The sequence below is a fragment of the Stenotrophomonas sp. STEN009 genome, assembly GCF_056760395.1.
This window is the reverse complement of record NZ_JBRRES010000020.1, coordinates 1-82,834: the sequence shown is the minus strand read 5'-3', so window position 1 is coordinate 82,834 and position 82,834 is coordinate 1. Positions and strand designations below refer to the sequence as shown.

General features: G+C 67.1%; 62 protein-coding genes. 22 read left to right on the top strand and 40 right to left on the bottom strand.

What is annotated here, in order from left to right:
* A partial coding sequence (locus tag ACVOMM_RS11235; RefSeq protein ID WP_481526253.1) for an ESPR domain-containing protein occupies positions 1-1,284 on the bottom strand: 1,284 nt, incomplete at its 3' end.
* A gap of 202 nt (positions 1,285-1,486) precedes the next feature.
* Positions 1,487-2,467 (bottom strand): AraC family transcriptional regulator, encoded by a 981-nt coding sequence (locus ACVOMM_RS11230; RefSeq protein ID WP_065175242.1) that lies wholly within the window; start codon positions 2,465-2,467, stop codon positions 1,487-1,489.
* Between the two features lie 690 nt (positions 2,468-3,157).
* Between ACVOMM_RS11230 and ACVOMM_RS11225 the strand changes: the two genes are divergently transcribed.
* From ACVOMM_RS11225 to ACVOMM_RS11165, 13 genes are all read left to right on the top strand, one after another.
* On the top strand, positions 3,158-3,337 hold the full coding sequence (locus ACVOMM_RS11225; RefSeq protein ID WP_065175243.1) for a Flp family type IVb pilin: 180 nt from the start codon (positions 3,158-3,160) through the stop codon (positions 3,335-3,337).
* Positions 3,338-3,441: 104 nt separating this feature from the next.
* Positions 3,442-3,987: an A24 family peptidase gene (locus tag ACVOMM_RS11220; RefSeq protein ID WP_065182942.1), complete on the top strand. Its 546-nt coding sequence runs from the start codon at positions 3,442-3,444 to the stop codon at positions 3,985-3,987.
* A complete protein-coding gene (locus tag ACVOMM_RS11215; protein ID WP_111185924.1) occupies positions 3,984-4,460 on the top strand; it encodes a TadE/TadG family type IV pilus assembly protein in 477 nt (158 codons plus the stop codon). The genes ACVOMM_RS11220 and ACVOMM_RS11215 overlap by 4 nt, the downstream gene beginning before the upstream one ends.
* Positions 4,461-4,479: 19 nt before the next feature.
* On the top strand, positions 4,480-5,523 hold the full coding sequence (cpaB, locus tag ACVOMM_RS11210) for a Flp pilus assembly protein CpaB (protein ID WP_481526252.1): 1,044 nt from the start codon (positions 4,480-4,482) through the stop codon (positions 5,521-5,523).
* 18 nt (positions 5,524-5,541) lie between these two features.
* Positions 5,542-6,900 (top strand): type II and III secretion system protein family protein, encoded by a 1,359-nt coding sequence (locus tag ACVOMM_RS11205; protein ID WP_180875312.1) that lies wholly within the window; start codon positions 5,542-5,544, stop codon positions 6,898-6,900.
* Positions 6,901-6,927: 27 nt separating this feature from the next.
* Positions 6,928-8,184, top strand: coding sequence for a CpaE/TadZ family protein (locus ACVOMM_RS11200; protein WP_065175248.1), 1,257 nt, complete (start codon positions 6,928-6,930; stop codon positions 8,182-8,184).
* Positions 8,169-9,518 (top strand): TadA family conjugal transfer-associated ATPase, encoded by a 1,350-nt coding sequence (locus ACVOMM_RS11195; protein ID WP_065182946.1) that lies wholly within the window; start codon positions 8,169-8,171, stop codon positions 9,516-9,518. The genes ACVOMM_RS11200 and ACVOMM_RS11195 overlap by 16 nt, the downstream gene beginning before the upstream one ends.
* 2 nt (positions 9,519-9,520) lie before the next feature.
* Entirely contained in the window at positions 9,521-10,471 is a 951-nt protein-coding gene (locus ACVOMM_RS11190) for a type II secretion system F family protein (RefSeq protein ID WP_065182947.1), read from the top strand.
* 22 nt (positions 10,472-10,493) lie between these two features.
* A complete protein-coding gene (locus ACVOMM_RS11185; protein WP_065182948.1) occupies positions 10,494-11,423 on the top strand; it encodes a type II secretion system F family protein in 930 nt (309 codons plus the stop codon).
* A gap of 5 nt (positions 11,424-11,428) precedes the next feature.
* On the top strand, positions 11,429-12,307 hold the full coding sequence (locus ACVOMM_RS11180; RefSeq protein WP_065175332.1) for a tetratricopeptide repeat protein: 879 nt from the start codon (positions 11,429-11,431) through the stop codon (positions 12,305-12,307).
* The gene (locus ACVOMM_RS11175) at positions 12,304-12,759 is read left to right on the top strand and encodes a DUF3613 domain-containing protein (protein WP_065182949.1); all 456 of its coding nucleotides are present in this window, start codon (positions 12,304-12,306) and stop codon (positions 12,757-12,759) included. The genes ACVOMM_RS11180 and ACVOMM_RS11175 overlap by 4 nt, the downstream gene beginning before the upstream one ends.
* 8 nt (positions 12,760-12,767) lie before the next feature.
* Positions 12,768-14,915, top strand: a complete 2,148-nt coding sequence (locus ACVOMM_RS11170; protein ID WP_164152531.1) for a TadG family pilus assembly protein — start codon at positions 12,768-12,770, stop codon at positions 14,913-14,915.
* Positions 14,916-15,013: 98 nt separating this feature from the next.
* Positions 15,014-15,721: a DUF2968 domain-containing protein gene (locus ACVOMM_RS11165; protein ID WP_481526251.1), complete on the top strand. Its 708-nt coding sequence runs from the start codon at positions 15,014-15,016 to the stop codon at positions 15,719-15,721.
* A 70-nt stretch (positions 15,722-15,791) separates the two neighbouring features.
* On the opposite strand, the gene ACVOMM_RS11160 is transcribed toward ACVOMM_RS11165, so the two are convergent.
* Positions 15,792-16,190: a DUF4124 domain-containing protein gene (locus ACVOMM_RS11160; protein ID WP_180875333.1), complete on the bottom strand. Its 399-nt coding sequence runs from the start codon at positions 16,188-16,190 to the stop codon at positions 15,792-15,794.
* Positions 16,191-16,377: 187 nt separating this feature from the next.
* Between ACVOMM_RS11160 and ACVOMM_RS11155 the strand changes: the two genes are divergently transcribed.
* Complete coding sequence (locus ACVOMM_RS11155; RefSeq protein ID WP_065175255.1) at positions 16,378-17,202, top strand: alpha/beta fold hydrolase; 825 nt, start codon at positions 16,378-16,380, stop codon at positions 17,200-17,202.
* A 105-nt stretch (positions 17,203-17,307) separates the two neighbouring features.
* On the opposite strand, the gene ACVOMM_RS11150 is transcribed toward ACVOMM_RS11155, so the two are convergent.
* From ACVOMM_RS11150 to ACVOMM_RS11120, 7 genes are all read right to left on the bottom strand, one after another.
* Entirely contained in the window at positions 17,308-18,954 is a 1,647-nt protein-coding gene (locus tag ACVOMM_RS11150; protein ID WP_065175256.1) for an MFS transporter, read from the bottom strand.
* Positions 18,948-20,231: an alginate export family protein gene (locus ACVOMM_RS11145; protein ID WP_481526250.1), complete on the bottom strand. Its 1,284-nt coding sequence runs from the start codon at positions 20,229-20,231 to the stop codon at positions 18,948-18,950. The genes ACVOMM_RS11150 and ACVOMM_RS11145 overlap by 7 nt, the downstream gene beginning before the upstream one ends.
* Positions 20,210-22,057, bottom strand: coding sequence for an amidohydrolase (locus ACVOMM_RS11140; RefSeq protein ID WP_196768765.1), 1,848 nt, complete (start codon positions 22,055-22,057; stop codon positions 20,210-20,212). Before ACVOMM_RS11140 ends, ACVOMM_RS11145 begins: the two co-directional genes overlap by 22 nt.
* A 119-nt stretch (positions 22,058-22,176) precedes the next feature.
* Complete coding sequence (locus tag ACVOMM_RS11135) at positions 22,177-22,596, bottom strand: DoxX family protein (protein ID WP_128989507.1); 420 nt, start codon at positions 22,594-22,596, stop codon at positions 22,177-22,179.
* Between the two features lie 2 nt (positions 22,597-22,598).
* Entirely contained in the window at positions 22,599-23,255 is a 657-nt protein-coding gene (locus ACVOMM_RS11130; protein ID WP_065175260.1) for a hydrolase, read from the bottom strand.
* Positions 23,252-23,668 carry a helix-turn-helix transcriptional regulator gene (locus tag ACVOMM_RS11125; RefSeq protein ID WP_065175261.1) on the bottom strand — a complete coding sequence of 139 codons (417 nt, stop codon included), beginning with the start codon at positions 23,666-23,668 and terminating at the stop codon, positions 23,252-23,254. Before ACVOMM_RS11125 ends, ACVOMM_RS11130 begins: the two co-directional genes overlap by 4 nt.
* Before the next feature lie 78 nt (positions 23,669-23,746).
* Positions 23,747-24,079 carry a hypothetical protein gene (locus tag ACVOMM_RS11120; RefSeq protein WP_128989511.1) on the bottom strand — a complete coding sequence of 111 codons (333 nt, stop codon included), beginning with the start codon at positions 24,077-24,079 and terminating at the stop codon, positions 23,747-23,749.
* Between the two features lie 96 nt (positions 24,080-24,175).
* Between ACVOMM_RS11120 and ACVOMM_RS11115 the strand changes: the two genes are divergently transcribed.
* Both ACVOMM_RS11115 and ACVOMM_RS11110 read left to right on the top strand, forming a co-directional pair.
* Positions 24,176-27,205 (top strand): sensor histidine kinase, encoded by a 3,030-nt coding sequence (locus tag ACVOMM_RS11115; RefSeq protein WP_481526249.1) that lies wholly within the window; start codon positions 24,176-24,178, stop codon positions 27,203-27,205.
* Positions 27,198-27,851 (top strand): response regulator, encoded by a 654-nt coding sequence (locus tag ACVOMM_RS11110; RefSeq protein WP_065175264.1) that lies wholly within the window; start codon positions 27,198-27,200, stop codon positions 27,849-27,851. The genes ACVOMM_RS11115 and ACVOMM_RS11110 overlap by 8 nt, the downstream gene beginning before the upstream one ends.
* A gap of 22 nt (positions 27,852-27,873) precedes the next feature.
* On the opposite strand, the gene ACVOMM_RS11105 is transcribed toward ACVOMM_RS11110, so the two are convergent.
* Positions 27,874-29,067, bottom strand: a complete 1,194-nt coding sequence (locus tag ACVOMM_RS11105) for an MFS transporter (protein WP_065182965.1) — start codon at positions 29,065-29,067, stop codon at positions 27,874-27,876.
* Positions 29,068-29,160: 93 nt separating this feature from the next.
* On the opposite strand from ACVOMM_RS11105, the gene ACVOMM_RS11100 reads away from it, so the two are divergent.
* Positions 29,161-30,108: a LysR family transcriptional regulator gene (locus tag ACVOMM_RS11100; RefSeq protein ID WP_065182966.1), complete on the top strand. Its 948-nt coding sequence runs from the start codon at positions 29,161-29,163 to the stop codon at positions 30,106-30,108.
* On the opposite strand, the gene ACVOMM_RS11095 is transcribed toward ACVOMM_RS11100, so the two are convergent.
* The 6 genes from ACVOMM_RS11095 to ACVOMM_RS11070 all read right to left on the bottom strand — a co-directional run bounded on the left by ACVOMM_RS11095 (position 30,089) and on the right by ACVOMM_RS11070 (position 46,640).
* The gene (locus ACVOMM_RS11095) at positions 30,089-31,279 is read right to left on the bottom strand and encodes a beta-barrel domain-containing protein (RefSeq protein WP_005414746.1); all 1,191 of its coding nucleotides are present in this window, start codon (positions 31,277-31,279) and stop codon (positions 30,089-30,091) included. The two genes, ACVOMM_RS11100 and ACVOMM_RS11095, sit on opposite strands and share 20 nt — an antisense overlap.
* A complete protein-coding gene (locus tag ACVOMM_RS11090; protein WP_481526248.1) occupies positions 31,272-33,437 on the bottom strand; it encodes a type I secretion system permease/ATPase in 2,166 nt (721 codons plus the stop codon). Before ACVOMM_RS11090 ends, ACVOMM_RS11095 begins: the two co-directional genes overlap by 8 nt.
* Positions 33,418-34,587 carry a TolC family protein gene (locus ACVOMM_RS11085; RefSeq protein WP_319637168.1) on the bottom strand — a complete coding sequence of 390 codons (1,170 nt, stop codon included), beginning with the start codon at positions 34,585-34,587 and terminating at the stop codon, positions 33,418-33,420. Before ACVOMM_RS11085 ends, ACVOMM_RS11090 begins: the two co-directional genes overlap by 20 nt.
* Positions 34,588-34,691: 104 nt before the next feature.
* Positions 34,692-43,826: an Ig-like domain-containing protein gene (locus ACVOMM_RS11080; RefSeq protein ID WP_481526247.1), complete on the bottom strand. Its 9,135-nt coding sequence runs from the start codon at positions 43,824-43,826 to the stop codon at positions 34,692-34,694.
* 591 nt (positions 43,827-44,417) lie between these two features.
* Positions 44,418-45,884: an amidohydrolase family protein gene (locus tag ACVOMM_RS11075; RefSeq protein WP_481526246.1), complete on the bottom strand. Its 1,467-nt coding sequence runs from the start codon at positions 45,882-45,884 to the stop codon at positions 44,418-44,420.
* Between the two features lie 51 nt (positions 45,885-45,935).
* Positions 45,936-46,640 carry an ankyrin repeat domain-containing protein gene (locus tag ACVOMM_RS11070; protein WP_263174620.1) on the bottom strand — a complete coding sequence of 235 codons (705 nt, stop codon included), beginning with the start codon at positions 46,638-46,640 and terminating at the stop codon, positions 45,936-45,938.
* A gap of 92 nt (positions 46,641-46,732) precedes the next feature.
* Here ACVOMM_RS11070 and ACVOMM_RS11065 point away from each other — a divergent pair, with 92 nt between their 5' ends.
* A complete protein-coding gene (locus ACVOMM_RS11065) occupies positions 46,733-47,614 on the top strand; it encodes a LysR substrate-binding domain-containing protein (RefSeq protein ID WP_164151820.1) in 882 nt (293 codons plus the stop codon).
* 109 nt (positions 47,615-47,723) lie between these two features.
* Positions 47,724-48,365, top strand: a complete 642-nt coding sequence (locus ACVOMM_RS11060) for a hypothetical protein (RefSeq protein ID WP_481526245.1) — start codon at positions 47,724-47,726, stop codon at positions 48,363-48,365.
* A gap of 108 nt (positions 48,366-48,473) precedes the next feature.
* On the opposite strand, the gene ACVOMM_RS11055 is transcribed toward ACVOMM_RS11060, so the two are convergent.
* The gene (locus ACVOMM_RS11055; protein WP_053518373.1) at positions 48,474-51,200 is read right to left on the bottom strand and encodes a TonB-dependent receptor plug domain-containing protein; all 2,727 of its coding nucleotides are present in this window, start codon (positions 51,198-51,200) and stop codon (positions 48,474-48,476) included.
* Between the two features lie 262 nt (positions 51,201-51,462).
* Between ACVOMM_RS11055 and ACVOMM_RS11050 the strand changes: the two genes are divergently transcribed.
* Entirely contained in the window at positions 51,463-52,014 is a 552-nt protein-coding gene (locus ACVOMM_RS11050) for a GNAT family N-acetyltransferase (protein ID WP_309250431.1), read from the top strand.
* Here ACVOMM_RS11050 and ACVOMM_RS11045 read toward each other — a convergent pair.
* From ACVOMM_RS11045 to ACVOMM_RS10990, 12 genes are all read right to left on the bottom strand, one after another.
* Positions 52,011-52,787: a CDP-diacylglycerol diphosphatase gene (locus tag ACVOMM_RS11045; protein WP_180875322.1), complete on the bottom strand. Its 777-nt coding sequence runs from the start codon at positions 52,785-52,787 to the stop codon at positions 52,011-52,013. The two genes, ACVOMM_RS11050 and ACVOMM_RS11045, sit on opposite strands and share 4 nt — an antisense overlap.
* A gap of 57 nt (positions 52,788-52,844) precedes the next feature.
* Positions 52,845-54,542: a T6SS phospholipase effector Tle1-like catalytic domain-containing protein gene (locus ACVOMM_RS11040; RefSeq protein ID WP_481526244.1), complete on the bottom strand. Its 1,698-nt coding sequence runs from the start codon at positions 54,540-54,542 to the stop codon at positions 52,845-52,847.
* A complete protein-coding gene (locus ACVOMM_RS11035) occupies positions 54,529-55,029 on the bottom strand; it encodes a DUF3304 domain-containing protein (RefSeq protein ID WP_065182772.1) in 501 nt (166 codons plus the stop codon). The genes ACVOMM_RS11040 and ACVOMM_RS11035 overlap by 14 nt, the downstream gene beginning before the upstream one ends.
* Positions 55,030-55,045: 16 nt before the next feature.
* Positions 55,046-55,909 carry a DUF4123 domain-containing protein gene (locus tag ACVOMM_RS11030; RefSeq protein WP_193395925.1) on the bottom strand — a complete coding sequence of 288 codons (864 nt, stop codon included), beginning with the start codon at positions 55,907-55,909 and terminating at the stop codon, positions 55,046-55,048.
* A gap of 2 nt (positions 55,910-55,911) precedes the next feature.
* Complete coding sequence (locus ACVOMM_RS11025; RefSeq protein ID WP_481526243.1) at positions 55,912-58,686, bottom strand: type VI secretion system Vgr family protein; 2,775 nt, start codon at positions 58,684-58,686, stop codon at positions 55,912-55,914.
* Positions 58,687-58,808: 122 nt separating this feature from the next.
* A complete protein-coding gene (locus tag ACVOMM_RS11020; protein WP_262100764.1) occupies positions 58,809-59,426 on the bottom strand; it encodes a decarboxylase in 618 nt (205 codons plus the stop codon).
* Between the two features lie 125 nt (positions 59,427-59,551).
* Positions 59,552-59,959 (bottom strand): hypothetical protein, encoded by a 408-nt coding sequence (locus ACVOMM_RS11015; protein ID WP_197601132.1) that lies wholly within the window; start codon positions 59,957-59,959, stop codon positions 59,552-59,554.
* Positions 59,960-60,251: 292 nt separating this feature from the next.
* Complete coding sequence (locus ACVOMM_RS11010) at positions 60,252-60,791, bottom strand: hypothetical protein (RefSeq protein WP_481526242.1); 540 nt, start codon at positions 60,789-60,791, stop codon at positions 60,252-60,254.
* Positions 60,792-60,934: 143 nt separating this feature from the next.
* Positions 60,935-62,767, bottom strand: coding sequence for a T6SS phospholipase effector Tle1-like catalytic domain-containing protein (locus ACVOMM_RS11005; RefSeq protein ID WP_481526241.1), 1,833 nt, complete (start codon positions 62,765-62,767; stop codon positions 60,935-60,937).
* Between the two features lie 105 nt (positions 62,768-62,872).
* Positions 62,873-63,352: a DUF3304 domain-containing protein gene (locus ACVOMM_RS11000; protein WP_227255287.1), complete on the bottom strand. Its 480-nt coding sequence runs from the start codon at positions 63,350-63,352 to the stop codon at positions 62,873-62,875.
* A 10-nt stretch (positions 63,353-63,362) separates the two neighbouring features.
* The gene (locus ACVOMM_RS10995; RefSeq protein WP_053518389.1) at positions 63,363-64,259 is read right to left on the bottom strand and encodes a DUF4123 domain-containing protein; all 897 of its coding nucleotides are present in this window, start codon (positions 64,257-64,259) and stop codon (positions 63,363-63,365) included.
* Positions 64,256-67,039 carry a type VI secretion system Vgr family protein gene (locus tag ACVOMM_RS10990; protein WP_481526240.1) on the bottom strand — a complete coding sequence of 928 codons (2,784 nt, stop codon included), beginning with the start codon at positions 67,037-67,039 and terminating at the stop codon, positions 64,256-64,258. Before ACVOMM_RS10990 ends, ACVOMM_RS10995 begins: the two co-directional genes overlap by 4 nt.
* A gap of 233 nt (positions 67,040-67,272) precedes the next feature.
* On the opposite strand from ACVOMM_RS10990, the gene tssA reads away from it, so the two are divergent.
* Positions 67,273-68,331, top strand: a complete 1,059-nt coding sequence (gene tssA, locus ACVOMM_RS10985) for a type VI secretion system protein TssA (RefSeq protein ID WP_481526239.1) — start codon at positions 67,273-67,275, stop codon at positions 68,329-68,331.
* Between the two features lie 56 nt (positions 68,332-68,387).
* Here the strand turns inward: tssA and ACVOMM_RS10980 are convergent, their stop codons facing one another.
* The 6 genes from ACVOMM_RS10980 to ACVOMM_RS10955 all read right to left on the bottom strand — a co-directional run bounded on the left by ACVOMM_RS10980 (position 68,388) and on the right by ACVOMM_RS10955 (position 76,585).
* Positions 68,388-69,173 (bottom strand): OmpA family protein, encoded by a 786-nt coding sequence (locus tag ACVOMM_RS10980; RefSeq protein WP_111185953.1) that lies wholly within the window; start codon positions 69,171-69,173, stop codon positions 68,388-68,390.
* A gap of 2 nt (positions 69,174-69,175) precedes the next feature.
* A complete protein-coding gene (tagF, locus tag ACVOMM_RS10975) occupies positions 69,176-70,159 on the bottom strand; it encodes a type VI secretion system-associated protein TagF (RefSeq protein WP_053518394.1) in 984 nt (327 codons plus the stop codon).
* On the bottom strand, positions 70,156-73,857 hold the full coding sequence (gene tssM / locus ACVOMM_RS10970) for a type VI secretion system membrane subunit TssM (RefSeq protein WP_263174660.1): 3,702 nt from the start codon (positions 73,855-73,857) through the stop codon (positions 70,156-70,158). The genes tagF and tssM overlap by 4 nt, the downstream gene beginning before the upstream one ends.
* Positions 73,858-73,873: 16 nt before the next feature.
* Positions 73,874-75,307, bottom strand: coding sequence for a hypothetical protein (locus tag ACVOMM_RS10965; protein WP_481526238.1), 1,434 nt, complete (start codon positions 75,305-75,307; stop codon positions 73,874-73,876).
* Positions 75,308-75,349: 42 nt separating this feature from the next.
* Entirely contained in the window at positions 75,350-75,610 is a 261-nt protein-coding gene (locus ACVOMM_RS10960; protein WP_053518398.1) for a PAAR domain-containing protein, read from the bottom strand.
* A 105-nt stretch (positions 75,611-75,715) separates the two neighbouring features.
* The gene (locus ACVOMM_RS10955) at positions 75,716-76,585 is read right to left on the bottom strand and encodes a M15 family metallopeptidase (protein WP_263174667.1); all 870 of its coding nucleotides are present in this window, start codon (positions 76,583-76,585) and stop codon (positions 75,716-75,718) included.
* Positions 76,586-76,794: 209 nt separating this feature from the next.
* Between ACVOMM_RS10955 and ACVOMM_RS10950 the strand changes: the two genes are divergently transcribed.
* Positions 76,795-77,544: a hypothetical protein gene (locus ACVOMM_RS10950; RefSeq protein ID WP_262218316.1), complete on the top strand. Its 750-nt coding sequence runs from the start codon at positions 76,795-76,797 to the stop codon at positions 77,542-77,544.
* Positions 77,545-77,594: 50 nt separating this feature from the next.
* Here ACVOMM_RS10950 and ACVOMM_RS10945 read toward each other — a convergent pair whose 3' ends face one another.
* The 4 genes from ACVOMM_RS10945 to ACVOMM_RS10930 all read right to left on the bottom strand — a co-directional run.
* A complete protein-coding gene (locus tag ACVOMM_RS10945) occupies positions 77,595-78,536 on the bottom strand; it encodes a DUF6708 domain-containing protein (protein ID WP_053520405.1) in 942 nt (313 codons plus the stop codon).
* A complete protein-coding gene (locus ACVOMM_RS10940; RefSeq protein WP_481526237.1) occupies positions 78,536-81,550 on the bottom strand; it encodes a T6SS effector BTH_I2691 family protein in 3,015 nt (1,004 codons plus the stop codon). The genes ACVOMM_RS10945 and ACVOMM_RS10940 overlap by 1 nt, the downstream gene beginning before the upstream one ends.
* Complete coding sequence (locus ACVOMM_RS10935) at positions 81,543-82,448, bottom strand: DUF4123 domain-containing protein (protein ID WP_481526236.1); 906 nt, start codon at positions 82,446-82,448, stop codon at positions 81,543-81,545. The genes ACVOMM_RS10940 and ACVOMM_RS10935 overlap by 8 nt, the downstream gene beginning before the upstream one ends.
* 4 nt (positions 82,449-82,452) lie before the next feature.
* Positions 82,453-82,834: DUF2345 domain-containing protein (locus ACVOMM_RS10930; RefSeq protein WP_481526235.1), on the bottom strand; the 382-nt coding region annotated here is incomplete at its 5' end.

Sequence of the window (82,834 nt, the reverse complement as noted above, 5' to 3'; positions counted from 1 at the left end):
CACGGTGTTGTGCAGCGTGCCGCCCACTGCGCTACCTACGGTGCCGACGGTTTCGTGCAGCGTCTCGCCTGCTGCGCTGCCCACCGTGCCGACTACGCCGTGCACTACGCCGTGCACTACGCCACCCACCGCACCGCCGACCGTGCCGGCAGCTCCGTGAAGCGTGCCACCTACTGCGCCCACGGTGTTGTGCAGCGTACCGCCCACTGCGCTACCTACGGTGCCGACGGTTTCGTGCAGCGTCTCGCCTGCTGCGCTGCCCACCGTGCCGACTACGCCGTGCACTACGCCACCCACCGCACCGCCAAGATCGCCCAGGGCGCCGTGATGCAGGCCTCCAAGACCGAGCGTGCTGGCCTGCGCACTCACGACGGTCCGGCCCGCGAGCTTCAGGTTGCGATCGGCCACCACGTCCTGGCCACCCGGGCCCTGCACGCGCACCTTGCCGGCGACGCCTGCATCGAACGCCGCCGTGATCGCGCGATCATCGGTCTCGCCCGGCAGTTCTTCCTTGGCGGGCAAGCTCACCGCTGCGGTTGCGGAGGCCTTGCCCTGGCCCTCGATTCGATGTCCGGCGATGGCCAGATGCGAGTCGGCGTTGCCGTCGATGCCGGCCTTCAACCCGGACAATCCCTGCGAGGACGTCGTGATACCCGCTGCCGCCCTGGCGCCGGCACCCACCGATGCCACCGGGGCACCTGCGATGCCGACCCTGGCCTTTGCCTTCGCATCGGCCGTCAGCCCCAGCGGCAAAGCGGCGCCGGAGGAAACGTTCGCTGCCAGTGAGGTATCCACCTGAGTACCGGCTCCGATGCCGAGCTGGGCCCGCACATCAGCGGCCAGCGCTGGCGTGGGCACATGCTGCGGCGATGCGTTCGCCCCCAGCTTCACCTGCACGGCGGCCGGCAGGACCTCGTGCACCAGCGGCAGCGAAGTCGTGCTCAGCTGCAGGCCCACGCGCGTATCGGCACTGATCGCAGGCGTCGCCTGCGCCTGTCGCGCGGCTGCGGCCAGGGCGACTTCGGCGTCGACCTTCACCGGCAAGGTCTGGGTGTACTTGGCCGCCAGCGCCTGCAGATCGCGCAGCGACTGGTTGGATTCGGTTGCGGATGCCGGCCCGCTGGCCAGCACGCACAGCAATGCAAGCGCAAGGGCGCTGGGCGTCAGCAGGGTGGTGCGCGGATCGCGTGATGCGGTGCCGCCGCTATCGCCGGTGGCCAGTTCCGAGGCCACAACCAGAGCATTGAGCTGGCGGTTCCATACACGCCGGTAGATGCGGTTCATGAGCATTTCCCCCGTAGGCGAACAACTTGAATGACAGTGGACTTGCCGCTAGGCAGGTGACTGACATTTCAACGGTTCGCGGAGGCGTGGCGCACTTCAATCCGGCAGGGCAATCGCGCAATCCGGCAAATCCACGGCCGGATTCGGCAGCCGGATATGCAAAACCGGCAGCAATGCCGTGAAAGCCCCTGTGGGGCAAGACTCAGGCCGGTTGGCCCAACTGCGCGGGTGCACGCATCAGGGTATCCCGCGGAAGTTCACCGAACACCTTCCGGTAATTATCGGCAAAGCGCGAGAGATCCCACAGGCCACAGCTCAGCGCGATCGCCTTGACCGAACGCCTGCTGGAGTCGGCCATCGACAGGCTGCGGCAGGCTGCACACAGGCGCAGCATGGACAGATAACGGTTGGGCGACGTACCGAACAGATCTTCAAATGCATAGCGCAGGCCACGCTCGCTGACACCGGCGGCGTCGCAGATTTCATTCATGTATATATTGCGACGCAGGTTGAGCCGCATGAAATTCTCGGCGCGCTGGGCGATCAGGTAATGCGTACGCCGTGCGCGGCTGCACCCCGGGCGATCGACGGCACCGGCACCCAGCAGGGCCTGGATGTGCTCATGCAGCAGCCGCTCGGTTTCCTCCGGCTGCAGGCTGGCACCCTGCCCCAGCTGCTGGTGCAGCTGCTGGTAATGCAGCGCCAGCGGGGCATCATCACCGGACAGATTGAACAGCGAGAGCGCCTGTCCCGCCGGCGGGGTGCTGCGCAGGCTCAGTTCGGTCAGCTTGCGCTGCACGCGGGATACCGGCACCAGCATCAGGGTCAAGCGGGTACCGGGGCTGAGGGTGAATTCACTGATGCCTTCGGGAAGCACGGTCAACGCCATCCCGGCCGCCAGCGGTACGCCATGGCACCAGCTCACCGCCTCGTCGGTGGCCTGCAGATACCCCAGCATCGCCCAGTCCGGCGGCAGCATGAAGCGGCCACGGCAATGGAATCCGCAGCTGATGCTGCAGAACAGGGCTTCCTCATGCACGCGCGAAGCGAACGCCGCGCGCGGGCCATTGCCGTCGAGCAGCAACAGTTCCACATCGCATACGCGAAGCACACCGCTCAGCGTGGCCAGGTCGATCGACCGGAGCTCGCCGTCGTCGCTGTCAACCACCCCACCATCAACCATGACAGTGTCGTCCCCCGTTGGTCAGCTGCCCGCCGCAACCCCCACTGCCCTACAGGTGCGCGCGGTTTCCAAGAGCATCATCCGTTGCCGTGATGGATGCGGCCACTGGCCGGCTCCACCTTGAAAGTACCAAACCTTGAATACGAGTATGCCCGATAATCCGCGCAGGTAAACAGGTCGCGCGGGAATACAGCAACCCGCGCCCGGCGTGAAGGAAATGTGGGCGCCAGTGGCACGATTCTCGCATGCGTTAACCCGGGTCACATTATTAACATCACGATGAATCGTTACGCCTGGGAACGGCGCTTCATCACAGAATAAGCAACCGATTATCAGGAATAAGAGATTCCTGCCGAATTTGCATATAGGTTCCGGTTGCACCCGGCCGCCATTCAGGCAAAGTCGGTATCACGGTGATCGAACCGCTCCGATGCGGTCACACCCAGGGGACAGCATGACGATGCACGCGCTGCTCGATGACGTTCCGACCACCGGCCTGGTGCCGCGCGGTCGCACATGCGCGGTCGCTGCACTCCCTGGTGGAGATCACCCTGCTTTAGCGATGCGGGACAGTCCCGCATTGCCACCTCCGCCAGGATGGCAGAGGTCCATGGACGGTCCCGACGGAGTCGGGCAACCGGCCGATGCAGGTGTCTTGTTGCCATTGACAGGTAGAGGGAGACAACCGTCATGAACGCTTCCATCCGCAAGTTCCTGAAAGAAGAAGATGGCGTGACCGCACTCGAATACGGGCTGCTGGCCGCTGTGATCGCCGGCATCCTGATTGCCGTGGGCCGCACCCAGATCACGGAATTCTTCACCACGCTGTTCACCCGCCTTTCGGCAATCGCCACCGAAGCAACCACCTGAGCGACCTGCGGACGCACCACCGCTGGTCGCGCCATCCGCGACCACGGTGGCCGCAGGCCGGGATGCGGTTGCAGACGGTCCAGTGACGGACGAAGGGGAGTGCGATGACACTGCTGGGACTATTGGCCATCGGTGTGTGCCTGCGGATCGCGATCAGCGATCTGTATGCCCGCCGGGTGCCCAATGCCTGGCTGCTGGCGGCGTGCGCACTCGCAATACCTCTGCTCGTCGCCGGGCAATTTGGTGAGCCACGACTGCCATGGCCGGCGCACCTGCTCGGTGCCGTTGCCGGCCTGCTCGCGCTCCTGCCCTTCTACGCACTACGCTGGATGGGCGCAGGCGACGTGAAATTCTTTGCCGTGCTCGGCCTGCTGCTGGGATGGCATGCCCTGCTGCCGATATGGGTAGTGGCCAGCCTTGCCGCCGGCGCCCACGCAGTGGCGATCCTGCTCGGGCGTCAGCTGGGCATGCACCTGCCGATGCGCGTGCAGCTGCAGGTATCGCGCGCCAGCGAGCAATGGCAGACGCACCCCGCATTGCGCGGAATGGAGGCTGCCCGCCAGGGGCGCCGCGGCATTCCCTATGCGGCCTACCTCGCATTGGCGGCGATCGGCTGGCTCCTGGCCACGACCTATGGAGGTCTCGCATGAACACCCTCGGTCCGCGGCGCCAGCGTGGCGTGGTTGCCGTCGAATACGCGCTGATGATGATTCTCGGCCTGGTGCCGCTGCTGCTGTTCACTTTTTCCGGCGTGCTGATCATGGCTGCCCAGCAGACGCTTGCAACGGCCGCTGCCGAAGGCGCGCGCGCATCGCTGCGCTTCGGAACCGCCAACGAACGACGCACCGCCGCGTGCGTCGCAGCACGCCAGTCGATGCAATGGCTGCTGCAGTTCTCCAGGCAGAACCCTGACTGCAGCGCCGGCGGCACCGGTCCGATCCAGGTCTCGGCGCAGGCACCCTGCGCGGGCATGGCGACCGCGCAGTGCATGACGGTCACCGTCCGCTACGACTACGCCGCCCACCCTTTCTTCCCCGGCACCGCCACGCTTTACGGCTGGGTGATGCGGGCCCCCATCCGCAGCGTCGCGGTCGCCCAGCTCGACCTCGGCTCCGGCAACTGACGGTACAGGAGACGGTTCCATGCTCAAGTTGACCCGCATCGCCGCCATCGCTCTGATCGCACTCGCGGTGCTGCTGGCGCTGATCGCATTCGTGATCGGCCGCAGGCCCACCCCTTCGGCGGAAAGCGCGGCTCCGGTCGTTCAGGCCGACGCACAGGCCATTACGGTGGTCGAGGCCATCGCCCGGCTGCCGGCCGGTGAACCGATCACTGCCAATGGCGTGCGCCTGGCCCGTCGAAGCGCAGCCGTGCCGGGTGCCGCCGCCGACCTGGCCGCCGTGGTCGGCAAGGTGCCGGTGCAGGACATCGCCGAAGGCAGCACCATCAGCGACGCGGTGCTGGCCCAGGGCTTCTCGCTGCAGCTGCGGCCCGGCGAGCGTGCACTGGCGGTGCCGGTGGATGAACTGGTCGGTGCCGGCAACCGTATCCTGCCAGGCGATTTCGTCGATGTGTTCCTCAACCTGCGCAGCGAACCTGCCAGCTACAACGCGGCACCCGACGCCGCACAGACCCGCCTGCTGCTGTCGCGCCTGCGCGTGCTCAGTTATGGCCAACAGGACATCGCCCCGAACACGGGCGGCACGAATGCCAGCACCGATACCAGCAACCGTGCAGACCCGCGCGCGGCAGATATCACCAGCAACGCCAGCAGCAGTGGCGGCAGTAGCGGTGACGCAGCCCAGCCGGCCCGCAGCGCCGTGCTGGCGGTGCCGGTGGCCGACGCCAACCGGCTGCTGCTGGGCGCGCAGCAGGGCAAGCTCTACCTCGCGCTGCGCAATCCCGCCGACGCCGGCCAGCCCGACCTGGCCCTGTTCCCGCAGGCGCGAGGCGTGATCGATCCGCTGCGTGGCCTGGACGCGGAACAGCAGCTGGCGTTGCAGCGCCCCGAGAACCACGCCTTCGCCGGCATCGATGGCGATGCCCTGGCCGGCCGCAGCAGCGCACGCGCACGCACGGTGAACGACGCCCCCGCACAGCCCCCCGCCGCCCGCCGCAGCGCACCGCGCGCATCCGGAATCGAGATCATCCGCGGCGATGGTTCTGCGCCCCGCGGCTCCCTTTGACCTGCACCGAGAGCTTCCATGACCGAACGTCGCCAGAGTCCAAGCCCCTCCTCCCGCCAGCGCTGGCTCGCTCTGCTGCTGGTGCTGCTGGCGCCTGCGACCAGCGTGGCTGCTGACGACCTGGTGCTGCAGGCCCGCGAACAGCGGCCCTGGACACTGCCCGCGGACCTGGAACGGGTGGCCATCGCCGATCCGGGCGTCGCCGATATCGTGATGCTGCGAGGCCAGCGCCAGGCGCTGCTGGTCGGCAAGGCCCCCGGCACCACCACCCTGCTGCTGTGGCACCGCAAGCAGTCGGAGCCACAGCGCGTGCAGGTCCGCGTGCAGAGCGCGGTGCAGGGGGCGGCCGATGCGGGTTCCAGCGGTCTGGTGTTCACCCAGCAGGACCAGCAGGGCCTGCTGCAGGGAAGCACCGACAGTGCGCTCTCGCACATGCAGGAACAGAAGGCGGCCGCGATGGCGTTGGGCAAGGATGGCCAGCTCGCCGATGCCTCCACCATCGCCAGCGGCGGTGTGGTCCAGGTCGAGGTGAAGGTGGTCGAGTTCAACAAGACCGCGCTGAAACAGGTCGGCATCAGCTTCCAGAACCGCAACGGCGGTTTTGCCTATGGCTTCGCTCGTCCGGGCGGCATCCTGCCGGGCAACACCGGCGTGCTGCCCGGCATGCAGGAGGGCAATTCCAGCAACGAATCGGAATCGCCCATCTCGTCGGCCTTCCGCCTGGTGTTCGGCTCGACGAAGGGCCTGTGGAATGCGGACCTCGATCTGCTGCAGTCCAATGGCATGGCCCGGGTGCTGGCCGAGCCGACTCTGGTCGCGCTGTCCGGCCAGAGCGCCAGCTTCCTCGCCGGTGGTGAACTGCCGATCCTCGAACCCCAGGGCCTGGGGACCACCACCATCACCTACAAGCCGTTCGGCATCGGCCTGACCGTCACCCCGACCGTGCTCGCGCCCAACCGCATCGCCCTGAAGGTGGCGCCGGAAGCCAGCGACCTCGACTACACCAACGCCATTTCCCTCAACGGTGTGCAGATTCCGTCGATCAGCACCCGCCGTGCCGATACCACAGTGGAGCTGGGCGATGGCGAGAGCTTCGTGATCGGCGGTCTCGTCAGCTCGACGGTCGCCTCCACGGTGAACAAGATCCCGCTGCTGGGCGACCTGCCGATCATCGGCTCGTTCTTCCGCGATTTCGACTACAAGCGCCAGGACAAGGAACTGGTGATCATCGTCACGCCACGGCTGGTGCAGCCCCTCGCCCGCAATGCCGAGCTGGCACTGCCAGGCGAGCGCGAGGCCCGGCCCAACCTGCCTGAGTGGGGTTCCTGGCTGCTGGGTCCGGTCAGCCAGGACCCGGTGCCCGGTTTCTCACGTTGAATCCATGATGCCTGCGATACCACGCCCATGCCCTACGCCACTGCCCAGCCGCTGCATCCGCAAGGACCGCCGATGAACCTGGTCCTGTACGGGATGGATCGCGAACTGCTGCCGCGGCTGGCGGCCAAGCTGCCGCCTGCCACCACCCTGCACTGGCAGGACAGCGGTGAGCCGACATCCGCGCAGGACCTGCAACGCGGTCCGCAGAATCTGGTACTGCTCGACTTCCGCCCCGAGCACGCCGCCGCCTCGACCGTGCTGGCGCAGCAGCTGCAGCAGACCCAGCCGGACCTTGCGCTGGTCGCCGTTGGCGCCACCAGTGCCGGGCAGGTCGAAGGCGTGGTGATGGCGCTGCGCGCCGGCCTGCGCGATGTGCTCGACCTGGACAGCGACAACACCGGCATCGAGGCCGCGCTGCGCCGCGCGCTCTCGCCCCGGCCCGCCGCTGCCGCACACCAGCCGCACAAGGCGCGGTTGATCCTGCTGCTGGGCGTACGTGCCGGGGTCGGCACCAGCACACTGGCCGCGCATCTGGCCGTGCTTGCACAACAGACCCATGCATTGGCGCAGGGCGAGGCCAGCACCCAGGACGGTCTGCTGCTGGAACTGGCGCAGCCGGCGGGCGACCTGGCGCTCTACCTCAATCTGGACAGCCGCTTCCACTACGAAGACGCACTGCGCAATGCCAGCCGCATCGACGCCACCCTGGCGCGCACTGCGATGGCGCGCCATGACAGCGGACTGGTCCTGCTCGACCGCGCCAGCGGCAGCGATGCGCTGCCACCGTCCGATCCGGGCGCCCTGCTCCAGCGGCTGCGCGGCGTGTTTGCCAGCGTGCTGTGCGACGCCGGCGGCTGCCCGCTGCGTCAACTGCCACCGCTGCTGCTGGACCAGGCCGACGAGATCTGGCTGGTCGCGGACGCTTCGATTGCCACTCTGGTCTCGCTTGACCATGCGCTCAAGCATCTGTCCGGCCAGCGCGAACGGGAGAAGCGCCTGCAACTGGTGATCAACCGCCATGACGACAGCAGCGGCATGAGCCCGGAGCAGATCGCCCGACGGTTCGAGCTTCCACTGCTGGCCACGCTCCCCGAACGACCACGCGTACGTGCCTCCGCCAGCCACGGCCACCTGCTGCTGCAGGACGCGCCGCGTGATCCGTACCTGCGTGCCCTCGCCCCGCTCGTCCAACGCCTGGATCCGGCTGCATGCCCGGTCCAGACGCACGGCCTGCGGGAAAGACTTGCCCTTGCCCTGGGTGGATCGCAATGGAAGACAAAGTAACCCCGTTTCCGCACGCCGTCGCCCGCCACACCGTTCCTGACCACGTTGCGGGCAATCTGCCGTTCGCAGAGACCGAGCAGTACCAGAAGGTGCTGTCCGCGGCGCATGAGCACCTGCTCAACAGCATCGAGGACGAGCGCATCGATATCGATTCCTGGGCTCCGGACACGATCGCGCGCTGGGTGCAGGTGCAGACCGTGGGTTTCATCCAGGAGTGGCGCATCCCGATCAATGAAGAGGAGATGCAGGTGGTGGCCGAGGGCCTGGTCAAGGAGCTGACCGGCTTCGGCCCGCTGGACGACCTGCTGCATGATCCCACCATCGAAGACATCCTGATCAATGGCTTCAAGGATGTGCACGTCTCGCAGGGCGGACAGCTCAAGCGCGCAACCCAGCGCTTCACCGACGACACCCATCTGCTGCGCATCCTGCGCCGCATCCTCGCACCACTTGGCCGGCGCCTGGATGACTCCAACCCGATGGTGGATGCGCGCCTGCCCAACGGCGGCCGCCTCAATGCGATCATCTCGCCGCTGGCGGTGGACGGCCCGATGGTCTCCATCCGCAAGTTCCGCAAGGACCCGTTCACGCCCGATGAACTGCTGGCCAAGGGCACCTTCGATGCGCCGATGCAGGCGCTGCTGAAGGCGATGGTGCTGGGTCGCTGCAACATCCTCGTCTCCGGTGGCACCAGCTCGGGCAAGACCTCGCTGCTGAACGCCCTGGCCAGCTACGTGCCACCCACCGAGCGCGTGATCACCGTCGAGGACACCGCCGAGCTCTCACTCAACCATCCGCACGTGGTGCGCCTGGAGAGCCGCATCGGTGGTGCGGAGGGACAGGGCGCCGTCAGCATCCGTGACCTGGTGCGCAACAGCCTGCGCATGCGCCCCGACCGCATCGTGGTCGGCGAGGTGCGCGGCGCGGAAGTGCTGGAGATGCTGCAGGCGATGAACACCGGCCACGACGGCTCGATGGCCACCATCCATGCCAACTCGCCGCGCGACTGTCTCTATCGCATCGAGATGCTGGCCGGCTTCGCCGGGTTCCAGGGCAGCGAAGACAGCCTGCGCCGGCAGATCGCCAGCGCGATCGATTTCATCGTGCAGATCTCGCGCCTCGGCAGTGGCCGGCGCGTGCTGGTATCGATCACCGAGATCACCGGCGTCAGCGACAACCTGATCACCACCCAGGAGATGTTCCGCCACGAAGTGCAGATCGACGGCAGTGGCAAGGAGACCGACCGCTGGATCGGGCTGGGCTTCCAGCCGCACTCGCACAAGCTCGAGCCGTTCCGCCAACTGTTGCGCGAATCCCTCTACGGAGACTACTGAACATGGGGACCGGCCTGCTGCTGGGCGTATTGAGCATCGTGTCGGTGCTGCTGGCGCTGGCGGTATGGCTGTGGGGCACCGCCAACAGCCGCGAACAGCGGCAGGCATCCCTGCAGCATGCCGAACAGCAGCTGGCACGTGGCAGCGCGGGCCCGGGCAGCAACGCGGCTGCGGCCAACGATGGATCGCGGCCGCTGCCGGCAGCAGCTGGCCGTCGCGCGCTGCCCTGGAATGGCCTGCTGCAACGCGCGGGCCTCGCCACCGGCTGGAAGGTGCCGCTGATGCTGCTGGTGCCCGGCCTGGCCCTCTCGCTGTTCGCGATGCTGCGGCTGGGAACGGCATGGATGCTGCCGCTGACGCTGCTGCTGTACCTGCTGGGCTGCTGGTTGTGGATCATGCGCCGCACCGCCAAGTTGCAGGCCAAGCTGCTGCATCAGCTGCCGGACTTCCTCGACAACCTGGTCCGCCTGACCGCGCTCGGCAACAGCCTGCAGTCGGCCTTCCAGGTCGCGTCGCAACAGGCGACGCCGCCACTGCGTGAGCTGCTGGACACCACCGTGCGATACGCGCGGGGCGGCATGGACCTGGACCGCGCACTGAACCTCGCCGCGCAGCCCTATCGGATGGAGGTGCTGAAGGTGCTGGCCGTGGTGATGGGCGTCAGCGTCCGCATCGGCGGCCGCGCCGATCAGATCCTGCAGCGCATGGGCGATTTCATGCGCGACCTGGAGCAGGCCCAGCAGGAGCTGTCAGCCACCACGTCCGAGACCCGCATGTCGGCCTGGGTGCTGGGACTGCTTCCGCCCGCCAGCGCCGTACTGATGGCGATCTCCAGCCCCGAGTTCTTCCAGCCCGTCCTGCACGATCCGCTCGGTCACAAGATCCTGCTGATCGCCCTGGGCCTGGAACTGCTCGGTGGTTTCCTGCTGTATCGCCTGGCCAAGTCGCTATGAGCATCCGCAGCGGAGGTTCCCGATGAGCGCAACTGCCTGGTTCGCACTTGCCCTGCTGGTCCTGGCCGCCGGCGTCGCCCTGCTCGGTGTGGGCGGCTGGGTCCGCAGCCATCGCGAGGACCGCAGTGCGGCAACGCTGAAGACCGCATTGCAGCCACGTGATCCGATCGCCGACGAGGACGCGGCCCGCAGGGATTCACTGGGCTGGCTGGAGCGCTTCGGCCGGACGCTCAGCGGCGGGCGCCTGGAAGCCGCACTGCTGGCAGGCGAGGATCGCCTGCTGCTTGATCTGGCCGGCTGGAACACCCGTCGCGGCACGGCGATCTATCTGGGCCTTCGCCTGCTGCTGGCAGTACTGGTGCTGGCGCTGACCCTGGCCGTGAGCGATGCCACCGGCCTGGCCCGGATCATGGTGATCGTCGGCGCGCTCGCCGCCGGCCTGCTGCTGCCCAAGTTCGTGCTGGCCGCGTGGGTCAAGCGGCGGCGGCGCGCCGTCAACAACGAGTTGCCGCTGTTGATCGACCTGCTGCGCCTTCTGCAGGGGGTTGGCTTCAGCATGGATCAGAGCCTGCAGACCCTGGGCGACAAGCTGCGCGACGCACTGCCGGTGCTCGGTGGCGAGATCCAGGAGGCGAACGTCGCCTACACCCATGGACGCACTCGCGCCCAGTCGCTGCGCCGGCTCAGCGATGTCTACGGCGATGACGACCTGTCCAGCCTGGTGCAGTTGATCCTGCAGGTGCACGCCCACGGCGGCGCGGTGCAGGAGCCGCTGCGCCAGTTCAGCATCCGGCTGCGCGAACAGCGCCGCAATGCTCTGAAAGAGAAGGTCGGCAAGCTCTCGGTGAAGATGACCGTGGTGATGATGCTGACCCTGCTGCCTGCACTGATGCTGGTGCTGGCCGGGCCCGCGCTGGTCGCGCTGGCCAAAACCCTGTCGAACATGGGATGACCGTCATGCCTGCTCTGCGCCACGCCTGTCTGTTGTTTGCTCTTGCCACTGCCGTCGCGGGATGCGCCTCGTCCACCCCGAAGTACCTGCGCGCGCCCACCCTGGCCGAGCCCGGGCCCGCGCCGCAGGACAGCCGCAATGCCTACCTTGAGCTGATCGAGCGCATGCAGCTGCAAGGGGCCTGGTACGCCTCGCTGGCGCATGTGGATGCATTCCGCCAGCGCTACGGCGATCCTCCGGCGCTGCGCCTGCTGCAGGCCAATGCACTGCGCGAGACCGGCCAGACCGACGCCGCGGCCGCGCTGTACCGCGAACTCAGCAGCGGGCCGCAGGCCGCCGCCGCGGCACATGGCCTGGGCCTGATCGCCGCGCATCGCGATGACGAGGCCGGCAGCGAACTGTCGCTGGCCCGCGCCACCCAGCTGCAGCCGTTGAATACCGATTACCTGGGTGACCTGGGGTATGCGCGTCTGCGTGCCGGCCGCTTCGATCAGGCCCGCGAGCCGCTGGCCAAAGCACTGGAACTATCACCGGGCAACGCCAAGGCGACCGCCAACCTGGCGCTGTGGGCGGTCCTGCGCGGCGACAACGCCACGGCTGAACGCCTGGCTGCGCAGGCCAACCTCAACGAAGACACCCGGCGCAGCATCCAGCAGCAGGCCCAGCAGATCCGCAGCCGGCTGCAGCAGCGCCAAGCCCAGGCATCGGCGGCCAGCAGCACGGCACGGATCGCCACTGTGCCATCCCGCGCCCCCGCCCCGGCCGGCAGCCGGCTGGCGGCCGAAACACGCCGTGACGCCCGCGATCGCGATCCCTCCCGTCTGCCGCCGTCGATGCTGGAGCGCTTCGGCACGTCCGACCACCCGACCGAGAACACGCCATGACCGCGATGACCCTGATCCGACGCCTGCTGCCTGCGGTCACCTGCTGCCTGCTTGCCACGGGAGCCCACGCACAGGCGCCACAGGCGCCGCTGACCGGCCAGATGCTGGGAGGCAGCCCGGCAGCGGCCCCTGCCATCGCGCCGCAGCAGGCCGAAGCACTGGCAACCGTCGACCTCGCGGCGCCTGCGCCGCCCCCCGCGATGCCGCCCGCGCCTCCTGCCCGGGTGGCCGCTGCACCGGCTGCGCCGCGGCGCAACGAGGTCGGTGATGCCACGCGCCAGCTGTTCCAGCTGCAGGCGTCCGGGCAACAGGCCGGCCCGCGGCTGCCGATCCTCGGTGATCAGGCCACCGCCAGCTACGCGCGCTACCTGAAGAGTTTCGAGCAGGACATCCCCGCCTTCTTCGACACGGATGTCGGCAGTTCCAAGAGCACCTCCAACTCCGGACGCTGAGGCATGCCATGAACCGCTCTCGCCAGCCCCGTTTCCACCGCCCGCGCGGCGGCATGTCCGTCACCATGATGCTGGTGATGCTGGCACTGGTGGCCATGCTGGGTCTGATCGAGGTCGGCTTCCTGTTCTGGGCCAAGCGCGATGCGCAGAAGGTCGTGGACCTGGCGGCGCTGGCAGGTGCACAGCGACTTGAGCTGTGTACATCGAACAACGGCGACAACAGCGCCGCGCGGCAGAGCGCACTCACGCAGAACCAGTTCCCGGGCACGGTGCAGGTCCGCTGCGGCAACTGGAGCGCCGCACGCGGAGGCAACCGCTTCAGCGAGACGGTCGACGCCAGCAATCCGCGCAATGCGGTGCGGGTGGTTGCGACCCGCAGCGTGCTGCCGTTCTTCGGCCAGAACGAGAGCCTGCCGACCATCACCGTGCAGGCCGTGGCACGCCGCTCGGAACCGACGGCGGTGTTCGCGGTGGGTTCGCAGCTGCTGCGCACGAACGGCAACTCGCCCTTGATGGGCACCCTGCGCCTGGTGGGGCTGGACGTCACCAACGCCACGGTGCTGTCGTACGACGGACTGGCGCAGGCCAACATCACACCGTCAGGCCTGCTCAATGCGCTCGGCATTCCGGTCACCGCCAATCTCAGCGTGGCCGACTTCAATCGCCTGCTGTCGTTGAACCAGGTTTCACTGGCACGGCTGGTGGACGCCACCGCCACGGTGGTCGGCCGCAGCACCACCGCGGGCGTGCAGCTGCGTGCGCTGTCCGACCTGGTGGCCACCCGCCTCGACATCAATCGGGTCAATATCGCGCTGGGCAGCCAGAACGGCGGCGGCGGACTGTTCGCCGAGGTGATCTCTCCCGACGGCACGGTGGGCAGTGCGCTGCAGTCGCAGATCAACGTGCTTGACCTGGTCAATGCAGCCATCTCCATCGCCAATGACGGCAATGGCGTAGCGGTGCCGAACCTCAACCTGCTCGGCATGGATATCAAGGCAGGTGTTGTCGAACCGCCGTCGATCGCCATCGGCGGTGTCGGTTCGCGGGCCTACAACGCACAGGTCCGGCTGATGGTCGACGTCGACAGCGACCGCCTGTTCGGGGTGGGGCCACTGCTCAACCTGCTGGGCACGCGCCTGCACCTGCCATTGCATGTGGACGTGGCCAACGCGATGGGAACACTGACCAGCATCCAGTGCAGCGCGGCACCGCCCACCGCCACCATCCAGGTGGACTCCTCGGTACTGCGCGCGTGCGTCGGCAAGGTCAATGCCGCCGACCGTTTCTCCAAGAGCAATGTCTGCGACGCCACCTTGCAGAACGAACAACTGCTGACACTGCTGGGACGGCCGCTGATCAACGACAAGATCACCCTGCCGGCGCTGACCGGCACGCAGAGCCTGACCCTGGCCGCCGGCCAGACCGGCACCACCCGGATCAATCCCCTGGCCGTCGGTGACGCGGTCTCGCACCTGGTCAACGAGCTGCTGCGTGTTTTGTCGGGCATGCTGAGCTCGCCGGCACAGGGCATGAATGCCAACGACACGGCCAAGGCACTGGCCGACCGCTACCTGCAGGCAGCGTTCCCCTCGGGCGGCCGCTACAACGTCGACCAGCTCATTCCCCTGCTGCGCGACGGCGACCCGTCGCGCAACCTGGCACCGCTGGGCAACTGGACGGTCAAGAAGGGCGTGCCCAAACCCTGCCTGATCGGGCTGGGCACCTGCTGGGAAGATGGCTCGGTCTGGGCAGGCTACCGCGCCACCGTGACGGGACAGGGCCTGGGTCTGCTCGACGGGCTGCTCGGCTCACTGGTCGGCGGGCTGCTCATCAACCGCTGCGACAGCCTGCTGGGCAACCTGATCGACTACAACGGCTGCGTCCGCACCAATCTGGCCTCGTACATCCAGACCGCCCCGGACGGCTTCCTCGACGCGGCGGCCGGCGGGGGTGTCACCGCGCCCGGCAACAACGTGTCCTGCAGCGGTGTGCTGTGCACCGTGCTGAACCCGGTGCTGGCCGCGCTCAAGCCGGTGCTCAACACCGTCGGCTCCCTGCTGAGCACGACCCTGGCCAGCCTGCTGGGGCTGGAGCTGGGCCGCACCGATGTCAACGTCCAGTCCATCCAGTGCAATGGCGCACAGCTTGTGTTCTGAGCCGGGCCGGCGCCCTTGGCGCCGCCGCCGCGCATGCTAGACTCCCGGGCGGGGAACACTTCCATCTCAACCCACACTCATCCGTGGATGGTCCAGACATGCGAGAAACTTCAGGGGGCACCGTCTTCGCCCGCCACGCGCGCGGCGCGGCACTGCTGGCCGTGGCCATGCTGCTGGCGGCACCGTCCGCACTGGCGGCGCGCAGCAGCCGCGAAGGCGCAGCCGAACCGGTACGCAGCAGCGCACCCGTGGTACGCAACACGGTGGACGAGCTCAAGCAGTTGATGGACGCACGCCAGCTGACCGAACTGCGTACCACGTACAACGGCAACTACGGCGCCAGCCTGCTTTTCAATGCCAGTACCCTGACCTACTACGTCGCCCTGTTCCAGGAAAAGAACTTCTGGCGCGTCATCAAGACCGATGCCGTCGACAACGCCGAGCGGGTCTATCGCACGTTCGTGCAGCAGACCGAACAGCTCGCGCAGGTCTACATCGATACCACCCGCCTGGAAGCCGGCAAGCGCTATACCGAGCGCCTGGTGGCCTACAACGAAGAGCGCCTGCGTACCCTGCAGCAGGAAATGGAGCAGCAGCAGGCGCAGTCGGCCCAGGTCAGCGCGTCACTGCAGCAGGCCCAGCAGCAGGCCGTCAGCCTGAGCACCGATGTGCAGAGCACCAACAGCCAGCTGGACGCCCTGCAGCGCCGCATCCAGATCCTGCAGGCCGAACAGGGCAACCCCGAATTGAGCCTGCCGAAGCCGGACAGCACACCCGCGCCGGCAGCGGCCAGCGACGTTCGCTGAATCCCCCGACAGAACCCGACAGCGGCGCCGAACGGCGCCGTTGTCGTTTTTGGCCTGATTGCGACCCGTTTCAGCGGCAGGCCTCGAACACGGCATCGTCCCACTGCCTGCGCTGGACGAAATCCGCCCGGCGCGTTCTGGCCAGCGCCTCCGTGCGCATCCTGCGCGCCCGTGCACAGGCCGCAGCATCCGCACTGATCGGAATCAACGCCCCCTGTGCACGACCCGATCGCCGCGTCGGCCTGCGTCCACCGTTACCCGTGGGGGTCGCCTCGGCGGTGAGCGGCGCACTGCCGCGCGGCAGCGACTGCTCGGCGGGCACTTCCCAGCGCCACTCCGCCTGCCCCTGGCAAGGCGTCTGCTGGTACAGCGCACGCCCGCCGTCCGTGCACTTGTAGACCTGGGTCTGCGCCGCTGCGGATGTCGCCAACAGCATGGCCAGCAGCCCCCATCCCGGCAGAGTCCTCATCTTCACCCCCTCCCACGACCAGCACTCATGGTCGGTACGACGAGCGCCGCGCGCCAGAGCGATCCGCGTCACATCCGTGCTCATCCAGCACAGCCGTGCAAGCCACTGCATCACCTCTGCGCTGTACTGCCACAGGCGACGGCCACCTTCGCCGCCGCCGTCCTTCCCTTCCGCCAAGGAAACCGCAATGAGCAACTACATCACCGTCAACGACGGCGCCCGCATCTTCTACAAGGACTGGGGCACCGGGCAACCGGTCGTTTTCGCGCACGGCTGGCCACTGTCCTCAGACGCCTGGGACCCGCAGATGCTGTTCATGGGCCAGAACGGCTTCCGCGTGATCGCCCACGACCGGCGCAGCCACGGTCGTTCCAGCCAAACCTGGGACGGCAACGACATGGACACCTACGCCGACGACCTGGCCGCGGTGATCGACGCATTGGACCTGAAGGACGCCATCCTGGTCGGCCACTCCACCGGTGGTGGCGAGGTGGCCCACTACATCGGCCGCCATGGCAGCGCGCGCGTGGCGAAGGTGGTGCTGGTCGGTGCGGTACCGCCACTGATGCTGAAGACCGCGGGCAACCCGGCCGGAACGCCACTGGAGGTCTTCGACGGCATCCGCAAGGGCACCGGCGGTGATCGTTCGCAGTTCTTCCAGGACCTGGCCACGCCCTTCTTCGGCGCCAACCGTGACGGCAACACGGTCACCCAGGGCATGCGCGATTCGTTCTGGCTGCAGGGCATGCTGGGCGGTGTGAAGGGCCAGTACGACTGCATCCATGAATTCTCGGAAGTCGACTACACCGCAGATCTGCAGAAGATCGACGTGCCGGCATGGGTCGTGCACGGTGACGACGACCAGATCGTCCCCTTCGATGCGTCGGCCAAGCTGTCCTCGCAGATCATCAAGGACGCCGAACTGACGGTCTACCCCGGCGCGCCGCACGGCCTGACCGTCACCCATGCCGATCGCTTCAACGCCGACCTGCTGGCGTTCGCCCGCAAATGATGTCCCGCGGCGGCGCCCCACTGCGCCGCAGCTCCTGCGGGGTAGCGACGGGTATTGCCCGGCGAACGTATCCAGCATCCGCCGGGCATGGCCCGGCGCTACCTGTCAGATATCGCTGTGATGGTGCGGTACCGCCGTGGGCAACGGGTCATGCCCGCCGACGAAATGACGTACCACCGGCGCGCGTTCACCACGGTGCAGGGCACGCAGCACTTCCTGGATCGCCTTGTCGTCGGCCGTAATGCGCTCGTGCTGGCGCAGGTGCTCCAGCCAGGACGGGGTCACGAAATACTCCAGATGGATGCCCGGGCTGGCCACATCTTCGACCACGCCCCACACCACCGCACCGTCGCGGCGCCGGACCGTGCCCAGCGCGCGCATCTGCGCCTGGAACGATGCACGGTCGGCGGCATCGATGCGGTATTCGATCGTCACCAGCACCGGCCCGCGATCGTTGGAGACCGGCACCGACAGTTCCGGCGCCGGCCAATGACCCGCAGGGCGCAGGTTGAGATCTTCGGTGCCAGCGATTCGCACCCTCCACACCAGCAGCCCGCCGATGACCGCGCCTGCTGCCGCAACCAGCAGCGCCAGTTCCGGCGATGTTCGCTGCGCCAGCGCGCCCCAGCATAGGCCGCCGGCGGCCATGCCTGCCGAGAACACCATGATGTACAGCGCCAGCGCTCGTGCCCTCACCCACGCCGGAACCGCCGTCTGTGCGGCGATCTGCAACGAGGACAGCACCGTGATCCAGGCAAAACCGTTAACCAGCATCACCACCGGCAGCAGGTACCAGCTGCGGGTCAGCGCCAGTCCAACCAAGCTCAGTGCCAGCGCCAGCGTCGCCAGCAACACCAGCAGATCGCGGTCCAGCTGTGCGCGCAATCTAGGCAGCAGCAGCGCCCCGGCAACCGCGCCGATGCCGATGCAGCCCAGCAGCATGCCGTACTGCCCTGCACCGCCATGCATCTGCCCTCGCACCACCACCGGCAACAATGCGTTCATCGCCGCAGCGAAGAAGAAAAAGCCGACCGATTTGATCAGCACCGCCTGCAGACGCCCGGCGCGGCTGGCATAGCGCAGTCCGGCCTTCAGTCCGGCACCGAAGCCTTCCGGCGGCAGGCTCGATGCCTTCGGGTCACGCTTCCAGCCCCAGACCACGAACAGCATCGCAGCGAAGGTGATGGCATTGAAGCCAAAGGCCCACACGGCTCCCAGCTGGGCGACGATCAGGCCACCGACAGCAGGCCCGATCGAACGGGCGATGTTGATGCCGATCGAATTCAGCGCCACTGCCGACGGCAGCATCGGCTGCGGAACCAGCTCGGAGACGATCGCTGCCTGCGCCGGCATCGCCATCGCCGCGCCACATCCCATGCAGAACGTGAGCAGCACCAGCAGCTGCGGCGTCAGCATGCCGAGCGAGGTCAGCACCGCCATCAAGGCCGCCACTGCCAGCATCCATCCCTGGGTGGCCAGCAGGTACGTGCGGCGATCGACGATGTCGGCCAGGGTTCCTGCGGCCAGTGCCAGCAGCACGATCGGTACGGTTGTGGCTGACTGCACCAGGGCCACCATCAACGGTGATCCTGTGCGTTCGGCCATCACCCAGGCCGCGGCCACGTCATTGACCCACGTACCGATGTTGCTGGCCAGGATCGCCAGCCAGATCGAGCGGAACATGCGGATCTTCAGCGGGGACCAGGCACCTGCGGCCGGTGCGGGAGGTTGCGATGTGCGTGCATTCACCATTGCCATGCTCCAACGATCGAGGCGAACAACGTGTCCTGGCCACCGGCCTGCGTCAGCGCAGGACCGGCATCGACCCAGGCCAGCTGCAGCTGCCACTGCCAGTGTGCACTGGCCTGCCAGCGGGTTTCGGATTTGTACTGGCGGCCGATCCTGCGCGCGCCGCCTGCGCTGCCGGGCAACGCCACCAGCGGTGCGGGCGTGGTGTACACCGCATCGGCGCGGCGGTGCTTCCAGGCCATCTGCATGCCCAGTTCAGTGGTGACGGATTCGTGCAACCGCAGTGTGAGGGTTGGCTGCACGTCCATCAGGTTCGCCGGCGCCAGCAGGCTGGCTTCGCTGAAGTAGACCGATTTCGGGAACAGGGCATTGAAGGTGCCCAGCCGGGCGTCGTTCCGGCGGCCATCACCACTGGCGATGTCGGCCTTCAGTCCCAGCCGTGGCTGCAAGGGCAGTTGCGGCCAACGCCAACCGGTATCGGTGGCCAGCGTCCACGCGCGGATATCAAGCTGCTCGCTGGTGGTCCGCAGCTCACCGCCCTGCACGACCAGCTCGCTGTTCCAGTCCAACGATCCGGCCTGGCCGAACCAGCGCGCCCCGAGAGTCTGCCGGCGCTCGATGCCGGCGCCTGCCGCGAAGCGGGCGTCCTCCCGGCGATAGTCCAGCAGATAGAGGTCCCACTGGCCCGGACCCTGGCCTGGCGCCGTGGTTGCATAGGCACCCCACAGATGCGCACCGCGTTCGCCACGGTCATCGAACGCACCCGGCCGGTTCTCCACCGGACGCAGTGCCATCAGTTCCAGCACGCCCAGTCCGCCCTGCCATCCGACCCTGGCACCATCGAAGGCCAGGCGGATATTCGGCCCGTCGCGCACCGACAGCAGGCGCGAGCTGCCATGGCCCGCCTCCTGCCGCCCGAGCTGCACATGCAGGCCGTCGCGCTGCCAGCGCCAGTACGCCTGCTGCACATCCAGCGCACCCCGATCGGTCCTGCCAGGTCCACCGGCCCTCCCACGCTCCCCGTGCACGCCCAGCTGCAGCATCGCCTTCCAGTCGCGTTCACCGTAGGTGGCCGACGCCAATGCGCGAAGCAGGCCGTAGCCATCCTCGCCGCCGCCGATACCGAAGCGGGTCGGGTCGTAGTACATGCCGCGCAGACGCATCGAGGCATCCCACTGCAACGTGCCGTCAGCGGCATCGCTGCAGTAGCCCCCCTCGCAGGCGAGCGCAAGGGACGGCGCGGCCAGCAGGGCGAGGCTCAGAATGCGAAGCACGAGCATCCCATCGCACCCCAGAATGCGGTCAGATCATTGCTGGGTGCTGCATGGCGCGCGGCATGGTCGTGTGCACCGTGGGTCCTGCAGGCCGCACCATGGTGATGGTGATGCGCCTTCGCCAGGCCGGTGGCCGCGCCGCTCACGTGATACCCCCCGAACCGGTTGACCGGCGACCAGTCCGGCATCGCCGGCGGCAGCTGCGGCGCCAGTCCGGCATAGTCTTCGCCGGCATGCACGATGCGGCCACCGACCACGGTAAGCACGCTGGTGATGTCGGCGATGCGGGCATCTTCGACGCGGAAGAAATCGGCCGAGAGCAGGATGAAATCGGCCAACTGGCCTTCCCTCAAGGTGCCCTTCACCGCTTCATCGCCGGAGAACCATGCGCTGCCCTGCGTCCACAGGCGCAAGGCCTGCTCGCGCTCCAGCAGGTTCTCCTCCCCATACAGCGCCAGGCCGCCGACGGTGCGCCCGGTGACCAGCCACGACAGCGCGACCCAGGGGTTGTAGCTGGCCACGCGGGTGGCGTCGGTGCCGGCGCCGACCGGCACGCCTTCGGCCAGCATGCGCTTCACCGGCGGCGTGTGCCGTGCCGCCTGCACGCCATAGCGTTCGACGAACGCTTCGCCCTGGTAGGCCATGCGGTGCTGTACCGCAATGCCTCCACCCAGTGCCCGGATCCGCTCGATGTTGCGCGGGGTGATGGTCTCGGCGTGATCGATGAACCAGTGCAGTCCATCGAACGGTACTTCGCGGTTGACCTGCTCATAGACATCGAGGATGCGGCCGATGCTCTCGTCATAGGTCGCGTGGATGCGGAACGGCCAGCGCTTCTGCACCAGCAGCTTCACCACATCATGCAGCTCCGGCTCCAGTTCCGGCGGCAGCTCGGGGCGTGGTTCGCTGAACAGCTCGAAGTCCGCTGCCGAGAACACCAGCATCTCGCCGGCGCCGTTGTGGCGCAGCAGATCATCGCCCTGGCGGGGCTGCAGGATCTCACTCCAGCCACGGAAGTCATCCACTTCCTTGCCTTTGTTCTGCGTGAACAGGTTGTAGGCGATACGCACGGTCAGCTGGTCGTCGCGGTGCAGCTGCTCGATGACCTGGTAGTCCTCGGGATAGTTCTGGAAGCCTCCCCCGGCATCGATCACCGAGGTGATGCCGAGCCGGTTCAACTCGCGCATGAAGTGACGGGTGGAGTTGGCCTGGTATTCGACCGGCAGGCGTGGCCCCTTGGCCAGCGTCGCATACAGAATCAACGCATTGGGCTTGGCCAGCAGCAGGCCGGTGGGGTTGCCCAGCGAATCGCGCACGATCTGGCCACCGGGCGGGTCCGGCGTTTCGCGGGTGTAGCCGCATGCACGCAGCGCCGCCCCGTTGAGCAGCGCGCGGTCATACAGGTGCAGCAGGAACACCGGCGTATCCGGTGCGATCTGGTTGAGCTCCTGCAGGGTCGGCAGGCGCTTCTCGTGGAACTGGGCGGCGGTGAAGCCCCCCACCACGCGCACCCATTGCGGCGCCGGGGTGCGATCGACCTGTGCCTTGAGCATGGCCATTGCATCGGCCAGCGAACGCAGCCCGTCCCAGCGCAGCTCCAGGTTGTAGTTCAGGCCACCACGGATGAGGTGGGTGTGACTGTCGTTGAGGCCGGGCACCAGTCGCCTGCCCTGCGCGTCGATGAGCGTGGCTTCGGCTCCCCAACCACGCATGATCTCTTCATCGCTGCCTACGGCGATGATGCGCCCTTCCTGTACGGCCAGCGCCTGTGCATGCGGACGGTGTGGATCGAGCGTGGTGATGCGGGCGTTGCGGATGACCAGTGTGTGCATGCGGCGCTCCTTGGGGGCGGAATCGAGGGCGGCGCCGGCCTGTCCGGCAAGGCCCAGCGCCACGGCAGCGCCGGTGCCCAGTACGACGCTGCGGCGGCCGGGATCGAGTGGCTCATGGTTCATGCGATGTCTCCGGGAAATACGGGGCTGTCCAGCGCCCAGGCTCCCGGCCCGGCCAGCGCGATGGCCAGCAGAACGAGGGTCCACATCAGGGGGTACTCGGCGCCGGCGCGCATCCAGAACCAGCCCTTGGGCACGGCCAGCAGCACGGTGAAGCCGATGAACGCCGCTGCGGCCAGCGCAGCGATGCGTGTCTGCCAGCCCAGCAGTACGGCCATTCCGGACAGCACCTGCAGCCCGGCCAGCAGCAATGGCAGAGGCGCGGCCGACGGCAGGCCGAAGCCACGCAGTTCGCCCGCAAAGCCGCCCAGGCCAGGGCCACCGAACCAGCCGAACAGCTTGCCCAGCGCGTGGGGCAGCAGGAAGCCGCCCGCCGCCACGCGCAGGATCAGCAGCGCCAGGTCGAGCCCCGGATCCATGGTCAGTGCCCGCCTTCCTGGGCGCCGAACATGGTCTTGGCGTACTGGATGCCGATGCCGTAACCGCCCGCGTGATCACGGGCGATTCCGGTGGTCAGGCCATAGGTCTCGCCGCGCGCCCAGTCGCGCTGCAGCTCCAGCAGGTACTGCACGCTGGTCATCGGCACCGCACCGGCCTGCACCATGCGGGCGATCGCCCGCTCATGTGCTTCCACGCTGACATCGCCGCAGGCGTCGGTGATCACGTACACCTGGAAACCCTGCTCCAGCGCTGACAGCGCAGGCCCCACGATGCACACGCTGGTCCACAGCCCGGCCATCACCAGGCGACGCCTGCCGATGCGATTGATCTCATCGATCACCGGCTGGTCTTCCCAGGTGTTCATCGAGGTGCGATCGAACACCTTCTGCCCGGGGAAGATCACCGGCAGCTCCGGAAACATCGGGCCGGAGAACGAGGTCTCCGCGACCGTGGTCAGCACCACGGGCACATTGAAACCCTGCGCGCCCTTGCTGATCAGCGCGACGTTGTTGCGCAGCGCCGAGATGTCGATCGTGTGGGTTGCAAATGCCATCTGCGACTGGAAATCAATCAGGACCAGTGCGTGATCGGTGGGCGATAGCAGGCCTTTGGCAGGAATTGCGGTAGCGAGGCTCATGGATGGACTCCGTTGCGAACAAGGGCAGGGGGAAGGGACAGGGCTGCATCTCCAGCCAGGTACTGGCCGGGGCTGCAGCCGGTCTCCGCGCGGAAGCTGCGGACGAAATGGCTCTGGTCGAAGAAGCCCAGCTGCTGCGCCAGGCAGGACATCGGCAGTTGCACGACGGGCAGCAGCTGACGGGCACGCTCGATACGGCGGCGGCGCACGTAGCGCAGTGGGCTCGCGCCGGTTCCGGTGCGGAACAGCCGCACCAGATGGAAGCGGCTCACGCAGGCCGCGTCAGCCAGCTCGGTGACCCGCATCGGCTGTGACAGATGTTCATCGATGTAATGCAGCGCACGCTGCAGAGCGGCAGCCTGCCGGGGCGGCAGCGCCGCGACGGTCGGAACAGGGCGGGATACGGTAGCCATGGAGGGGTGCCACGACGGGGTGCCCCATGGTGCGGGGCGCCGGCACGATGCCCTACCCCCGACGGACGAGGGCAGCACCTACCCGAATGGGGGAGACCGTCGCTCCAGCACACGTCGTCCGAACAGCCGCGCGTCCAGCGAGTAGGCACCCGGCCCAAGTGCCAGCAGGGCCAACGGCAGCAACGCCAGGGCCCACGGCACGGACTGCCAGAACAGGCACGGCACGGCCAGCAGCGCCGACAGCGGCGTCAGCACCCCCAGCAGCAGCGACAGGGCGACCAGCAGGCAGGCAGCCGTCAGCCAGCCCGCGTCGGACGGGCGCACGCACAGCGCTGCGACCACGCACAGCCGCAGCCACAACAGGCCGGCGCCGGGACCGCGGTCAGGAAACATCACGAACAGGCGCTGCATGGAGAGTCTCTGTGGTCCATGCCGGCGTGATAGCCGAGTGCCGCGGCAGGCGCCTACCCCGTTCGGGTCACCCCGCACTGCCCCGCACCTGCGAGAATGCGCTGCATGCATGGCTGCCCCTTCCCTTCCCTGCGTCGCCTGACGGCGTTGCTGATGTGCCTGCTGCTGTGCATCGCCCTGCCCGCCCACGCCGTGCAGCGCCCGGCAGTGAGCAGCGGGCTGCCCGGCTACGAGCACACCGCCTGGCGGGTGGGACAGGGCGCACCCGGCGATATCTGGGACATCGCCCAGGATCGCGACGGCCTGCTCTGGCTGGCCACCGGCTCCGGGCTGTACCGCTTCGACGGGCGTCGCTTCGAGCGGCAGCCCGCACCGCCCGGCAGCCGATTTCCCTCCACCAACATGGTCACCCTGGTGCCCGGCGATGGCGATGCGCTGTGGATCGGCTATTTCCAGGCGGGCATCAGCCAGTTCGCCAATGGCCAGCTGCGCAACTTCGGGCGCGCGGAAGGGGTTCCGGTCGGCGTGGTGCCGCGCTTCAGCCGCGACCAGCAGGGACGCCGCTGGGCCGCCATCAACGGCGGGCTGCGCTGGTTCGACGGCAAGCGCTGGCGGCCGCCACCGGCCAGCGCAGGCCTGCCCGAGCGGCGCGTGCAGTGGGTCCTGCAGGACAGCCGCAATACCTTCTGGGTGCTGGCCGACCTGAAGATCTGGAAACGCGCGCCGGGTGCCGTCCGCTTCGAGGACACCGGCATCGCTGTCTCGCAGATGGCCACGTTGGTGGAGAGCCCGCTGGGCGAGGTGTGGCTGGCCGACCGCGTGCGCGGCACCTCGCCGCTGGCCAACGCGGAGGGTGTGCTGCCACAGCACGAGCGCGAGGCACGCCGCCTGCCGGAGCTGGTCGCTGCGCGGCTGCAGTTCACCGCTGATGGCGCGCTGTGGGCGACGATGAGCCCGCACGGTGGGGTCGCCAGGGTCACGTTCGATGGCAGGCGCGCCGTGCGCATGGAACGTTTCGATTCACCGGATGGCCTGACCGCGACGTCGGCCGTGCCGATCATGGCCGACCGCGAAGGCAATATCTGGGTCGGCACCAATCTCGGCCTCAACCGCTTCCGCGCGCGCAGCGTGAAAACGCTGTCGGCCGGTCCTGCCGATCCGTATCGCTCGCTGGTCCGTGCCAGCGATGGCCGCGTGTATGGCTACGGCGAGGACCTGGCACCTTATGACCTGCGCCGGGAGCTGCTCGACGGCAGTGGCGCGCAACTGAAAGCCGCTGCACGCGGCGCGCCGACGCCGATCTGGCAATTCGACTGGGTCAATCTCGCGCGCACGCGTAACGGCCGGACCGCACGGATCGCACTGCCGGCGCCGTTCACCGGCCAGCCACTGCACGCGCTGCTGTTTCCCGATGACGAGCAGGCCTGGGTCTGTACCGGCGAGCGCGGCGTGCTGCATTACGCGCAGGGCCGTTGGCAGCGCGAACCGCGCCTGCCCGAGCAGGCCTGTTCCTCCCTGGCAATGGACGACAACGGCCAGCTGCTGCTGGGGTATGCCGATGGACGCCTGCGTCATCTGGGTGATAGCACGATCGAGACCTTCGGTGCCGCGCAGGGGCTGTCAGTGGGGCCGGTGACTGCCCTGCTGCAGCAGCGCGATCTGTTGCTGGTCGCCGGCGAATCGGGCCTGGCCGCACGCCTGGGCGGCGGACGTTTCATGCCGGTACGCACCGACCTTGCGGGCGTGCTCGAAGGCATCACCGGCATGGTGGCCGATGCACAGGGCCGGCTCTGGCTCAACGGCAGCCGCGGCCTGGTGCGTCTGGACAGCGCGCATCTGCGGCACGCGCTGCGCGCCGGCCTGCCGGTGACGCCGCGGCTGTTCGATGCCGTGGACGGCATGCCGGGCGTCGCCCTGCAGAGCGGTCCGATCTCCACGGCGGTGCTGGCCGGTGACGGGCTGCTCTGGCTGGCCACCAACCAGGGCCTGGCATGGCTGGACACGACCCACGCGCACGTCAACAGCATGGCGCCGAGCGTCCGCATCGGCGATGTGCTGTACGGCAACGTGCACGAACCACTGCGTGACAATATGCGCCTGCCCGCTGGTACCACCCAGCTGCAGATCGACTACGTGGCCCTTTCACTGGCCCGGCCCGAACGCAACCGCTACCGCTATCGACTGTCGGGTGTCGACGAGGACTGGCAGGACGCCGGCAGCAGCACCCGCGCCTACTACACCAACCTGGCCCCCGGCAGCTACCGCTTCGAGGTGGAGGCCGCCAACGAAGACGGCATCTGGAGCCGGGTGCCGGCGCATCGCAGCTTCCGCATCGCACCGACCTTCATGCAGACGGTCTGGTTCAAGCTGCTGTGCGCGCTGCTGGTGCTGGCGGTGCTGGTGATGGCCGTACGGATCCGCAGCGGACAGCTGGCCGCGCTGTTCCGGGCCCGGCTGCAGGAGCGCAACGGCGAACGCGAGCGCATCGCCCGTGACCTGCATGACACGCTGCTGCAGGGCAGCCAGGGCCTGATCCTGCGCCTGCACGCGATCAGCCAGTCACCACAGACACCGGAAACCGTGCGCAGCCAGCTGGAATCGGCGATGCAGCTGGCCGAACGCAATCTGGCCGAGGGCCGCGAACGGGTCAACGCCCTGCGCGACGGTCCCTTCGCGGGTCGTGATCTGGCCTCGGCCCTGGCCGATGTGCACGCTGAGTACGCCGGCCAGGGCACCAACCCACTGCGCCTGACCGTGGAAGGCACCGCGCCCCGCCTGCAGCCGGATGCTGCCGAGGAAGTGTTCCTGATCGGCCGCGAGGCGATCCGCAATGCACTGCGGCATGCGCAGGCCAGCGCCATCGAGGTCGAGCTGTCCTACGGTGCCCGCTGCTTCCTGCTGCATGTCCGCGATGACGGCGTTGGCATTGCCGACGACCATGCCGGTGCCGGCCACTGGGGGCTGCAGGGCATGCGCGAGCGCGCGCAGCGGCTGGGCGCGGCGCTGAAGCTGTGGACGCGGCCCGGCCTGGGCACCGAAGTGGCGCTGTCGGTCCCCGCGCGCCGCCTCTATCACCGAAGGCCGTCGCGCTGGCGCTGGCCCTGGAGCAGACCTGACCATGACTGAGCTCTCCCCTCCCATCGGCGTGCTGGTGGTCGATGACCACCCGCTGCTGCGCGACGGCCTGGCGGCCCTGCTCGGCGCCCAGCCGGACCTGCGGCTGCTGGGCGAAGCTGCCGACGGTGAAGAAGCCATCGCGCAGTACCAGCATCTGCAACCGGACGTGGTGCTGATGGACCTGCAGATGCCCCGGCTGGACGGTGTCGAGGCCATCATGCGGATCCGCGCGCTCGACCCGCGTGCCCGCATCATCGTGCTGACCACCTACCGCGGCGACGTGCGCGCGGTGCGCGCCCTGCAGGCCGGTGCCAGCGCCTACCTGCTCAAGGACATGCTGCGCCATGAACTGATCGATACCATCCGCATGGTGGCCGGTGGTCGCCGTGCGCCTATTCCACCCGCGGTGGCCGCCAGCATCGCCGCGCACGTGGTGGAGGACCGGCTGTCGCCGCGCGAAACCGAGGTGCTGCGGCATGTTGCCGGCGGACTCTCGAACAAGCGCATCGGCGAACGCATGCAGATCTCGGAGCAGACGGTGAAAGCGCACATGAAGAGCCTGATGGACAAGCTGGGCGTCGGCGACCGCACCCATGCGGTCACCCAGGCCCTGCGCCGCGGCATCATCAGCCTGGACGACAGCGGCCACGATTGACGCGCGGCTGCGCGCGCAGCGCTCAGCGCAGGCGAATCAGCAGGCTGCCACCGGCACAGAGCGTCGCCAGCCATGCCACCCCATGCCACCCCCACTGCGCCAATGCCAGGCTGCCAAGTGCGCCTCCGGCCGCCATGCCGATGAACATGCCGGTGAACAGCACTGCATTGAGACGGCTGCGTGCGGCGGGCGCCAGGCCATACACCAGTGTCTGGTGGGCCACCAGGGCCGACTGGAAGCCGAAATCGAACAGCAGTGCGCTGGCCACCAGCAGCGGCAGCAGTGCCGCTGCGGGCAGCCACGATTCGGCGAGCAGCAGTGCAAAGCCAAGCAATGCCACCATGATCGCCAGGCGTGCCACTGCGGGGCTGCCCAGCCTGTCGGCGAAGCGACCGGCGAACGGCGCCGCCAGCGCGCCCGCCGCACCGGCAATACCGAAGGCGCCGGCGGCAGCACTGCCCAGTCCCAGACGCGCATGCAGCATCAGCGCCAGGGTTGACCAGAACGCGCTGAAACCCACCGCCAGCAACGACTGGCTCGCCACCGCCCGGCGCAGCTGCGGCTGCTCCCGCCACAGCGACAGCAACGAGCCCAGCAGCGCCGGATAGCGCAGGGTGCTGGTGGGTGCGAAGCGGGGCAGTGCACGCGCCATCACCACCCCCATCGCCGCCACGGACACGGCCGCCAGCACGAACTGGGTGCGCCAGCCCCAGGCCTCGGCCACCATCCCGCTGACCACGCGCGACAGCAGGATGCCCAGCAGCAGACCGGTCATCACCCGTCCGACCACCTGCCCGCGTTGCGCATCCGGAGCCAGCGCCGCAGCGGCAGGCACGATGTCCTGGGCCAGCGTTGCCATCAACCCGACCAGCAGGCTGGCCATCAGCAGGCCCGGCAGGTGCCCCGCCCCGGCCGCTGCGGCAAGTGCAACCGACAGCAGCGCGGACTTCAGCAGGATCAGCGACCGGCGGTCGAAACGATCCCCCAAGGGCGCCAGCAGCAGGATGCCCAGCGCATAGCCGAGCTGGGTCAGGGTCGGCACCAGACCTGCCGCGCGCTCGCCCGCGGACAGGTCCTGGGCGATCAGTCCCAGCATCGGCTGGCTGTAATAGAGCGATGCCACCGAAAACCCGGCACCGGCCGCCATCGCCAGTACCAGGGAGGTGGAAGGAGCCACGACCGGCGGGGCGGTCACGGAAAGCGTGGGGGTGGACATCAGCAACTCCAGTCAGGGAACGGGAGGTAGCCTGCGCCTATTCGCCTCACGTCTGTAGTAGGATCAAATGAATACTTTTCATACATGGTGCGTATGATGGACATGGCCCCGGGCGCCGACCGGCTCGACCTGCTGCGCACCTTCCTGCGCATCGTCGACGCCGGCAGCCTGTCTGCCGCCGCCGTGCAGCTGGGTACCACCCAGCCCACCGTGAGCCGCCGCCTGCAGGCACTGGAACGGCAACTGGGCCTGCGACTGCTGCACCGGTCCACGCATGGTCTGCAGCTGACCGAGGAGGGCATGCGCTGCCAGCGGCACGCGCAGCGGGTGGTGGAAGAATGGGAAACGCTCCAGGCCGAACTGCAGGGACAACCCGACGTGCTGCGTGGGCGCCTGCGTGTGATGGTGCCGCATGCGTTTGGACAGGCACAGCTGCTGCCGACCATGCTCGCCTTCCTCGCCCGGCATCCACAGTTGAGCCTGGAGTGGATCCTCGAAGACCGGCGCCCGGACTTCATTGCCGAGGGCGTCGACTGTGCGGTGCGGGTCGGCCCGGTGGACGAGCCACGCATGGTCGCGCTGCCGCTGGCCGAAGTCCCACGCATCGTGGTCGCCGCGCCTTCGCTGGTCGATCCCGATGCGGTGACCACCGCTGCACAGGCGCAGGCATTGCCCTGGATCTCCCTCGTCACCTACTACCGCGAACGCCTGCTGCTGTACGACGCACGCGGGCGTCCGCACACACTGTCGATCACGCCGCGCCTGCTCAGTGACAACCTGTTCGTGGTCCAGCAGGCGGCGCGTGCGGGCCTGGGTGCGGCGGTGGTATCGGCCTGGCTGGTCGCCGAGGATCTGGCGCACGGCCGCCTGGTCCAGTTGTTGCCGGGCTGGGAAGCGCCGCCCCTGCCGGTGCATGTGGTGTTTCCTGCCGCGCGCCAGCAGCCGGCGCGGCTGCGCGCCTTCATCGATGCGATGAAGGCCGCCCTGCCGCAGCTGCATGGCATGCGGCCGACTCCCGGTCTCAGTTCAACCGCGCCTTGATCAACGGTCGCAGCAGGTAGTTCAGGACGCTGCGCTTGCCGGTCAGGATGTCCACATCCGCCACCATGCCGGGAATGATCGGCAGGGCCTCGCCGTGCCGCCGCAGCTGGCTGCCATCGGTGCGGATCAGCACCTGGTAGAACGATTCCTTGCCCCGCGGCGTATCCTCCTCGATGGTATCGGCACTGATCTGCTCGACGGTGCCGCTGAGTTCGCCGTAGATGGTGTAGTCATAGGCGGTGATCTTGACCTTGGCCGGCATGCCCGGCACCAGGAACGCGACGTCGCGCGGCTTGACGCGGGCTTCCACCAGCAGCCGTTCCTCCACCGGAATCACCTCCATGATCGGCTCGCCGGGAGGAATCACGCCACCGCGGGTATTGATCAGCACCGTGTTGACCCGCCCACGCACGGGCGACAGGATCTCGGTGCGCCGCAGCTGGTCCTGCCGCTGGTGAACGATCGGCTCCAGTGCGGACAACTCCGCCTTCAGCTTGGAGCGTTCGGTATAGGCTTCCTGGAAATAGGTGTTGCGCAACTCGCTGAGCTTGCCGGTCAACGTGGCGATTTCCTGGGTCAGCTTCAACTCTTCCATCTGGCTGACGGCGTTGCGCGCGACCAGCGGCCGCACGATCCGCAGCTGGTCGCGCGCGATCGACAGCTGCTGGCCGATGGCTGCCGAACTCTGCTGCAATGTCGCACGGCGGGACTGGTACAGCTCCCGCTCCGAACGTGCCAGCGCGCTCCCGGCTGGAATGTCGTCCGGGAACTCGATGGCACCTTTGCCCAGCACCTCCGCATCCAGTCGCGCGATTGCGGCCCGCAGCACCTGCGACTGGTTGGCCGATTCCTCGTAGTTGGTGCGGAAGTGGGTTTCCTCCAGCCGCACCAGCGGCTGGCCCACTTCGACCAGGTCTCCCTCCTTCACCAGCAGGCGATCGAGGATGCCGCCTTCCAGGCTCTGGATCTTCTGCATGCGGCTGTACGGCACCACCCTGCCCTCGCCACGGGTCACCTGGTCCAGCTGCGCAAGCGCGGCCCAGCCCACGGCGATGGCCACCGTCGCCAGCAGCACCCACAACAGCGGTCGGTACACGGGATGCGTGGACGCCAGCAGTGGATCCGCAAGCTCGCGCCGCAGTCGCTGCGAACGCTTCTGCCGCTCAACCATGATGTCCTCCTGCGACCGCGGCGATCGGCTGCACCTGGTTGCCCTGCACCACCTGCTCCAATGGGCCGTCCATGATGATCCTGCCGTTGCGCATCACCACGGCACGCTCGACGAGGGCCAGCATGCTGCGCTTGTGGGTGGTCAGTACCAGCGTGCGCTGGCCGAGCCAACGCTGCAGGAACTGGATGACATGGGTCTCGCTCTGCTGGTCGAAGGCGGCGGTGGGCTCATCCAGCAGCACGACAGGCGGATCCTGCAGGATCACCCGGGCCAGGCCGATGGCCTGGCGCTGGCCACCGGACAGGCTGCCGTTGCCCATCACCAGCTGGTCCAGCCCCAACGGATTGCCGCGCACGAAAGGCCCCATGCCCACCGCATCCAGCGCCTCCAGCAGCTCATCATCCCGCCAGGCGGCACCTTCCAGATTGAGGTTGTCGCGCAGGCTGCCATGGAACAGCGCCACGTCCTGCGGCAGATAACCAATGTTGCGTGCACGGTCACCGGGATCGATCTGTGCCAGCGCCACGTCGTCCAGCAACAGGCGTCCCTGCTGCGGCGTCACCAGTCCGGACAGCACGCGCAGCAGGCTGGACTTGCCCGCACCGTTGCCGCCCAGCAGCGCCACCCGCTGCCCAGGTGCGATGGACAGCGCATGCACGTCGACCACCCACGGCCCTTCGCCCAGCGCCAGGCGGACATCGTGCAGCTGGTAGGCACCCTGCAGGCGCGGCCGGTGCACGAAGCGGGCACCCTGTGGGCGCTCCTGCTCGGCGCCCATCAACTGGTCCAGCCCCTCCATGGCGACGCGGGTGTGCTGCCAGCGCCCCAGCACCGCCGCAACCTGCGCCAGCGGCGCGATCGCCCGCGATGACAGGATCGAGCACGCCACCAGTGCGCCCACGGTCATCGCACCGTCATTGATGCGGTAGACACCGAAGGCAACCACACCCACATACGCAAGCTGCTGCACCACGGCCGCGCCATGGCTGAGGCTGGCGGTGAGCGTACTTGTCTTCAACGCCGTTCCCGCCAGCTGCGCCGTCAGGCTTTCCCAGTGCTTCAGGCTGCGGCCTTCGGCACGCGTGGCCTTTACTGATTCCAGGTGTTCAAAGGCCTCCAGCAGCACGCTGTTCTTCATCGCCCCTTCGCGCAGATTCTGCCGCGACAGCTCACCCAGCCGGCGCTGCGCGAGCACGCCCGGCAGCACCATCAGGACACAGGCCACCACCGGCACCCAGACCACATGCCCACCGATCAGCGCGATCAGCAGCAGGAACACGAACACGAACGGCAGGTCGCTGAGCAGCGCAGCGGTGGACGAGGTGAAGAAATCACGCACGCCCTCAAACTCGCGCACCTGCGTACTGAATGCCCCCATCGACGCCGGCTTGGCGTTGATCCGGGTACCGAGCACGCGGGCGAACAGCAGCGTTCCCAGCTGCAGGTCCATGCGCTTGCCGAGCACATGCAGCAGCTGCCCGCGCAGGACGCGCAGCACCCCTTCGATGATGACCGCCAGGGCAACGCCACTGGCCAGCACCCACAGCGTGTCGAACGCTGCCACCGGCACCACCCGGTCATAGACCTGCATGGCGAATATCGCCGTCGCGATGGCCAGCAGGTTGGCCACGAATGCGGCGGCCCCCACCTCGACATAGGAGCGCCACAGCTGACGCAGTGGCCCGTAGAACCAGTGCTCGCCCCGGCCCGCGGCGAAATCGCCGACCCGGCCATCCGAGCGGAAGCGCGGTTTGGCGAACACTGCCGTACCACTGTACAGCGCCTGCAGTGCCTGCAGCGGCATGGCCTGTGTGCCACCCTCGGCCTGTGGCACCTCCACCTGCGCCTGGTCATCGCTGATCGCCGTCAACAACAGCGTGTTCCCATTGTTCAGCAGCAGCAGGACCGGCAGCAGATAGGCGTCGATGTCGGTCAGCTCGAAGGCCTCCACGCGCGCGTTCAGGTCCGCCCGCCGCAGCGCGCGTGGCACCCGCTGCAATGGCAGCCGCCCCTGCTCCAGAGCAATGCCGTCAACCAGCTCGGCAGCACCCAGTGGCCGGCCCAGCCGCTCGCACAGCAGCAGCAGGCCATCCTGCAGCGGGTCGCGCGGCGTGTTGCCGCTGCCGGTGGTAGTCGATTCAATGCGCGGCGTCTGCATGCGTCCTCCCTCCAAGCAACTCACCCAGCTGCCCGATCTGGGCGGCAGCGCGATAATCGATACGGACCCGCTCCATGCGCAGAGTTGCCAGCTGGCGTTCGGCCTCCATCCGCTCGCGCTGCACGCTGAGCAGATCGATGATGTCGCGGCGTCCGACCTGGAACTGGTCGTGATACAGGCCGCCGACGTGCGTGGACTCCTCCACCTGTTGCTGCAGCGCCTGCTCACGCAGTACCAGCGCATCGGCGTTGTCGAACAAGGTGCGCATCTTGCGCCGCAGATCACGGCGGGTGGCGTCGGCACTCCACTGCGCCGCCTCCAGTCGCTGCCGGGCCGCCGCCGGCCGCTGGAAATTGCTGAAGCCGCGCAGGACATCCATGCGCAGGCGCAGCGAAACCACCGAATCGTTCTCCATCTGCCCGCCGATCTCGCGGCGCAGCGCCGATGCCTCCACGTTGAGCTGTGGCTTCAATGCCGCGCGCGATTCGGCCAGCTCCGCCTCGGCTGCCGCGGCATCCTCGCGCGATTCCCGCAGCAGCGGCGCGGCCTCGATTGCTGCATCCAGGCCGTCACGCTGCCACGCCCGCCGTCCGGCAGGCAGGTCCGGCGCCTGCAGCGGGCCAGGATCCCGGCCCAGCAGCAGGGCCAGCTGGTTGTTGGCATCGCGCAACGCGCCTTCCTCGAACGCCAGCTGGTCCTGGCCGCGCGCGAACTCCAGCTGCGCGCGATCCAGCTCGGTGCGGTCGGCGTAGCCGCTGCCGCTGCGGTCGCGGGCCATGCCGCGGACGCCCTCGATCCGCTGCAGGAAGTCACGCACGGCCACCACTCTTTCGCGGGCGACCAGCACGTCCAGGTAGGTCTCGATGATATCCAGCGCCGCGTCGTCCCGGGCGACCTCCAGCGCTGCCAGATAGCGGCGCTGGGTCGCACTGGCGGCCTCGACCTGGCTGCGCGTCCGGCCCCAGTCGAACAGCATCTGCGACAGCGTGACGTCGTACACCATTTCGGACATGTGTCCGGCCTGCGGTCCGCCAGAGACCTGCAGTGCGGGAAAGTAGCCCCCCCGTGCGATTTTCACGTCGGTGCCTGCCCGTTCCGCTTCGCTCAGCGCCGCACGCACCCGGGGATGGATCGCCAGTCCGGTCTGCACAGCCTGCTCCACACTCATCGCACTGGCCCCCGCCGGCAGGCCGCACAGCAGGAGGAGTGCGAACGCTCCTCCTGCCCACCGCCTTCGGCTCCGCCGTTGCGGCATCAGGCCACCACCTGCACCGAGTTGTCCTCCACCAGCAGCGTGGTGCTGCCAAAGGTGTACACGTCGTAGGTCACACCATTGATCAACTGGGTGGTTCCGGTGTTGACCGCACCGATGACGTTCAGCACATCGTTGCTCTCGCCGGTGATCTGCAGCGTGTCGTTGCCATCGGTGATCGCCGCCACTTCCGCCGCAGTGAGGGTGAGCACGCTGCCCGAATCTCCCGTGCCCAGATCGATGCGCTCGATGTTGCTGAGCGTGCCCACACCGGCCGAGTTGTAGTCCAGGTCGATCCCATTGGCCAGGATCAGGGTGTCGAATCCAGCCCCGCCATCGATGCTGACGAAGTTGGTGGCGGTGATCTGGATCGCGTCGTCGCCGTTGCCGGCGACCACGTGATCGCCGCTGCCGACGTTGAAGATCAGATCGCTGCCATCGCCGCCGTTGATGTGCTCGGAACTGCCGTTGGCGCCGGACAGTACGTCATTCCCGGATGTACCGTTGACATCGATCTGACCGATGTTCAACGACAGGCCGTTCGGACTCAGCGTGACGCCGTAGGCAGCGCTGTCGTTGCCGTTGGAATCGGTAGATACCAGATTGAAGGATATCTGCGACCCAAGGTTGAGGATATCGGTGATGTTCAACCCGAGCTGGCTGAGGATGGTCGGACTGAGCAGGTTCAGCGAGAAGTTGCCGGAGGAATCGGCCTGGATCGGCAGCAGCTCGACGTTCAGCGCGGGCGTGATCACCCGGATCACAACGCTCGAATCCGGCTCGGTGGTGCCACTGAAGCCAAAGCGCGGACTGAGAGGATTGAGGCTGACGTCCACCCCGAAGTTGCCGATGGTGACCGGCTGTTCGATGCTGGTGCCGATGCCGATGCTGGCCACGTTGCTCGGATTGCCAGCCGGATCACTGCCCACGACCGACACCTGTGCGTTGAGCAGCTGGTCCCAGGTGAAGTCGATATCCAGATCGGTGAGCAGGTTCAGCGACGCCAGGCCACTGTTGTCGGCGGTGACCGTCGCCGTGGCCGTCACACCTCCTACCGTCAGCGTGACCGTCAACTCGGTGCCGGGTTCGGCGGAAATGGTCAGCAGATTGCCGACCAGCGACAGCACCGGGGTTGCGGGTGGAACCGTATCGATGGTGAAGGCTTCCGGCGCCGATGCGGTGCCACCGGCGACTTCGGCGGTGATGGTCGATGCGCCTTCCGGGAACGGCCCCATGCCAGCGGGCGGCGTCAAGGTCACGGTCACCGAACCGGCCGCGATGTCCGCAGCGGTCAGGGTGTGGCTGACATCGGCCTCGTAGCCGTTCTGGCCCGCGAACCTGACGGTGATGACCTGCCCGACCTGCATCGTCGGGCGAACGGTCACGTCGACCTGGATGCCGTCGCCGATTTCCGCAGCATTGATCCACGTGTCGGCGGCCTCCGGCACGCTGATGTCCGGTGGCGCAAGATCGGGGGCATTGATCGTCGCCGGACCGCTGGTATTGCCCGCCAGATCGATCGCCACCGCAGAGATCAGCTCGCCGGCAATCAACGGTGGTGCGAACGGCAGGCTGAAGTTGCCGCTGCCATCCACATTGACGGTGATCGGATTCGCGGTGTCTCCATTGACCACAATCCGGACCTGGCTGTTGGGCTCGGCCGTGCCGCTCAGCAGCGTACCGTCAGCACTCACGCTGAGCAGCGGCGCCGGCGGCGCCACGGCGTCCACCGTGGTGGTGGCCGGGCCGCTGTTGTTGCCCGCCGCATCCTGGGCCACCGCGTTGATCACGGTGCCATCGGGCAGCGGCGCTCCAGGAGTGAAGCTCCAGTTGCCGCTGCCATCGGCGATAGCCTGCCCGATCGGATCGCCGTTGCCATCGGTGAGGATCACCGTGGCACCCGCTTCGGCCGTGCCAGTCATGACACTGCCGTTGCTCGGGTCGATCACCGGTGCCGGCGGCGCCACCGCGTCCACCGTGGTGGTGGCCGGGCCGCTGCTATTGCCCGCCGCATCCTGGGCCACCGCGTTGATCACGGTGCCATCGGGCAGCGGCGCTCCAGGGGTGAAGCTCCAGTTGCCGCTGCCATCGGCGGTGGTTTCGCCGATGGGATCGCCGTTGCCATCGGTGAGGATCACTGTTGCACCGGCTTCAGCGGTGCCAGTGATGACGCTGCCGTTGCTCGGATCGATCACCGGGGCCGGCGGCGCCACCGCATCCACCGCGGTGGTGGCCGGACCGCTGCTATTGCCTGCGGGATCCTGCGCCACCGCGTTGATCACGGTGCCATCGGGCAGCGGCGCACCGGGAGTGAAGCTCCAGTTGCCGCTGCCATCGGCGGTGGTTTGGCCGATGGGATCGCCGTTGCCATCGGTCAGGATCACTGTTGCACCGGCTTCAGCGGTGCCAGTGATGACGCTGCCGTTGCTCGGGTCGATCACCGGGGCCGGCGGCGGCACCGCATCCACCGTGGTGGTGGCCGGGCCGCTGCTATTGCCCGCCGTATCCTGCGCCACCGCGTTGATCACGGTGCCGTCGGGCAGCGGCGCTCCAGGGGTGAAGCTCCAGTTGCCACTGCCATCGGCGATAGCTTGCCCGATCGGATCGCCATTGCCATCGGTGAGGATCACCGTGGCGCCGGCTTCAGCCGTACCGCTGATGACACTGCCGTTGCTCGGGTCGATCACCGGTGCCGGCGGCGCCACCGCGTCCACCGTGGTGGTGGCCGGGCCGCTGCTATTGCCTGCCGCATCCTGCGCCACCGCGTTGATCACGGTGCCATCGGGCAGCGGCGCTCCAGGGGTGAAGCTCCAGTTGCCGCTGCCATCGGCGATAGCCTGCCCGATCGGGTTGCCACTGCCATCGGTGAGGATCACCGTGGCGCCGGCTTCAGCGGTGCCGCTGATGACGCTGCCATTGCTCGGGTCGATCACCGGGGCCGGCGGCGCCACAGCGTCCACCGTGGTGGTGGCCGGGCCACTGCTATTGCCCGCCGCATCCTGCGCCACCGCGTTGATCACGGTGCCATCGGGCAGCGGCGCACCGGGAGTGAAGCTCCAGTTGCCACTGCCATCGGCGGTGGTCTGCCCGATCGGAGCGCCATTGCCATCGGTGAGGATCACCGTGGCGCCGGCTTCAGCCGTACCGCTGATGACGCTGCCGTTGCTCGGGTCGATCACCGGGGCCGGCGGCGCCACCGCATCCACCGTGGTGGTGGCCGGGCCGCTGTTGTTGCCCGCCGCATCCTGCGCGATGGCATTGATCACGGTGCCGTCGGGCAGCGGCGTAGCCGGGGTGAAGCTCCAGTTGCCGCTGCCATCGGCGATGGCTTCGCCGATGGGATCACCGTTGCCGTCGGTCAGGATCACCTTCACGCCGGGCTCGACGGTGCCGGTGATCACCGTGCCGTTGCTGGCATCGAGCGTCGGCGCCGAGGGCGCGACCGCATCGACGGTCGTGCTGACCGGGCTGCTGTTGTTGCCGGCCGCGTCGCGCGCCAGTGCATTGATGACGGTGCCATCGGGCAGAGGCGTGCCGGGCGTGAACGACCAGTTGCCACTGCCATCGGCGATGGTCTGCCCAATCGGAATACCGTTGCCGTCAGTGAGGATCACTGTCGCACCGGCTTCGGCGGTGCCGCTGATGACGCTGCCGTTGCTCGCGTCGATCGTCGGTGCCGGCGGCGCGACCGAATCGACCGTGGTACTGGCCGGGCCGCTGCCGTTGCCCGCCGCATCCTGTGCCACCGCAGTGATCACCGTGCCATTCGGCAACGGTGTAGCCGGCGTGTAGCTCCAGTTGCCGGCGCCATCGGCGGTGGTCTGGCCGATCGGGTTGCCGCTGCCATCGGTCAGGATCACTGTGGCACCGGCTTCGGCTGTACCGCTCACCACACTGCCGTTGCTCGGGTCGAGCACCGGCGCCGGCGGCGCCACCGTATCCACGGTGGTCGTGGCCGGGCCACTCGCGTTGCCTGCCGCATCCTGGGCCACCGCCGTGATCACGGTGCCATCGGGCAGCGGCGTGCCGGGCGTGAACGACCAGTTGCCACTGCCATCGGCGGTGGTCTGCCCGATCGGATCGCCATTGCCATCGGTCAGGACCACCGTCGCGCCGGCTTCGGCGGTACCGCTGATCACCGCACCGTTGCTGGCGTTGATCACCGGCGCCGGCGGCGCCACCGCATCGACGGTGGTACTGGCGGGGCCGCTGCTGTTGCCGGCCGGGTCCGTCGCGATGGCGTTGACCACCGTGCCATCGGGCAATGGCGTGGCCGGAGTGAAGCTCCAGTTGCCACTGCCATCGGCCGTGGTCTGCCCGATCGGGTTGCCGCTGCCATCGGTGAGGATCACCGTGGCACCCGCTTCTGCCGTACCGCTTACCACACTGCCGTTGCTCGGGTCGATCACCGGTGCCGGCGGTGCGACCGCGTCCACCGTGGTGCTTGCCGGGCCACTGGTGTTGCCCGCCGCATCCTGGGCGACCGCAGTGATCACCGTTCCGTCCGGCAGCGCTGTGGCGGGGGTGAAGCTCCAGTTGCCGCTGCCATCGGCCGTGGTCTGCCCGATCGGGTTGCCGTTGCCATCGGTGAGAATCACTATCGCACCGGCTTCGGCGGTGCCGCTGATCACCACACCGTTGCTGGCGTTGATGATCGGTGCCGACGGTGCCACCGCATCCACGGTGATGCTGGCCGGGCCACTGCTGTTGCCGGCCGGGTCCGTCGCGATGGCGTTGACCACCGTGCCGTCGGGCAATGGCGTGGCCGGGGTGAAGCTCCAGTTGCCGCTGCCATCGGCCGTGGTCTGCCCGATCGGAGTGCCGCTGCCGTCGGTCAGCACGATGACTGCATTGGCTTCTGCAGTGCCACTGATCTCGACCCCATTGCTGGGATCGATCACGGGCGCCGGCGGCGCAACGCCATCGATGGTGATGGCCGCCGGCGCACTGTCGACACCCGAAGGACTGCGCGCGATCACGTTGACCACGGTCCCATCGGGCAGCGGTACGCCCGGGGTGAACGACCAGTTGCCACTGCCATCAGCCGTGACCTGGCCGATCGGGTTGCCGCTGCCATCGGTGATGATGACCGTATTGCCCGGATCTGCAGTACCGCTGATCACCGAACCGTTGCTGGGATCGATCAGCGGAATCGAGGGCAGCGAGCTGTCGACGGTGGTGCTTGCCGGTGCGCTGGTGTTGCCTGCGGCATCGGTCGCGGTGACGTTGACCACCGTGCCATCGGGCAGCGGCGTGGCGGGGCTGAAGCTCCAGTTGCCACTGCCATCGACAGTGGCCTGCCCGATCGGATTGCCGTCGCCGTCGGTCAGCGTCACGGTGCTGTTCGGTTCGGCGGTACCGGTGAGGACGTTGCCATTGCTGGCATTGACGACCGGCGTTGGCGGCGCCACCGCATCGACCGTGGTGCTGCCCTGCGGGCCGGTGTTGCCGGCCGCATCCTGCGCGACCGCGTTGACCACCGTGCCGTCAGGCAGTGCCGTGGCCGGGGTGAAGCTCCAGTTGCCACTGCCGTCGGCGGTGGTCTGCCCGATCGGGTTGCCACTGCCATCGGTGAGGATCACCGTGGCGCCGGCCTCGGCGGTGCCGGTGATCGTCGTGCCATTGCTCGGGTCGACCACAGGGGCCGGCGGCGGCAGCGCATCGACGGTGATGGCCGCCTGCGGGCCGGTATTGCCGGTGGCATCGGTGGCGGTCGCCACGATCACCGTCCCGTCCGGCAGCGGCGTGCCGGGAGTGAAGCTCCAGTTGCCACTGCCGTCGGCGGTGACCTGGCCAATCGGATTGCCGCTGCCGTCGGTCAGGATGACCGTGCTGCCAGCTTCGGCAGTACCACTGACGGTGGTGCCGTTGCTGGGATCGATGACCGGCGCCGGCGGCGCACTGGCATCGACAGAGACGGTGGACGGCGGACTGGTATTGCCTGCCGCGTCCACCGCCACGGCCGTGACGACGGTGCCATCGGGCACCGGGGTGGGCGGCGTGTAGCTCCAGTTGCCGCTGCCATCGACGGTGACCTCCGCGATCAGACCACCGTTGCCATCAGTGAGGATGATCGTGCTGTTGGGCTCGGCGGTACCGCTGACCGTGTTGCCGTTGCTGGGATTCAGCACCGGCGTCACCGGTGGCAGCGCGTCCACGGTGATGCTGGTCGCGCCGCTGGTATTGCCAGAGGCATCGGTGGCGGTCGCGCTGACGACGCTGCCATCGGGCAGCGGCGTAGCGAGCGGGAACGACCAGTTGCCGTTGCTGTCGACCGGGGCCTGACCGAAGGGATTACCGCTGCCATCGATCAACGTGACGACACTGCCCGGCTCGGCCGTGCCAGTGAGCGTGATGCCATTGCTCGGGTTGACCACGGGTGCGGCAGGTGCGACGGCATCGACCGTGATCGACGAAGGCGCACTGGTGTTGCCGGTGGCATCGGTGGCCGTGGCGTTGATCACGGTGCCATCAGGAAGCGGCGTCGCCGGAGTGAAGGTCCAGTCGCCAAAGCCATCGGCGGTGACCTGCGCAATGAGATTGCCATTGCCGTCGGTGAGCGTCACCGTGCTTCCCGGCTCGGCAGTGCCAACGATCAGGGTGCCATTGCTGACGTCGAGCACGGGCGCCGACGGCGCCTGCGAGTCGATGGTGACGCTGCTGCCGACGCTGGCGTTGCCGGAGCCATCCACTGCCACGGCGTTGACCACCGTCCCGTTGGGCAGCGGCGTGGCGGGCGTGTAGCTCCAGTTGCCGCTTCCATCCACCGTTACGCTGGCAATCGGATCACCATTGCCATCGGTGAGGATCACCCTGCTGCCAGGCTCGGCGGTACCCGTGACTGCGCTGCCGTTGCTCAGGTTCAGCACAGGCGCGGCCGGTGGCACCGCATCCACCGTGGTGCCGCCCTGCCCGCCGGTGTTGCCTGCCGCGTCGGTGGCGGTGGCATTGATCACGGTACCGTCCGGCAGTGGCGTGGCCGGGGTGAAGCTCCAGTTGCCGTTGCCGTCAGTGGTGGTCTGGCCTATCGCAGTGCCGCTGCCGTCAGTCAGCGTCACGGTACTGCCGGGCTCGGCGGTACCGCTGATGCTCGTGCCGTTGCTGGGAAGGACGACCGGGGCGGCCGGAGCGACCGCGTCAACGATGATGCTGGCGCCGGGGCCGGTGTTGCCGGTGGCGTCCGTGGCACTGGCGTTGACCACGGTGCCGTTCGGAAGCGGCGTGGCCGGGGTGAAGCTCCAGTCACCATTGCCGTCGGCGGTGACCTGCCCGATCGGATTACCGTTGCCATCGGTCAAGGTGACCGTGCTGCCGGGCTCGGCGGTTCCGCTGAGCGTGGTGCCGTTGCTGGCCTCGAGTATGGGCGCGGTAGGCGGCTGCGAATCCACGGTGACCGTTGCCGGCGGGCTGCTGTTGCCTGAGGCATCCTGGGCAACCACCGTGACCACCGTGCCATCGGGCAGCGGCGTGCCGGGGGTATAGCTCCAGTTGCCGCTGCCATCGACGGCGACTTCCGCAATCGGATTGCCGTTGCCGTCGGTCAGCACCACCGTGCTTCCGGGCTCGGCGGTGCCCGTGAGCGTGCCGCCATTGCTGGGCTCCACGGTAGGCGTGGACGGCGCGACCGCATCGACCGTGATGCTTCCCTGGCCGCTGGTGTTGCCGGCCGGATCGGTTGCGGTGGCATTCACCACCGTGCCGTCCGGCAACGGCGTGCCCGGGGTGAAACTCCAGTGGCCATCGCCATCGGCGGTGACCTGGCCGATCGGGTTGCCATTGCCGTCGGTGAGGGTCACCGTGCTGCCGGCCTCGGCGGTACCGCTGATCGTCGTGCCGTTGCTTGGATCGATGACCGGTGCGGCAGGCGCAACGCCATCGATGGTGATCGACGTGGCGGGGCTGGTATTGCCGGCCGCATTCTGGGCCACGGCAGTGACCACGGTTCCATCAGCAAGCGCCGCAGGCGGCGTGAAGCTCCAGTTGCCGCTCGCATCCGCTACCGTCTGGCCGACCGGATTGCCATCGCCATCCGTAAGCAGGATGGTCAGGCCCGCGCCCGCCGTTCCGGAAATCACACTGCCATTGCTGGCATTCACCAGCGGCGCGTCGGGATAGTCGGGCGCCTGCACCGTGACCGGCGGACTGCTGTTGCCGGCCGGATCGGTCACTACCACGCTGATCGTCTCGCCTTGGGTCAGCGGTGGATCCAGTGGCACCGTGAACTGGCCGTCGCCGCCGATCACCACGGTGGCATCGGGCTGGCCATCGCCATCGGTATCCACGCCCACCGTTGCTCCCGGCTCACCGCTGCCGCTGATGCTGCTGCCGTCGTCAGCCACCACCACGTTGCTGGCCGCTGCAGGCGGTGTCGTATCGGGGGCCGTCGCCTGCCCCGGTCCGCTCACGTTGCCGGCGGCATCGACCAGCGTCACGCTGACGCTCTCGCCGTTGGTCAACGGCGGCGACAGGGTGACACTGAATCGCCCATCGGCACCCACCGTTCCGGTCGCATCAGGCTGCCCGTCACCATTGGTATCGACGCGCACCGTGGCACCGACTTCACCGCTGCCGGTAAGCGTCCGGCCGTCTGCACTGAATGCCAGCCCGGTGGGTGCGGCCGGCGGCGTGGTATCGGGTACCGGGGGATTCTGCGGTGGATTCGCCGATCCGCCACCACCACCGCCGCCGCTGTCGGCCAACGCCACCGCTGCGCCGACCGCGGCCAGCCCGCCCAGCACCATCGCGCCGCTGATGCCACTGCCTGCGCCCGCGCCCGCTGCAGTCAGCGACTCGAACCCAGCCAGCGTCTCCTGCGGCAGATAGCTGGCCGCCAACGGCCCATCGCTGGCCACCGCCGGCAGATCGACGGCCACGAGCTTCTTGTCATCCACCAGGAACAGATGGCTGGGCGATTGTCCTTCAGCATAGAAGTTGACGATGCGGACGTTCTCGCCGGTCTTCAGCTGCACCACGAGATCCTGGCCGTCCTTCACGTAGCCGGCGACCTGGTCTGGATCGATGTCCAGTGCGACGTTGCTGCTCTGCTGCAGCGTCACGACATCATTGAGGACGGTGGTGGCGGCGGTATCGGAGCTGATCGATTCGCTTGCCGGGACAACCTTGACGCGGATGGCCATGGGACATTCCTCTCTACAGGCGCACCGCCATGCGCACAACGACGTCACGCACAGCGATCACGCTGGCACGGCGGCACGGAATGGATATGTTTTCGCGCGAAGCCACCGCCAACGGGCAAAACGCCTGCTGCCGGATACGTGCTTCGGAATCTTCAGGCGACCGGATGCAGCGATGCGACGCGCCCGGTCGTGGTGCGATGCAGCGCTACAGCGTGGGCGCGAGATGCAGATGCATGAACGACAATCCTCTTGTCTGGAATCGCCGACGCGCGTTCAGCGACGCGGTCAGGGCCGTCGGACGTCGGCCATTGCTCCCCGTCCGCTGCGGGAGGGTATACACCGCGTCGAAGTGAACGTTCCATGCAGATCGCGTGCATGCGGCCTTCATCGCGCAGGTCGTTGAAAGCTCTGTGACGCAGTTGGCACGTCATTACGCTGGAACACCCGTTTTCAGGGGGAAAAAATGCGATCCCAATTGAAGCTTCAGGCTCGTTTTGCGCAGCGCAAAACGAACGAAGGAACGGTCGGGAGTGCCCGCAGCAGCGCGTGGCGACTCCCCCGTTCCCCTCATCACTACAACGATGACTGCGTTCAGTCCGCTGATCGGGCCTTGTCTGCTTCATCGTTCCACGCGGCCACGCGCGCGCGGGTGTCGGCCAGCATCTTGTCCAGCGCTGCACGATCATGCACGTGGCCGCGCAGGATCACGCTGTCGATCTTCCCGGTCGCGGCGATGTCCTGCAGCGGATTGGCGGTGAGCAGTACCAGGTCCGCGGCCTTGCCCGTGGTCACGCTGCCGTAGCGATCCATCTGCCCGAACCAGGCCGGGCCGGACCGCGTGGCCGCTGACAGGGCCTGGGGCGGTGTCAGCCCTTCCTGCACGAACAGCTGCAGTTCCTGGTGCAGTCCGATCCCGGGATAGTTGAACGAATTGAGGAAGCCGGCGTCGGTGCCTGCAATGATCGTCACACCCGCTTCCTGAAGCATCGGCAGCACCGCGGCCACCTGCCGGTACTGCGCATGCCGCGCCTGGATCTGTGCCGGCGTGGCCTTGGCCGCGCGCTCCACGCGCCACTGGTAGGTGGCACGCAGGCCTGGGCCGATGTAGGCCAGATAGGGATCGTGGGCATGATCGTCCTGGTCGAGGAAGTCGAGAATGCGTCCGCCGTTGAGTGTGGGCGTCACGAACACGCCTCGACGGGCGAAATCACGATACGCGCGCATCGCGGTGTCACGGTCGAAACTGGCATCCAGCTGCCGGTTGGCTTCCGCACGATCGATACGCCCGGCGCCGAAATCGGCTGCAATCCGCGCCTCATCCCTGCTGCCCGCCTTGAACGCATAGTCCAGGTGTTCGATCGACGCCAGGCCAGCATCGACCGCCTGCTCCACGGTCAGTGCCATTGGGATATGGCCCGATGCCCTGAATCCTGCCTTGCGCGCGGCGGCGGCCGAGTACAGGAAAAGTTCCGGTGTCAGCGTACTGTCCGTGATCTTGACGAAGTCGACCTTGTCGCGCTGCAGGCGCGTGATCGCCTGATCGGCATCGGCACGGCTGCCGACTTCGATCGTCCCCTTCCAGACCGGCTTGATGCCTTCGATCTTGGCGCCGGAGCTGAGCAGGCGTGGACCGAACAGTGTGCCGGCGGCGATCTCGCCACGCCACTGCAGCACCTGCTGCGGCAGATCACCCGAACAGTCGCGCACGGTGGTGATGCCATGGGCGACGTACAGCGGCAGCAGTGCCTTGTTCTCTTCGATCAGCGCAGGGCCTCCACCGAAGTGCACATGCATGTCCCACAGTCCCGGAATCAGGTACTTCCCCTGCGCATCCAGCTGCCGGTCCGCGCGCCACTGGCCCTCCAGCCCTGCGTCAGGGCCGACCGCAACAATCGTCTCGCCGCGGATCACCACGCTCTGCCCCGGCAGGGTGCGGGCGTGCTCCACATCGACCACGGTGGCATTGCGGATCAGCAGATCGGCACGTTCGGCTGCAGCAGCGGACAGCGGTGCGCAGGCGAACAGCACAGCAAGGGACAACGGGCGGAAACAGAACATGGACAACATCCTGGTAGGCACGGCCAGCGTGCGGAATGGAAGGAGCAGATATCAGCGTGTCGCGCCATGCTGGCGCAGCAGGGTTTCGATCGCGGCGAATCCGCGCTGGCGCGCATGAGCCAGCGGCGTCACGCCCTCGCCGTCGGCCAGCTCAGGATCGGCGCCCGCTTCGAGCAGCAGCTGCACGATCTGCGTGTGGCGCGGCCCTCCGTCGCCGAGCAGGATCGCCTCCAGCAGCGCCGTCCACTGCAGTCGATTGACGTGGTCCACTGCCACGCCCGCACGCAGCAGCATGCGCACCGTGGTGACGTGGCCACGCTCGGCGGCGGGAATCAGGGCGGTGCCGCCATAACGGTTGGTGCTGCGCAGGTCGGCACCATGGCTCAGGGTCAAGGCCAGGATCCCGTCCAGTCCGCGCGCACCGGCGTACAGATAAGCACTGTCCTGCAGCCTGTCCTTGGCGTTGACATCGGCTCCCGCCTCGATCAGCACGCGCGCCGCGTCCACGCGGTTGCCATGGGTCGCCAGCAGCAGCGCGGTGCGGCCCTGTGCGTCGCGCGCTTCCAAGGCCGCGCCATCGGCCAGTGCCTGGCGCACCGCTCCGGCATCGCCGCGGCTGGCGGCCTCCCGCAACCGCACGTCGGCTTGGCCGGACGGGTCTGCGGCACAGGCCGGAAATGCCACGGCCAGCAGGCACAGCAGAAGCGCGCGCCGTGAGGGCGCAGCCCAGCGCAGGCAGCGGTGTTGCAGGTACATGATGAACCCTCCGGAATCAGTCGGCCGGACGTTGCCGGTGCCTTGGCCGCATGGTAGAAGTCGCCACGGGTATCCAGAAATGAAATGTTCAAATGCAAGAAAGTTCAAAATCGAATAGGTCACTGTTCGAACTGGACCTGCTGCGGGCCCTGGTGATGGTGGCCGACTGCGGCAGCTTCACCACTGCGGCCACCCGCCTGCACTCGACCCAGTCCACGGTCAGCCAGAAGGTGCGTCGTCTGGAAGACCTGGCCGGTCATCGCCTGCTCGAGCGTGGCCATCGCGATGTGCAGCCCACCGACGCCGGCCACACGCTGCTGGGCTATGCCCGGCGCATGCTCGACCTGAACGAGGAAATGGCACAGGCGTTGGCGGGCGCCACGGTCGAAACAGCGGTCCGCATCGGTGTGCCCGAGGACTTCGTCAACGCGCAGACCACGCGCATGCTGGCCGCTTTCAGCCGCCGCCATCCGCAGGTGAAGCTGGAGATCAGCAGCGGCCTCAGCCGCGATCTGGCCCATGGCTTCGATCATGGCGAACTGGATCTGGTCCTGGTCAAGCAGCGCCGCAACAGCCGCCAGGCCGTGCATTGCCGGCGTGAACCCATGCACTGGATCGACAGCCTGCGCAGCGGCTGCCTGCTGCAGGAGCCCCTGCCGCTGGTGACCTTCCCGCCGCGCGGACTGTACCGCGACGAAATGATCCAGGCGGTCGAAGCACTCGGCCTGCGCTGGCGCATCGCCTTCACCAGTTCATCGCTCAGCGGCATCCAGGGCGCGGTTGCCGATGGCATCGGCATCAGCCTGCTGCCGCGCCGGGCAGTGGGCCGCGGACACCGCATCATCGACGGCGAACGGAACCTGCCGGTGATCGACAACTACGAGATCGGGCTGCTGCACCGTGGCGACGCCGATGATGCCGTGCGTGCGCTGGCCAGCGAGCTGTGGCAGCAGGTGCAGCGCGAGCCGGTATGAGCCCGTTCGATGAATACCGCCGGGAACCGCCGGGAGCAGGGGCGCGGCGGGTGCGCCGTACACAGCGCTGAACGGGTACCATAGACACCTGTTTCCGCTGTGATGCCGCATGGGCCCGTCCGACCGCCACGATCGTATCCGCCGCTGGCAGGCCGCTTCACTGCTTGCCGCCGCGCCGATCGCCAGCCTGTCCGCCAGCGATGCCGTCGGCGCTCCGCCGCCGCAGGCACCGCCTGGCCAGCAGCGGATCGCCCCGGCGGCGCTGGTCGAACGGCTGCATCAGCGGGTGCTGTCCGGGCAGAGCGCCACAGCCACGCTGGAAAGCTGGTGTGCCGAACAGGGCCTGGCCCAGCAGGCCCGCGTCCGCGCGGTGCGCATCCATGGCGATGACAAGCAGGCCCCGGCCGAGGTGCTGCAGGCACTGGGCGCCGACTCCAGCGCCGCGCTGCGCTACCGCCGCGTGCAGCTGGTGTGCGGGAACCGCGTGCTGTCCGAGGCCGACAACTGGTACCTGCCCGGCCATCTCAGTACGGCGATGAACCAGGTGCTGGACAGCACCGACGAGCCTTTCGGCCGCGTGGTCGGCCCGCTGGGCTTCCAGCGCGAGACCGAAGCCGACCAGACCTTCTGGCCCCCCCGTGGCGAGGGCGACCACGGCATCATCCTGGAAGTACGCGCCTTGCTGCGCGACCGCCAGCAGCAACCTTTCAGCTACGTCATCGAATCCTATCTGGTACAGGCGTTGCCGTAAGCGTGATTGCGGATGGCTGTGACGACTGTCCGCGCGTAGTGAAGGCACCAAGCGACGCCTCTCCGCTCGCCGCAGACGCGAGTCGAAGAGGCGCCCCACCTGCGCTGCTCAGTTGAAGCGGTAATCCATCTCCACCCAGAACTGGCGGCCATAGGGGTCGTAGTTGCCGACCGGATAGAACGGCCAGCCCCCCCCGTTGCGGTCCGCCGGCGGCCGGCTGTTGCGCAGGTTGTTGACGATGACACCCAGCGACAGGTTGTCTCCGAAGGTGCGGAACACGCTCGCGTTGTACGTCATGTACGGTCCGATGCGGCCACTGCCGTCGCTCTTCGGCAGCGAGCCATAGCGGTTGCCGTACACCGTCGCGGTCCAGTCACCGCGGCTCCAGGTCACGCTGCCGTTGACCTTGCTGCGCCACTGCCAGTCGTCGAGGGAATTGCGGATGTCACGCACCTCGTCATCGGCGAACTGCCGGTACTCATGCTCAAGCACGACGGTGTAGGCCAGGCGCGTGGTGAAGCGCCCCGCCCGCCCGGCATCGAAACGCCAGTTGCCCTTCAGATCGATGCCGCGCACGGATTCGGATGCCGCGTTGATCGGATTGATCAGCACCCGGGTGACCTGGTCCGGCTGCACCGCCGCCGTGGAAGGATTACGGATCACGCGGGCCAGCGCGTCCTGGCACAGCGGCGAACCGATATCGCGCACTTCACCGCCCAGGGTACGGCCGAGGCGGCAATCGGCTTCGTCGCGCAGGATGCGGCTGCTGTCGAGATTGGTCACCTCGTTGTCGATGCGGATGTCGTAGTAGTCCGCACTGAAATCCAGGCTTGCCAGCGGCGACCAGACCACACCGAAGCCGTACGACTTGGCGGTTTCCGGTTGCAGCTGCGGATTGGCGCGGTTGCTGAAGTCGATGGACAGCCCGTTGAAGTCGCAGTCGTCATACGGCTGACCGGCGGTACGGCACCGCCAGTAATCGGTCATGCCCGGGTTGTAGCCGCGGGTTTCAGTGGCGAACACGTAGTTCATGTCCGGCGCACGGAAACTGGTGGCGGCCGTGCCACGGATCAACAGGCTGTCCAGCGGGCGGAACTCCACGCCGAAGCTCCACGTCGCCTTGCCGATGTGTTCGCCTGCGGCCCGGTACTGATCGTAGCGGCCCGCCAGCGTGGTGGTCAGGCGCGGCAGCAACGGCAGCTGCAGTTCGGCGCCCACCGCATAGCGATCACGCTCTCCTCCTGCGCCAACGCCGGCACTGGTGTTCCAGAACTCTCCGGTTCCCAGCCGCGGGTCCGGTCGGTTGCGATACCCCTGGCTGCCGGCCTCGACCACGGCCGCCAGCGCCGCGTCTCCCCCGGGCAGTTCGAACAGGCGGCCGTTGACGCTGGCGCTGAAGGTCTGCAGCCACGCCGCATTGCGGCTCTCCTGGTAACCGGACAACTGCCCGTACTCGTCCGGCGTCAGCGGCTGATAAAGCCGTGCCGGATCCGGCGCGTAGACTTCCACCCCGTCGCGCACGCCCAGCGTGGGGCCGAGCAGGTATTCGTTGATTCCCGCCAGCAGCACCGGCCGCCGCGTCCGGTTCTCGTAGCGCGAGCGGCTGTAGACGGCCTCGTAGTCCCAGTCGCTGTCACCCAGCTGGCCGCGTACACCGACGTTGAACGACCACGACTTTTCCAGGAAGCGATTGGCGTTGCGCGGCAAGCCGCCCACTTCTTCCGGTGCGAACCGGCGATACCAGCTCTCCAGTTCACCACTGTTCTGGTTGTAGAAGTAATTGCGTGCGGACGTCCAGGTCGGGGCACGGGTATTGTTGTAGATGGTCGCGCTGCCCACGGCGAGGTCGGCGAACAGATCGGTCCGTTCGTCCAGGTGGAAGGTCAGCAGGCCATAGCCATCGAGGTTGCGCTTTTCAGTCTGCACGGTCCAGTAGCTGGCGGCGGCCTCGTTGCTGCCGCAGTAACTGCCCAGGCGCGGATTGGTGGCGCGGAACACGCTCCCGCCGTAGATCCCGGAAGCGGCATCGCAGCCGTCACTGCCCGGGTCGATGTTCCTGCCGGTGGCTGCATTGCGCCGATAGGCGATGGCCGTGGCCTGCGGGACCGTGCCACGCGGATCATCGTCCAGCGAGTCCATGAAATCGCGCTGGCGTGCGTGGATGGCCTTGCGGATTCCCAGCTCGAAGCCGAACACGCCTTCCCATCGCTCACCGGCACCACCTCCCACCACCTGCACGCGCTGGTTGTCTCCCCCGCCCTGCTCGGTACCGCCGGCACGAACGTTGATGTCCACGCCGTCGTAGCGCTCCTTGAGAATGATGTTGACCACGCCGGCGATGGCGTCGGAACCGTACACGGCCGAAGCGCCGCCGGCGAGCACTTCGATACGCTCGATGAGGGCGCTGGGAATGTTGGCCAGGTTCACCACGTTGACCGAGCCTTCGTAGGCCAGCGGGTAGTCGGACTGGCGACGACCGTTGACCAGCACCAGCGTGCGGTTCGGCCCCAACCCGCGCAGGTTGATGGTGTTGGCGGCCGGGGTGAAGGTATTGCCGTAATCCTCGCCCTGCACGTTGCCGGTGTTCTCGGTCAGCGCACTCAGGGCGTCGAATGCATTGCGGTAGCCCTGTGCGTCGATCTGCTCCCGGCTGATCACGGTCACCGGCGACGGCCCTTCAACGCTGGCGCGCGGAATGCGCGAACCGGTGACCTTCACTTCCTGCAGCGATGTAGGTGCGCTTTCCTGCGCGAAGGCGGGCAACGAGGCCAGCATCAGGGACGACAGCGCGAGCACCAGCGGACGATGGCGCAGCGCCTGGGGAGAGGCGGACATGGGCTTCCTGGGGGAGTTGGACGATTGGACGGGACGCGGCGGCCTGTGCGCGCATAACGATCCCGTAACGAAAGTGTCCCGAACGGACAGTTTCAGCGGAAATGACCAGGCCTGATGGGCTTATGCCGGAACCTGATAAGTGACACCGCGCGCTGACAACGTGCGTTTTACAACATTCTTGATGGTGTGGCGGCGCATGTACGGGCATCGTCAAGCCATGACGACCTGTTCCTTCGGCCCTCCGATTCCGCCGCTCCGCCCCGTGCTGCGCCAACACCTTGTGCAGCTGCAGGCGGCCCCGATCACCCTGCGCCTGTTCAACCGCGCCGATCTGCCACGCTGGCGCGCCTTCGACGATCGAAGGAGCCGCGGCATCTTCCGCCCGTCAGGCGTCGACGAGGAAGCGCGCTTCCTGGCGGGCGTCCACCGTTCGCGCCTGCAGCAGGACAACGACCAGCTGCTGCTGGGCGTGTTCGATGACCGGCACGGCATGCTGCATGATCAACTGCAGATCCAGCTGCACTCCGCCCACGCCCGTTGCGCCGAGCTGCGTTCAATGCAGCACAGCCACGAGCATCCCGCGCAGGCGTTGCAGGCGCTGTGCCCCTTCCTGTTCGACCAGGTCGGACTGCATCGCGTGTTCACCCTGCTTCCGGTGGCCAGCAGCACGCCTTTCGTCGATGCACTGCGCTCGGTGGGGTTCGAGCACGAAGGCCTGCTGCGTGATCACCATCTGGATATCGATGGCTGGCAGGACCGGCAACTGCTGGCCTTGACCGCGCCGCGCTGGCGACAACAGGTCCGCCCGGACTAGCGGACCCGCTCCAGCGCCGCATCCGCCCCGGTCAGTACCGAGCACGCATGGTCCTGCAGCTCCTCACCGCTGGCCTCATTGCCGGTCGCGGGATCCAGGCGGGTCGCCAGCAGAATGAAGCCGGGGCCTCCCAGCACATTCTCGCGGCCCGCCACCACCAGGCTCCATTGGCCGACATCGGGCAGCCCGCTCAGGTCATAGGCGAGCAGGTTCAATGGATTCGCACGCAGTTCTGCTCCCGGCAGCATGCGCGCAACGTAACGATGGCCACGCAGCGGCACGGGCAACGCCGCCCACTGCATTCCGACCGCCGGGGCGTGCGTGTCCAGCGCCTGCAGCACATCGGCGCGCAGGCAGTCGATGTGGATGTGAAGCTGATGCTGGGAACGGCCGTGCGGCGAGTTCAGTGCAAGGCTTGCGACAGTGCGCGGCAGGGGGCGGCCCAGCGCCTGTTCGGTATGCCCGCGGGCCTGCCAGGCAGCCGCGAAGTAGTTCGGCGCACCGCGCTGGTACAGCACAGCGCTCTCGATGCCACTGACCTTGTCCAGTGGCATCAGCAGGAACTGGTAGTCGCCATGGGCGTCCTTGATGAGCACATCGCGGCGGGCCGCGGTCGCGTCCCGTTGCAGGCAGGCGCCACGCGGCACATCGGCACCGCGGCAATCGCGCTCGATCAGCCTCCACAGCGCATCCGACGGGACCGGAGCCGGCGCAGGCGCGCTGGCGCAGGCCGCCAGCAGCGAACAGGACAACAACAGGATCAGGCGGGTCACGGGTCTCACAATCGACGGCACGGCCAAGGGCTGCGCCGGCCAGTGTACCCTGCCCCCTCAGCCGGGCACGGCTTCTCGCGTATCCGCCGTCTCCTCGACCTTGCCGGGCGTGTACTTGGTCGCGCCGAAGTACAGCACCCGCCATTGGCTCAGGTTGCCGATGAACCAGTGCGCCACCGAGTCATGACCGTACCCGTCGAAGAAGGTCTCCACGTCCGGCGGCAGCAGGGTCGTATTGTCCCAGGATTCCAGAGTGACCCGCTCGGCCATGGTCAGCGTTCTGCCGCGCTCCCGGCGCCGTCGCAGGCTGACGATCTCGTCCAGCAGCGTGTCGTTCTCCTTCTCCAGCCCCCGGCGCTGCTTGCGTACCGCAGAGAGCTCATCGTTGCGCGCCTTCAGCTCGTCTGACACCCGGTTCCATTCGGCGGTCTTCTCCGCATTGCCCTGGTCGGCCAGATGCAGGTTGTCGTTGTCCCAGGGCGATGGCAGCTGCGACTGCCGTCGGCGCAGCGTGCGCACCTGTTCGCGCAGGGCCTCTTCGCGTGCAGCAAGCCGCTGCATCGACGGCAACTGGTCACCACGTGCCACGCGCACGCGCAGCCAGCGATACAGCAGCTCCATATGCGACGCCTGCACGTCCTCCATGCGTCCACGCTTGACCCGCACCGCCTGCAGATAGGCGTTGAACACCGCCTGCAGTTCCGGATCCTGCTTGTCGAACTCAGCCTTGACGTGCTGTTCCAGGCGACTGATCGGGTTGAGCAGCACCCCCCTGGCCTGCGCCATGTCATACATCTCGTTCAGGGCAAAGCGCGCGATGCTGTTCCGGCGCCCCTGGTGCTGGGGATCGTAGCCACCGCCCACGTCCGAGTGCACACCCGGGAACCATATTTCCACCGTGTTGGCGGGGTATTGGGCATGCTCGCGGGTGGAATCCAGGGGGAACTGGCCGCGCAGCTCATGGGCGGCGGTCATGTGCACCGACTGCTCCACGATCTCCGGTATGGTCATGCCTTCAGCCCATCCGGTATGCCCATTGCGGTAGTTCACTGCCGCCGCCGTCAGGCTGGGCCACACCGAGCACACCGTATCGAACACGCCCATGAATCCGATCCGCAGCGGAATACGCTCGCGGTACAGCCAGGTGCCATCGGCCTGGCGTCGGCAGCGCGCGGCCAGATCGCGGGCGAACGCGCGTGCCGAAGCCGCTCCGCGCGAAAAGCCCAGTACCGACACGCTGACCACCAGGATGCGCATCGGCTCGGGCTGGCTGTCTATCAGCTCGTCCAGCGACTGCAGCGCGAAGTCGATGCGCTCGCGCCCGCCCTTGCCGATGGACAGCCCCAGCAGCCCCCCCTTATCACCGACCTCCGGGCACGGTGTTCCTACGCCGGACAGGTACTGCCGTTTTATGTTCCGTGTGTCGTCCCTGTGCGCGATGAACAAGCGGGCGATGTTCGACAATGCGCGCTCATTCTGGGCCTTGTTCAGCTCCTCATCGCGATTGTTGCCGGTGCCATCGAAGAATACGGCCAGGTGCAGGCTCTGCGTGCATCCCGTAGTGGCCGCTTCCTTGTCGGGCACGGTGCCACACATCGCCTCCTGGCGACGGCGGCGCTCGGCATCGCTCAGCGGACGTGTGCCGCGGGCCAGTCGCGCAGTGCGTGCCGTGCCCTCAGCCTGGGCGACCGGATCCGGGGTGCCCGGTTCAAGATCCACCTGCCCGGGAATCGCGGTCGGATCAATACTGGTCATGGTCCTTGTGCTCCTTCGGCACTGGCATGCGCCGTACGTCCCACTTGTTCACGCCCTTGTCCAGCAGCTCGGCCTCGACATGGCCGTCCGCATAGAAGTGCAGCAGCAAGGTGGCCGGGTTGGGCGGATAGGGCGTCTTCAGCGGTACCACGGCTTCACGCGGCACGCGGTGCCCTTCATCCAGATAGCGGTTGGTGGCCAGATCGTATCGGTTGGCCTCGATCCAGCGCACGCGCACGCTGTGCGGCCCCTTGCCTCGTGGCGCGCGGGGGCCCATGCCGGAACCACCGTTGGTGTACCCGTCCAGCCCTCCGAGATACTGCCCGTCGACACGCACGTCAGCGAGGTAGTTCGGACTGTAGTTGAAGGCGAACAACGACATGATCGGCGTCTTACCGCGTGCCATCGCCCGGCTGCAGCCGACGCCCATCAGCAGCAGTGCGATCACCGCCAGCGCGCTCCACCACAGGTACTTGTTGCCCATCATTCCGATCGCGCTCCGTTCAGTCCCAGCTTTCTTCAAGCGGCCACACTTCGTCACCGATATCGGCAGCGCTGCGCCGCCCCGCCGCGAAGTCCTGCAGGCGAAGCCGCCATGCGGGATCCTCGCCAAGATCGACGCCGGCCAGCAGCGCCCAGGTCGACACCATCACCAGCCGTCGGCTGTCCTCGATGCCGACGTCCGCGGCCGTGGCCACCACCCGTCGGAAGAAGGTATACCAGCGCGCACGGGGAAGCCGCGCCAGCAGCTCCGGATCGGAGAGCTGGAAGTGATCGATCAGCGTGTAGGGGTAGCTGGCATCGATCAGGGCGTGCCGCTGCGCCGCCTCCAGCACCCAGGGAGGATCGTGCGGATCCTGCACGCTGTCCTGCAATTCCAGGTGCGCCCATTTCAGATCGTGGCGCAGGTACCACCAGCGCTCTCCCAGCGCCAGGAAGGCCCGGCACTGCGCCGCGTCCAGCACCTGCACCCACCATGGCAGCACCCGCGCGTCGAAGAAGCGGGCCAGGAACAGCTTGCCGTTCGGGTAGCTGGCGTCCAGCCGTCTCTGCAGCCGCTGCTGCAGCTCTTCCGCAGGCAATGCCGTGTCGATCAGGCTGAGCAGGCCCGGAGAACGCGCGTACGACGCCGCACGCTGCAGGAAACCGTCAAGCTCCAGGCCACGCGGCAGGCGCGCGAGGAACACGCTGGCGTCATCCGTGCCATCGGCCAGCAGGCCGTCAAACAGGGGCAGCGGCGCCCAGGGCAGCGCGCGCAGCAGTTGCAGGGGCTGCTCGCACTGCGCGCCATCAAGCAGAACGTAACGCTGGGTGCCCTCCTCCAACGGCGGTGGCGAGAACGGTGGGAACTGCCAGTCGTTGGCCACGCTCAGCCTCCCTTCGGTGTCAGCGGGGCTGCACGCTGTGCGGCCAGCAGCAGGCATTCCTTGCAGACCGACTGCGGGAAGACCGGCAACGGGTAACGGCCGCGATCGCCGGGCAGGAACGACTTGCGTCCGGCGTGCACGGCGATCCTCCCGGGTGCGTTGAACACGATGTTGCCGCCGCTGAGGGTGATGCTGGCCCCGCCTGCGGTGGCCACCTGCACCGTCCGGCCCGCAGCCACCTCCACGGCACCCTGTGCGCTCGTGCCCCGCAGCGACTGCCGCGACTGCACGCGCACCTCATCCTGTTGCGCCTTGACGTCCAGCACCTGTTCGCCGCTGGCCAGGGTCAGCGCCGGCTCGCCCGGATCAGCCCCCTCCAGTGTTGCGGCCAGTACGCCGATGGCCTGCCGTCCATGCCAGCGCGCCTGCCCCATCACCACGGCCTCGCCGTGCTGGCCGCTGCCCAGTGCCAGTGTCTCGCCCGGCGCCCAAAGCAGCCCCTGTCCGGCCACCATCAGCGCACCATCAGGTGCAGCCAGGCCCAGCAGGGCATCGCCGGTATGCGGAACGCGGCCCTCGCCGGCATCACCGCTGCGTTCCGGCGCCGACCCGGCCGCTTCCTGCAACGCGTTACCGGGCACCGTGCTGCGTACGCTGGCCAGCAGCACCGGCAGCGGTGACTGCGAACCGTCCAAACGCGAGCGCTGCGGCGATTGCACGCCGACATGCGCGGCCGGCCGCACTGTCAGATGCGTACCCGCCGCCGTAGCATGGCGGCGGGCCAGCGTGGCCAGCTGCTGCAGCAGCGCAGCAGGCTGTGCCGCCGCACCTGCCGGTTCGGCGCTGCGGCGGGCATAGGCACTCAACCAGAGCCCGCCTTGTCCGCGCACGCTGCCCCAGGCGTCGCTGCGCAACTCGAATCCACTGCCGCGGAAGCTGCCTCGATGGTTGTCCGCCTGATGGCGCAGATGTCCCAGCGTCAATGCCGAAGCCTGCTGGCTGCTGGCCAGCTGGGCCCGCAGCTGCTGGTCGCTGTCGTCGAACAGCAGACGGTTCCAGCCGGCCCCCTGCCACTCCCGTGATTGCACGCCCCACAGCGCACCGGCGTTGCGGTGTGCCTGCTCTCCGGTCGCCGCCGCGTGCCACGCAGGCGCCTGGCCGCCCCCGAGGTTGGCCTGCGCACTGCCGGTGCCATCCCTCGCCTGTGCGTACATGGACGTATCGGCCTCCGCGCTGGCGCCCGCCGGGGTCGGCGCGATGCCGCCTTCGCCGCGCCCGTTGTACAGCGCGCCCAGCACCAGCGGCCGGTCGATGTCGCCCTCGAGGAAGCCCACCAGGACTTCCTGGCCGATGCGGGGCAGGAACTGGCTGCCCACGCCCGGCCCCGCATAGCGCTGCGCGACGCGCAGCCACGCGCTGTCCGTGCTGCCCTCTTCCTGCTGGAAGTGGAACCGCACGCGGATCCGTCCCAGTGCATCGGCGTGCAGCTCGGCGCCGTCGGCGCCCTGCGCCGCCACCACGACCGCTGTCTGGTAGCCCGGCGCCAGCGGCCGCGGATTGCGTCGCGCGCCCGTGCCGTCCCAGAGCGTTGGACGCCAACGCCGGTCGCGGGGCAGCGCGACGAATGTCTGTGCGTAGCCCTGCGTCTGGGCAGCCACCTGCAGCGTGTCCGCGGTGGCGGCGGCATCGTCCATCGCTGCCAGCGCCTGGCGCAGATCCACCGGCAGGTTGTTGACCCCGGCGTGCTCGACGTCCACCAGCAACAGTTCGGTCGGCACCGGCCCCGGCGTTCCGCTCAATGACCAGACCTGGCCGGCATCGCCGCTGCGCACGCTGCCACGGCCGTGCCACTGCAGTGCCTGCGCCTCCAGTGCCTCGGCGACCAGCCGAGCGTGGTGCTGCAGCTCGGTCGCGTCGGCAAAGGCATGCGCGCCAACCGGGTCGTAATCCTCGCGTCGCGCCTGCCCGCTGCCCTGCACCGGCAACTGGCCGGCCAGCGAGCGCGCACTGCGGTAGTCGCTGCTGTGCAGCTGCACGTGCGTGCTCTGCAGCCGCCGTTGCAGGCCAAGCTGCTGCACGCCGTCACTCTGTTCGGTGCCATCGGCGCGATGGAAGCGGATCCCTCCCGCCGACTGCGACGCAGCGGCTTCCGGCAGGAGGGTCGAATCGGCGAACAGCAGCACGCCGTGGCCGGCCGTCGCCTCCCCGGTATCCTGCACGCACCAGCCCAGCCCTTCTTCGGCCAGCAAACGCTGCACGAAGGCCAGGTCGGTCTCGCGGTACTGCACGCAATAGCTGCGCGGCCGGGATGCGGCCAGCATCCCGTCGACCTCATCGCTCCAGCGCCAATGCGCATGTTGCGGGTGCATCTGGAACACCGCGTCCACGATCTCGCGCACGCTCTGTTCCTGGAACACGCGGCTGCAGCGGGCCTGGTCGAGCCACCAGGTCCAGTCACGCAGCGTGATGCGATAGCGCACCAGTCCACCGTCAGCGCCCACGCACTGCGCATCGGCGATCACGCCGTGACGCGGCCAATCCTGGCCATCGGCCAGGTGCACATGCAGGCATGCGGGCCGCCCCGGCCAGTCAGCCAGTGGCAGCGATGCGTCCAGTGCGAGTATGTCGACCTGCAGCTGCCGCCCCTGCGACAGGGCATCACGCCCGCGCCAACGGTCGACAACGACCGCCGGCATGCCGGGGAGATCCAACCGATACAGGCGGCTGCCGGCATCAAGACCCGCTGCCTGCACCATGAGGTTGCGAATCGCTTCCATGGCGTTCCTACCGTTGCTGCCCTCCGCGACGCGGCGGGCAGGTCCTTCCCCTGTAGGGCGACGGTAGCAGATGGAAAACGGCGGCGCACGCGACCGCCGTCACGCCGGATTAACGTTCCGGATCAATAGGTTCCGTAGGACACTTCGACGATCACCGGCTTGCCTGTGTCTTGTGCCGGTTGCAGGGTGAAGCGGTCCAGCGCGCTGCTGTCATCGCCCAGCGGCGTGCTGCGGAACTGCAGGCGGTAGGTCGCCCCTGCCTGCACGCTGCCATCGGGCAGCAGGCGTGCGTCGGCCGGAAGCAGCAGGCCGCCCAGATCGCTGTAGGCCTCCGGCGCATCGCTGAACCCGTAGTCGACCAGTTCGCCAACGCGGCGCATTTCGTACACCCGCGTCGGCCAGGGGCGGGCCGTGCTGCGGCCGTTGCGCAGGTCGGTCACCCACTGCTCTGGCAATTGATAGACCTTGCGCAGTGCGGTGTCATCCAGCTCGGCACTGGCCACCTGCAGGCAGCACACCAGCCGCTTGCTCTCGCGGTCATACACCGAGAAGCGCGCATCGCGTGCGACCGGCGTCGGCAGCAGTGCGAACGGGATGTCGCGCAAGGCGGGCTCGGCACCATCGCGGGAGTCCAGGTTGCGCCAGCCACCAAAGGCTGGTTCGGCGGCCTGTGCCAGCGGCGCCGCCAGGCACAGCGCCACCGCAAGCCCGCCGGCGGTGCGTCCGATCCACTTCTGCATGTCGTTCATCCGTCGATGGCCGGTGGCCAATCAGTTTCGTGAGGATGCCATGAAGGTGCGACGCCCGCCACGTCGGACAGCCCGGCTCGTTCAGCCGGGCCGGCGCTCGCGGGTGAAGGCGGCCGCTACTGCATGTACTGCGTGGTGTGGCCGGTGAATCTGACACCATCGAATCCGAAGCAGAAGCGGCCCTCTTCGAATGCCCGGTAGACGAGCAGTGCGCCGCTCACGCAGAACGTGTCGCTCTCAGCGGATGTCTCCACCGTGCCATAGGTACGCGCGCCCTCCTTGCCCACCAGCGGGCCCGAGAACGCATCAATGGGCAACGGATACACGGTGCCGTCGCGGCTGTCGATCAGCACGATGGAGCGCTGGAAGTACTCCTTGCGCTCATCCAACTGGGCCAGGATGTAATGCCGGTTGAAGTTCGGCACCTGGGTAAGGATCGCCTGGTCGATCTGCGCGCGATGCTGCGCATCACAGAAGTCCACCGGGCTGTACTCGTACGCGCAGCCGGAATGAGGTGAGAGCATCCTGACGCCGGCATATCGTGCGCTTCGCGCTGTAGATGCAGGCACTTCCTTCGTCTTGGTGGCCGCCCCCATTGGCGGCACACCTGCAGCTGGGTTCTGCGATGAATTCGGCTTCCCGGTGCAAGCGGCGACCGAGAGCAGAAGGCCGAGCAGCAGCACAGGCTGCAGTCCACGCCAGACACCGGTGTTGATCTCCACCATTTCTCCGTTCCAGGCCTTCGACAAGAAGCGCGCGAACCACCGACGTAGCCTCAACCTTTGGCTTGTTCGGGCCATCGCCTTCCCTTCTTGATCAGGCCCAATCGGGCGCACACATCAACTGCGACTTCTGTGCGTTGCCGCCCTGGGGACCCAGCACCGGCCTTTCGCCGCGCCGGCTGCGCGCGTCATCGGCAAACTCAGACCCCAGCGCCATGCGGATTCGCGCACGCGCCTGGTCCAGTGGCAGATCGATCATGATGCCGATGGGTGTGGGTGCGGTTCCCAGATGGGCAACGACCCTGTAGACCGGCAGGCCATGGAAATCGGCGTTGACGCAGAAGTGCGCCATCCCGAACTCCTCATCGCGTTCGCAGGGTTCGGGCGCGTGCAGGGCCAGGTATGGATTCGCGGGCTGGCCTGATTCAGTGCTGAGGTACCAGCCCTTCGGCTGGCAATCCAGCAATCCGTCGAAAAGCGTTTCAGTGCTGTCCGGATCACCCGGCAACGGCGGCTCCGCCTTCGCGGCATGGGCGTCTGCCTTTGCCTCGATGGAGGCCTGCGCGCGGCCGGCGGTGTCTGCCTGCTCGATATCCTGTGAGGTGGTTTGCCGGCATGCCACCAGCGGCAGCACAAGGCTGGCCAGGAGCAGCTGACGCAGCGCAGCGGGGCGCTGACGATTCACTGACCTGCTCTGATGCATGGCTCCCAGCCTCCCAGAGGTGAAGCGCCCGATTGGCGCATAAGCGCAACGGGCATTCCAGACGCTGCATCGCCTCACCCGCCCATTGCCGAGCCCAGCTGCTGGAACGCGCCGCCGATGGTGGGGATGTTCGCTGGCGGCAGCGTAGCCGGATCCCGGCACTCCTGAGCCCTCCTGCCGGCCACACTGAAGACCTCGCGATAGCGGAGGTAGCCGTAGGTATTGACGGCAGGAATATTCAGCTCCGTCCACTTCCCGATGTAGAAGCCGGCCAGCGAGTCATGCATGTAGTTGTCAAACAGCACCGTACTCACATCGGGTACCGGCACACCGTCCAGCACAAGGTTAAGCAGAGTGCTGGTCTCGGCCGGGATTTTTGCGTAGTCGTAAGCCGCCTGGGAGGCCCGTGGCGTAGGTTCAAATACCGGACGCCCGATCTTGCGACCCGCCTCCATGCGTTTCTGGCTTTCGTCCAGCTGCCTGCGGTAGGCCGCCATCTCCTCCTTGCCCCTGCGCAGCTTTCCAACCAGATTTGCGAAATCGCGCTGCGCATTGGCCAGATCCACCTGATCCTCGGCATCGGACTGCTTGAAGAACGGCTGTTGCAGCACGCTCTGTGGACCATTCGGCAGCCGCTTGCCCTTCCAGGCAACGTACTGCCGGCAATGTCCTGCAATCTGCTGCGTGTGCGCGCCTCCGGGGACACCGTGACCGGTCAGCCAGGCGTTGTAATCGCGGATCAGCTGTGGATGGCAGCCGAAATGCATGGCGAGCACTGGCTGCGCCCCCAGTTCCTCGATCGTTTTCATTATCACGCCTGCCTTGACGGCCTCATGATGCATGTCGATCAACGGAATCTGCGCAAGCTTGGCGGTACCGTTCGCGGCACCGGAAACGAAGTCCTTGCCCTGGCCGCCGGGCGAGTAGCCGCCACCGACATCCGAGTGCATGCCCGGGTAAAGCACCTCCTTCCCGCTGGTCGCCAGGTCCAGCGGGAAATTGATCCGCTGCTCGTGCAGGGCGGCGAAATGCACGCTCTGGCGCGCTTCGGGGTGAATGCTCATCATGTCACCGGCGGCCCAGTCCCACTTGCCCTTCGAGACGCGGCTCATCGCAGCAACGCCGACCGACGCAACGGTATCGAAGATGCCCATGAAGTTCAGGTAGAGCGGAATGCCGGCAATGTTGTAGCCGCAACCGCTGCCCCAGGCTTCTGCCGTCTCATACAGCCGGTGCACGAACGCCCGCGCCTGTGCCGCGCCACGCGAGAAGCCGAAGACGGAAACGTGCACCGACTTGACGCGGCGCTGGTGCCCCTTGACCACGCGCTCCAACCGCTGCGCGATCGCCGTGAGCATCGCGCGTCGCGTCATGCCTTCCAGCAGCCGCGTCTCGCTCATTGAGGCGACCAGTACTTTGGCTTCGTTGGGCTGGATCAGGTCACCACCGTTCAGGTACTGATGTACCGAATTGATGACCTGCAGGATGGCCCAGTGGATGCGATCCGCACCATAACGCGCGGCGCCGCCTCCCAGCGTGTCACCATCCTGGTTGGTATCGCCGACGTCGGCGAATGGCGTGCCGACGCCGGGAACGTAGATGCTGAAGAAGCCGTTGCCACGCTCCTTCAGGGCGGCGTCGTACAGGCGCGCCACATTGCTGTGACCGTTGCGGGCCAGCTGGGTCTTGGGGGAGCGCGTCTTGCCGGTTACAAAGGTCCCTTCCCACTCGCGGTTGTTGCCGGTGCCGTCGAAGTAGATGCCTACGTGCACCTGGCCCTGGCATTCGGAGCCCTTCTCGCGCATGCACGCCATGGCCCGCGCCCGCTGCTGCGCTTCGGCGCCGCTCAGCGCTCTGCGTCCATCTGCCGGCATTGGTTGCGCGCCGGTTGCCGTGCGTCCACTCATGTCCTTGTCTCCTGGATTCGCTGCTGGTCCCCGCCGGGATCGTTGTCCTTGTCACCCACGCCAAGCATTCGGATCGGATGCCCGGTGAGCGACCGGGCCCCGTGATCACTTTTCAAGCGGGCGCCGAAGGTGCTCCCAGACTGGATTCTCGCCTTCGCGCAACGGCGCCTCGGGGCCGGTCAATGGATAGTCGGGATGACCGAGCACAAGATTGGTGACGAAGACCTTGATCTCGCCATTGCGCAGGAAATGGACGGCCAGGTTTCCGAGCTGGTTGTACTTCGGAATCGCAACGGTCTTCTTCTGGAACGTTTCGAGATCCGTGGTCCATTCGATCTCCACCTTCATGTCCGGCGTCCATCGATCAGGCAGCACGACGCAGCAGACAGTTCCGCCTTCCGAGTGGGAATCGGCCGACCCGCCACTGCCGCCATTCACGAGGAACTGCGCAATGTATGCATCCGTATGGTTGTAGCCGAGCACGGCCACCGGCGTGGAGGCCGTCCGTCCCTTGCAGGCCGCCAATGCCGGCAACAGGAGCAGCAACGCCAGGGCCGCCAGCAGATGGGTCCGCATCAAACGCATGATTCTTCCTTCACGTCCACGAGGGTGCAGGCTCGGCCTGCAAAGGCGAGGCGGTGTGGTCCCACAGCGGGACGCCCGTCGTCCAGACATCTTCCGGCAGCGCTGATGCCCAGTCCGCGAACGGCACCTCACAGCTCCCGGCAGGCTGCGCGAAACGCGCCTGCACGGCAGGATGGCCGCGGCACGCCCCGGAGGTGTACAACGCCAGCAACAGGTACTGCACGTGATCGTCCACCTGGTTCACACCGTGGGCGATCGTATCCTGCATAAGGTCGACGACGAACGGGTACAGCGATCGATACGGCACCCGCTTGATCTCATCGGGGATGACCCTGCGAAGCTGGGCAATGGCCACATCCGGCTCGCACGCGTCCAGCAGACGCGTGTACTGGTCTTCGTCCAGGCGCAATGGCGGAAGCGCAGGCAGGCCGGCATCATCCATTCCGGCCAGCATCTCGGCCAGCGGCCATTCCTGCAGATCGCCGTAGCGGTCGAAGTACTGCAGGCGCTGCACGCCCTCCAGCAGGGCGGCACGCTGCGCAGGCAACAACAGATCCAGCAGTGCAGGCAGGATACGGGTGTCGTACCAGCGCAACAGCATCTCACGACCGCCCTTCTCGGGCACCTTCACCAGATGGAAAGCACGCAACCGCTTTGCGAGATCGTCCAGTTCCAGTGCACTCCACAGCAGGGTCACGCCCGGCCTTTGCGCTCCCATCTGCCGGATCTCCGCATCCAGCTGCGCGTGCAGGTCCCTGTCCGTCCAAGCCACCAGCAAGGGAGCAATATCCAGCAGGCCGGCCTCGGCCGTGCCTTCGAACAGCGAGCGGTAGCGCGCGCCAAGACGCTCCAGCCGCTCATGGAAGTGCGACCGCTGCGCGCTGTCGATCACGGCGTAACGATTCACACCAGCACTCCCGGCGTGCCCTGGCGCATGGCGTCGAGAATGCAGCTCTTACAGCTGCTGCGCGGGAACTGGGGAAGCGGATAGCCCTGCTGCGCCGGGCCGACGAATGACTTGCTGCCCGCATGCACCTTGATCGTGCCCGGACAGGCGATGGTGATGTTGCCACCGGCAATGGTCAGGCTGGCCCCCCCGGACGTCGCCACGTGGATCGTATTGGCCGCGGCGAGTTCCACCGGCGCCTGCGCGCTGGCCCCGCGCAGAGCGCCACGCGACTGCACGCGCACCCCATCCGCCTGGGACTGGATATCGAGCATTTCAGTGCCGGCCACGACGTCAAGCGCGGTGGGTGCGGCCGCTGCGCCCTCAACCACGGACGCAAGCACGCCGATCGCCTGCCCCGCATGCAGACGGGTCTGCCCCATGGTAACCGTGTCGCTATGACCGCCACTGGCCAACAGCAGGCCTTCACCGCTCCCCCAGTGCACTCCCTGGCCTGCCACCTGCACCAGTCCCTGCGGTGCGGCCAGTCCAAGCAGTGGATCACCCGAATGCGGCACGCGATCCTGCCCAGCATCCGACTTGCGCTCGGTCGCACCACTCTTGCCGATATCGAATCCATCACCGCCCGTGGTGGTGCGTACGCTCGCCAGCAGCGCGGGAACCGGCGACTGATCGGGAACCAGCTCCGAGCGCTTTGGCGCGCGCGCGCCCTCCTGCATCGCCAACGGGCTGGTCAGGTGCGTACGCGCGGCCTGGGTGAAGCGTTCGCCCAATGCCTGCAACTGCGTGAGCAAGGCAGCGGGCTGCATTGCCTCGCCCGCAGGTGCCGTCGACCGATGCCCGTACGCCGTGAACCAGGCACCGGCCGTGGCGCGCACCGCGCCCCACGCGTCGCTGCGCAGTTCAAAACCGGTGCCACGCAGGCTGCCGACATAATTGTCTGCCTGGTGACGCAGGTGCCCCAGGGTCAGTTGTGACACCTGCTGGCTGCTGGCCAGCTGCGCGCGCAGTTGCTGGTTCGAGTCATCGAACAGGAGATGGTTGGCGCCCTGCCCGCCTTCCCACTCGCGCGAGCGGATACCCCACAGCGCACCGCCCTGCCGATGCGCCTGGTCCCCCATGCCGGCAGCATGCCAGGCCGGCGCCTGGCCGCCACTGAGGTTGGCCTGCGCGCTGCCGCGCATGTCTGCAGCCTGGCCATACAGCGATACGTCGCTCTGGCCGCTTCCGCCGGCTGGCGTCGGTGCCACGCCCGCCTCGCCACGTCCGTTGTACAGGGTGCCCAGCACCAGTGGCCGATCGATATCGCCGTCGAGGAAGCCCACCAGCACTTCCTGGCCGATGCGCGGCAGGAACTGGCTGCCCACGCCGGGTCCGGCATAGCGCTGTGCCACGCGCAACCATGCGCTGTCGTTGGCTCCGCCGCCCTCGCCTTCCTGGAAGTGGAAACGCACGCGCACGCGGCCATGGCTGTCTGCGTGCAGGTCCTTGCTGGCGCCTCCGTCGCCGGCAACCACGACAGCGGTCTGGTAACCCGGCACGGTCGGGCGCGGATTCAGCCGTGCGCCACTACCGTCCTGCAGCAGCGGGCGCCACGGCAGGGTGCGATCCACCGCGTCGAAACGGTTGCCATACCCGGTTGCTTCGGCCTGCTGCCAGAGCGCAGCGTCGGCCGGATCGATCGGCGCCACGCCCAGCGCGTCATCGAGGCTTCGTCGCAGATCGGTAGGGAGATTGTTGATGCCGGCATGTTCGACGGCCACCAGCAGCAGCTCAGGCGGTGTCGCACCGGGGGCCTGCTGCAGCCGCAGCCATTGTCCGGACTGGAAGCCGCGAACCGTACCCGACCCCTGCCAGCCACGGCTGTGGGATTCGCGCGCCTGCGCCTGCAGGCGGGCCTGGCGCGCACCGGCGGTACTGTCGCTGAAGGCGTAGGCACCTACCGCATCGTAGTCTTCGCGCGACGATTGGCCACCTCCGCCCTCCATCGGCGACTGTGCCACCAGTGCGCGTACCTGGCGGTAATCATCGCTCTGCAGGCTGATCGAGGTACTGGCCAGGCGCCGACGCAGGCCGATGGCCTGCACGCTGTCACTGGATTCGGTGGCGTCACTGCGATGGAACCGCACGCCTGCAGCCGCGCTGGTGGCATCTTCCGGCAGCGCGACGCTGTCGGCGAAGATCTCCATGCCATTGCCGCAGGGCGCTTCCTCATCGGCGTACAGACGCCAGCCCAGGCCTTCTTCGGCGAGCACACGCTGCAGGAAATCCAGGTCACTCTCGCGGTACTGCACGCAGTAGCTGCGCACGCGCTGGCCAAGGAAGGCGTCGACGCCCTCGGCCCAGCGCCAGCGAGCGATGCCAGCGTGCCCTGCCAGTACGGCATCGACGATCGCACGCACGCTCTGTTCCTGGAACACGCGGCTGTGCCGCGCATGCTGCAGCCACCACGTCCACGACACCAGCTGCAGCCGGTAGCGCACCAGGCCACCGTCGCCGCCCAGGCAGGAAGCGTCCGCGATCAGGCCGCTGCGCTGCCATTGACCACCATCGGCCATCTGCGCAACCAGTGTCGCACGCGTGCCCGGCAGGGCATCCAGCGCGATATCAGCGCGCGTGGCGAGTACATCGACATCGGTCCAGGCATGTTGGCCGAGCGCATCACCGCCACGCCACCGCTCCACCGTGCACCCTTCCAGTGCATCGGACCGGAGTCGATACAGGCGTTGCGCGTCACCGAGCCCGGCAACCTGGGTCATCACGTAGTTCAGCTGATCCATGCCAATTCCAGTGTGAAGACGCCTGCACCTACCCGGCGGCGTCGGATTCCAGCCATCAAATCTACCAGATTGCGGTGTTCGTCAAAATCACGACGCCTCGACCACCGTAGAAGTGGGTTGTTCGTCACATAACTGACGGCATTCCGTATTCAGGCATGCCTGGACGGACCAATCCCGCGACCGCGTTCACATCGGCGGGCTAGAATCGCCCACAGTCCCCAACGAGACCCGCCATGCTGGATCAGGAAGCCCTGCTGGCCCCGATTTCGGAACACGCCCCGACCGGTGAAGACCTGTCGTTCTCGGCTGAATTCGATCGGATCATCGAAAACCGTCGTGCCGACGACCCGACCCTGGACCAGGGGGCGTGGCAGACCGACATCAAGTACGCTGACTGGAGCAGCGTGCTGCGCGATGCCACCGACCTGCTGCAGACCCGGACCAAGGACCTGCGGCTGGCAGGCTGGCTCAGCGAAGCCGCCACCCAGCTGGAAGGATTCCAGGGCCTCGCCGCTGGCTACCGGCTCACCGCCGGCCTGTGCGACCGCTACTGGGATGACGTGCATCCGCAGGCACCTGACGGCGATTTTGAAGAGCGCATCGGCAACCTGAGCTGGTTGCTGACCAACTCGCTGCAATGGCTGCGCTCCGTGCCGATTGCCGTCGCGCCGCAGGGGCGTTTCAGCCTCGCCGACTTCGAGCATGCCCATGCCCGTGCCAACAGCGGCGAAGAGGATGACGGCCGCCCTGGCCTGGACATTCTCACTGCCGCCCGCCGCGATACCCAGCACGGGTTCTACCGGCAGCTGGCCGACGACCTGCCCGACTGCAGCCAGGCCCTGGCCGAACTGCAGGCCGCGGTCGACAACCGCCTGGGGCTGGATGGCCCAAGCTTCAGCGCGGTGCGTGAGCAGCTTGAACACCTGCAGCGCACCGTGCTGCGTTTCGCACGCGAAGCCGGGGTGTTGCTCGATGGTGAAACCGAAGCCTCCTCCGACGATTTTGAAGATGCATCGTTCGGCCATGAGGCGCCCCCGTCCGAAGCGGCCCCGGTAACAGCACCGCGTGGCCCTGCGGGTGCACCCGGCTCGCGCAAGGAAGCGCTGCAGCAGCTGCGCCAGGTCGCTGAGTTCTTCCGTCGGACCGAACCGCACAGCCCCGTGGCCTATCTCGCCGAGAAGGCCGCACGCTGGGGCGAGATGCCGCTGCATGTCTGGCTCAAGCGCGTCATCAAGGACCACGGCACGCTGGAACAGATGGAAGAGATGCTGGACGTCAATCCAGAAGACTGATCTGCCTGCGGATCCCGCTCATGCGGGGATCGGGTCTGGCCCGATCCCCGTCATGTTTACTGGATCTTGAACTCGATGCGCCGATTGCGTGCGCGGCCATCGTTGCTGGTGTTGTCCGCCACCGGCTCGTCCGGTCCCTTGCCGACGACATCCATGTGGCTGCCCGGAATGCCCTTGGACACCATGTAGTTCTTCACCGACAGCGCACGCGCGTGGCTGAGCGCCAGGTTCGATTCGCGCTGCCCGACATTGTCGGTATGGCCGATGATCAGGAAACGGCTGTCCGGCATCTGCGCCATCTTGGCGACCATCTCGTCGAGGATGCTCATGCCAAACGGGGTCAGACGCGCACTGCCACTCTGGAATTCGATGATGCGGTTGGCCAGCGTCTGGTCCAGCACGTTCTGCTGCGAGCCGACCTTCAGCGCGTTGGTCACGGTGTAACTGGTATTGCTGGCCAGACTCAGGTCGCTGGCCACCTGCTGCCGCAGCGCTTCGTTGCCGACCTCACCGGTGATCCGCACTGCCTGTCCGTTCACTTCCAGCTTGCCGGGCGACACCCGCTTCAAGCCGGGATTGATCATGCCCGCCACGTAATCGCCCCAGTTCGGCGGGGTCGCGATCGTCTCGACCTGGATGCGGTCGACCACGCGCTCGGCGCCATACACGGCACGCAGATTGTTCAGCAGCTTGGCCTTGGTCGCCTGGTCAGGCACCACGCCTTCGATCACCACCGGTCGTTCGGTGGCAGCCTGTGCCGCAGCAGGCGCGTTCTGCGCGGCCAGCGGCACGGCTGCGAGCAGCAGCGGCAACGCAAGGGAGAGAGGGTTGCACAAGCGCATCATCAGGTTCCCAAGAAAGTCTCGCCGAACAGCTTGCGTGCGGTGGCCAGGGCCAGATCGTCACGGTCGAGGAAGCTGCCGAAGCGGTTGAGGTTGTAATCGCCGCGCAGATAGTCGTCCACCCATTCCGAATGCTGGATCCGGATCAGGAAGTCGCCGGCTTCCGCCGGGTCCAGCACCGCACGCAGCACCTGGCGGTCGGCGCCGTTGAAACCGACGATCATGCTCGGCGCAGCGTCGTTGCGGATCAGCACCGCCAGTTCGAAATCGCCGCGGGAGACGAAGCTGGACAGCAGATCCAGCCAGAATGCCGCCACCAGTGGGCGATAGGCCGGGTCACGGACCAGCGGAAACACCAGCGCCTTGTCGATGTTGACATCGCCCCCGCTGAGCACCGGCTGCAGCAGCAGGCCCAGTGCCGGCAGCACCTGTCGCAGCGCCACCTCGCCGTGACCGGAATCGCGCAGGCGCGACTCGAGGTCTGCCACCGAGGTGCTCTCCAGGAAGTCCTGGAAGCTGCCGTTGTAGTCACCGGGATCGGTGCTGATGCTGAAACGTGCGTCCGCCAGCTGCGCCAGCGCCTGCGCCGCGTCGCTTTCCTGGTAGGCCTGGCGTGCCAGGCGGGCCAGTCCGGACCAGGCGTTGGACATCGCCAGCGGGCTGCGGCCGATGAACGGCAACGGTTCCGGCGCATCCAGGCGCAGCGCGGACAGCAGCGGGAAGCGGCGTTCGGAGGAATCGCGGCTAGCCAGGAAGTGCCCGCACAGCACCATCTTGCTGCGAGAACCCAGGAAAGCGTAGTGGATCTCCGGTGCCTCGTCGTAGCGCTGCTTCCAGTCCGGGCTCTGGCTCAGCAGTTCCAGGCTCTCGCCTGCCCACCGGTCCAGCCAGCCCAGCAGCTGGTGATTGTCGGCCGCACGGACGAAATCACCGCGCGAGGGCACCTTGCCGAAGTACGAAACTCCGGCACTGACGACGCGGCTCATTGCGCACCTCCCGTGGTCTGCGCCGCAGCAGGCGCGGTGGCCGCCGGCGCGGGCGCGGCAGGGGTACCACCGGCCACCCGCTCGGGAAGCTGCAGGCCGCGCTGCCAGTCGCCACCACCCTCGCTGCCGCTGCCGGCCCGGCGGACGATGCGCATTTCCACCGTCACGGCCACACCATTGCCGTTCCAGGTGATACGGCTGGAATCATCCAGGCGCTCGTATTCGCCTTCGGCCATCAGGCGGTTGAAGCCGTTCGCGCCCGGTGCACTGAATACCTCCACGGTACGACCATCGCCGGTCACCGCCGTGATCTTCACGCCCGGCACCTGACCCGCGTTCGGGTACTGCATGGTGGTCCACTGCGGCGGGGTATTGCGATAACGAAGCACCTGGCCATCGATCTCGATGCTGTACTCCAGCGCGCCGGCAGCCGGCGACGGCAGGATCTCGAAGATCGTGGTGTCCTGCGCCGCGCCGGCGGCAGAGCCGCTCACCCAGTTGCCATAGTTGGCAACCAGCTCAGCCGACAGGTTCACACCCTGTCCTGCCCAGCGGCGGGTCTCCAGCAGCGGACCGCGCTGGATCACCAGCGTGCCGAGCGCGTCCTTGTTGAAGGCGGCAATGCTGCCACTGGCACCGAAGATGCCGGCGATGTCGCTCGGTGCGGCATCCACATCCGAGTTGAGGTTGAACGGGTACTGCTGCCCGATGCGTGCCTTGAACGGGTCATAGACCTGCGCCTTCCAGGTCTTGTTGACCTCATCTTCGGTCGGCGGGATCAGGGCGCTGAAGGTCTGGGTCAACGGGCGCAGCAGCAGCGGGCGCAGGGCTTCACGCTGCTTCTCGTCCAGCCCGGTCAGTACCTGCTCGTCGACCAGCGCCAGGCCCGCGCTCAGTTCGGAGCCTTCATTGCTGAAGGTGTCCTGCATCAGCTTGCGGGTGCCCACGCCGATTTCGCCCTGGCTCTTGATGGCATTCAGGCGCGCACGCAGTTTGCCCAGTGTCTCGAAGTAGGCCGTGATCACTGCCGGCTGATCGCCGCGCTCACTGGTGAGCCGCGCGATGCCTTCGAACGCCTTGCCGATCGGACCCACCGGCTGCGCGGCGGCCGTCGCTGCCGGGTCCTTGCGCAGGATGGTGCGCTGGAACCAGGCCACGAAGCCCTTGCGCGCCTTGCTCGAACGCGCCTGCGCCGGCGGGTTGTCCCATACCGTCTCCTCGTTGATGCGCTCCAGCAGAACACGGAGCGGCGAGTTGCCGGGATCACCCAGCTTGTTGATGCGGGCCACCGCCTCGTCGAACGTACTGAACTCGGCCACGCTCAGGCCCTGCACGAACTTGCTCCACTCGCGCGCGTAGTCGTTCTTGTACAGGGTCACCAGCTCGCGCGAGACATGCTCGGGGCTGCCGGCCAGCGACAGATCGCTCTGCTCGGTGGTACCCAGCACCCAGTCGGTGGTGCTCAGCTGGGTATTGGCTGCTTCCTTGATCGCATCCTTTACGTACTCTTCCCACGCCTTGCGCGTGAACGCACCGGAAATCGCATAGCTGCCGTTGATCAGGCGCCCGTTGCGCTCCACACCCACCAGGCTGTCGACGGTGGTGGTTCCGAAGCGGGCGCCGGCACGCGCCTTGATCTGCGCGTACACGCGCTCCATCGCCGGCTGCCCCTTCATCACCTGCCCCAGCGCCTGGCGCGTGTCGGACACCAGCGTGACCTTGTTCTGTATCTGCGGCCAGCTGGGCTGGCCCGCCTGCGCCACGTAGAAGGTCATCAGCTTCTCGGCCGCGCGCACCATCTCCTCACGGCTCATCTGGCCGCGGTTGGCCTCCAGCCAGGTGCGCCAGAACAGGGTCAGCTGCTGCGACAGGTGAGCACCTTCGACGTACTTCGGGTTACCCAGCATCAGGTAGGTCTTCAGTGCGTTGTACGCATCGTTGGTACTGGTCGGCGATGCGTTCTGATACAGCACCTCGCTCTCGGCGGCAGCGCTGCTGCCCTGGCCAAGCTTGTCGCGCTCGGCGACCACCTGGCCGAGATAGTTCTCCAGATTGGAGACGGTCGGCGCCAGCATCACCTGCTGCATGCCGTGGTTGTACTCACGCAGCAGCTTCTCGCGGATCGCGGTGCCCTGGTACAGGCCCAGATGGGTGGTGATGCCGCCTTCCTTGCCATAACGGTCCAGCTGCTCCATGCGATCCTGCAGCAGAAGCAAGGCATCGATACGCGACTTCAGGTCCATGCGGTCCTTCTGCACGCGCACGGCCTGATCCAGATCCTTGGTGGCATTGGCCACCAGCTGGGCATTGGTGGTGTACGACCAGGTCCACAGGCCCAGCGCGAGCGCCAGCACACCCACCGCGCCCAGGAACACGCCATAGCGCAGCCGGTTCTGGTGCGGGCTGGAATACTGCCGGACCAGTTCCTTGTCGGCGAAGATCACCTTGCGGAACAGGTCCTTGAGGAAGAACGCGGTATGGCCGGTCGGCGCCTCGTCGACATTGGACCCGCGCTCCAGGTTGAACTGGCGGCCGACGCGCTCAGACGCGTGATGCACCGAACGGCCTTCCTGCAGTGCGCTGGAGAAGTAAAAGCCACGGAACACCGGCTTGAACTGGTAGGGGTTGTCCTCGAACAGCGTAGCGATGAAGGTGCGCAGCGCCGGCTTGATGCCGACGAACTCCAGCGGCAACGACAGCAGCCCAGGCGAGACTTCACGGCCACGCTGCATCGCCATGTGGGTCAGGCTCATTTCCTTGATGCCTTCGGCCAGCTCGTCGAAATGGCTGTCGAATGCCGCCAGCGCGTCGCCCTGCTGATGCACGTCGAACGGCAGCGTCGCACCCCACACATGCTCGCGCTCGCCGGGATCGAGGTTGCGGAAGAACTCGCTGAAACCGGCGATGAGGTCGGCCTTGGTGAACAGCACATACACCGGCGCGAACACTTCCAGCCGCTCGGTGATTTCCTGCACGCGCTGGCGCAGGTTCTTGGCCAGCTCGATCGCGAACTCCGGCTTGCTGCCGGACAGCTCGGCCAGGCTGGCGGCGATGATCACGCCGTTGATCGGTGCGCGCGGGCGGTTCTTCTTCAGCAGGCCGAGGAAGGTCAGCCACTCCATGCGGTCCTCGACGCTGACCGAGTAGCGGCCAGCGGTGTCGAGCACGATACCGTTGGTGGTGAAGTACCAGTCGCAGTTGCGGGTACCACCGATGCCCTGCACCACGTTGCCGCGGTTGTCCTCGAACGGGAACTGCAGGCCGGAATTGAGGATGGCCGTACTCTTGCCCGCAGCCGGATTGCCGATGATCACGTACCACGGCAGCTCGTACAGCGCGGCGTTGCCCTTCAGCACGCCCATCCGCGAGGACTTGATCTGCTTGACCGCGTCCATCATGCGCGTGCGCAGCGCCTCGGTATCGGCACGCTGGGCGGGTTGAGCGGTGGCTACCGCCTTGTCCGCCTCATCCTTGACCATCGCCTCCACGCGCTTGGCCGCGCGACGGGCCAGGATCCGCTTCACGATCCAGACCAGCAGCGCCAGCACCAGCAGGCCGGCCAGCACGATGGCCACCCAGATGCCGATCTGTCGTGCTTCGGCCTCACCGTAGTGGGCCAGCGCAGCGGCACCGACCAGGCCGAGCACCATCCAGAGACGGTAGTCGCGCAGGTAGTAGCTGAAATTGCTCAAACTCATGCAGGGATCCAGGAAGTCAGGGGGCCGACGGCGCATCGGCCGCCTGCGTCGGGGAAGGAAGAGGGTCGACCAGGCCGAAGAGTCGCTGCTGGTTGTCGGCCACGCCGAGCAACAGCACCGGCTCGGCCTGGCGGTCAAGCTGTGCGCGGGCCAGTGCCAGCTGCGCCAACGGCAGCACCGGGCCCAGTTCGCCTGCGCTGATCGCCAGCGCCAGGCTCTGCGGACTGAAGTCCAGGTCGGGAGCCAGCGACGCCGTGATGGCGGCGGCATCGACCATCAGATCGCCCCGGTGATCGGCATCATGCAGCACGAACTGGGCCTGTGCGCCCTCCAGGCCCAGCGTCTGCTGCCACTGCGCAGCGAGCGTCGCCAGCTGACGGCGCTGTTCGGCCGGCCGGGTCGCCTCGATCTGCTCGGCGCGTACCAGTTGCGGGCGCCACAGCCGCGCGTCGCCTTCATGGGCAACGCCCCGGCTCGCCAGCAGGACGCCGGCGGCACCCTCGCCCGGTACGCGGCCATCCGGATTCTGTGCGGTTGCCAGCACACCGGAGGACTGCCATGAGGAAACGATGGCGGCATCGATCGAAGAAGACGCGGACACCAGCAGGTGCCAGCGTGGCTCGCCCTGATCCAGTGCGTCGATCACCCGTTGCAGGTGCGGCCACACCTCGCGTGCGCCGTCCAGCGAGGTGACCCGGACATCGAAGCGGCGCGCATCGATGCCTGCCATCCGCGCCTGCTCCAGCAGCCATGTCTGCACCCACGGACGTAGCGCATCGGACCAGCTGCCCGGCACCAGCAGCTCGACGCTCAGTACGTTCTCCACGCGCTGTTCGTCGCGACGCCGCAGACCGGCCACCACCACTTCCTCGGAAGCCATGATTTCCGGCAGCGCCGTGGATGCTGCCTCCAGCAGTTCCTCCAGCACCGGCTGCAGCAGGGCAAGCGCACGCCGTTCGTGGGCTGCGGTGTCGATGCCGTCCTGACGGGCCTGCAGCACCAGGAACTCATCGAGGTCCTGCGCCGCGCTCATGCGCACCGGCAGGTTGTAGTTGTCGCGGAAGCGGCCATCGAGCGTCGGACGCGGCGGCGCAGCGGCAGCAGCCAGCCATGATTGGGCATCCAGATCCACACCCAGCCTGAGGCCACCGGCAATCAACGCCACCGATGGCGGCAGCATCACCTTCGTCGCGACGGCTTCGCCTTTGCCCTTGGTCGGCTCCCCATCGTTGGCCGCAGCCTTGTCCAGCGCCGCATCGACGCCACGGCGCGCGGCGCCACGCAGCATGAAGCCGGCACCGCTCAGGCCGACGGGCAGCAGGCCCAGGTAGGCCAGCATCTGCATGCCGGTCGGTACCGTGCCGCTGTTGCGCCAGTAGAGAATCGTCGCGCCCCAGGTGGCGACGAAGATCATCACCACCGAAGCTGCTTTGCCCAGCCATCCTGCCATCAGTTGCCCTGCTCCATGCGCTGCTCCTGTCGACCGCGCAGGTCAACGCAGACCGGTCATGGCCTGCGAAGCGACCAGCGTCGCTCCACACGCGGTGCGGTCGCCGTCGCGCGCCACCGGCTGACCGTCGATGAGCACTGTCGCGTCGCCACTGACAATCGTGGTGGCGCCGTGCACGGCGCACAACGCACGATCACCAACGCGCGCCACCGGCCTGCCATTGATGTCGGTCTGTCCGGTGCCCGCCACCACGGTCCCTCCGTGGCTGAGCGGGTCACCGACGACGATAAACGGTCGTGCCATCCATCATGCTCCTTGATCCATGTGTGACCCGGCGTTCCATCGCCCCCCGGTTCCCCCGACGACGCAGGCCATCGGCGTAACCATACCAGTACCGCCGTGCGGTTATCACCCTTGACGGGACAGTTCCTCGCGCTTTGCCACCCGAGCGGCGCGGCAGCGGTCCGTCATTTCCACGTGAACATAGTCCTTGATGCTCCGCCAGTTTCCGCCCCAGTCCAGGCCCGCCTGTTCAGCCAGCTCGCCGTACAGGAAGTACCCACGCCGGGTCCACGGATCTTCCATGTCCCATTGCAGCTTGCCATCGCGGATGGGTGCGCTGTCCACGCCCAGCCCATACTGGTGGCAGCTCTGCCAGGCACCGGCCCGGGTCGCCTTGCCACCGGCCATCAGTTCGGCCTGCCGCTGCGGACTGCGATAGCCTTCGATCAGCACCATTTCGTAGCCGTACTGGCGTCGCATCACCTCATAGATGGCCAGCACGCGCTGCTGCAGATCGGGATCGATCTGACCCCATTTGCGATCAGCCGTGACGATTTCAGGCCGCAGACGACGCACTTCGGCAGTGGTGAACACCTCCGGCGGCGGCGGCGGCGGCGGCGTCAGCCGCTCCCCGCGTAGCAGCTGGGCGACCATCGAACTCGATTCCGCCAGATCATCGCCCCTGAAATCCTCCAGCACCACGGTCTGCCGCGTGACGAATATCACAATTGGAGGAATCAGCAGCAACGCTGCGGCGACAACCAGAATGAGCCAGTGGCGCCGCAGTGCGCCGTGCACGGCTCCGACCTCTTCACGAACCCCACTGCGCACGCGGGTGGCGCCGTGGCCGACCCGGTCACCGACCTGCCCCGCCCGACGACGGAATCCGCCCAGACGCTTCGCGATCGCCTGACGCAACGATTCGACCGTCTCGGGGAACAACAGTACCCAGCACACGCCAGCCACCAACAGTACGACGGCAATGGCAGCAACCACGATTGGCAACACCGGTCCTCCCTGACACGCGATCTGGTTGACGCCCCAACCGCTTTCACTAAGAATGCGCAAATTCGCTTCGGCAGTTGCCGACTCAAACCAAGGGCTGGATGCACTTGAATAATGGCGGAATCAATCGGCCAAGTCTGCTCTCAGGGGGAGCGCAGGCAAAGGGCCAGGCCCCGAATTCGGGCCGTATTCTGGCAGACATGGAGGGCCGGCAGGCAACCGCGTCGCCACGTGCCGCACGCGCGCCGTCCAGCGGCAAACGCCGTACGGTCCTGTGGCTGGCATTGGCCAGTGCCGTGGTCGTCATCGCCGGGCTGACCGCCTGGGGTCTGTCCGGTAGTAATGACTACAGCGACCCGTCCGAGTATTCACTGACACCCGACACCGGCCATGTGACCGGGCACCCGGACGCCCCGTCCGTGGCACCGGGTGAAGGTGCCGCGATGATCGTCGATGCACCCGCTTCTCCGACTGAGCCGGCGCTGCCGGCCACCACCGGGAGCCCACCCGCTCCTGCCGCTGACGCGGCAACCGCTGCTGCGGGCGCTGCCGCAACCACCGGCACCGCTGCAACGACGCGGGCACGGGGCGCCCAGCCGGGTGAACGCAGCAGTCGCGCCGCCGGTACCGCAGGCAAGGGCGATGAAAATCTGCTCGGCACCCTGCTCGGCATCATCAAGGAAGAGGACAAGGCCAAGGCAAAAGCCAAGGCCCAGCCTCAGAGCATGGATGATCTGATCGCCCAGATCGAAGCAGACCAGCGCAAACGCGCCGAAGACGAGCGCGCCGCGTTCGAGCGCGTGGCCAGCAAGAAGTCCGCCTCGACCGAATCCAACATCCAGGCGCAGCTGCGCAGCTGCCCCAGCCCCACCTCACTGAAAGGCGTGGACTGCCGGCGCAGGATCTGTGCGGCGGTGAGCGGCAAGGATCCGGCCTGCCCGGCGATGTGATCCCGAGCCCTGCCTGCTGACGCAGGCAGGGAGCTGCCGCAGAGGCCCGCTCAGAGCGGACGCCGATCCGGCTCGAACTGCGCCATCACCTCGGGTTCCACGAGCCGAAGAGGATCGTTGGCATCGATTGCGCACTCGTCTTCCACCCACTGTGGCCACACGGGCGCGCGGCAGGATCGAAGGACCAGCCATCGGCACAACACCAGGGGCAGCAGCAAGGGCATCAGGATGAAGCGTGCGCCCAGCAGGCTGGGACCGAGACTGGCCACCACGAACAGGTAGCAGTTGCGCCATGACGGCGTCACGGACAGATTCATCTGGCGACCCTCGATGGTATCGACCACCTCTGCCGGCCCCTGCTCCATGTAGCGGCGAATGAACTCCCAGATGCCGCGGATCTTCTGTTCGTCATCGAAGTAGTGGCCCACCGCGAAGGTGCGCTTGATCACCCGATCCTCGAGGATGCTGCAGCGCAGGTCGCGCAGGAACGCCTGGCTGGTCCCCTGCCCGATGTAGAACACGGCCTCATCCCATGGGACGGATACAGCGCCCTCTTCCCCACCCGTGAAGAAGTAGACCGTCCGGTTGCGCCGGTTGAACCGTGTCGGATACCAGACATAGGTGAAGAACTCGTAGCGCAGCGTCGTGTGCCAGAACAGCACCGGGGCACCGACCACGCACACGCCGACCATGGCGTACATCACCCAGTCCCAGAAGTCGCCTTCCAGGTTCGGGATCACCAGCGTGAAAAGCAGGAAGAAACCGAACAGGAACAGGGCCAGCGTCCCCAGCAGGACCATGGTGGTCGAGACCATTCCGCGCAGGCGGAACCTTCGGTCGATCAGATCGATGTAGGTCGAGTTGAAATGAACCAACGACGCACGTTCGTCAGGTGCGACATCCTCGGCGATCCGAGGATCGAAACGCGAGGCGCTCTCCTGTGCCGAGAGAAAGCGATCCGTCGGGAAACTGCGCATCCAGCCGCTGTACATCAATCCGCCTCACTCAGTGCCTTCAAGCCTTCTGTCTCCTGCTGGAGACCCTCGAATTTCTTGCTCTTGTGCTTTCCGAAATAGCAGGCATCAAGCCACTTCTGTATCTTCGTCGGCTTGAAGTAGCCGACAATCAACGTGATGATCGCGACCACCAGGCCGATGATCAAGCCGACGAAGGCGAAGGTAGTGAACAGCAGGATGGCGGCGATGATGCTGGCCAGACCAAGGCCAATCATGCAGATGCCATAACCTCGCGAAAGACCGATGTCCTGATAGCCGTCGATGATGTTCAGCGTGCCGCCAATGAATCCCGCCGCGGCGCCAAGGAACTTTCCAAGCCCTCCCAGCAGCCCCGCCCTTGTGCTCAGCTGTCCGGAAAGTGCCCGCAACCTGATGCCGTGGGTGCCAACCCACCAGGGGTGCTTCTTCGCCACACCTGCGCTCAGCTCCATCAGACCGCCAGTCAATCCCGCGACGCCACCTGCGAAGTTGACGATCTTGACGTCCTTCTCTTCCTGCTTCGCCTTCTTCATCTCATCCCACGCTCGCCCGAGGCTGAAGGCGGTAAAGATGTTCGAGACGACGCCGGCCTTGAAATCAAGATCGAAAACCCGCCTGACATTTCGTTGCAGCAGCGCATCGAACTCCTCGTGCCGCACGATCACCGACTGGGAAATGTGCGCATCGAGCTGTGCACCCCGCAACTGGGTCAGGCGCTGTGCTTCGCCCTCGTCAACGAACATGAGGGCCTGATACGGATAGCGCCGCCCCTGCGCATCCTGGATTCCATCAAGCGATGCGCGCACGGCGCTGCGGTACTGCTGTTCGTTTCCGCCGGAAATGCTTGCCAGCGCGGAGGCCACCATTCGGGTCGCCTGCTTGCGGGTCGCCTCCGTGCGCAGGTCGATCAACCTCAATCGCCGGTTCGGATCCTCCGTCTTGGCGAGCGCCCCCAGCAGAGAGATGATGCGTCGCTCGGGCAGTTTTGCCGCCACCCAGCCCACCGCACCGTTGCCGAATCCATTCAGTCTCGAGACCACCGGGCCGCTGATCTGGAACGCGTACTTGGCGATGGCATTCATCGCCACCTCCATCCACTTTCCGCCAACCGGCGCAGGGCCACCAGCCATCGCCGCCTTGTAGCCATCACTGGTCAGCACGGAATTGAACACGCCCCAGATCTTCTCGGACGCATCCGCCCAGCTGACGCCATCCTTCTTCATGGCCCCCTCCTTGGTAGCCGCTGCCCACCCCTTGATGATCTCCTCCTGATTGGCTGCCAGGGCACGCACCTCGACGGAGCCTGGCTTCTCAGGGTCATCACCAAGGCGATCCATCAGGAACCGGGTAACGCTGGCGCGTGCCGTGGCATCGGTGATGACCAGCATCACCTTGTGGACATAGGCCACGCCGCTGTCGATGTTCCGCCTGTCGAAATTGTAGATGAAGTGATTTCTGTAAAGATCCGACTTCATCCACGAGAGATACGCAGCATCGAGCGGCTCGATGGTTGCCTTCTCGAATGCGGAGAGCTCTGCGGGGTACTCAACCTCGATGTAGTTCTTCTTCTTGGCATTGTCGAACAGTTCGATATGGTCGCTATTCCAGGCTTCCGTGCCGAGACGATCAGCTTCTTCCTCGGTAATGTAGCCCGCGTACTCCATTTTCTCGCCCGGGTTCCGTCCGCGGTACACCGCGCTGGAGTGCGCGGGGAACCATGTTCCGAAAATTCCCGCCACGGCCGAGCGTGTCTCGCTCGTGCGCTGGACAACGTTGTGCCGCACCGCCATGGCGAGCGCATCGATCGCCTGCGCGCTTTCCCGCTTCCAGCGGCGCAGCGGTTCGTTGGTCCATGCATGGGTCCGTCGGATGATCTGGGCATTCAGATCCATCGCAATGCCTATTGGATCCTCAAGCGCAACCATTGCGACCGGAATATCCTTTCCGGCCTGCCTGGCGGCCTCAAGCAGCTGAGGAACTTTCCCCACCGCACTGATGAAGGGACTCAATGAGTCGGCAAACGCTGGTGACGTGTTCTGTTGCACGGCGTTGAGCCCGAGCGGCCAGGCAAAGCTGATCGGCTGCATCATCCGCTCGAACAGATCCCCGCCCACCTTGAACTCCGCAACACTGGCGTGATTCGCGGCAAGGGTCGCGGCATGCGACTGCGTTGCTGCGCCTTTGGACTCGCACCACGCGGCACCATCGAACACGCGCATGTTCGCCTGTCTCACTGCAGGCTTGTCCATGTGCTCCTTCAGCACGGCAGGGGTCCAGGGCGTATCGCAGAACGCCATCCAGATGTTGCCGACCTTGCCAGGCAGGTGCGCATCAGGAATGGGTATGCAGCGCGCCATCTCGGATGTCGCTCGGCGACCGCATGGCGCATTATCCAGTGCTTCCAGGCTCGGAGGCTGCGACGCGTGCACGTCGAACTCGGAAAGATAGCCCTTGGCATCTACCAGGTAGCCCTTCCACCCCTTGGCACCCAGTCGCTCGTTGAACACATACAGGTATCCCTCGCGCATTGTTCTCAGGGTGTATTGCGCAAGCGCTCCAGGCAGCGGCACCGCGCTTCCACCACTGGCGAAACTTCCAGCGAGCTTCGGGGCCTGCGCCCAGCCATTGACGTCCGCCCTCGCGACTGCATAACGCAATGGCATGAGCAGCAGGCCTTTCCGGTCACAGGCGGGGCAGTGCTTGGTCAGGTCTTCACAGGGGGAAAGCGCCTTCGCCTTCCCCTGGCCTGCACCCTTGTTGGTCTTGGTAGCAATCTTCTCGTTGTCCCAATGCCCATTGGGGTCTGTCGCGACGAACCTGTAGGTGGATTTCCAGGACTCCTTTCGTCCCGCCGGGCGCTCACGGTTACCCCAGAGGTAGATCTGTCGGCCATCACTCGTGCTGTAACACTCACAGGTGACCAGACCTCGCTCGGCGAAGTACTTGAGCGTGGTCCGTCCCTCGGCATCCGGTTCGGAGACGATATACCAACCTGGCTTGAAGTCAGACATCTCTCACTCCTTTGATTTCATTTTCCGACCAGTGCCGCCCGGAAGGGCGTTCGGCCTGGGCTGCTGGATTCGTGGCGCGTGCGAGCGCGAACAGGTCCAGATCGACGGTACCGCCGACGTAGGTCGCGCCATTCTCGCGAACGTCGCGCAGGCAGCGTTGCATTTCCGGGTGGGCGAACAGCACCTCTCCATGGATCACATGGTCCACGGCGAATGCCTGCTGGTCCTCCGGCACTACAAGCGCTTCCAGTTCGATCGCTCTTCGCAAGGCCACGTCGGCGCGCTCGTGGAGATCTGGATGGGCCGCCATCTGAGGGGCGGCGCGCACCACATCGAGCGCAACACGGTTCACCAGTTCTATCCTGAAGACTGCATCCCACTGACGCTCTGTCCAGCCCTGGCCAGGCTGTCCTGCTTCCGCTGGGCGGTCGATGCTTCCCCAACGATTGAGGTCGGGATCGCGCCACCACCATACGCTGATGGGTCCCATCAGATCACGCAGCTGGAGGGAATCAAGGATGCGGGGAAAATGCATGAATACACGCGGATCGTGGAGCCGGAGCCAATAGCGCGTACTGCCGGGCTTGCGTCTCAGCATTACCGAGCGCAGGTGCGCCGCTACCCGTTCTCCTGACTCACTGCTCCCAAGCAATGCCAGCAACCCACGCAGCTCTCCCTCCACATGCAGATGTTCCAGCTCGTCCAGCAGAGCAAGGCGCAGTGCTGCATCCACGTCATCAAGCACGACCAGATGCGGGCAGATACCGGCAGGCAATGCGAGTCCCGACGGTTCCAGGCTGTGGCACTGGAACCGGGCCAGGAGTGGGATCAGGCCAAGTGTGGATTCACTGATGATCGCAATGGGGTGTTCAAGAAAGTGCCTATGCGAGAAGCTCATGGCATCAGCCCACTCCCACGACAGCCGCACCCGTGCGCTCGGCGTTTGCCGCCTTGGTCGGGCACAGGGCGAGCTTCCCTTCGTTCTTCGTCGCCTCACCGGGCACACTCGCCGGCCCCAGCCATTCCCTCTGGCTCGCCTTGAATTCCACCTTGCCCGGCGCGCCCAGTTCGATGTTGTCGCCCTCGATCCGGATGTAGGCCCCGGCCGCCGTCGCCAGCAGGTGCTTGCTCGGTGCCGACAGCTGCACGTCCGCTTCGGTGCTGGCGATGCGCACCTGCGTCTTGGCCGCCACGATCGCCTGGTTCTTGTGCGCACGCGCACTCACCTTGCCCTGTGCCGCATGCAGCGCGATGCCGCGCTCCTGGTTCGGGCTCTCGCCGCTG

Bases quoted from the DNA above. Each gene is read 5' to 3' on its own strand.
- ACVOMM_RS11230 (WP_065175242.1), bottom strand. From the start codon at position 2,467: ATGGTTGATGGTGGGGTGGTTGACAGCGACGACGGCGAGCTCCGGTCG.
- ACVOMM_RS11225 (WP_065175243.1), top strand. From the start codon at position 3,158: ATGAACGCTTCCATCCGCAAGTTCCTGAAAGAAGAAGATGGCGTGACC.
- ACVOMM_RS11220 (WP_065182942.1), top strand. From the start codon at position 3,442: ATGACACTGCTGGGACTATTGGCCATCGGTGTGTGCCTGCGGATCGCG.
- ACVOMM_RS11215 (WP_111185924.1), top strand. From the start codon at position 3,984: ATGAACACCCTCGGTCCGCGGCGCCAGCGTGGCGTGGTTGCCGTCGAA.
- cpaB (WP_481526252.1), top strand. From the start codon at position 4,480: ATGCTCAAGTTGACCCGCATCGCCGCCATCGCTCTGATCGCACTCGCG.
- ACVOMM_RS11205 (WP_180875312.1), top strand. From the start codon at position 5,542: ATGACCGAACGTCGCCAGAGTCCAAGCCCCTCCTCCCGCCAGCGCTGG.
- ACVOMM_RS11200 (WP_065175248.1), top strand. From the start codon at position 6,928: ATGCCCTACGCCACTGCCCAGCCGCTGCATCCGCAAGGACCGCCGATG.
- ACVOMM_RS11195 (WP_065182946.1), top strand. From the start codon at position 8,169: ATGGAAGACAAAGTAACCCCGTTTCCGCACGCCGTCGCCCGCCACACC.
- ACVOMM_RS11190 (WP_065182947.1), top strand. From the start codon at position 9,521: ATGGGGACCGGCCTGCTGCTGGGCGTATTGAGCATCGTGTCGGTGCTG.
- ACVOMM_RS11185 (WP_065182948.1), top strand. From the start codon at position 10,494: ATGAGCGCAACTGCCTGGTTCGCACTTGCCCTGCTGGTCCTGGCCGCC.
- ACVOMM_RS11180 (WP_065175332.1), top strand. From the start codon at position 11,429: ATGCCTGCTCTGCGCCACGCCTGTCTGTTGTTTGCTCTTGCCACTGCC.
- ACVOMM_RS11175 (WP_065182949.1), top strand. From the start codon at position 12,304: ATGACCGCGATGACCCTGATCCGACGCCTGCTGCCTGCGGTCACCTGC.
- ACVOMM_RS11170 (WP_164152531.1), top strand. From the start codon at position 12,768: ATGAACCGCTCTCGCCAGCCCCGTTTCCACCGCCCGCGCGGCGGCATG.
- ACVOMM_RS11165 (WP_481526251.1), top strand. From the start codon at position 15,014: ATGCGAGAAACTTCAGGGGGCACCGTCTTCGCCCGCCACGCGCGCGGC.
- ACVOMM_RS11160 (WP_180875333.1), bottom strand. From the start codon at position 16,190: ATGAGGACTCTGCCGGGATGGGGGCTGCTGGCCATGCTGTTGGCGACA.
- ACVOMM_RS11155 (WP_065175255.1), top strand. From the start codon at position 16,378: ATGAGCAACTACATCACCGTCAACGACGGCGCCCGCATCTTCTACAAG.
- ACVOMM_RS11150 (WP_065175256.1), bottom strand. From the start codon at position 18,954: ATGGTGAATGCACGCACATCGCAACCTCCCGCACCGGCCGCAGGTGCC.
- ACVOMM_RS11145 (WP_481526250.1), bottom strand. From the start codon at position 20,231: ATGCTCGTGCTTCGCATTCTGAGCCTCGCCCTGCTGGCCGCGCCGTCC.
- ACVOMM_RS11140 (WP_196768765.1), bottom strand. From the start codon at position 22,057: ATGCACACACTGGTCATCCGCAACGCCCGCATCACCACGCTCGATCCA.
- ACVOMM_RS11135 (WP_128989507.1), bottom strand. From the start codon at position 22,596: ATGGATCCGGGGCTCGACCTGGCGCTGCTGATCCTGCGCGTGGCGGCG.
- ACVOMM_RS11130 (WP_065175260.1), bottom strand. From the start codon at position 23,255: ATGAGCCTCGCTACCGCAATTCCTGCCAAAGGCCTGCTATCGCCCACC.
- ACVOMM_RS11125 (WP_065175261.1), bottom strand. From the start codon at position 23,668: ATGGCTACCGTATCCCGCCCTGTTCCGACCGTCGCGGCGCTGCCGCCC.
- ACVOMM_RS11120 (WP_128989511.1), bottom strand. From the start codon at position 24,079: ATGCAGCGCCTGTTCGTGATGTTTCCTGACCGCGGTCCCGGCGCCGGC.
- ACVOMM_RS11115 (WP_481526249.1), top strand. From the start codon at position 24,176: ATGCGCTGCATGCATGGCTGCCCCTTCCCTTCCCTGCGTCGCCTGACG.
- ACVOMM_RS11110 (WP_065175264.1), top strand. From the start codon at position 27,198: ATGACTGAGCTCTCCCCTCCCATCGGCGTGCTGGTGGTCGATGACCAC.
- ACVOMM_RS11105 (WP_065182965.1), bottom strand. From the start codon at position 29,067: ATGTCCACCCCCACGCTTTCCGTGACCGCCCCGCCGGTCGTGGCTCCT.
- ACVOMM_RS11100 (WP_065182966.1), top strand. From the start codon at position 29,161: ATGATGGACATGGCCCCGGGCGCCGACCGGCTCGACCTGCTGCGCACC.
- ACVOMM_RS11095 (WP_005414746.1), bottom strand. From the start codon at position 31,279: ATGGTTGAGCGGCAGAAGCGTTCGCAGCGACTGCGGCGCGAGCTTGCG.
- ACVOMM_RS11090 (WP_481526248.1), bottom strand. From the start codon at position 33,437: ATGCAGACGCCGCGCATTGAATCGACTACCACCGGCAGCGGCAACACG.
- ACVOMM_RS11080 (WP_481526247.1), bottom strand. From the start codon at position 43,826: ATGGCCATCCGCGTCAAGGTTGTCCCGGCAAGCGAATCGATCAGCTCC.
- ACVOMM_RS11075 (WP_481526246.1), bottom strand. From the start codon at position 45,884: ATGTTCTGTTTCCGCCCGTTGTCCCTTGCTGTGCTGTTCGCCTGCGCA.
- ACVOMM_RS11070 (WP_263174620.1), bottom strand. From the start codon at position 46,640: ATGTACCTGCAACACCGCTGCCTGCGCTGGGCTGCGCCCTCACGGCGC.
- ACVOMM_RS11065 (WP_164151820.1), top strand. From the start codon at position 46,733: ATGCAAGAAAGTTCAAAATCGAATAGGTCACTGTTCGAACTGGACCTG.
- ACVOMM_RS11060 (WP_481526245.1), top strand. From the start codon at position 47,724: ATGGGCCCGTCCGACCGCCACGATCGTATCCGCCGCTGGCAGGCCGCT.
- ACVOMM_RS11055 (WP_053518373.1), bottom strand. From the start codon at position 51,200: ATGTCCGCCTCTCCCCAGGCGCTGCGCCATCGTCCGCTGGTGCTCGCG.
- ACVOMM_RS11040 (WP_481526244.1), bottom strand. From the start codon at position 54,542: ATGACCAGTATTGATCCGACCGCGATTCCCGGGCAGGTGGATCTTGAA.
- ACVOMM_RS11035 (WP_065182772.1), bottom strand. From the start codon at position 55,029: ATGATGGGCAACAAGTACCTGTGGTGGAGCGCGCTGGCGGTGATCGCA.
- ACVOMM_RS11025 (WP_481526243.1), bottom strand. From the start codon at position 58,686: ATGGAAGCGATTCGCAACCTCATGGTGCAGGCAGCGGGTCTTGATGCC.
- ACVOMM_RS11020 (WP_262100764.1), bottom strand. From the start codon at position 59,426: ATGCAGAAGTGGATCGGACGCACCGCCGGCGGGCTTGCGGTGGCGCTG.
- ACVOMM_RS11015 (WP_197601132.1), bottom strand. From the start codon at position 59,959: ATGCTCTCACCTCATTCCGGCTGCGCGTACGAGTACAGCCCGGTGGAC.
- ACVOMM_RS11005 (WP_481526241.1), bottom strand. From the start codon at position 62,767: ATGAGTGGACGCACGGCAACCGGCGCGCAACCAATGCCGGCAGATGGA.
- ACVOMM_RS11000 (WP_227255287.1), bottom strand. From the start codon at position 63,352: ATGCGTTTGATGCGGACCCATCTGCTGGCGGCCCTGGCGTTGCTGCTC.
- ACVOMM_RS10990 (WP_481526240.1), bottom strand. From the start codon at position 67,039: ATGGATCAGCTGAACTACGTGATGACCCAGGTTGCCGGGCTCGGTGAC.
- tssA (WP_481526239.1), top strand. From the start codon at position 67,273: ATGCTGGATCAGGAAGCCCTGCTGGCCCCGATTTCGGAACACGCCCCG.
- ACVOMM_RS10980 (WP_111185953.1), bottom strand. From the start codon at position 69,173: ATGCGCTTGTGCAACCCTCTCTCCCTTGCGTTGCCGCTGCTGCTCGCA.
- tagF (WP_053518394.1), bottom strand. From the start codon at position 70,159: ATGAGCCGCGTCGTCAGTGCCGGAGTTTCGTACTTCGGCAAGGTGCCC.
- tssM (WP_263174660.1), bottom strand. From the start codon at position 73,857: ATGAGTTTGAGCAATTTCAGCTACTACCTGCGCGACTACCGTCTCTGG.
- ACVOMM_RS10965 (WP_481526238.1), bottom strand. From the start codon at position 75,307: ATGGCAGGATGGCTGGGCAAAGCAGCTTCGGTGGTGATGATCTTCGTC.
- ACVOMM_RS10960 (WP_053518398.1), bottom strand. From the start codon at position 75,610: ATGGCACGACCGTTTATCGTCGTCGGTGACCCGCTCAGCCACGGAGGG.
- ACVOMM_RS10950 (WP_262218316.1), top strand. From the start codon at position 76,795: ATGGAGGGCCGGCAGGCAACCGCGTCGCCACGTGCCGCACGCGCGCCG.
- ACVOMM_RS10945 (WP_053520405.1), bottom strand. From the start codon at position 78,536: ATGTACAGCGGCTGGATGCGCAGTTTCCCGACGGATCGCTTTCTCTCG.
- ACVOMM_RS10940 (WP_481526237.1), bottom strand. From the start codon at position 81,550: ATGTCTGACTTCAAGCCAGGTTGGTATATCGTCTCCGAACCGGATGCC.
- ACVOMM_RS10935 (WP_481526236.1), bottom strand. From the start codon at position 82,448: ATGAGCTTCTCGCATAGGCACTTTCTTGAACACCCCATTGCGATCATC.